Genomic DNA, 115,343 nt, shown 5'->3' on the forward strand with positions numbered 1-115,343 from the left:
ACGTAATCCATGTTCAATGAGTTGTTGATGCCAGAGAGGAATAAATTTTTGGCAAAAGTCATCGACGCAGCAGTAAAGTTCTTCTAAATTAACCATGCCTGAGGGTCTCCACGATTTTGTTTTCTTTAGCAAAAACTTTGCTCGTGCCTCAGGCACTTTAGTTCCCTTCCCTTAAGCGAAGCTCAGGTTGATTAGATAATTTTATATTTTGGAGTGAGGGGAGCTGGTTTGTAAGTGGCTATGAATGCCAGGTTTTAAATTGGGGTTTTACCAAAATTTTACCAGAGCCAAATCCCACGCATAAAAAAACCAACCATAACTGGTTGGTTTTTCTAGGGAAATTTGGTCGGCATGATAGGATTTGAACCTACGACCCCCGACACCCCATGACGGTGCGCTACCAAGCTGCGCTACATGCCGATAACTTTTATTATACTACTGATTTTATGAATTAAAGCAAGTGCTAAATTTAATTACCGATTGATTTTTAAGCATTTAGTTAGCTATAAAATGTTTAACCTCTGTGAGTATCTGTAACAGTTGTGCCAGATTGGGTTTAGCATCTTTGACTTCGTTGCCTTCAAGGTCATATAAGGAATAATCACCGTTTTTATCCAGAAACAGGGTGCTCTCACTGGTTGTAATGATCAGAGAGCCATTATCACCGGTAATAATCCATGGGCTATTACGTTGCGCTGTAAACAGATCTTCGCCTTGAGAGTAGTTATCAGGTGAATTGCTGACATGTAGCAAACGCTGCATTAATGTTGTCATGACATCCTGGTGACTTGTCAGCTTATCAATGATCTGTGATGGTGTTCCAGGCCAATGAATAAGTAGGGGAACATGCATTTGATCACGATTAAATCTGTCATTATTTATCCATTTTTGTGGATGCGCAGCGGCGATTTCACTATGCGCGGCGGTAATAACAATGACTGTATTATTCAGTGCGTTTTTGTTTTTCAGCGTCTCTAATACAGTATTAATTTGAATATCAAGAGCCGCCGTATTACCCTGCGCGTCAGTTTTATCCAGTCCACGCATTTTTAAGAGCGAGAACCACGGGGCGTTGTTAGTGGGTAAATTCAGCCATTGCTGCCACTGTGTTACCGTAAGTTGATTACTTTGGTTGACCGCTGTGGGCAATGAGTAGTCGGAAAGTAATGCCTGACGATAAAGTGGAGTATTAAATCCTGTAGAGGAGAATAAGCCGAATTGATATCCCTGATGAGTCAGTGCATTAATCAGTGCTGATGATTTACGTCCAGCGAGTATTCCATCCAGATATCCAGAAGAAATACCATAAAACAGTCCGAATAGGGCGGTATCATTTTGAATACCATTACTGAAATGTTGATTGAACTGAATGTTGGTCTCTCTGAAATGGGAGAGTACAGGCATATTCTCTGTAATGTCTTTATTATCCAGCCCATCAATCACCAGTATTAACAGGTTGTATCCACTGCCTTTATCCTGATAAGTCAGATCATTAAGCGGGTATTCCACTGTCAATGCAGCAGGATCCCCCTGTTGCGTCAGGCGGCGCTGGTATTCTTGTTGATCCAGAAGGCCATGTTTTTCAAGAAACTTGCGGGCTGTCATTGGATAAGAGAGCGGCAGGTTAGAGCGCTGCATGGTTATCGGACGATAAAAATTAGCGTCAGCCCAGATATACATCATATGGGAAGCCAAAAAGGCAGAAATAAGGACGGCAGCCAATGGCTTGCCAAGCCGTTGACGACTCAGGCTGCGTAGTTTCTGCCAACTCCAGGTGCCAAATAACATCTGTACCAGAAAAATGACTGGAATACAGATGAACATAAGTTGCCAGTCCCGCGCTAGTTCCCCTTGATCAGGATTGATAACTAAATCCCAAACTAAAGGGGTTAGGTGAAGGTGGAAACGGTGGTAGATGGTAATGTCGAATATTAACAGTGTCAGCCCGGCTGTGGCGAAAATGGCTGAAAGAAACCTTAGCAGGCGCTGTGACATGACAATGAATGTCAGTGGAAACAGAATCAGCAGATAAGCGGCAAAAACAATAAAACTAAAGTGCCCAAGCCAACTGGTCAAAGCATAGACCCGGCCGAGCAGTGAACCCGGCCAGTCAGAAACAAACAGGTAACGGCTACCTAAACCAAGACTAAGTAGGATGTTAAATAAGGCAAACCAATGCCCCCAGCTAATCATCTGGGACACTTTTTCTCGATAACGCTGACGGCTAGTCACCATATTTTGTTTACGTTGTAGTCTTAGAGCCCATCCCATTAGGGCTTTTATTTGCCATTTTGAACCTGGGCAGTGCTCGAAATCCTCACGTATTATGTGTACGTTCCGGTTTCTGTGCGCTGTCCGTGTTCAAACTGTCTGCAACAATAACTCCTACTGGGATAGGCTCTTAGTTAAAAATTAATGGGCTTTATCTTCGTTTACTGAAGATTTAAGCGCGTGTGCAAACGAGTCGGCAATATGTCTGCGCTGGGCAGGAGATACACTCGTATTGATTAAATTTGTTACCATATTGCCAAGTACCATCAGAGAAAGGTCTGTCGGCGTATGGTTTTTTTCCAGAACACTGACTAATTCTGTTAATAAACGTTCAACGTGTTCGTCACTATAACGAGATGACTGTGGCATAAATTTAGACTTCCTGACTAACAAAGCACACTATCTTACCGTATAGGTGCGTGATTTTCTGCTCTTTTGTGGCAAATTAATTCACGGTTAAGATTTTATGTTGCAGTAATAGCGCGTCTTTAGCAATTTTCTGATATCTGTCAGTAAATAATAGTTGATGAAACATGGCGAAACATTATTTTCACCGGGGTTTTTTATTGCAGCAGTTGGTTATCAGTGTTTGAATACGCCGTTAGATGCGAATGAAACAAGCAGCGAAAGGAGTAGAAAGAATGAGTCTGCAAATAGACCAGATTGCCTTGCATCAATTAATCAAGCGTGATGAGCAGACGCTGGATGTCGTGCTGCGTGATTCTCTGCTCTCCACCGATCGGGTGGTGGAAGATATGATGGCTGAATTACACCGTGTATATAGCGCAAAAAGTAAAGCTTACGGCCTGTTTAATCAAGAGAGTGAATTGGCGGAAGCGCTCAGACATCAGCGTAAAGGTGATGAAGATTTTCTGGGGTTCAGTCGCGCAGCAACGGCGCGTCTGAGGGATGAACTGGCAAAATATCCGTTTGCCGAAGGTGGGACGGTCTTGTTCTGTCAGTATCGTTATCTGGCGGTAGAGTATTTGTTGATTGCTGTACTTAATAGCTGTAACAGTATGTCTGTTAACGATAATCTGGATCTAAATACCACTCATTATCTGGATATCCCTCATGCTGATATTGTTGCTCGTATAGATTTGACTGAGTGGGAAACTAATCCTGAATCAAGCCGTTATTTAACGTTTTTGAAAGGGCGGGTAGGACGTAAGGTTTCAGATTTCTTTATGGATTTTCTCGCTGCTAGTGAAGGGATGAATGCTAAGGTTCAGAATAAGGGGCTGTTACAGGCCGTTGATGATTATTGCGAGTCAGGTCAGCTTGATAAAAATGAGCGCCAGGCATATCGCCAGCAAGTATACAGCTATTGTAATGAACAATTGCAGGCAGGAGAGGAAATTGAGATTAAGGAGTTGTCTCAGGAATTGCCAACATTTGGCGAGCAGAATTTCCAGCAATTTTCTCAGGAACAAGGATATGAATTGGAAGCGTGTTTTCCAGCGGATCGCAGTACATTGCGTCAGTTAACTAAATTTGCCGGAAGTGGCGGCGGATTGACAATTAATTTCGATGCAATGTTATTCGGTGAAAGAATTTTCTGGGACCCGGTAACGGACACTTTAACAATTAAGGGTACGCCACCAAATTTACGTGACCAGTTACAGCGCCGCAGTGGCGGTCATTGATACCTTAAATAAATAACGCCGCAAATGCGGCGTTATTTACTCGGCGTCCCGAAAAGCTCGACTGTGGCTAATTAAGCACGCAGGAAGTCAATGTGCGCCAGTTTTGGTTTAAACGGATGGCGCTGTACAGCCTGCACTTTAACTTTAGTTTCTTTACCGTCGATAACCAGAGTCAGAACTTCGCTATAAAATTCTGCTTTGTGTTCCATATTGATAACGTGATCGTGATCCAGCTCAATAGAAACAGGCTCCTGGTTGCCGCCATATACGATAGCTGGGAACTTGTTAGCTCTGCGCAGGCGGCGGCTCGCACCTTTGCCCTGCTCTTTACGTACTTCTGCATTAATAGTAAACATTATTTTTTCTCTTTAAAGAAGAAAATAAATCCTGCTACAGGCGACCCAGCAGCAGGTTCGAGATTTGGCTTAACGCGGGTGTTAAACGGGCGGCATTCTAGCGAAAAATAGTTGTGACAGCAAATGGAATACGTCAATTGGAGACTATTAATACAATTCATTTGCTCGACGAAAGCGTCCTTGATAATCAAAGATCTTTTCACGAATCTGCCAGAACTGGTCTTTTTTACGGGCGACGACAAAATCGGGATGACGTAACAAGGGTTGCTGATGAACGATGTCTGAAGCTGTTTTCCAGTTAAAAGGTACTACCGGGGCACGTTGATGCTGACGGAGAAACTGGTGCTCAAAGAGCCGTCGTTGGGCTAGGGTTGTCAGCCGGAAGCGTTCGGAGACATCGGCGCCATCTTCGTCGTAATAGATGATTTTCAGCCATTCTCCTTTACTGTCAGTTCCAGGGATGAGTTGCATGCCACTGCAACGCAGTACCAGAGCATCTTTGAGTTTTAATGCTGCTTTCAGCATATCATCAGGATCGACCAGCACCTCCTGGCAACGGTGACAACGCCGTGCTGCAATGTCATTTTCTACACCGCAATGAGGACAGAGTTTAAAACGAAAGCGGAAATCGCATTGACGACGTTTGCCGTGTTGATCATCTTGCCAACCCTGACAGCGGCGCCCAAAATGTTCGATAATTTCACCGTCGGTGGTACATTTTCCCCAAAACATATTGGCAAAGTTACAGATAGGGCAGAATACCTGAACCGATTGGCTCTGCTTATCTGGCCGACTGTTGCCAACTTCTGGTGTGTAAAGATCGTGAGGATTTCCTGCGTAGTCGAGAATAAGGCAATCTTTTTTACCCGGAAATAATCTTAAACCACGGCCAATAATCTGTTGATATAAGCTGACGGATTCGGTAGGGCGCAGGATAGCTATCAGATCGACATGAGGCGCGTCAAATCCGGTAGTTAATACGGCAACGTTAACCATGTAGCGCAATTGTTGAGCTTTAAAGGCTTCGATAAACAGGTCACGATCGGTGGTTGATGTATCGGCACTGACTAATGCGGCTTGACCGGAAGGAAGTAATTGAAAGATCTCTTTGGCATGTTCGACTGTTGCAGCAAAAAGCATAACTCCTTTACGGTCAACCGAATATTCAATGATCTGCCTGATAATATGAGGTGTGACGCGTTTTTGTCGTTTGATTTCACGGTTCAAATCCGTTTCAGTGAAAATACCTTGCTGACTGGAGTGGACTTGGCTGAAATCATATTGCATAACCGGCATATCCAGTCGCTGCGGAGGGACCAAGAAACTGTGCTTAATCATATAGCGCAATGGCAATTCATATATGCAATCACGGAAAAAACTATTTTCATCACCGCGGATCATGCCGTGATAGTGATATTGATATATCCAGCCGATAGCCATCCTGTAAGGTGTCGCGGTTAAGCCAAGAATACGGAGTTGTGGGTTATTTTGCCGAAGGTGATGAATAATTTGCTGGTACTGGCTGTTTTCGTCATCACTGATACGATGGCACTCATCAATTATCAGCAAAGAGAATTGATTATTAAAATGCTCAAGATTACGGGCGATAGATTGCACGCTGCCAAAAACCACTTTTCCTGCACTTTGCTTCTGCTGCAATCCTGCGGAGAAAATATCTGCTTGTAAACCGTATGCGCAATATTTACTGTAATTCTGTGCAACTAATTCCTTTACATGCGCCAATACTAAGACTCTCCCTCGAGCCAGTTTTGCCAGTTCAGCAATAACCAGACTTTTACCTGCCCCGGTTGGTAACACAATGACTGCGGGCTCACGATGGCGCCGGAAATGATTGACTGTGGCATCCACGGCTTCTTGCTGATAGGGACGTAAAGTGAAAGTCATATTTGTTCCACAACAGAAAAATATTTGCGCAAGAGTAACATTTTTCTTATCAATTTACTGCGGATAGAAGTAAGGTAAGATAATCATCTGATTGAGTGAAACTATAACTCGTTATAACAAATAGATAATTGTTGTTTATAGTAAACATGGTTATGATTAGCTCTGAAAGCTTTTGAATTCATCTCACATCATCTTTTTTTGGTGGCTTTGCGCTGTAAGACCAAGATAGTCGGGTCACGTTTATTTTTAAATTAATTTAATACAGGTGTCTTCATCCATGCGATTGGATAAATTTCTGTCACAACAGCTTGGTATCAGCCGGAATGAAGTGGGGCGTGAGTTGCGCGCGGGACGTATCACTGTTGATGATGAGATTGTAAAAACCGGAGCTTATAAATTAGCTCCTGAGCAACAGGTCATGTTTGATGGTTCATTACTGGAACAGCAGCAAGGGCTTCGTTATTTTATGCTAAATAAACCGCAGGGGTATGTCTGCTCCACGGATGATCCGGTAAATCCGACGGTTCTCTATTTTATTGATGAACCGGCGGCGCATAAATTACACACTGCTGGCAGGCTGGATATGGATACCACGGGGCTGGTTTTGCTGACTGATGATGGTCAATGGTCCCATCGTATTACTTCCCCAAAACATCATTGTGAAAAAACCTATCTGGTCACTCTTGAATATCCTGTTGCAGAAGGGACAGCAGATAAATTTCTTGCGGGTGTCCAACTCTATGGTGAAAAAACACTGACAAAACCCGCTCAACTGGAAATTCTGGCGCCTCAATTAGCTCGTCTGACTATCAGTGAAGGGCGTTATCATCAAGTAAAACGCATGTTTGCAGCGGTTGGTAATCGGGTAACAGAGCTTCATCGTGAGCGAATTGGTGAAATTATCTTAGATCCTGAGTTGGAACCAGGGGAGTACCGACCGTTAACTGAGCAAGAAATTGTCAGTATCAATGTTCCTCAATCTTAGCGCTCATTCCGTTAGCGCTATTTTATTTGCTGTTCTTTGTAGCCAAGAGCGAACGTGGGCAGGTTATTAGTTTTAGTTAATCATTTTAAATTATTGGAGTAATACGCGTGCAACAACAACGATCATCCTATTTAGGGTTGATTTTAATCCTTGGGCTGCTTTCTATGTTAATGCCTCTTGCTATTGACATGTATTTGCCCAGTTTGCCGACTGTTGCCGAAGATTTCGGTGTGGATAGTGGGCGGGTTCAGATGACATTAAGTAGTTATATTCTTGGTTTTGCTCTCGGTCAGATGATATATGGCCCAATGGCTGACAGTTTAGGCCGTAAGCCGGTTATTCTGGGTGGTGTTATTGTGTTTGCTCTGGCTTCAGCCGCGTGTACGATAGCCAAGGATATTGACGATTTTATTTATATGCGGTTTTTGCATGGGTTTTCCGCCGCCGCGGCGAGTGTTGTTATTAATGCTTTGATGCGGGATATGTTCACGAAAGATGAATTTTCACGCAGTATGTCTTTTGTCATATTGGTAATGACCATTGCACCATTAATTGCTCCAATTCTTGGTGGCATGATGATGATTTGGTTCACATGGCATGCTATTTTCTGGAGTATTGCTATTACTGCTGTTATTGGGGTATTCCTTGTCGCTTTCTTTATAAAAGAGACTTTACCGAAAGAGAAAAGACAAAAGTTTCACCTTCGCACAACTATAAGTCAGTTTATTATGTTATTCCGTCAGCGCCGTGTGTTTTGTTACATGCTTGCCAGCGGATTTTCGTTTGCGGGAATGTTTTCTTTTCTCAGTGCCGGGCCGTTTGTTTATATTGAGTTGAATGGTGTGTCGCCGCAGAAATTTGGTTATTATTTTGCGCTTAATATCGTATTTCTGTTTGTGATGACAACAATAAATAGTCGTTATGTACAGCGCTTTGGTGCGTTGAGAATGATGTATTTTGGTTTAAGTGTGCAGTTTATTATGGGGATCTGGCTATTATTGTCTACCGCACTGGATTTTGGTTTTATTTCTCTGGTCATCGGTGTGGCAGCTTATGTCTGTGGTATTGCTATGATTACATCTAATGTAATGGCGGTGGTTCTAGATGATTACCCGCATATGGCAGGGACAGTATCTTCACTGGCAGGTACCATTCGTTTTGGGATTAGCGCTTTGGTTGGGGTATTACTTGCTATGTTACCTGCGCGCAGTGCCTGGCCAATGGTTGGTTCTATGGTTTTATGTGTTATTTTGGCTGTGCTGTTTGTTATATATGCAAAAAGAGGTCGTACGTGCCATTGAGGCATAATTTTATTACAGAATAATGTCTGTCTTCGTCAATATATTCCATCTTGACAGGATGATATTAACTATGTGGTATCAAAAGCATTTTCTGTATTATTAAAATTATTATTAGGAAAGCTAATATTATCAGCAAAATTATTGGGTTGCCTCTCGATTATTAGAGATATTTTGGTGTTGAATGGTTTGATGATATCTATATCCTTCAGGGATGAAGCTATTGTTGTTTTATTCTTTTATGATTTTTTATATGTCGCATTATTGATTTTTATATTCGAATTAGGCTGAGAGATTGAGCGGTAAATGCAAGGAAATTCCGAATTGTTTTTATGTGGAAATAATTGATTGTAAATGTATTGATAGTGATTATAATTTTTTTGTTTTATTTTTGTTAAATAAAAAAATATTCAACAGCGTTATCATTAGGTTGTTATTATTTTTTCCTTATAAAACATATTGTTATCTATTTATTTTTACAGTTCTTGTTTGATTTTCATGTTAAAGAGTTGAGTTGAAAAAATAAAATATGTAAACAATAGTTAAACATACAGTTGGTTTTTTGCATAAAAATAAGTTGAGTTTTTTTAAAAAAAAGTATAAATATATGCAAAATGCGAGATTGGTCTCATTTTTTCTAAGGTGAAGTTTGAAATTAATGTAATACTATAAACACAAATTTAACTTTTTGTTTACTTTTTTGGGGGGGTAGTTATTCGGTTTTGGCGAGTAGAACACCTGAAGATAGTCGCTAACTTCAACTTTTGTATCTATGTTCTTTCAGGTAGGAATAATTTGTGAATAATATTCAGCTTTCGGTGGTACATCGGCTACCGCAAAGTTACAGATGGTCACCCGGTTTTGCGGGTATCAAAGTTGAACCACTTCCAGTTGATGAAGTGAATGTAAAAAGCAGCCTGATGGGGTTGAAGCTACTCAGCCATGAAGATACGGCTGCATGGAATGTTATGCAAAAATTACAGCAATCACTTGCTGATATGCAAATTGAAAGTACTGTGATTGAGTGGGAAGGTCAGCCGTGCTTGTTTGTCGATAGTGAAGACGAGAGTGCGGTTATGTGTCGTTTGAAGACACTTGGTGCTGCGATTGCTGAAAAGATAACAGCTCTTTACCCATTCTGATATAAACGCGAAAAGCGCTTCCTCTGATGGAAGCGCTTTTTTGTACGCAAGGGAAAGAATTCTTAGCCGTTAGGAGGCATTACTACGCTATTGTTGATAACCCGGCGGCCACCATAATAACGTTTGCTCCAGTATGCGCTGTTTAACCTGGAAACAATCACACCATTGCTGGTGGAGGCATGAACGAATTGGTCATTGCCGACATAGATACCAACATGCCTTGTACGGGCGCCTGTCTTAAACAAAACCAGATCGCCAGGACGTAATTTTGAGCGGTCGATTTTTTTGCCAATGTTTTGTTGTTCAAATGTTGAACGTGGTAGTTCCATGCCAAACTGGTCACGGAAAGTACGTTGAACAAAGCCAGAACAATCAATACCACGCTTAGTGTTGCCACCGAGTCGATAAGCAACGCCTTTCCAACCATTGTATTGGCTAAGAATTTTGGATTTTATGTCCAGATTACGAACTAGTGCTTCAAATTCATCCTGAGACGCTTGAAGTAAGAAGCCGTTCTTACCGTTTACTGCATGCGTATCAGTTTGTGTATTGCGAAACTTTGAAGAATCTGGCGAGCTGCACGCGGATAAAGTGATCGCTACGAACAGCACGGGTATCAGCCGCGTAATGTATCTCAGTGCCGGTTGAGACTTGACCATTATTTTTATTTTCCCTTGCTATCCTTACCTTAAGTTGGTCGCTATTATTGAAAAATATCAAACGCTTCGAAGACTGGTGTTAGAAAAAGCAATAAGTAAACAACGCGCTTGGTGCAGAAACGCGCTGGACGCCACGTTTTATAACGATATTTACAATAAATGTTATTCAGACTGAGAGTACAGAAACAATCAGGAAAAGGCGAGTATTTAATAGCATAATTTACAAAAAATTAGATTTCTCAGTACGGGAGATTAGCAATGTTGATAATTTATGTTATTTATGTGGATCTTATGAGCAATCAGGAGGGTTAAATACCTTCCCAATATTCTTCAGTAAAAAGGGCATGTGAGAAGGGTTTTATATCGGGCGGCCGATTTGCGGTAGATCCTTAGCAGCAGAAAGTGAGTAGCATTAATCCGTGATCGCCTGGAAAACTATCGCTGGATGAATCCTTAGTCATCAGATTAGTCATTTCGCTAATGCGATTGATATTATTAAAGGTTAATGTCGGGCTTGGACGAATGATAGGGAGCTGATGACCGATTTGGTTAGGTAATAATGCCATGAATCCAGTTCCTATCATAAGTTAATCTGGTGGTTTTTTATCTGTTTTATGCTTTTTCCTTCAGATGTTTATTTGATTGGATAAATATTTATGCTCAATTTTGCCGTTCTTATTGAGTGGTGGTGGGGATATTTAAAGTTATAAATTTTTAATTTATTAATAAATACTTCTGATAATTTCCATGTTAAAAGATGTAAATATTTTAATAAATTTTAAAAGCTAAAAACAGTAAAAAAACAACAAAAATAGCCGTTACCAATAGCATGGACTCGTAAATTTTTCCGATTTCCAGATTGATTTTACATTTGGAGATCTCAGCAAATAATGCTGTCTTATGGCGAGGGTTTTATGTCTATGTTCCGGGTTATGGTGGGTTGTTTTTTCCTGATGGCTCCTGGTGTTGTGAGTAGTGAGTCAGAGACAAGATCATATACAGGGGTTATTCACTTTTCAGGTGCAATTGTTGAAGCACCGTGTCGTTTTGATTGGCATGATCACTGGACTGATACCATTTGCTGGCGAAAAGGAGATAAAATTATCCAGCGACGAAAATTGGATTTCCAAAATGATGTTTATTTTTATTTACCACACCAAATTGGTGTAACAGAAATTAAATGGGTAAAAGGAGAAAAGAAAATCGGAATTGTTACAATTTTTTATAATTGATATTAAGATAAATCCTAAATATTATTTCTTCAATGCTTAATTGAAGAGTATTTGGAATTTTATTTTTGAGCAATGTTAATGAAAGTTAATAGCGAATTTATGCTTGCATTTTATTTGGAAATTCAAATTGCGCCTAAATTATAAAGGAAATTGGATAATTAATGAAATAATCGAAAATGAGTTGCTCTGTTTTATACAGAGCAACTTAGGATTAGCTAATGTTATTAATCACAACGCCCCATATAGCGACGTTCTGCAATATGGATACGAATTTTTTCGCCGTTACTGATATATTCAGGTACTTGAACGGTCAGCCCGGTACTCATTCTTGCAGGTTTTGTCCGCGCACTGGCTGAGGCGCCTTTAATTCCGGGGGTAGTTTCTTCAATAACCATATCGACTGTTTGCGGCAGTTCAAGGGCAATAACCTGTCCCTCTATTGTCAGCACTTGCATACCTGGCAGGCCACCTTCAGGGATGAATAGCAATTCTTCTTCGATTTGTTCTTTTTTAAAATGATAAGGTGTAAAATCTTCGTCATCCATGAAGACATATTCATCGCCATCAATATAGGAAAAATTAACGCTGCGACGAGTTAGGCTAATGGTATCAATGATATCATCGCCTTTGAAACGTTCTTCCACTTTTTGACCGGTGCGGATATCAGTAAAGCGCATTTTATATAATGTGCTAGCTCCCCGGGCGCTTGGTGCTTGAATATCAATATCTTTGACCAGCAGTAACTTACCATTATAACTGACGGCGCTACCGCGTTTAATTTCGTTGGCTTTAGCCATATATAACCTTCCATAAAACCGCAAGAGAATAATCGGCAACAAAATTACTCGCAGTCAAGGCATTAGGCAAGTAGGGATTAAAAAACCCCACTGTTTTTTTACCTTGGGGTTGTAGTAAGAATGTCTTATATATCAACGATACACAGGTAATAAATCAAAAAAGGACAAAATATGAGCTATAGCATTTATCAAACCAAACAGGATGACGAACCCAATGAGGAATTTCCCTCCTGGCGCTCGGTAACTGGCTTCAGGGAAGCGCTGGCGACTTGCCCGAGCCATAAGTGCTGGAATAATGACAGCCCAGATGGTTGCAGCAAATCCAGCGAAACCAATGGCATATAGAAAACCATTGGGGACCAGTAAAGCTAGCACTGTGGGTGGAATAAATGTCACTAATGCTGATTTTAACCGGCCGGTGTTGTTATCTTTAAAACCGAGGAAATCGGCTATGTAATCAAATAGCCCTAAAGAGACACCAAGAAATGAACTTGCTAATGCCATATAAGAGAAGGCATTTAGAAGCTGGTGAACGGTTTTGCTGTTTGTTGTATTATCCATGTGTTTCAATAAATCACCGATATTCCCACCATCAGCAATAATCTGTTTGAATGCTTCGCGGGGAATATTTCCCTGAATGACATATTGCCACAGGATATAAATAGCTAATGCGATTAATGTACCTAATAACAGGCTGCGAATAACGGCTTTTATATCTTTATGATAATATTTTACTAAACTTGGAATATTACCATGATATCCGAATGAAATGAGTAAATAGGGCAGAGAGGCTAAAGCATAAGGCATATAACTTGTTGTGTCGTTTGATATAGCATCCGTCTGATTAAACAGGATGACATATTTAACTTCGGTAAACATGCCGCCAACGGACATAAAAAAGGTAATCACCATACCGCCGATCAAAATTGTGCTCAGACGATCGACAGCTTGAGTCGATAACCAGACAATAAATGCAACGATAAAAGCGAAAATAAAGCCAGCATTTGCCTGTGATACCGAAATAATATTTTCAAAATTGTGGGCAATAATTGAGCCACCCGCTGAAATGTAGGCGTAGGTTAATATATAAAGCACGAATGTAATAGAGATACCATTGATGGCATTCCATCCTTTACCGAGTAAATCTTTAGTCATGGTATGGAAGCTTGCACCTGATGGGTAATTCAGGTTGGCTTCTAGTATCATTAAGCCGGAAAAATACATACACATCCATGTGTAAACCAGCAGAATAATTGAGCCAGTAAACCAGACACCGGAAGTTGCCACGGGAGTAGAGAACATTCCTGCACCGACAGCAGTACCGGCAATTATCATTGTACCACCCAGTATGGGAGGGCGCTTTAAACTCTGGGGTGTCTCAATGGACATATTAACTCCTGCTGGTATATTGTTTCTTTGTACTAGCTTAAAGATACATTTTTGTCTATAGGGTGTAAATAGACGTCATAAAGGATTATTTGAAATTGAGCTAATATAAGTTAGTTCATTCGGTAAGATAAAAGCGATTCTCGCGCCACATTTTTATAGCATTCCGGCTGGCTTCAAAATGTGGTTCAGGGAGATTATCAGGATTGCACCACATAAGTTGTTCGCATTTTTCCAACTCCATTAATTTTGGCTCACCACCTGGATGTTTCGCCAACAAACACACCGAAATAGTATGTTTTCCCTCTTGTTGATAAGTTTGGAGATTATTACAAATACCATAGACTTTTGGTGATTGTATCGTCAGACCTGTTTCTTCTTCAACTTCACGGATTGCGCATTGTTCAAATGTTTCTCCGTCATCAACATGACCACCAAATATTGACCAGTATGGAGCATGCTCACTGCTGCGTTTTCCAAGTAATACCTGACCATATTCATTCACAATAACAACGCCAACACCAACAATTACAGACATTTGATATATTCCTTCAGATAAATTTCAGCAAATTAATCTCTCTTTTTGAGAGAAATTCAATACTATTCTTACCTGCAAATCAGTTTAAGACAATGATCAATAAAGTATGGAATTTAACTGAAACGATTCAATTTTAATGTTATAAATGGAACTGAAAATTTATAGTAATGATGATTATCTACTTAGGAGACATCGGGCACAATGAGCCGTAGAGTTGCCACTATCACCTTAAATCCAGCTTATGATTTGGTTGGATTGTGCCCGGAAATCGTCAAAGGGGCGATTAATCGTGTGCAAGCAGCCGGACTGCATCCTGCCGGGAAAGGCAATAATGTTGCTAAAGTTTTGCGTGATTTAGGCATTGATGTCACTGTCAGTGGTTTTCTGGGTAGAGAAAATCAGGAAGGATTTCAGCAATTCTTCAGTGAAAATGGCATGGAAAATCGTTTCCATTTAGTGCCCGGCAGAACACGGATTAATGTCAAATTAACAGAAGAAAGCGGTGAAGTGACGGATTTCAACTTCTCTGGTTTTTATGTTGGTGAAGCGGAATGGTCGGAATTTGTTGATGATTCGCTTTCATGGCTTGGACAGTTTGATATGGTTGTTGTCAGTGGTAGCTTACCCGCAGGTGTTTCTGCTGAATCGTTTACCGATTGGATGGCACATTTGCGCCAACTTTGTCCTTGTATTATTTTCGACAGCAGCCGTGAAGCGTTGGTTGCGGGTCTGAAAGCGTCTCCTTGGTTAGTTAAACCAAATCGTTATGAGCTTGAAGTTTGGGCCGGGCGCTTGTTACCTGAGCTATCCGATGTGATCATGGCAGCACATCAACTCAGGGACCAGGGAATTGCTCATGTCGTCATATCTTTGGGTGAGCAGGGCGCATTATGGGTTAATGCATCTGGAGCATGGTTGGCAAAACCACCGCATTGTAAAGTTATCAGCACTGTGGGTGCCGGTGATTCAATGGTCGGCGGTTTGGTTTATGGTTTGCTGATGCGGGAATCCAGTGAACACACGTTGCGATTGGCAACGGCTGTATCGGCGCTTGCCGTTAGCCAGCCTAATGTGGGTATCAGCAATCGCCCTGAATTAGCCGCAATGATGGCTAAAATTGAACTGGTACCCGTTAAATAATAAGGACTATTAATTTTGTTGTGATTTTAGCCAGGCAATTTCTTGGCGCCAAATATCTGGATTAATTGTTTCAAGGATTAGCGGAATTCCATTAAAACGGGTATCTTGCATAATATAACTGAAAGGTGTTTTGCCAATATTTCCTTCCCCAAGGCTATGATGCCGGTCAACACGGCTGGCAAATTCACTTTTGGCATCATTTAAATGCATTCCGCACAGATACTGAAAGCCAACAATTTTTTCAAACGCCTGAAAGGTTTGCTGGCAAACGTCGTCGGTACGCAAATCATAACCTGCGGCAAAGGCGTGACAGGTATCAATACAGACGCCAACTCTGCTTTTATCTTCAACTCCGTCAATAATTGCTGCCAGATGTTCAAATTTGAACCCCAGATTTGTGCCCTGACCTGCCGTATTTTCGATAACAGCAGTGACTCCCTGCGTTTTATTGAGAGCGATGTTGATAGATTCTGCAATTCGTGCCAAGCATTTATCCACATCTATCTTATTGAGATGACTGCCAGGATGGAAATTCAATAAGTCGATACCCAGTTGTTCACAACGTTGCATTTCATCAACAAAAGCCAGCCTGGATTTTTCCAGTGCTTCAGTGTCTGGGTGACCAAGATTAATCAGATAACTGTCATGAGGAAGAATTTGCCGGCTACCGTATCCGTAGCGCTCACAATTTTCTTTAAATTTATCGATAATATCAGTGGCTAAAGGCGGCGCGTTCCACTGGCGTTGGTTTTTGGTGAACAGGGCAAAAGCAGTGGCTTTTAATTCGTGTGCCCGGATAACTGCTTGATCGACGCCACCGGCTGCGCTGACATGCGCTCCAATAAATTTCATCATTCTTCTCCTTCCTTATTTACACTATTTTGACATGGTTCAATCGCTTATTGAACCTCAAGAACGGAAAGGTTATTGGTTGTTGAAGTCCTTCAATGCATATGTTCCGATCAACCAAACCAATGTTGAATGCTCAGGTTTATCAGGAAGCCGCCAACCATCAGCCATATAAACAAAATCAGAGCCAGTAAAATGGGTTTAAATCCAGCTTGACGGATGGCGCTCACATGAGTGGTTAAACCTAGTGCAACCATTGCCATGGCAAGCATAATAGTATCAATCTGAATCAGATAATTCACTGCTCTTACAGGTAACAGATCAAACGAGTTAAAACCTGCTATTGCAATAAAAATCACTGCAAACCAAGGAATGGTAATCGGCGTTCTCGCCTGGTTTTTTTCTCCGTTTTTTGCACTGGCCCGGCTGATGTAACTGGATAATAACAACAAGAATGGCGCCAGCATCATAACTCTAATCATCTTGCTAATAACCGCCGCGTTCTCTGCTTGATCATTAATAGCATGACCAACAGCAACAACTTGGGCAACTTCGTGAATGGTGGAGCCTGTAAAGATACCGAAAGCTTCTTGAGTCAATGGGATCCATTGATAATGCTCGTTGAGCTGATAGAACCATGGATAAATGAAAATAGCGATAGTACCGAAGATGACAACTGTTGACACTGCAACAGCAACTTTGCTGGCGGGGGCATTTACAACCGGCTCTGTTGCCATAATGGCCGCTGCACCGCAGATACTGCTGCCGGCGCCAATCAGCATTGAGGTTTGCTGATCTAATCCAAAGAGTGATTTACCCAGCCAGATTGCAATAAAGAAAGTTGAAGACAACATAATAGCGTCAATCAAAAGACCGGTAGTGCCTACATCGGCAATTTGCTGAAATGTCAGACGGAAGCCATAAAGAATAATCCCTGCCCGCAAAAGATAGTGTTTTGAGAAATGAATACCCTTATCGCAATGGGATTTGAGTAAAGGATAAATGGTATTACCGGCAATGATTCCTGCCAGGATCGCCAGTGTCAATGCACCCAGCCCCATATTAACAAACCACGGGATATTTCCGGCGTATATTGAAATTGCAGTCAGTATTGCCGCCAGTATGAGTCCCGGAATTAATTTCATACCGGGAATTGACGGTTGTTGACTGAGTTTTTCATCATGAATGTCAGACATAGATATTTCTCACTTTGCTTATGTGTTTTAAACATAAGCATATAGCAAATCAATTTATCATTAAAATTGATAATATTTTTATGTATAATCGTAAAAAGTGGTAATAGAAAAGAGGGTTTTTGTTAAGTTGTTTATTACTGTATAAAATTAAAACAATCTATTTCGCTGACATCATATTTTGCGGGGCAATATGCATATCACACTGAGGCAATTGGAAGTTTTCACAGAAGTATTGAAAAACGGCTCAACGACACAAGCCTCCCAGCAGTTAGCGCTATCTCAATCCGCAGTGAGTGCTTCATTAACGGATTTGGAAAGCCAGCTTGGCGTACAGCTTTTTGACCGAGTAGGAAAACGGTTGGTGACTAATGAGCATGGCCGTTTACTCTACCCCAAGGCTTTAGCATTGTTGGAGCAGGCGGGGGAAATTCAGCTGTTATTCAAACAGGAATTGGGGGCATTACGTATTGCTGCCAGCAGTACCATTGGTAATTATATGCTGCCGGAAATGTTGGCAAATTATCGCCAGGATTTTCCGGATACACCTCTGGAGTTAAATATCAGTAATACACAGGATGTTATCAATTCTATACTCGAATTCCGCGTTGACCTTGGTTTGATAGAAGGTTCCTGCCATAGTCCTGAATTGATAACTCAGCTCTGGATGGAGGATGAGCTGGTTGTTTTTTCTTCTCCTAAAAATCCGCTAGCTCAACAGAATCTGAAACTGGATGATCTAACCAAAGCATCATGGATATTAAGAGAAAGGGGCTCGGGAACAAGAGAGGTGTTGGATCATCTGTTGTTTGCCCGTTTACCTGGGTTCAAGATTTTGATGGAGTTGGGCAATTCCGAAGCGATAAAACATGCGGTCAAATTTGGCATGGGGATTAGTTGTTTATCCAGACGGGTCGTTGCAGAGCAATTGGAAAATCGTACTTTGCTAGAATTAAAAGTGCCCGAGTTAAAACTTTTCAGGATGTTATACCTAATTCATCATCGGCAAAAGCATATGTCCAATGCACTGCAAAAACTGCTCAGTTATTGCCGGTAAGTTTTACGTTCTGTTTAGAATTTAGAATTAGCTGTATTACTTATAATTTCCTCTGAATTATGAAGGTATCTTATAACAGCGCTTCCTCGCTATTTTGGCAGTAAGGATTTGCTACAATCCGCCATCAGACTTATTTGCAGTTAACAGGAACAGAATGTCTCAACAACAACAAAGTGTTTTCCAGAAACCAGCAGCGCAACATTTGCGCCGTGAATTGAAAGCACGGCATATGGCGATGATAGCCATTGGCGGATCAATAGGTACTGGGCTATTCGTGGCTTCAGGTGCGACAATTTCACAAGCGGGGCCTGGCGGAGCATTACTTTCCTATGCATTAATTGGACTGATGGTTTATTTTCTGATGACCAGCCTGGGGGAATTGGCTGCTTATATGCCTGTCTCCGGTTCTTTCTCAACTTATGGCTCCAAGTATGTTGAAGAAGGATTTGGTTTTGCCCTTGGCTGGAACTATTGGTACAACTGGGCGGTGACTATCGCTGTGGATTTGGTTGCTGCTCAGTTGGTGATGAATTACTGGTTACCCGATATGCCGGGGTGGATCTGGAGCGCGCTATTCCTCGCATTGATTTTCCTGTTGAATTTTATTTCAGTGAAAGGTTTTGGGGAGGCTGAATATTGGTTCTCTTTGATTAAAGTCAGCACAGTTATTGTCTTTATTGCGGTCGGATTATTGATGATAAGCGGTATCATGAAAGGTGCGGAAGGCGCTGGATGGCATAACTGGGCTATGGATGATGCGCCTTTTGCCGGTGGCTTCTCCGCTATGATTGGCGTGGCAATGATCGTTGGGTTTTCTTTTCAGGGTACTGAACTGATTGGCATTGCTGCGGGTGAATCCAAAGATCCAGAGAAAAATATTCCCCGTGCGGTACGTAAAGTATTCTGGCGTATCCTGTTGTTCTATATTTTTGCGATCCTGATTATCAGTCTGATCATTCCTTATACTGAACCCAATTTACTGCGTAATGAGGTAGGTGATATCAGCGTCAGTCCGTTTACGTTGGTATTTGAAAATGCCGGTTTGTTATCAGCTGCGGCTGTGATGAACGCCGTTATTTTGACAGCAGTATTATCTGCCGGTAACTCAGGTATGTATGCTTCTACCCGTATGTTGTTCACACTGGCAAAAGAGGGCAAAGCACCGAAGATTTTTGGAAAATTATCCAAAGGGGGTGTACCGCGTAATGCCTTGTATGCAACAACGGTTGTTGCTGCCTTGTGTTTCCTTAGCTCAATGTACGGTAATCAAACTGTCTATTTGTGGCTGTTGAACACCTCGGGCATGACAGGTTTTATTGCCTGGTTAGGGATCGCTATCAGTCATTATCGTTTCCGCCGTGGTTACATCGCTCAGGGGCTGGATTTAAGTAAACTGCCCTATCGTTCAGGGTTTTTCCCGGTTGGTCCAATCTTTGCGTTTATTCTGTGTCTGACCATCACATTAGGGCAGAATTATCAAGCATTTCTGCAAGACAAAATTGACTGGTATGGTGTAACCGCAACTTATATTGGTATTCCACTATTCCTGTTGATTTGGTTTGGTTATAAATTGGTGAAGAAAACCCACTTTATTAAATATAAAGAGATGAAATTTCCTGATATCCCAAATAAGTGAATTTGATCACGTTAGATGATGATTAATAGGCCAGCAGGGATCTTAGGAAAAATGCTAACTCGGCATGGCCTTACGGGTTTTTTAATTCGATTCACGATTGATTTATTATTATCTTAACATTTATTTATTGGAATAAATAAACAGTCATTAATAGCAATTAGAAGAGACCGCCCATTTTGTAACCGAATAGGCGGTTTTTTATTTTTCATAGGGTTAGCCATGAAGTTAGTTATTTAATTTACTAAAATATGTATAAATAGGATTGATAAGTATTCTCGTTTGCTTTATTGTTAGTGCCATAATTATTAATATGAAATGGGCTAACAAAGTGAAATTTGTATCTCGATCTATTGCAAAGAGTATCAATATCAGCTTATTGGCAGGTTCAGCAATAATGGCAAGCTTCGCGTCATGGGCTGAAACGGTCACTGACGTAGCTGGTCGCACTGTTGAAGTTCCTGAGAATATAAACCGTATTTTATTGGGCGAAGGCCGTTTATTTCATGCTGTCGCTTTACTTGAAGGAGATAAACCTCTGGCTCGTATCGCGGGTTGGCAAGGTGATTTCCGCAAATTGGACCCACAGTCCTATACTGTCTATAAAGCTAAATTTCCTGAGATTGATAAGATCCCTTTGATTGGTAACACTAGTGCTGACAGCGTTAGCGCTGAAAAAGTGTTAACTCTCAATCCGGACATTGCTATTTTTGGCTTATCCGGTCATGGTCCTGGTAAGAATAGTGAATTGGTTGCTCAGCTTGAAAAGGCAGGTGTTCCGGTTGTCTTTGTTGACTTCCGTACTGAACCGTTAAAAAACACGCTGCCGAGCATTCGTATGTTGGGTAAAGTATTGCACCGTGAAAAACAAGCGGCAGAATACGCTGATTTTTACGAAAAAAATGCCAAATTGGTAACTCAAATCACCAGTAAAATCCCGGAAGAGAAAAAGCCGACTGTATTTATCGATTTGAGAGCCGGCGCTTTTGAAGACTGCTGTGGGACGGCCGGTAATGGCAATTTGGGTAACTTTATCGATCTGGCTGGCGGTAAAAACATTGCTAAAGGTGTTCTGCCAGGCGCGCTTGGCGACATGAACCTCGAAAAAGTTATTGCCGCTGATCCTTATATTTACATTGCCAGTGGTGCAAAAGCGCCAGACAGCAATGAACCGGGTGTAAAACTGGGGGCGCAATCAACGCCTGAACTGGCAAAAGCCAGTCTGAAAAAAATAACTGAACGTAAAGGTATCAGCTCGTTGACTGCGGTTAAAGAGGGCAGAGATTATGCTATTTGGCATAATTATTACAACTCTCCGTATAACGTGATAGTCGCTCAAGTATTTGCTAAGTGGTTCTATCCTGAACAGTTTGCAGATTTAGATCCACAGAAGACACTGAATGAATTACACAGTAAATTCCTGGCAATTGAGCCATCAGGTGTTTACTGGATCAGTGAGAAGTAATCAGTAAGATAGGTAACAGAAACAATGAGTGCCACTACCGAGCTTATGCCAACGGTGAAACAACAATCAGATGATAGCGGTGTAAAAGCCCATTACCAACGTATTTTACGCCGCCGTATCGTGATGATGATGTTTATCTTCCTGGTTATCGGTGCTTCCTTGGTATTAGATTTTACTATAGGGCCATCAGGTTTATCTTTGCAGTCTCTCTGGCAGACTTTAGTGTCGCCAGAAAGTATGGATGCGGGTACACGGGTTATTGTCTGGGATATCCGTTTACCTTACGCCTTGATGGCGGTGGTGATCGGCTTGTCTCTTGGGCTGGCTGGCGCTGAAATGCAGACAATTCTGAATAACCCATTGGCAAGCCCCTTCACTTTAGGGATTTCTCAGGCGGCTGCGTTTGGCGCTGCGTTGGCTATCGTGTCAGGTGTTGGTATTCCGGGTGTCCCCGATCAATGGCTTATCTCTGCAAATGCCTTCATTTTTGCTTTGTTGGCAGCGTTGTTATTGGATGCCATTACCCGTTGGACAAGGGTTGCTACCGCAGGGGTAGTATTATTTGGTATTGCGTTGGTCTTTACTTTTAACGCACTGGTTTCCATGATGCAGTTTATTGCAACGGAAGATACTCTTCAGGGGTTGGTACTTTGGACAATGGGTAGCCTTGCCAGAGCGACCTGGATAAAACTGGGTGTTATGTTGCTGGTATTTGCAGTTATTTTTCCGATTTCAATGATGAATTCCTGGAAACTGACAGCGTTGCGCTTGGGTGAAGATCGTGCAATCAGTTTTGGTATTGATGTCCGCCGCTTACGCTTGGGTACATTATTACGCATCAGTATTCTCTCCGCTCTAGCGGTTGCATTTGTTGGGCCAATTGCCTTTATCGGTTTGGTCGCGCCGCATATTGCTCGCTTGGTGTTTGGTGAGGATCACCGCTTCTATTTGCCTGCCAGTGCGCTGATTGGAGCATTGGTGTTGTCTATGGCATCCATCGCTTCGAAGAACCTGATCCCAGGTGTCATTATTCCGGTTGGGATAGTTACCGCATTGGTTGGGGTTCCATTCTTCCTTAGCATAATTTTACGCCATAGGGGGAATGTATGAATCAGGGATTAACGATTAATAATTTTTACGCGGGCTATCCAAAAAATCCAGTCATTGAAAATCTGAATGTTTCAACGTTATCCCGTGGAAAAATTACGGTATTACTAGGGCCAAATGGCAGCGGAAAATCAACACTTTTGCGTTCTTTGGCTGGATTAAATCACGCAAGTGGGCAGCTCCGGCTCGATGGTCAGGATTTGATGAAAATGAATTTTGCTCAACGGGCAGAAAATGTGGTTTATTTACCACAAAGTTTGCCTGCTGGTGTTCATTTACATGTGCTGGAATCCATTATTGTTGCGCAGCGGGCTTCCGGTGGGCGTCATTCTGAAACCAGCGAAGAAGAAGTGATGTCTTTATTACGTCAGTTGGGGATTGAACATCTGGCGTTATGTTATTTAGATCAATTATCCGGTGGTCAAAAGCAGTTAGTCGGATTGGCGCAATCGTTAATTCGTAAGCCAACATTATTATTATTAGATGAGCCGCTAAGTGCGCTGGATTTAAATTATCAATATCATGTCATGGATTTGGTTGCACAAGAAACATATCGTCGTAATATTATTACGGTAGTAGTGGTGCATGATATTAATATCGCTTTGCGCCATGGTAACCATGTATTAATGTTACAAAAAGGGAATTTAATTGCTGAAGGTATTCCTGAACAAGTTATTACGCCGGATAGTTTGGCTCAAGTTTATGGTGTCAGAGGCAGAATTGAATACTGTTCTCAGGGTGTTCCTCAAGTATTGATTGATGGGTTGGTTTCAAAGTTGACCAGTTAGAACTTTATTATGTGAATCTACCTATTTGTTTAGAAACCGCTATTTTTGTCTGGATAATATTCATGTTTACTCTTTATTTATTGCAAAGAAAGGTAAATGTAAAATAATTTAATGATATAGGCTGTTGGAATTAATAGGAAATATCCCCTTGCATTTTATTACTATAAAATGCAAGGGGATATAATAAAAAAATAATAAAACCACACAGAGGTGAGTGTTTTTTCCTCGCTGCTTGAGTACATGTTAATTATCCATTTTATAAATTAATAAAACATAATTATATTTCTTGGAGAATCGGGAATGGGTGTTTTTAATAAAAGAAAAATCGCGTTAGGGGTTATTGCTGCAATTTCATCTGGCTCTGTTTTTGCGGCCAGTGACAGTAATGACACCATTGTTGTGACTACAGCATCAGGCTTCCAACAGAAAATTGAAGATGCACCAGCGTCTATTTCTGTGGTGAGCCGTGAGCAATTAGAAACCAAGGCTTATCGTGATGTGACTGATGCACTGAAAGATGTGCCAGGGGTAGTTGTAACGGGAGGCGGTAGCGGCAGTGATATCAGTATTCGTGGTATGGCGCCTAAATACACAATGATTCTGATTGATGGTAAGCGTATTGATACCCGTAATACCCGCCCAAATAGTGACGGTTCTGGTATTGAGCAGGGGTGGTTGCCGCCGTTGGCGGCGATCGAGCGGATCGAAGTTGTACGGGGGCCGATGTCTTCTCTTTATGGTTCTGATGCGATGGGTGGGGTTATCAATGTCATCACTCGTAAGGCGCAAAAAGAGTGGAAAACCAGTTTGCGCGCTGATACTACTTTGACTGAGCGTAAAAATTCGGGTAACAGTTATCAGAGTAGCATTTATACAGCAGGCCCGATAATTGATGGTCTATTGGGATTGAAAGTGCATGGCCTGTATTCTCACCGTAACGAAGATAAATTCATTGGCGGCTTTAAAGAGCAGGAAATGCGTAACGGTTCAGTAATTTTTTCTCTGACACCTGATGATAAAAATACTTTTGATTTCGAAGCAGGTCGTTATGAGCAGGATCGCAATACTACTAGAGGTAAATCGTCTCGTGGTGATTCAGAGAAAAGAGATTATAATCGTAACAATTATTCTATTTTGCATAATGGTATTTATGATTTCGGTACCATGACTTCATACATCCAACATGATGATTCACGTAATCCAGGGCGTGACATGAAGTACCAAGATACAGTATTTAATAACCAAACTGTTTTCCGGTTAGATGATCATACTCTGAGTGTGGGGGGACAATATCGTCATGAAAACTTACATGGTGGTGATAATCTATTAGCGTCCGCTAATGGTATGGATAAATTGACTCGCTGGAGTTGGGCTCTATTTGCTGAAGATGAATGGCAAATGACCAATGATTTTGCCCTGACTAGCGGTATCCGTATGGATAAGGACGAGAATTTTGGGAGTCATTGGACACCTCGTTTGTATGGAGTATGGCATGCTGATGAACAATGGACGATTAAAGGTGGTGTATCTACTGGTTACCGTTCTCCTGATTTACGTCATTCCACATCAGATTGGGGGCAAGTTACAGGAGGAAGCCCTAAAACTATTAATGGATTTAGAGAAAAGCCAGGAGTTATTGTTGGCGACCCAGACTTAAAACCAGAAAAGAGTTTTGGCCAAGAGATCGGTATTATTTGGAATAATCAAGAAAACCTTGATGTTGGTTTGACAATATTTAATACAGAATTTAAAGATAAGATCACTGAAATTAGTCGCTGTGCTGATCCAAGTGGTGGGAAAGATAAAAAGTGTAAAATTGATGATAATGTTTATAAATTTATTAATGACCGTATTAACGTAGATAAAGCCAATATACGCGGTGTAGAAGCGACTATAAACTGGGATATCGTTGAAAACTGGTCATTGTCTGCGAACTATACTTATACAGAGTCAGAACAGAAAAGTGGGAAAAACAAAGGAAAACCTTTGAACAAAATGCCTAAACACATGGCGAATGCGACTCTGAACTGGCAAACTTTACCGGAAATGCAAACCTGGACCCGGATAAACTTCCGTGGCAAAACCTCAGATTATTTAGGGCGTGGTGATAGTATGAAGGAAGGAGCTCCGTCCTACGCCTTTGTGGATATTGGTGTTGGCTATAATCTAACCAAAGAATTGCGTGTGTTGGGTGGAGTATACAACGTATTTGATAAACGCGTTACTGAAGAAAATTATGAAGCGCAACTGGATGGCCGCCGTTATAACATTGGTATCACCTACGACTTCTGATAATTATTTTTAGCTATAATGTGCTATGACCCCTTGCTAGTTTCTGGCAAGGGGGCTTTGTTTTTTTACTTACTACCTGCAAAAACTGAATGGCAATCCGTTTTGTGTTGTGCTACAACTTAATGCATGTCAAAAGAATGTATAAGACATAGTTAAATTCCATAGCGTGATCAATTTGTGTGGTAAAAAATATGGACTTTTAGTGCGGTGACTATTGCTATTTCAAGTCTTCAAGTGCAGAATTCGCCCACTGGAAAATAACTGATGCGTTTATATGTGTCGGTTATTTTTTTTGCTTTGACTTATTTTTTACTATACTAGAGGCCGGACTCTGAGCCGGATAGATAATTGGCCCACGAGCAACCATAACGAGAATCGGTTGCCGTAATGAGGAACGCTAATATGGAGCAATTATTCTTTTTCGCACTTGTGCCAATTGGCGCAGGCTGCTGTGTTGATGACTACGGAGCGTTGAGCTCTGCGTATAATCCCGCCTCTAACTCCACTGCCTATAGGCAGAAGCGAAGTCTTCCCAGTAACTGTCGATTAAGTAGTACCGTAACACGAATCGAAGTTATGGGAGGTTTTGCTCATGTCGCATAATACTGCAATTCCAATTGGCACCAACCAAACTGGTGCGAACAATCGTGTTCAACTCAGAAAAACACTGACCTTAGTTCAGGTGGTGATGATGGGGCTTGCTTATCTGCAACCTACGACCATCTTTGATACTTTCGGAATTGTTTCTGGTTTGACTGACGGTCATGTAGCAACATCTTATGCTATCGCTTTGATCGCAATTCTGTTTACTGCCCTGAGTTACGGGAAATTGGTAAAACGTTTCCCTTCTGCCGGATCTGCATACACTTACGCACAAAAATCAATCAGCCCTCATGTTGGCTTTATGGTGGGTTGGTCATCGTTGCTGGACTATTTGTTCATGCCGATGATAAATATCTTGTTGGCGAAAATTTATCTTCAGGCCATTTTTCCCAGCGTAGATCCGTGGATCTTCGTTGTAGGTTTGACGTTTCTAATGACAGTTTTTAACCTGCGTGGTATTAACGTTGTTGCTAATCTCAACACAGGTATTGTTATTGTTCAGGTTGCGGTGATGTTTGTATTCGTGGGCTTGTTGATCCACGGCGTATACAATGGAGAAGGCGTAGGAACTTTATGGAGCGCAAGGCCATTTACTTCTGAAGATGCCCATTTAATCCCGATGATTACCGGGGCAACGATTTTGTGTTTTTCATTCCTTGGGTTTGATAGCATTAGCACATTGTCCGAAGAGACGCCGAATGCAGGCAAGGTGATCCCAAAAGCGATCTTCCTGACGGCATTAATTGGCGGCATCATCTTTATTATGGTTTCTTATTTCTTACAGCTCTATTTTCCTGATATCTCTCGGTTCAAGAACCCGAATGAAGCTCAGCCGGAAATTATGTTGTATGTAGCGGGTACTTTATTTCAGTCCATCATTATGGTGTTCTCTTGCGTCACCGTTTTGGCTTCTGGTATGGCGGCTCACGCAGGTGTTTCCCGTCTGCTTTATGTTATGGGACGTGATGGTGTGTTTCCTGAGAAAGTATTCGGCTATGTGCATCCGAAATGGCGAACTCCGGCAATCAACGTATTGCTGGTCGGTCTTGTCGCGCTGTCTGCAATGACCTTTGATCTGGTTACTGCAACGGCTCTGATTAACTTTGGCGCGCTGATAGCATTCACCTTTGTAAACTTGTCGGTTATCTCTCAGTTCTATATTCGTGAGCGTCGTAACCGTACACTGAAAGATACAGTCAATTTCCTGGTGTTGCCGGTGATTGGGGCTTGTACTGTTGGTGTGCTGTGGATGAATCTGGAACAAAGCTCTATGGAGTTAGGACTGACTTGGGGAGCAATTGGTTTGATTTATATGGTATTTCTGACTCGTCGCTTCCGTCAGCCGATGCCTCAGTGTTCTGAAATGGTTTAATCCGGTTTGAAAAGAATAACGGCGCTGAATTTAGCGCCGTTATTTTTGTTATGTTTCCAATTGACCGTAATAATACAGAAGAAGAATCTTAGGAAAAAAAACAGCGAGGTAGTTTGCAGATAAGAAAAATTTCAACAATAAATGGAGAAAAACAATCTATGCTCTGAGAGGCGATTAAATTATAGAGGAAGAGACTATGAATGATGCAAAGACCTCTCAAAATCAACAATTCATCACTGCCCTGACTAATATTGTCGGTAAATCTCATATCCTGACGGCTCCCCATAAAACCGAACGCTATCGTAAAGGCTTTCGCTCTGGCCAAGGTGACGCTTTAGCTGTGGTATTTCCCGGTTCTCTGGTGGAACAGTGGCGTGTGTTTAAAGCCTGTGTTGAAGCGGATAAAATCATCTTGATGCAAGCGGCCAACACGGGTTTGACCGAAGGTTCTACTCCAAATGGTAAGGATTACGACCGCGATATAGTGATCATTAGTACGTTACGCATGAATAAAATACAGATCCTGAAACAGGGTAACCAAGTAGTCGCACTGCCTGGCAGTACATTGTGGCAACTTGAGCGTGCTCTCAAACCACTGGGACGCGAGCCGCATTCCATTATCGGTTCTTCCTGTATTGGCGCTTCTGTGATTGGTGGTATCTGCAATAACTCCGGCGGCTCTTTGGTTCATCGCGGGCCAGCTTATACTGAAATGGCATTGTACGGACGGGTTAATGAACGTGGTAAACCAGAATTAATTAATCATCTGGGTATCTATTTGGGAGAAACACCGGAAGAGATCCTATCTTGTCTGGAAGAGCAGCGTTACAGTGAGCAAGATGTAGAGTATGGTCAGCGTAAAGCGTCTGATTATGAGTATGCGCAACGAGTACGTGATATAGATGCTGATACGCCATCGCGTTTTAATTCTGACGAACGTCGGCTGTTCGAAGCTTCAGGATGTGCAGGTAAATTGGCTGTGTTTGCGGTCCGGCTTGATACTTTCCCGGCAGAGCCTTTGTCTCAGGTATTTTATATTGGAACTAACCAAACTGAAGTATTGACGGAATTGCGGCGCCATATATTAGCGAATTTTCGTCATTTACCGGTGGCGGGTGAATATATGCACCGGGATGTTTTCGATATTGCAGAAGTTTACGGTAAAGATACGTTCATCATGATTGATAAGCTTGGTACTGATAAGATGCCGGCTTATTTTACTTTGAAAGGGAAAATGGACGCTATTTTCAACAGGATCCCGTTTTTACCTGTCAATCTTATTGATCGAATTATGCAAGGGTTAAGTCGCTTACTTCCTCCTCACTTACCTAAACGTTTGAAAGAATACCGTGATCGGTTTGAGCACCATTTGATATTAAAAATGTCTGGTGATGGGGTTGAGGAGGCCAGAAGTTGGCTGGAAAGTTATTTCAGCCGGGTAGAAGGGGATTTTTTTGCTTGTACACCGGATGAAGGCGTTAAAGCGTTGCTGCATCGTTTCTCCGCAGGTGGTTCAGCGATCCGTTATCAAGCAGTGCATAGTAACGAAGTGGAGAATATCCTTTCGCTTGATATTGCTTTGCGCCGTAATGATCGTGAATGGTTTGAACAATTACCACCGGAGTTTGATGATGTATTAGTACACAAGCTTTACTGTGGACATTTTATGTGCCATGTGTTCCATCAGGATTACATTGTGAAGAAAAGCGTGGATGTCCATGCACTGAAAGAAAGAATGATGGAGTTGCTTGATAAACGAGGTGCAGAATATCCCGCAGAACATAATGTGGGTCATCTGTATCAGGCTAAACCTCAACTTAAGGCTTTTTACCGGATTGCCGATCCTACTAACACGCTCAACCCAGGAATTGGAAAAACATCCAAACTGAAAAATTGGAGCGGGGAATCTTAATGTTAATATTCTCAGCATTTACAACGCTATGCAGATGCTAAGAAAGTTTAAATTTGTCAGAATGGATGAAAATTATCCTGTTAGAAAGAAAGGCGAGTATATATAACTCGCCATTCTGTGCTTATCCGCTATTTGCCTAATTAACCAGCCAGTTTCGCTGCATATTCCATTAGTGCTTTAAGTTGACGGCATTTTTCTTCATTGCCTTGGTGTTCAATAAAGAGCTGTTCAATGATAAAGATATATTCACTGAGCCTGTCCTGAGTTAATACATCTTGACGATGGCGCAACCAACTTTGTTGTTCATCGTAAGTCAGAGTTGCGGGGTAGTTTCTGGCTCGATAACGTAATAACAGCTTTTTAATCCGTGGATCCTGAAAAGTCAGATCTAGAGCAGGCAAATTCTGAGGTAATGTTTCACGGATAATATTCATCGCTGTTTTATCTGCATCACTAAAGAAGCCATTATACAATTGAGCGTCAACATTATCTGATTCCGGGAAAGGTTCGGCTTCAGCAAAGAGTTCCACAACTTTCTCTCTGATTTGTGGATTATTTCGCAGAATAGCCAAATTTCTTTCACATTGATTACGATCTAAACCAATACGTTCAGCATCTTCTGTTCGCAAAGTATTATCCGGGGCGACTATCGGACACTTATTAATATGAACCAGTTTGATGGGGGCTGGTGGTTGATCGGGCAGCAATTCATCATGGCGGGTATATAGGCGTTCCCGCAAAGCATCGGCATCTAATTCCAGCAAGGGTGAAATATCTCCCGCCAAATCGCACATGATAACGGCATTCTGGTTTATTGGGTGCCAGGCGAGAGGCGCAACCAGACTGATATTACTACGGGCAGCGCCAAACATACCGGAAACATGAACCAAGGGTTTCATTTGAGGAATATCGATGAGATTGCTGACTTTCTGCTTATTTCTTAACTGAAAGAAATAATTGAACATTTTAGGTTGAGCTTCTTTAAGCAATTTTGCCATTGCAATCGTGGCGTAAACATCGGACATTGCATCGTGAGCATGTGAATGTTCAACGCCGTTTGCCTTAGTCAGATGCTCCAATTTAAAGTTGGGCAGACCATCCTCATTCTCCGGCCAAATAATACCTTCAGGCCGCAGGGCATAACAGGCGCGTAATACATCAAGTAAATCCCAACGGGAATTGCTTTTTTGCCAGCTATAAGCGTAGGGATCATAAAAATTGCGGTAAAAAATATTCCGGCTAACTTCATCATCAAACCGGATATTGTTATAACCGAGAATACAGCTATTCGGCACACTAAACGCATTATGGATTTGGCGGGCAAATTCCGCTTCGTTGACGCCTTTTTCCAGGGCAATCTGCGGCGTAATTCCCGTGATCATGACCGCTTCTGGCTGAGGGAGATAATCATCAGCAGGTGAACAGTAAATAACTAATGGCTCTTCAATAATATTGAAATCCATATCAGTGCGGACACCGGCAAATTGAGCGGGTCTGTCCAATGCTGGATGTTTACCGAAAGTTTCGTAGTCATGAATGTAGAAAGTGGGTTGTTCGCTGCTGTTTTTCACTGTTGTTCAATGTCCAATGATGTTGATTAATTATTTGTTTTTTCTGCTTTTTAGATAAGAAATTGTATTTTGTCCAAATAATGTGGTTAGCCATTGCTTACTATCTTAGAGAATCCATGCGATTGCAATATCATATCCATATCTTCCTACTTTCTGCGCCACAATGGGATGTCAGCTATTAACATTTTTGGGGCTTGGAATAAATGGTTGTATATTTTTAGATCATTTGTCCTTGACAATATTGATCTGCCTACTGCAATATGCATTGAAGTATCGAAAAGATAAATGAAGTGAATATGTCAAATTTAATTTATTTAACGGTTAAAGGTCAAAACCAAGGGTTAATTTCTGCTGGTTGTGGCAGAAGAGACTCAATAGGTATCAAAGCGCAAAATGGGCACGAGGATAAGATCTTCATCTATAGCCTGCAACACCTTATGACTCGCAAACAAAATGTTTCACATCATCCGGTAATTATCACTAAGCCTATTGATAAAGCTTCTCCTTATATTAGCAAAATGCTTAGATGATAACGAAAAACTAGAGTGTTTTCTTGAATCTTACCGTACCAGTGAAAATGGTGGACTTGAGCTTTACTATACAATTCGTCTGGGGCAAGCATATATTGCTAGTTTGAAATCAGACTATCCACATTCATTAACCAGTAATCATATGATGCCACAGGAGATTATCTCAATGGTATACACTAATATTACTTGGAATAATGTGGCTTGTTCAACAGGCGCTTATAGCATTTGGGATGAAAGGGTTTTTTAATGGACGGAGCTAAAGAAATTGCTGAAAAAATGGTTGCAACAATTGACGATGACAGTAGCTGGCTTACTGGGTTTACTGAAGGGGTCTTAGATATTCCGGTAGATTTTTATTATCTCGGTTATGATTATCTTGATACTGAACATCGATGGGATAATGAAAATGATAAATATCGTTTTGTTGGATTGATAAAGTCGGAAGCTATTACACTGAATAATCTTGAAAGGATTATCCAGATTATTTTCGAGGATTACTTAGGTAAGCTGAGTGAAAAGCAAAAACAACGGTTAATCGAAACGAAAGTTGGGAAAATATTTGGAGGTATGATTTCGAAATATGCCATATTTAGGGGGAGCCTTGGTGCTTTTTTTGGTACAAAATGGTTCACAAAACTTGGAGGATCTGCAACATTTACTGCGACCTTGGGGGTTGGGGCGTCAGTATCTAGGGCGATATATACTTCTAGGGAGTTAGCTCAAACAAATCCAGCCTTATATATGCAGTTAAGGCGAGAGGGTAACTTAGATTTACTCTATTTTTTGGTTGAGAGTAAAATGGCTCCATATGTTAGAGCATTGGAAATGTATGATGAAAATCGAGATTTATTTAATGAGGTCTTTGATGAATTCTCCGCAGGACTAGGTAAATGAAGATAGTCAGCATATTGATGAATATTGTAGTGCATATAGTGCAGGCGGTAATGGGAACTCTGTGTGTATTTTCAGTTATGGGCTTAGTCTATTTTACACTGATGTCAACGTTGGAGAATCGATATCAGTATGCGATAGTTGCGGGTACATGCTTAGCGTTTTCTGTTCTTTTTTACTATATAACAGAAAAAATAAAAGAAAAATGTAGATTATTTCATTAGATTCTGATTTATATATGAAGTTAAGGCGATAAAGTAGCTTTTTTTGATTGGGAGTAAAATGAATCCGTATGTCAGAGCATTGAAATTGTATGGTGAAAGTTGAGATTTATTTAATGAATTCTCCGCAGGACTGGATAAATGATGATGGCGATAATAAGTATATTAATGAAAATCGTGATGCATATGATTCAAGGGATAATTGGTGCCGTGTGTGTATTTTCAGTTATGGGATTAGTTTATTTTACCTTGATGTCAACATTAGAAAATCGATATCAGTATGCGATAGTTGCGGGTACATGCTTGGCGTTTTCTGTTTTTTTTTACTATATAACAGAAAAAGTAAAAGAAAAATGCCAATTATTTCAGTAAGTTTTAATTAAGGATATAAGAGATAGAGATATTAGGGGGATTATTATCTTATATCAGGTCAGCTATTTTGCCAACTAAATTACAAATAGATTCATCAGTAAATAAACTATGAAACAGAATAAACTGATATGCAGTACCTTGGTAATTTCCAAGGTACTAAAATAGAAGGATATAAGTTTCTGTTATATCTGGTTTGTTAAGGATAATTAATTTCTTGAAAATGCTCATTAATACGCTCAATATATTGATCGTTTAAACCAGTTTCGTATTGAATCCTTTCAAGTAAATTTGCTCTATTGACACTATAGAATGGTTTAATAGGAATTTCATTTCTTGGATGGATTATTTTTATAATCGGAATTTTTGTTCTACGAGCGTAGCCAAAAGATATTTCGTAACCATCTAAATCAAAAGGAATTTTTTTCATCACTTAACCTAATCTCCGCCATGTTTTTCGTCAATTTTAATACTGTTTCAGTAATAAGGAAATTTTTATTTTCTTATTAAGATGAATATCACAAATATAGTCATTTTTGAGATATATTTAAATAATAAACTAATAAACTAATAAACTAATAAACTAATAAACTAATAAACTAATAAACTAATAAACTAATAAACTAATAAACTAATAAACTAATAAACTAATAAACTAATAAACTAATAATTATCCATGTTATTGTTGCATGCTTTTATTAAAATGAATTTTCTGAAAATTATATTTATTACGATGGTTAATATTATACAAGATATTTATTATATAAAGCTTTAATAGTGTTAAATGTAATTAAATTTATTGTTTTTTTGATAATTGGCTCAGTGCTTTATTTTAAGAAAAAATAAGATTGATTTTATGATTTTCATTTAATTTCCATGAAATAATTATCACATATAAGTCTTTTATCTGATAGATATATAATTCCGTTTTTAGGCCATTGTAGCGATTATAGTGCTTAACAAACATCGAGCTTCGGATCTAACTATGGTAAAAAATGAAGAGGGCAGGGAAGAAAAAACGTGTGTTTCTACCAGTGAAAGATTGACTATTTGTTATTCATCTATATTGATCTGTTGTTTTCGACTAATCAGCTTGCTAAATTTTTCAGCGAAGAATAGGAAGCTAACCGGTTGCTGTAATCAATTAAAATCAATAAAGAACGGAAACTGACTTGTCTATTAATGGCTTTAGCCTGTATTGTATGTTCAGATTGGATAATTTGTATGTTTGGGTTAAAGAAAGGTATGAAAATGGATAACGTAAATAAACCGTCATTCCACAATGTGTTGGAGTTTGTGCGTATGTTTCGTCGTAAGAATAAGTTACAGCGCGAGATCGTGGATAACGAAAAGAAAATACGTGACAACCAGAAACGTGTTTTGTTGCTTGATAACCTGAGTGAATACATCAAGCCGGGTATGTCAATTGAGGATATTCAAAGCATCATTATGAACATGCGGAGTGATTATGAAGACCGTATAGATGATCACATCATTAAAAATGCGGATCTTTCTAAAGAACGCCGTGAATTGTCTAAGAAACTGAAAACAGTGGGTGAACCTAAGTAATATCATCAGATAACCACGCATGAATGCGTGGTTATTCTTAGCAATTACGCAGCAGGCCAATCAGGTTTAAGTTCTGGATCAATTAAGGCATAAATCTGCTGATATGAAGATTCCTCTTCTGCCATTATTGCCAGTTGATGCGCAACATCTTTGCGGCTGACGACACCATGCATTTCATGCTGATATCGTTGGCAATGGCCTGTTCCGGGTTTATCCGTTAATCCGCCTGGGCGAATAATTGTATAATTCAGAGAGCTGGTTTGAAGGTAGCTTTCTGCCATTGATTTACGTCGGACAGATTGACCAAATAGTGATTTAGCCCTAGGTGACAGGGTTTTCCAACTTTCTCCACAACCTATTGATGTAACGAGTAACATGCGTGTTATTCCGGTTTTCTCAATGGCATCAATAATAGTCATATTACCGAAGAGATCTGAATCAATTCCACCAATAGTAGAAAACACAATTGCTTCTGAACCTGCACTCAGTGCTGCCTTTTCAACATTTATAACATCACAGGCATCGCCATGTATCACTTTGACGCCCAAGGCGCTGAGTTCAAAAGCCTGCTGAGAATTACGGATTAATGCAGTTATGGGGCGCTTTTGTTGCAACGCGATAGTGACTAAATGGCGTCCAATCCCGCTACCTGCGCCAAAAATAAGCCACGGCTTCATAGGTTGTCCTCCAGATCAAATAATAATGAATCAATAGGATTATAGTTGCTTGATTTTAAACCTCATCCAAATGGAATGAAATTAACGATAAGTATTTTTGTGGGGGTGGCGGCAAAAAAAATGGCTCCCAAAAAAGAGCCATTTTGCTAATATTAAATGATGTTGTTATTTAAAAAATCGCGGTTTCGCCATTGGAGAAGTGGCTGCGTTAGTGGCTGAATGGCCTCCAGCGCCTCCTTTCCCTTCGAAATAAGAAGAAGAGCGTTGCCATTCGTTGATAACAATAGGTTGTTCGATCATCTCTGGAGCGGGTGCTTTGGTCATCGGTGCGGATGCATGTTGAACCTTGGCGATAGCAACAGGTTGTTTAACTGTTTTATCTTGACTCTCTTCAACAGTAACCATTTCTACAATTTCTTCAGAAGTAACAATTTCTTCTGTCTCTGGCTGCTGCTTAAATTCAGGCGTAACTGGTGTTATCGCAATAGATGCAATAACTGACAGCTCTTGTTGTATTGATTCAGTTTGTTGCAGAACAACATCATTTTCTTCTGCAATGGCTGCTTCAGGTTTAATTTCATCCTGATAAGCTTCCGATACCTCTGCTACCTTAGGCGATTCAGTTATGGTTGGTTCAGATTCAGCTACAACGATTATCGCAGGTGCTGTTTCTGCTGCTATTGTCGGCAGTACCTCATTCTGTTGTTCGACAACAGCAATTTCCTCAGGCATTTCTGTGGAAACCGGAACTACCGGATAGCGAACCCAAACTTTGCCGGAAGCCATTTCCGGTGATGCAACAGCCAGCGATAATGATACCGGTGATTGAGGCAGATTTCTCTCATCGCGGTAACGGCGGCGGCGTTGACCACTGACACGCAGATGGCGAGGCGAGCGGCGAGAGCGGCGTGGCATCACATTGTCTTGTTGCTCTTTATTTTCGGTCTGTTGTTGTGGCTGAACTGTTTCTACTTGCATGTCAACCGGTGCAGGTAATGGTTTTTCTGTCACAACAGGTACAGGCAGTGGAGTGATCGTTGCCGTTTCTTTCACTTCATCTGTGATACGAATTTTTTGCTCAAGTTGACGACGTTGGCGGCGTGGTATAACCGGCAGACGTTCTTCAACCTCACTTTCAACGATTTCTGGTTTTTGGGGTTCAAGTTGCTGCTGGCGTTTTTCTTCCTGACGACGGCGTTGACGTTCTGCACGTTGCTCACGACGTTGCTGTTGTTGGGTTTCGCGAGCAGCGATATCTATCGTCGCGTTGTTATCTTGAGCGCCATTTTTCTGCTGAGTATTACGGTTTTTCCGTTGTTCGTCCCGGTCGCGGTTATTACGTTGCTCATCACGCGGATTATTATCATCACGATCTTTGCGTGGATTCTGGCGGCGCTGATTGCGTCGTTCAGAAGCGCGGCGGTTATCATGACCAGACGATTTATTGTCTTTTTTCTGTACTGGCTTTTCTTCTTCTGCGCTGAACATTTTTTTCAAAGCAGTAAAGATGCGGCTTAAGAGGCCAGGTTGTTCCGTTTTAACCTGAGCAGGGTGGTTAGGCTTTTTCTCTTTTACTTTATGCGATGGCTGTTGTGCCGGCGCATCGGTTGGTAAGGCAAAAGCAGAAATAGCGGGCTGCTCAGGGCGTTTACGTTCAGGTTGGACATCTTCTTGAGGATTGGCCATTCCAGTTTCATGAAGCTGAGGAAGCAGATAACTCAGTGTAGAAACTTCTTCACCTTTACGTACGCGCAAAACAGAGAAGTGTGGTGTCTGCATTTGATCGTTAGGAACGATCACCACGCCAACATCCCCCTGACGGCGTTCAATTGCACTGACCGCTTGGCGTTTTTCGTTTAGCAAATATGAAGCGATTTGTACTGGAACAATGGCATGTACTTGATGCGTGTTCTCTTTCAGCGCTTCTTCTTCAATCAGACGTAAAATGGACAGTGACAGGGATTCGTTATCACGGATAGTTCCTGTGCCGCTGCAACGCGGACAGACATGATGGCTGGATTCACCCAGCGATGGGCTCAGGCGCTGACGGGACATTTCCAGCAGACCAAAGCGGGAGATACGGCCAATCTGAATACGGGCGCGATCCTGACGGACAGCATCACGTAAACGGTTTTCCACTTCACGTTGATGGCGTACGGGCGTCATATCGATAAAGTCGATAACAATCAGGCCGCCAAGGTCACGCAGGCGTAACTGACGGGCAATTTCATCCGCGGCTTCAAGGTTGGTATTAAACGCTGTTTCTTCAATATCACCCCCGCGTGTCGCACGGGAAGAGTTAATATCAATCGCGGTTAATGCTTCTGTGGTATCAATAACGACAGCCCCACCTGATGGCAGGCGAACTTCACGTTGAAACGCAGATTCAATTTGGGATTCAATCTGATAATGGCTGAACAGGGGAACTTCGCCACTATACAGTTTAATTTTGCTGGTGAAATCTGGGCGACCAAGTGAGGTGATATGCTGCCGCGCTAGGTCGAGAATTTTGGGATTGTCGATTAATATTTCACCAATATCCGGGCGCAGATAGTCACGGAAAGCACGGACAATGACATTGCTTTCTTGATGGATTAAGAATGGAGCGGAACGGTTTTCCGCGGCCTTTTTGATCGCTTCCCAATGTTTGAGGCGGAACGATAAATCCCACTGTAGCGCTTCGGCGGATTTACCGACGCCGGCAGTGCGGACAATCAGTCCCATTCCTTCCGGTACTTCTAAAGAGGCTAGGGCTTCTTTCAGCTCTGTGCGGTCATCTCCTTCGATACGGCGGGAAATACCACCGGCACGGGGATTATTAGGCATCAATACCAGATAACTGCCTGCCAGACTGATAAATGTGGTTAATGCGGCCCCTTTACTGCCACGCTCCTCTTTATCGACTTGAACGATAACTTCCTGGCCTTCCCTGAGAACATCTTTGATATTAGGTCGACCGTGAGGGTGATAGTTGTTGGGGAAGTATTCGCGGGCTATTTCTTTAATAGGAAGGAAACCATGCCGTTCAGCACCATAGTCAACAAAAGCGGCTTCCAAACTAGGCTCAATTCGAGTGATTTTACCTTTGTAGATGTTTGCTTTTTTTTGCTCGTGTCCTGGACTCTCGATATCCAAATCATAAAGGCGTTGCCCGTCAACCAGAGCAACACGCAACTCTTCTTGCTGAGTTGCGTTGATTAGCATTCTTTTCATTGTAACTTACTCATTATTTTTACATTAGTTATAGAGCCACGGGCAAATATAGATGAGCTACTGATAACCGATGGTCTCGTGTCTTTTACAAATCCGCCAACCTCCCGGTTGTCGTTTGTATAGAGACGCATATTTTCGGCGAGCCTGAATTTTCACTTAAAAAACAGCACTCTTTTCTAGGAATAATCTGCAAATATGAATGAAGCGGATTTGATCCAATTCCAGTAAGCTGCTACCCGTAGCCCGCTAATTATTTGATTTCCCAGTACGTCTTACGCCATTGCTGCGTTTTTGTGCAATCAAACAAAGAACAAACGTTTAACTTCGCCATTCAGAATTAAAAAACTGATGGTGGCTACGCATTATTCCATTGCTGTTGGGGTGATAGCAAGGTGACTTTATACCTTTAAGTGGTTTTTCTGATGAAATATGAAGAAATAGTTAATATTTAGTCTTTATCTTAAAGAAGAAAAGGCAACAGCCGGAAAGTATGCATGATTTTTACTCATATTTAAAAATGAGTGGCGCTCTGCTTGAGTGGTAATTAAAATCACTGTCATGAAAACGAATAATCAAATTGTACAATTCGTCACTATTGATGACGATGGGGCTGGGCAGCGTGTTGATAACTTTTTATTAGCGCGTCTGAAAGGCGTTCCTAAGAGCATGATTTACCGGATTGTGCGTAAAGGTGAAGTCCGGGTAAATAAAGGCAGGATAAAACCTGAGTATAAATTGTCTGCGGGAGATGTTGTCAGAATTCCGCCTGTCCGGGTTGCAGAACGGCAGGCGGCGCCGGTTTCAGCCAAACTGGATAAAGTGGCCGCACTGGACGGCTGTGTTTTGTATGAAGATGACCATATTCTGGTGATCAATAAACCTACCGGTACAGCGGTGCATGGCGGCAGTGGCTTAAGTTTTGGCGTTATTGAAGGGTTACGAGTTTTGCGCCCAGAGGCAAAATTCCTTGAATTGGCGCATCGTTTGGATCGTGATACTTCGGGAATTTTGTTAATTGCTAAAAAACGCTCAGCTTTACGGGCCTTGCACGAGCAATTACGGCTTAAACAGATGCAGAAAGATTATCTGGCTTTAGTACGGGGGCAATGGCAATCACATTGCAAGGTTGTTCAGGCGCCGCTACTGAAAAATATCCTGCAAAGTGGTGAGCGGATTGTGAAAGTGAATGGCGAAGGTAAACCCTCTGAAACACGTTTTAAAATAGAAGAGCGTTTTACCAATGCAACGCTGGTGAAAGCCAGCCCGGTGACAGGTAGGACCCATCAAATCCGTGTGCATGCTCAATACGCTGGGCATCCGATCGCTTTTGATGATCGTTATGGCGATAAGGCTTTTGATTCTCAACTATCAGATACCCGCCTTAATCGCCTGTTTTTGCATGCCAGTGCGTTGAAATTTACCCATCCCTCAACGGGGGAGACATTGCGTGTTGAAGCACCGATGGATGAACAATTGCGCTACTGTATAAATGTGCTGCGTAAAAGTAATTGTAATTAATATATTGCCGTCAGTGGGTTTACCCCCTGGCGGATTAATAATTCGGTCAATGTAATTAATGGTAATCCGACCAAAGTATTTGGATCTTTTCCTTCAAGCCGTTTAAATAAAGTAATCCCTAATCCTTCGCTTTTAAAGCTTCCGGCACAATTAAGCGGTTCTTCCGCTGTTAAATAAGCCCGGATTTCATCATCAGTCAGATCCCTGAAATAAACATTGAATAATTCACAACGGGTATCAATTACCCCGGTTTTGCTGTTGAAGAGAGAAATGCCGGTATAAAAGGTGACGCAATGACCACTGGCTTGCCGTAATTGTTTAAATGCATTTTCAAAACTGTGTGGCTTGCCGGTAATTTCGCCATTAATAACACAAACTTGATCAGAACCAATAATCAAGTGCTGAGAATATTTTGTTTGTAATGCCTGTGCCTTAGCTTGCGCTAGGCGCATAACGAGCTGTTCTGCATTTTCATTAATCTGAGGTGTTTCATCAACATCGGGAGCCGCACATATAAAGGGCAAACGGAGTTTCTCCAGTAGCATACGGCGGTAAGTTGATGTGGAAGCTAAAACGATTTGCGTCATATTTTTTCCAAAATACATGGCGAAATAATTGTAGGCATTTTAAACTAAGCCTAGCTTAATAAGCGAATATTTGGCGGAAAGGTGCAGATGTGTGGCCTTTTTCTTTGACTATATCTCATTACAAAGATAATATGCGCGCCTTATGCAAAAGGTAAAATTACCCCTGACCATTGATGCGCTTCGCGCAGCTCAGAAACGATTAGACTACACAGGTAGTTATTCACCTGAGCAAGTTTTGCGTATCGCGGAATCTGTGGTTAGCGTGGACAATGATGTAGACAGCGTTTTATCGTTTCAGATAGATAATCAACGTCTGGCGGTTGTGCGTGGGCATTCCGATGCGGATGTTACGCTTGAGTGCCAGCGTTGTGGCGGTAATTTCAGCCATCACGTTCACATAACATATTGTTTTAGCCCGGTCGTCAATGATGAGCAGGCTGAAGCATTACCGGAAGAGTATGAGCCAATTGACGTTGACGAATTTGGCGAAATAGATTTGCTGGCGATGATTGAAGATGAAATAATTCTTTCTCTGCCGGTGGTTCCGGTACATGATTCTGAACACTGTGAAGTGTCCGACGCGGATATGGTGTTTGGTGAATTACCTCCAGAGGCTGAAAAACCAAACCCATTTGCCGTATTAGCCAGTTTAAAGAAAAGTACTTAAGGAGTAAGGTCAATGGCCGTACAACAAAATAAACCAACTCGTTCTAAACGTGGTATGCGTCGTTCCCATGATGCACTGACCGCACCATTATTATCTGTAGATAAAACTTCTGGTGAAACTCACCTGCGTCACCATGTGACTGCCGATGGCTACTATCGTGGCCGCAAGGTCATCAACAAATAATCTCCGCCAGTCATTAGCAAGTTGATACCTTGACTAATCTGACTTTAGCGTTAGACGCCATGAGCGGGGACTTTGGTCCTCGCGTTACGGTGCCTGCTGCGTTGCAGGCGCTGGCGTCTAATCCTAAACTTAAATTATTGTTGGTCGGGATCCCCGATACTATCTCTCCTTTGCTTGCAAATACCGATGCTAAGTTGCTCAGTCGTTTGCAGGTGATTCCTGCCGAACAGGTTGTGGCTAACGGTGCAAAACTATCGCAGGCGATTCGTGCCAGCCGTGGTACATCAATGCGTGTTGCATTGGATTTAGTGAAATCCGGTGCGGCGCAAGCATGCGTTAGTGCAGGGAATACCGGGGTATTGATGGGGCTGTCCAAATTGATGCTAAGATCTATTGATGGTATTGACAGACCCGCTTTAATGCAAGTATTGCCGAATCTGAAGCAACAGAAAACGGTGGTGCTGGATTTGGGCGCCAATGTTAATTGCGACAGTCGTATGCTGGTGCAATTCGCCATTATGGGTTCAGTAATGGCAGAGGAAGTGGTCGGTATAGCTAATCCTACGGTAGCACTGCTTAACATTGGTACAGAAGAGAGTAAAGGGCTGGATAATATCCGCGAAGCCGCCACTGTTCTAAAGAACATTTCGGCAATAAACTACATTGGTTATCTGGAAGGTGATGAGTTGCTGACAGGCAAGAGCGATGTACTGGTGTGTGACGGCTTCGCAGGTAACGTGATGTTAAAAACGATGGAAGGAGCGATCAGGATTATCTTATCCTTGCTCAAATCATCGGATGGACAAAAGAAAAAATTTTCCTGGTTGTTGAAAATAGTCAAGAAGTGGTTGCAAAAACGGATGACAAAACGCTTCGGTCACCTAAACCCTGACCAGTATAATGGCGCATGTCTGTTAGGATTATATGGAATCGTAATCAAAAGCCATGGGGCGGCTAATGAGCATGCTTTTAAAGCCGCAATCGAACAGGCTGTTCAGGCCGTTGAAAGGCAGGTTCCTGATAGAATTGCTGCCCGCCTGGCAACAGCATTACCCAAGAGTGACTGAACATACATGTATACAAAAATTTTAGGTACAGGTAGTTATCTGCCTGCGCAAGTGCGCACTAACGCTGATTTAGAAAAAATGGTGGATACCTCTGACGAGTGGATTGTTACCCGTACAGGTGTCCGTGAACGCCGTATTGCTACTGATGATGAAACGGTTGCGATGATGGGGCTTTGGGCTGCGGAAAAAGCAATTGAAATGTCTGGCATTGATAAAGATCAGATTGATTTAATCATTGTGGCGACAGCTTCATCCAGTCATGCTTTCCCAAGTTCTGCGTGCCAAATTCAGCACATGTTGGGTACCAAGAATTCAGCTGCTTTTGACATTTCTGCTGCTTGCTCTGGTTTCGCTTATGCGCTGAGTGTTGCTGACAAGTTTATTAAAACGGGAGCGGTAAAGCATGCGCTAGTCATTGGCTCTGATTCTATTACCAGAACGCTTAATCCAGAAGATCGCGGAACACTTATTTTGTTTGGTGATGGTGCGGGCGCGATGGTGGTAGGGGTTTCTGATGAGCCAGGAATTCTTTCAACTCACCTTCATGCAAATGGTAGCTATGGTGAATTGCTGGTGTTGCCTTATCAGGATCGCCATAATCGGAAAGAACCGGCGTATGCCAGTATGATCGGTAATGAAGTCTTTAAAATTGCAGTCCGTGAATTGGCTAATTTGGTTGATGAAACATTAGAAGCTAACAATCTATCGCATAGTGAGCTGGATTGGTTGGTACCTCATCAGGCTAATTTGCGTATTATCGTAGCGACAGCTAAGAAATTGCATATGACTATGGATAAAGTGGTGGTAACGCTGGATCGTCACGGTAACACTTCCGCGGCATCGGTACCTACTGCATTTGATGAGGCAGTGCGTGATGGTCGGATTAAACGTGGTCAGCTAATCTTAATTGAGGCTTTTGGTGGTGGACTAACTTGGGGTTCGGCACTGATACGTTTTTAATTTGACAGGAAAATGAACATGTCTGAATTTGCAATGGTATTTCCTGGGCAGGGTTCTCAGTCCCTTGGTATGTTGGCCGATTTGGCTACAGTGTTCCCGGTTGTAGAGCAAACTTTTGCTGAAGCGTCTGATGTGCTGGGATATGATCTCTGGACTTTGGTTCAACAGGGGCCGGAAGAAGAATTAAATAAAACGTGGCAAACTCAGCCTGCGTTATTGGCAGCCTCGGTTGCCATTTGGCGCGTCTGGCAGGAAAAAGGTGGAAAAGCGCCATTATTAATGGCTGGACATAGCCTTGGTGAATATTCTGCACTGGTTTGCGCGGGTGTCATTGATTTCAAACAAGCGATTAATCTTGTTGAACTGCGTGGCAAATTGATGCAAGAAGCTGTACCTGAAGGCACTGGTGCAATGTATGCTATTATTGGTTTAGATAATGAATCCATTGACAGAGCCTGTGAAGAATCTGCTCAGGGGCAAGTTGTTTCCCCTGTTAACTTTAACTCGCCTGGGCAGGTTGTTATTGCCGGTGAGAAAGAGGCTGTAGAACGTGCTGGCGCTGCATGCAAAGCTGCGGGTGCAAAACGCGCGCTGCCTTTGGCTGTCAGTGTGCCGTCGCATTGCGCATTGATGAAACCAGCCGCAGATAAGCTGGCAGTTGTTTTGGAAGGAATTGAATTCAATCATCCTCAGTTCCCGGTGGTAAATAATGTTGATGTGAAAATAGAACAATCTGCTGAAGCTATCCGTGATGCACTGGTACGACAACTCTATAATCCTGTCCGTTGGGCGGAAACAGTTGAATTTATTGCTGGACAGAGTGTCGGACAGATATTAGAAATAGGGCCAGGTAAAGTTTTGACGGGTTTAACTAAACGAATTGTCAATACCTTAAGTGTGACAGCGGTAAATGACACAACTTCATTAGTAACCACATTGGAAAATAATTGAGGACAACACATGAGATTAGATGGAAAGATTGCATTGATAACAGGCGCCAGCCGTGGGATCGGCCGCGCAACTGCTGAGCTATTAGCAGAGCGTGGAGCCTATGTCATTGGTACAGCAACAAGTGAAAAAGGTGCTGAAGCTATCAGTGCTTACCTTGGTGAAAAAGGTAAAGGTTTTGTACTGAATGTCGCTGATCCTGAATCTATTGAACAGCTGATGTCTGCTATTCGTACCGAGTTTGGTGGAATCGACATTTTAGTGAATAATGCCGGTATCACTTGTGATAACTTGGTGATGCGCATCAAAGATGATGAGTGGCAGGATGTTATTGACACTAATCTTTCTTCCGTCTTCCGTATGTCAAAAGCGGCAATGCGCTTTATGATAAAAAAACGTTATGGCCGTATTATCTCTATTGGTTCTGTTGTTGGATCAATGGGTAACCCTGGGCAAGCGAGTTATGCTGCGGCAAAAGCAGGAATTATTGGTTTCAGTAAAACATTAGCTCGTGAAGTCGTTTCTCGGGGTATTACGGTTAACGTTGTTGCTCCAGGGCTTATTGAAACGGATATGCTCAAAAAGTTGCCAGATGAGCAGTTGGCAAACTTCTCGGATGATATACCCGTTAAAAGACTTGGAGATGTGAAAGAAGTTGCCAGTGCTGTGGCTTTTTTAGCTTCTGATGAAGCGGCCTACATCACAGGTGAAACAATACATGTCAATGGCGGCATGTACATGAACTAAAAAGTGAGCGAACCAGTTGCATTTTTTGTGTTAAATAACGCAAAATAGAGCAAGATTGTGGTTCGACCAGCCGGGATTTGGTTGCATCTTTTCCTGTATTTTATAAACTACGAAAACCATCGCGAAAGCGAATTTTGATAGGAAATTTAATAGCATGAGCACTATTGAAGAACGCGTTAAAAAAATCATCGTTGAGCAACTTGGTGTTAAAGAGGACGAAGTTGTCAATTCAGCTTCTTTTGTTGATGACTTGGGCGCTGATTCTCTTGACACAGTTGAACTCGTAATGGCTCTGGAAGAAGAGTTCGATATCGAAATTCCAGATGAAGAAGCAGAAAAGATCACTACAGTTCAGGCAGCTATTGATTACGTCCAGAACCAAAGCGAATAAGTGAACACACCTAGGCGGTCACTCGACCGCCTAAGTTTCTGCCCTAAATTATTTCCCTCCCTGGAGGATAAGCGTGTCTAAGCGTCGAGTAGTTGTGACCGGACTAGGCATGTTATCTCCTGTCGGTAACACAGCTGAATCTTCTTGGAAAGCTGTTTGTGCCGGACAGAGTGGTATCAGCCTGATTGACCATTTTGACACCAGTCGCCATGCAACTAGATTTGCTGGTCTGGTTAAAGGTTTTAATCATGAAGATTTTAATATTTCGCGCAAAGATGCACGAAAGATGGATGATTTCATTCAATATGGTATTGCAGCAGGTGTGCAAGCTATTGAAGATTCTGGAATCGAAGTAACAGAAGCCAATGCTAGTCGTTTTGGTGCTGCTATTGGTTCTGGTATTGGTGGTTTGGGTCTTATTGAAGAGAATCACGGTGCGTTAGTGGCTAGTGGCCCTCGTAAGATCAGCCCATTCTTTGTTCCTTCCACGATTGTAAATATGGTGGCAGGTCACCTGAGTATCATTTACGGCTTACGTGGCCCAAGTATCTCTATCGCCACAGCATGTACATCAGGTGTGCATAATATCGGTCATGCTGCTCGTATTATTGCTTACAATGATGCGGATATTATGCTAGCAGGTGGCGCAGAAAAAGCCAGTACGCCTCTGGGAGTTGGCGGCTTTGGCGCTGCCCGTGCTTTGTCTACCCGTAACGATAATCCACAGGGTGCAAGCCGGCCGTGGGATAAAGACCGTGATGGTTTTGTTCTGGGGGATGGTGCAGGTATTCTGGTGCTGGAAGAGTATGAGCACGCGAAGAGACGCGGTGCGAAAATTTACGCGGAAATCGTTGGCTTTGGTATGAGCAGTGATGCCTACCATATGACGTCACCACCAGAAGATGGTGCTGGCGCTGCGCTGGCGATGGAAAATGCCCTGAAAGATGCCGGTATTACCATTGAGCAGGTGGGATATATTAATGCTCACGGTACTTCAACACCAACCGGCGACTTAGCGGAATCCCATGCAGTTGAGTCAGTATTTGGTGAAGGCACAGATGTTTTAGTCAGTTCGACCAAATCAATGACTGGTCATTTGTTAGGTGCTGCTGGTGCAGTGGAATCTATTTTCACTATCTTGGCACTACGTGATCAAATTGTTCCACCAACTATCAACCTGGAAAACCAGGATGAGAACTGCCGTCTGGATTTCGTTCCTAACGAATCCCGTAAAGTGGAAGGCATGGAATATGCGTTATGTAACTCTTTCGGTTTCGGTGGTACTAACGGCTCACTGATTTTCCGTAAGATATAAGCCTTATTTTTGTAAATACTTTAAGGCGACAGAATAAGGAGCTCCAATAGTTAATAATTATTGGAGCTCCTTTCATTGCAGGCTCTACGGGCATTTTTGCACTCATGTCTGCTATATACTATGATACCGCTTCCTGATAAGTTGGTTGAAATACCTTTTTTGAGTAATTAAGAACACAGTTATATGTATTGGATTAATGGGAAGCGGTGCGACTATTTGCCAGTGAATGATCGTTCAGTTCAATTCGGGGATGGTTGTTTTACAACAGTAAAAATAGAGCAGGGACAGGCCGCTTTGCTGTCATTGCATATCCAAAGATTACAAAAAGGCGTTGAAAGGTTATCTCTTCCACAACCCAATTGGCAACAGCTTGAAAACCATATAAAGCAGATTGCTTCTACTACTGGACAAGCCGTACTTAAAGTTATTCTCTCCCGTGGAGCTGGAGGGCGTGGTTACAGTGCACAGGGTTTTACACAACCAAATCAGATCCTGTCTCTCACGCCTTATCCCGAAAAATATCTGAAACAACGTCAGGAAGGCCTTTCTCTGGTGCTCAGTCCGATACCTATGGGAATAAATCCTTATCTTGCCGGAATTAAACACCTTAACCGATTGGAACAGATATTGATTAAATCATTTATCGAGAAGTCAAATGCTGATGAAGCTTTGGTACTCGATACAGATGGTTTATTGATTGAATGCTGTACTGCAAACATTTTCTGGCGTAAAGGAAAAGATGTGTATACTCCTGATTTGCGGGGATGTGGAGTTGAAGGTGTGATGCGGGAAAAAATAATACAGTTATTATCAGAAAGTGGCTATTACCTCTCCTGTGTAAATCGTTATCCTGAAACATTGGCTTATGCAGACGAGGTAATAGTTTGCAATTCTCTAATGCCGGTGATACCTGTCAGTGAAATTCAGGTTCATGAAAATCAGCCCGCATGGAAATATCAGTCAAGGGAGCTGTATGAATATTTGCTTCCTGAATGTCTGAAGTTGTAATTCGCTCTGTGTTTAAGTGATTAATTGATGAAACGGAAAAAGCGCTTTTTCGCCCTATTGGCTTTGATTATCATTGTGGCGGCAATATTACTCTATGCTGGTTATAAGAAAGTTGAAAGATTTGCAGATCAAACATTGGCAATCAAACAAGATCGGGTATTTACATTGCCGGCAGGTATTGGCCGTCATAGCCTGGAAGCATTATTGGTTCAGGATAACCTGATTAAAGATAGTCATATTTTCCCTTGGTTATTGAGGCTGGAGCCAAAACTTGCTGGATTTAAAGCGGGAACTTACCAGTTGACACGGGAAATGACGTTGAGGGAAATGTTACAATTATTCTCCAGTGGCAAAGAGGCGCAATTTACGGTCCGTTTTGTCGAAGGCAGCCGTTTATCTGACTGGTGGAAAATACTACAACAATCTGAGTATCTTAAACATGAACTGAATGATAAAAGCGCTCAGGAATTGGCTGAAATACTGGGTATCAAAGAGACTGATACTTTGGAAGGGGGGCTCTATCCGGATACTTATCACTATACGGCGGGGACGAGCGATATCGCATTACTGAAACGGGCATACCGACAGATGCAAATGACGCTTGAAGAAGAATGGCAAAAGCGCGATAAAAACCTGCCCTATAAAAGTGCTTATGAAATGTTGATCATGGCATCGATAATTGAGAAAGAGACCAGTATTGAGTCTGAACGGACAAAAGTGGCTTCTGTATTTATTAACCGATTACGGTTGAATATGCGGCTACAAACTGATCCGACAGTGATCTATGGCTTAGGCGAAAAATATACAGGCACTATTTTTCGCAAAGATTTAACCACACTGACGCCATACAATACTTACATGATTAATGGTTTGCCGCCTACGCCAATTGCTATGCCTGGTCTTGCTTCGATAAAAGCGGCTGCGCACCCGGCAAAAACTGAATTTCTCTATTTTGTCGCGGATGGTAAAGGAGGCCATACTTTTACGACCAATCTGGCGGCGCATAACAGAGCGGTGAATATTTACCGTCAGGGATTAAGACAGAGCAGATGAACAGCAAATTTATTGTTATTGAAGGGCTAGAGGGTGCCGGAAAAACTTCAGCGATGAAAACAGTCGTTGAAAGATTGCAGCAGCACGGTATTCAAGACTTAGTTTTTACCCGTGAGCCGGGAGGAACACCACTGGCAGAAAAATTACGTGAGTTGATTAAGCAAGGTATTGAAGGTGAATCTCTGACGGATAAAGCAGAGGTGCTGATGTTATATGCAGCCAGGGTGCAACTGGTCGAAAATGTGATTAAACCTGCTCTGGCCCGTGGTGCATGGGTTGTGGGTGATCGTCATGACCTCTCTTCTCGGGCGTATCAAGGAGGAGGACGTGGTATTGATAAAAACTTAATGACCTCGCTGCGTGATACCGTTCTGGGTGATTTTTGTCCTGATCTGACTATTTATCTTGATCTTCCTCCTCAGATGGGTCTACTACGCGCCCGTGAGCGCGGGGAATTAGACAGAATTGAAAAAGAGTCGATGGATTTCTTTGATCGCACTCGCAGCTGTTACCTGGAGTTTGCGGCGCAAGATAAGCGTATTGTGACTGTTGATGCCGCTCAACCAATAGAACAGGTACAAGCCGATATTTGCCAAGCCCTTGAGCAATGGCTGAAACAGCAGGAAAATGGCTGATGAATTGGTATCCTTGGCTTAATCAGCCATACCGTCAGTTGGTAAAATTCCATCAGCAAGGGCGGGGCCATCATGCTTTATTACTTCATGCTAATGCCGGTACCGGGGCTGATGTGTTGATATATGGTTTAAGCCGTTGGTTGATGTGTCAGAATAAGCAGGGGATGAAAAGCTGTGGGGAGTGTCATAGTTGTCATCTAATGATGGCAGAAACTCATCCTGATTGGCATATTATGTCACCGGAGAAGGGTAAAACCAGTGTTGGTGTGGAAGCCGTACGCCAGATTACAGAAAAGCTTTATAGTCGTTCTCAGCAAGGCGGCGTAAAAATTGTCTCGCTGCCTTTGGTTGATTGTCTGACAGATGCTGCTGCTAATGCATTATTGAAAACGTTGGAAGAGCCGCCGGAACATACCTATTTTCTTCTGGAGTGTCGTCAGCCAGCCAACCTTTTGGCAACTTTGCGCAGTCGCTGTTTTTACTATTTTCTGCCGGTACCTGAAGCAGAAACTAGCCTTTATTGGTTGCAAAAACAGTTAACTGTCATTTCTTCGGTTGATGCAATGACGGCTTTGAAACTGTCTCAGGGAGCGCCTGTTGCGGCAGAACAATTGCTGCAACCGGAGCGATGGCAAATTCGGAAACAATTCTGTCAGGCTGTTGAACAGGCTTTGGATAAACGTGATGCTTTATCACTTTTATCTCAGTTAAATCAAGAAGATGTGCCGCATCGCCTTCATTGGCTTATCAGTTTGTTACTTGATGCGGTAAAGTGGCAACAGCAGGCGCAGAGTTATTGCATCAATCAGGATCACCAAACGCTGATTTATCAATTAAGTTCCATGCATACTATGGCTGTTTTACTACAAGGCGTTGATGACTGGACGTATTGCCGTCATCAGCTACTCTCAGTCGTGGGCGTAAACAGAGAGTTGTTACTGACAGAGCGATTGCTCAATTGGGAAAAACAGTTTACTTCACAATTTTGAAATCTTTTTTGTATACGAGTTTAATATGTTGTTAGTGGATTCGCATTGTCATCTTGATTGTCTTGATTATGAAAAACTACATAAAAATGTAGATGATGTTGTCGCAAAAGCGGCGGATCGGGAAGTTAAATTTATGTTGGCAGTAGCGACTACGCTACCCGGTTTCCGGCAAATGAAAACCCTGATCGGTAAACGGGAAAATATCGTCTTTTCCTGTGGTATTCATCCGCTTAATCTGGATGAAGGCTACGATTTTGATGAGTTGGCACGTTTAGCGGCCGGGAATGAGGTTGTCGCATTGGGTGAAACCGGGCTGGATTACTATTATCAGCAGGATAATGCTGAACTACAACGAACCTCGTTTCGTGAACATATTCGTATCGGCCGTAAACTCAATAAGCCCGTTATTGTTCATACTCGCAGTGCCCGTGATGATACTTTGCTGGTATTGCGTGAAGAACAGGCGCAAGAATGTGGTGGTGTTTTGCATTGTTTTACTGAGGATAAAGATACCGCCAGAGAATTATTGGATTTAGGCTTCTACATTTCGTTCTCCGGTATTGTGACTTTCCGTAATGCGGAGCAAATTCGTGAAGCAGCAAGATATGTACCGTTGGATCGTATTCTGATTGAAACCGATTCGCCTTATCTTGCACCGGTACCGCATCGTGGCAAAGAAAACCAGCCTGCGTACGTGCGTGATGTTGCGGAATATATGGCTGTGCTCAAAGGTGTGGGTATTGAAGAGCTGGCTCAGGTTACCACGCAGAATTTCTGCGATCTATTTCATGTTGATGTATGCAAAATTTGATTTTTCAACTTGAATTTGTGGTTTGTAAGCGCTCATATATCTCTTGTTTTTTGAATAAAAGGAAAATGTGATGGCAGAAGAAACTATTTTTAGCAAAATTATTCGTCGTGAAATACCTTCTGATATTGTTTATCAGGACGATCTGGTTACTGCATTTCGCGATATTTCTCCACAGGCGCCGATTCATATTTTGATTGTTCCCAATGTTTTGATCCCGACAGTGAACGATGTCAAGGCAGAGCATGAAGCCGCGTTGGGACGAATGATGACGGTTGCAGCGAAAATTGCTGAACAGGAAGGCATTGCCGAAGATGGATATCGTTTGATTATGAACTGTAACCGTCATGCGGGACAGGAAGTTTACCATATTCATATGCATCTGGTTGGCGGCTGTCATTTGGGGCCATTACTGTTGAAGTAAGCGTGGAGTGCTAAAATTCGTTTATATAGTATATAGCCAGATATTCGGGGGTATTTTTCTCAGAATAGTCCCGGATATCTCGATTTTTAATAAATGCTACTGATTTTATTACTGAGGTTGAACCGATAATAGATTGCTGGTGTCACAGCAGAAACTTATCTGTTTCTTTAAACTCTGTAATTGGAATAATAGGTTGATGAAAAGAATTGTTTTTGTAGCGCTATCGGTCATGTTTCTGGCTGGTTGTCCATCTTTGCCTCCGCAGCAGCCTGAGCCTCCCACTCCGGTTATACCTGTGCCCCCAGAACCGACGCCACTACCTGAAAAAGTTCCAGAGCCGCCTAAAATGCGTGAAATTGACTGGGAAGGCACTGTGCAACTATTGGTAGAGCAAATGGTTAAGGCGAATGGACTGGAGAGCGGCAAGTTGCTGTTAGTTGATACAGTAAAAAATAACACTAATGGTGTGTTGCAAACCATGCAAGTCACTGATGTTTTGCGTCAAGCCATCAATAACAAAAATGTTTTTGCATTAGTACCGCAAAATCAGGTACAGAGCGCTCGCCAATCTTTGGGCTTGTCTGAAGAAGATAGTCTGGGATTACGCAGCAAAGCGATTGGTCTGGCTCGTTACTTAAATGCGGATTATGTTCTCTATTCTATCGTTTCCGGTAACAGTGATAAGCGAGATATTGTCATGCAACTGATGATTGTACAGACAGGTGAGATTCTTTGGTCAGGACACGGTGACGTTAAGTAATCAAAATTGTTTATTGCGGGCGTTATGTGGACAATGGCCTTATACAACAGCAGACAACTGGAAGATAAGGCCGTTAAGCGGTCTGACAAATGAAAGCTATTATACCACCGATGGCGAATATCATATTGTCGGCCGCAGGCAGTGGCAGCAAGGGAAGCAGCTTGGCGTTAACCGTCAGCGTGAAAACGCCATCCTGCGTCATCTCAGCCAGACAAAAATTGCTCCGCAAGTGATTGCAATGGATCCCCATTGGTTGTTATTAGAATGGCTGCCCGGTCATCTTATTGAGCAAAATGAATTTTCTCAGCCTGATTTTCTGCAAAAACTGGCGGCATTATTGACCACTTTGCATCATCAGCCGCTGTTCGGTTATCCGCTTCAACTACGGCATCAGTTAGAAAGCCACTGGTTGCAAATTGATAAAGCGCGCCTTACTCCTCGGTGGTTGCGGCTGCATAAACAATTTATATCTTCTTCGATGCCTTCAGTACTAAAACTATCACCTGCTCATATGGATGTTCATTGCGGTAATTTGCTTAATACGCCTCAGGGGCTGAAACTCATTGACTGGGAATATGCAGCTGATACCGATATCGGATTTGCGTTAGCGACGCTATTTCGTACCAATTATTGGGATGAACCGCAGCAGCAGGATTTTTTGCGCTGCTATTGCAGTCAGCCATCAGGATATCGGGATCGAATGTTATTGACGCGTCAGATTAAACGTTGGCAACCTTGGGTTGACTATATGATTTTGATGTGGTTTGAAGTGCGTTGGAAGCAGAGTGGTAACCCACAATTTTTAGAGTTAGCGCAACCGTTGCGCCTCTCTTTTGGTCTAACGTTTTAAATCAATCACGCTGCATTGATTGCAGCACATGAATACAAGTGAGGAATATTATGGGTCCGGTAATGTTAGATGTTGTCAATTATGAACTCGATAATGAAGAAAAGGAAATTTTGCAACATCCATTAGTGGGCGGTTTAATTCTGTTTACCCGTAATTTTCATGATGTTGAGCAATTACGTGAATTGGTTCGTCAAATTCGTCAGGCATCCCGCCATCGTCTTGTGATTGCTGTTGATCAGGAAGGCGGCAGAGTTCAGCGTTTCCGTGAAGGGTTCACCTGTTTACCTGCGGCCCAGTCTTTTGCTGAATTGGGTGATAATTTCAATGGCATTAAATTGGCGGAAGAAGCGGGTTGGCTGATGGCGTCTGAAATGATTGCAATGGATATCGACATCAGTTTTGCGCCGGTTCTGGATTTAGGTCATCAATGTCCAGCTATTGGTGAACGTTCATTCCATGAAAACCCTGAGCAGGCCAAGAGGATGGCAGAGCACTTTATTAAAGGCATGCATTCTGCCGGTATGAAATCAACGGGTAAGCATTTTCCGGGGCATGGTGCTGTCGATGCTGATTCTCATAAAGAAACGCCCCACGATGATCGTCCGTTAGACGTTATTTGCCGTCATGATATGTCTATTTTCCGTGATTTTATCCAGCGTAATTTGTTGGATGCGATTATGCCGGCTCATGTGATCTATTCTCAGGTAGATAAGCATCCTGCCAGCGGATCGTCATATTGGTTGAAATCGGTACTGCGTCAGCAATTGGGTTTTAATGGCGTAATATTTTCGGATGACCTCTCTATGGAGGGGGCGGCGATTATGGGCAGTTACGCTGAACGCGGTCAGGCTGCTCTGAATGCAGGTTGTGACATGATCCTAGTGTGTAATAACCGTGACGGGGCGGTCAGTGTGCTTGATAACTTGCCTCAGACCAAAGCAGAGAAAGTCTCGGAATTGTATCATCAGGGCGGTCAATTTAGCTTGAATGAATTAAAGAATTCAAAACGCTGGCAGCAGGCTAATAAAGCATTAACGGTTTTACATGAGAAATGGCAGTGTTGTGTTCGGTACTTGTGAAAACCTTTTTTATGAGCATTTTTTGATGGTTTTTTATACCATTTCTGTAATAATCATAATATTGGATCTGAAGTTGGTCGGGATAATGCGTAGTAAGAAAGTAAAGTCATTAAAACGGTTGGTTATCTTTGCATTTTGCACAGGTAGGTATGTTCACCCCGATGTAAAACCTCTTTCAGGCTTTCATGGAGCAGGAGTTTTAGAAGTTGTGGAGAATCATGATGGGGATACTTATCGAGCAGTCTACACTGTAAAGTTTGAAAACATAGTATTCGTTTTACATTGTTTTCAGAAGAAATCAAAAAAAGGAATTTCTACGCCTAAGGTTGATATCGATCTTATCAAGTCTCGGCTTGATAAAGCTAAACAGATTTATGAGGGTATGAAAAATGGCAAGATATGATGAAAATGATTTTGAAATCGGTTCAGACAATGTTTTTGCTGATCTAAATTTACCTGGCGCCGAAGATATGAAAATCAAAGCTGATTTGGCTATTCAGATCATAAATACAATTGAAAAACTGGGGCTTAATCAAACGGAAGCGGCAAAACGCATGGGACTATCACAGCCACGAATTTCTGCTCTATATAACGGAAAAGTTCTCAACTTGTCTGAGAAGAAATTAATGGAATGTCTTAATCGCCTTGGGTATGACATTGAGATTGTCGTAAAACCCAGTCGAGAATTTATTGGGCATCGTACTTTTTGCTTTGCTGGATAGGGGAATGCCAAGGGAATACGGGGGAGTTACATATTCCCCGTTTATCAAGCCAAATCCGACTAACTAGAAATAAATTGATAATTTTTATAATTGATGTTTATTTATTCAAAAGAATTTGATGTTGTTCAATTTTGGTATGACCCACTAACCAGCCGTGATATTATGTAACTATCACATCAGTTATTTATTCCAAATTAAATGTTATCTAAGAATATTGAAACAATATTCTTAGATAACATTTGATTTGCATTTTTAGTGGAGTAGTCATGTCAACACCAAAGAAGAGAATTGTGATCATTGGTGGAGGTGCTGGTGGTTTGGAACTGGCAACCAGTCTAGGGCATCAGCTGGGGCGCAAAAAGAAAGCAGAAATTGTGCTGGTGGATCGTAACCAAAGTCATTTATGGAAGCCGTTATTACATGAAGTCGCGACAGGATCACTCGACGATGGGGTTGATGCGTTGAGTTATCTGGCTCACGCCCGTAATCACTATTTCAGTTTTCAATTAGGCACGTTGACCGATATTCATCGTGACATCAAAAAGATCTCTTTGGCTGAGATCCGGGATGAATACAACGAGGTATTGGTTCCTGAACGTGAACTGAGTTATGACATTCTGGTTATGGCTCTGGGCAGTAAATCTAATGATTTTAATACGCAAGGTGTGAAAGAACACTGCATCTTCCTGGATAACCCGCAACAGGCGCATCGTTTCCATAATGAAATGCTGAACCTGTTTCTTAAATACTCTGCCAGCAGTGGTCAGCAAGATAAGGTCAATATCGCTATCGTTGGTGGTGGTGCAACAGGTGTTGAGTTATCAGCAGAATTGCATAATGCGGTAAAACAGCTTAACAGCTATGGTTTTGAGGGACTGAGTTCAGAAGCACTGAATGTGACGTTAGTAGAAGCGGGTGAGCGTATTTTGCCTGCATTGCCGGCACGAATTTCTGCTGCGGCGCATCAGGAACTGACAAAACTTGGCGTTCATGTATTGACCAAAACTATGGTAACCAGTGCTGATGAGCATGGATTGAATACCAAAGAGGGTGAATTGATTAACGCGGATCTCATGGTATGGGCGGCGGGTATCAAAGCACCTGATTTTATGAAAGATATTGCCGGCCTTGAAACTAACCGGGTTAATCAACTGGTAGTGAAGCCAACGCTGCAAACGACATTTGATGACCATATTTTCGCTATTGGTGATTGTGCGTCATGCCCGAAGAAAGAGGGAGGTTTTGTTCCGCCAAGGGCACAGGCGGCTCACCAAATGGCTAGCCGTTGCCATAGTAATATTATGGCGTTATTGAATGACAAACCGTTAAAAGAGTATATCTACAAAGATCATGGTTCTCTGGTTTCGTTATCTAAATTCAGTACGGTTGGTAGCCTGATGGGTAATTTAATGCGTGGTTCAATGATGATAGAGGGGCGTGTGGCTCGTGCTGTCTATATTTCATTATATCGAATGCATCAGGTAGCTTTGCATGGTTATATTAAAACTGGCTTGATGATGTTGGTCGGTGGAATTAACCGTGTGATCCGCCCACGATTAAAATTGCATTAATTATTTAATCAATATAAGGCCACTCGTAAAATAATGAGTGGCCTTGATAAAGTATCACTTATTTAGTTTGAAATAATTTTTCTTAATTAAGAAAACAGACGATCAATTAATTTGAAAGCATTTGCAACATTTGGACGTGATCCAATCCCCTGTTGTTCTCCTGTTGAAAAACCACTATTCTTAACCAGTGTTGCTATTTGAAAGCAATTAAAATATCTATGGTATTTTAATTTGGTATAGGATTGGATGAGTGCTAACGCACCGGAAACTAAAGGTGTTGCACTGGATGTCCCATTATAACTACGAGTATAGTTTCTATTATTTCCTGGTAGGTGCTGCAAGTTTGAATATCCAGTGGTTGTGACATTCTCACCCCAGGAATTTAAACTGGTATAGAGATTATGATTGGAAAAGCCTAACCTGTATCCATTAATTGATGTACAGGCGCCAATCATAATACCACCAGGATCGCCATAATTGGGGAAGGTAAAATCATAGGCTAAATTAATACCGCCATTACCGGCAGAAAAGATAATAATTGCACCCGCGTCAACACAGCTTTTTATTTTCTGCCAATCAGATTTGATATAGGTAAAAGGGTAATATCTATTATTGGCGACAATTTGAATATTTAAACTAATAATATCTCCCGGCGAAAAACTATATATTATTTTATCAAAATCATCAATGTCGTAAAAACGGAAATGACATTCGTGAGCGATACCTGTCACACCAAATTTATTATTCTTTGCTGCAATACATCCGGTGGATGCTGTACCGTGGTTACAGTCTTGTGTTTCAGGGCGGCTGTTAACCACAGTAATATTACCAACAAAATCTTCATGGTTTCGGTAAACACCAAAATCAAGATGGTGCACAGTGATACCCTGACCTTCATAACCAGTAGCCCAGGCATTTCTGATATTCATTCCATTGTATTCGTCTAAATACCCTTGCAGATATGAAAAATCAGGCGTAATGATATGAGAATCAAATTCGGCAATCACCTCTGCTGGTTTGGATGAAATCAGAGGAGGCGGAGGCTGATATTTTAAAACAGGGGTGAGAGAGCAAAACTCGATATAATCCAGTTTTTCCAATTCATCGGCTAACTTGACTAAATCAGAATGATTAATATCCGCTTCTATTTTGTAAAGATAAGTTAATTTATTGAATTCCTGAGTTTTCCAGGCTTTTTTATCGAAATCGTCTTTATTAAAGACAGGTTTTATCTCCATTTTGTGTTTAGATGCATTAAAAAAAGGTAATGAATCAATTTTTTCAGCTTCTAATTTTTTTAATCCATCAGGGGAAAACATGATTTCAAGATTATACTTTAAATTGTCATTTGGGATATGATTATTTCCTTTTAAAGAAATAACATTATCTTCATACAGTGTTTTTTTGAGTAATGGATAGCTAATATCATTGTTTTCATTTCTAATGATTTCATTTATTTTTCTATCTATATCAAACAGAAAATCTGATTCTTTTATTTCTATATTTTCTGGTGGAAGTTTTTTAGTTACTTTTCCATTCTCAATGATAGTGGTTTCTATTATGTAATTTGTAGGTTTAAGTGAGGTAAAACAGGCCAATTGATTATTGTTACTATAGTATTCATATATATCTTTTGTATCTGAATCTATTAGTTTGTATTTTATTTCTATATTGTCACTCATTTCACCATAACATTTAAGATATAGATTACCGTCGAATTTTGCAGATTTAAAGTACTCAAGAGATATGGACATTGTTATTCTCCTCTTTAGTTAATTGCCTCCTTAGTATAACTACAAATGGGTATTTCATATTATTATTATTTCTTAGTCCACTATTCTGTTAGAGAGTGGATGTATTATCTATATTGATTATTACTGAATGTGATTTTATGTTGAATGTATATTTCCGGTTGTTTGGAATTTATTTCTTATTGAAATCAATGGTGGGTTTTAATTAATAAAATTAGGTATGAAGATATTCCATGATTAGTGCAGGGTTATTCGTGTTTTTATCTATTGTTTCTTCTTTTTTTACGAAACCACAGCTAAGATAGAAACCGATAGAATTTTTATTTTGACAATAAACCTCTAATTCCAGTTTATTTCGTAGATTTTTGGCATAGTTGATCAGCTGCTTACCGATACCTCTTCCTTGCGCTGACGGTGAAACAAAGATAGCGGCAATACGGTTTTCGTATAGGCTGAGAAAACCTTTCACAAAGCTTTGTTCTTCAAATACATAGGTTTCTGACGATGGGATATAGATATTGCGCATATCATCTGTTTTGCTTTTCCAAAAATCAGCATCAATGAAATTATGGGCAATCAACGATGCTGATAGCCAAATATCCAGAATAGTATCCATATCCTGTGTGTTAAAAGGGCGGATCATGATTGACTCCCAACAGATTTATATCTGTTTCAGCTGATAGCTATATTGTAGTGGTAGAGTAACCAATAACTACAATGGGAGTCAAGATAATGGATTTTTCCTGCTCTTTCTACGCTATTAATGCTTGATTGTTAAAAACGGGATCAGATTGAATATGGATCCTCTGTAAATGTCGCTCTGATTTAGACGTAAATCCTTCTCGCCCATGTAGCAGAGAGAAATTGTCCACAATCACTAAATCGTCTTTTTGCCATGCATGAGCATATAAATGGCGCTTATCGTATAGCGTATTGATAAAATCTTGCTGAAATTCCGCTACCTGATCAGGATTGATATTATGATACTCAATAGCATGTTTATTCAGGAATTTCTCACCATCTACCGCGGGTTCATTGTATCTGATGACAAATCCATTTCCATCCGGATGTTTTTCCAATAAAGGAGAATGGACTTCGCCGCCATAATGAGTGACTTTATTAATACGATAAGTAACCGATATATTTTTCCATTGTTCTAATTGCTGCTGAGTCGCATTAGCAACCACAAGGCGGGTATTGACGAAGGTGGTTCTGCCGCCTTGGTCACGGTTTGGCGCATGTGCGCAATGGAACATAATAAATTCGGGAATGGTCGGTTTATACATGCCGTCCCAGTGAAGCGGCATATAACTGTTATCAAATACGTGATCGGTCGTATCCTGATGTTCACGAACATCTAAAATAGCACCGAACGGCCACATCATTATTTCTCCCCAATCACGAGCATAATCTTCATATTTTTCGTGATCAGATAAGCCAGATTTGAAGCCACGTAATATAAGCAAATGATGTTTTTTAATCAGTTTTTTTAATTCTCCTACTGATAGCGTATCAATATGCTGGCCGGAATATTGTGGTGTAATCTTCAGGCCAAAAGGCGTTATCTCTTCTGTCTGAAATTTGTTTAAATCTGTCATAGTCATTTTCCTTTAAATTACATAATGGCTGGGTTTTCCATGAATATTTACTAATTTTCCGCCCATCATCTGAACTTCTTTATGTTTCATTAATATAAACTGCCCATTTACATTGGCTGCAACGCCATGCCAGGGGGTTAACCAATCATCCCTGGTTGGCATCATATGAATACCGAGTTTAATGCTGTCTGCTGGTTGAGGATGAATAGACAAACGTATGGCTTCTGGGAAATGCGTATCTAATAAACTTCCCCATGCCCAACTCCGCTGAATAACACCGATAGCTCTCTGTTTGGCATCTTTTTGCAGGGCATTGTTTGATCCGGTATAGCCGGGTAATAAGCTGTCTTCATATAAAAAGCGGGTAACCGCACGATACAATTGCAATCCATCACTGTTTTGCAACAATTGATTTTTAATGGATTCTTCAGTTCGGGCGTAATGTTTTACTAACATTTGCCTCTGTAAATCGAAATCATCACTGTGCTCGCAGAGGTTCTTATCGTCATTGAGATTAAATGTACTTAGGTTTATAGCACCCATCTCATTGATTAATTGTTTAATATCTTCATGATATTGACTGATAACATCATCATTGACACGAATTAAATCGCCGAAAACATGCCCATCTGAACAGATAATAATACGGGCGCCAGGAGGATAATAAAGTTGTATACGTTGGCATAGAGAATTAAGAAAAGTCAAAGATAAGCGTTCTGCCATATCGGGAGCAGTGCCAAGCACTTTATTTCTATTTGGTGATTTTGTTGGGAATGCCGGCAAAATAAATTCGATAGGTTTTTTGTTCTTGATAAAATACGCAATTCTGGGTAACTGTACTTTTTTAACAAATGTTTCTTCTTGCTCTAAATCTTTTTCTGAGTTGGTAAAACGTCTGCGGTATTGTAACAACTCATGTAAAATCTGCATGGAAATATTGCTAGAAGAAATATTATTAGAAGTAACGTTATTATAAGTAATACTTTGCATAATGACTATTTCTCTTTCTTGTCATAAATATCTATTTTTTATTTACTTCTTAAAAACAGATAAATACGAGTTTAACTAATTGGTATAGACGAAGTGTAAAATAGCGCAACTAAAATATAATATAATGTTTAGGAATAAATAATAATTTATTTTCTAACAAACAATATGTTTGAATATAATTTTTATAATTGCTCAATATATTTGATTGATTTTTACAATAAGGTACAGTTTTACTGGGTTATTAGAATCCCATACAACTGGTACGATCACTTTAATTGGATACCACTTAAGGTTAGGTAAGGTAAGCGAAATGGGGTTATTGTTAATTTTATGTTAGCGATTTTTCTGAAATTTATCGTCAATAAGACGAGTGAGGAATATCTTTATTTTATCTAATGTATTATTTCGGGTTATGGAATGTGTGAATTACATAAATAAGGGAAATAATTATTATTTCAGAATAAGTATTAATGAGTAAATTACAGCACTTCCCCTGTGACTGATCATCAGTCACAGGGGAAGTAAAAAACAGCTTAAAAACTTATTTGATGATGTTCAAAAGTACTCATTAGCTGCTGAATAAACTCCAGACGCGCCATCCTCTCATTCAGGTCAGTAATGAATTTCAATTTAGCGGGGCCATCCAGCCGATAAATTTCAGGCTGTTTTTGTAACAGGCTGATCAGATAAGTTGGATCAACTTTATTTTTCTCACTAAATTCGATGAAACCGCCTTTTTCATGGGCTTCTATGCGCTTAATCCCTAATTTCTGAGCAGATAAGCGAATTGCCGCTGATTGTAATAAATGGCGTCCAGGATCAGGTAATATGCCGAACCGGTCTACCAATTCAACCTTTAATTCTGCCAATTTTGATTCATCTCTGGCGCTGGCAATGCGTTTATAGAAAGATAAACGCATATTGACATCAGGAATATAATTATCAGGCAGTAAAACAGGCATACGCAATTCAACCTCCGTTTGGTTATTCACCAAGTCGTCAAGTGAAGGTTCACGGCCTGCTTTTAATGCATTGACAGCACTTTCCAGTAGCTCCATATAGAGTGTGAAGCCAATAGTTGTCATCTGGCCACTTTGTTCTTCACCGAGAAGTTCACCCGCTCCGCGGATCTCAAGGTCATGGGTCGCCAGTGCAAAACCCGCGCCCAAATCTTCAAGGGAAGCGATTGCTTCCAGACGTTTGTGCGCATCGGTTGTCATGGCTTTCGGATGTGGCGTCAGAAGATAAGCATAAGCCTGATGATGAGAGCGTCCGACACGCCCTCGTAATTGATGCAATTGAGCCAGGCCGAAATGGTCGGCACGTTCGATAATGATGGTATTGGCGCTTGGAATATCGATGCCTGTTTCAATAATGGTGGTGCAAATCAGGACATTAAACCGCTGATGATGGAAATCGGTCATCACTCGTTCCAAATCCCGTTCACGCATTTGCCCATGACCAACGGCGATCCGGGCTTCTGGCACTAACTCCTCGAGGCGTAGTTTTGCTTTCTCAATATTTTCAACATCATTATAGAGGTAGTAGACTTGACCACCGCGCAAAATTTCACGCAACATCGCCTCCCGAACAACCAGGCTGTCATATTCACGCACGAACGTTTTGACCGCCAGGCGACGGGCGGGCGGTGTCGAAATGATCGAGAGATCCCGCATACTACTCATTGCCATATTGAGCGTTCGCGGAATAGGCGTTGCGGTAAGCGTCAGAATATCCACATCAGCGCGCATAGCTTTGATCTGCTCTTTATGGCGAACGCCAAACCGGTGTTCCTCATCGACAATTAATAAACCAAGGTCTTTCCAGCGCAGGCCGCTTTGCAGCAATTTATGAGTACCGATAATAATATCGACTTTACCTTCGGCTGCCATCTCAACGACTTGCTGCTGTTCTTTCGCGCTGCGGAAACGGGATATCATTTCAATACGTACCGGCCAATTAGCAAAGCGGTCTCGGAAATTATCAAAATGTTGTTGAGCCAGAAGGGTTGTCGGAACCAATACCGCCACTTGCTTGTCATTATGGACTGCCAGAAATGCAGAGCGCATTGCAACTTCGGTTTTACCAAATCCCACATCGCCGCAAACCAAGCGATCCATCGCTACGGGTTGACACATATCATTGAGAACGGCGTTAATAGCCTGCTCTTGGTCTGGCGTAGTTTCAAATGGAAAGTTCTGACAGAACAGTTGGTATTGTTCCCAATCATGTTTGAAAGCAAATCCTGGTTTTACGGTGCGGTGAGCATAAATATCAAGCAGCTCCGCAGCCACATCGCGTACTTTTTCAGCTGCTTTTTGGCGGGCCTTGCTCCATGCCTCTCCGCCAAGTTTATGTAATGGCGCATTTTCATCCGCGCCACCCGCATAGCGGCTAATCAGGTGCAGGGAAGACACCGGAACATAGAGTTTGTCTTCACCGGAATAACTCAGTATCAGATATTCAGCCTTGATCCCTCCTGCTTCCAGAGTGGTTAACCCTTGGTAACGGCCAACGCCATGTTCCAGATGGACCACTGGCTGACTGGGGAGTAATTCTGCAAGGTTACGGATCAGAGTATCTGTATTGATCGTGCGGCGGGTATCTTGACGGCGGCGAACAACACGTTCACCGAGCATGTCACTTTCGCAGATCAGAGCAAATGCATTCTTGGCATCAATAAAACCCTGTTCAGCCGCACCAATCATCAAAAAGTGGCCTGATTGTTGTGCTTCATGTAATTTACTGATTTTAATCGGCTTAATTTTTATTCGTGACAACAACTTTTGCAACGTTTCTTTTCGGCCTTCGCTCTCAACGGAGAAAATAACGCGGCCGCTGAATTGTTCAAGGAAACGGTGAAGCTTATCCAGTGGCGCCTTATTTTGTGCAACAACGGCAAGATCCGGCAGTCGTTGATAATCAAGATTGATATGGCTGGCTTTTTTACTGAGCTCTTCCGTTTTGAGTTGAATGCGGGGCCAGTTTTTGAGTTCTGAGAATAGCTTATCAGCCGGAAGCCAAAGTTCTTCCGGTGGTAAGAGAGGACGCATGGGATCAACTTTACGGCTCTCAAAACGTTGTTGAGCATCTTGCCAGAAACGTTCCGCGGCGGGGTTTATCTCTTGATTGATAATCAAAGTGTTGTCTGGCAGATACTCAAATAGCGAAGGCAAGGGTTGGTTGAAAAACAGGGGTTGCCAGTATTCTATCCCAGCCGGCAATGTCCCTTTACTGACTTGCTGATAGATGTGTTCACCGTCACGACGGACTTCAAAACGTTCTCGCCACTGGCTGCGAAACAGTTCGATAGTCTCTTTATCCGTTGGGAATTCATGAGCGGGCAGCAAGTTGATTTGCTTGACCTCGGTCAGCGTGCGTTGGCTGTCAACATCGAAAATTCGCAGACTATCAATTTCATCATCGAAAAAATCAATACGATAAGGGTGCTCGCTCCCCATTGGAAAAAGATCAAGCAGTGCGCCACGGGTAGAAAATTCGCCATGTTCAAGAACTTGTTCAACACTGCGATAGCCCGCCTGCTCCAATTCAGTGCGCAGTTTATCCCGCGAAAGCCTCTGACCTTTGCTCATAACCAGCGCATGCCCGTGAAGAAACTCATGCGGGCAAACCCGTTGCATTAAGGTATTTATCGGCAGGATTAAAACACCTTTGGTCATTGTCGGCAGACGGTAGAGTGTGGACAGGCGATTGGAAATAATTTCCTGATGAGGAGAAAAACTGTCATACGGCAATGTTTCCCAGTCAGAAAGGAGATCAATAGGACAATCGGTAAACTGATGGATTTCATCATGCAGACGTAAAGCGTTTTGCATATCCTTGGTTATCAGTACCACAGGGCCTTGATGGCGTTCGACAATTTCAGCGCACTCTACAGCATAAGCTGCGCCAGTAAGTTGACCTAACTGGCGGTTATCACCGCGGCGTTCAGGAAGTTCATAACGGTATTTTGAGGACATAAGCGTTAATGTGTTCTCTATGATTCAGTCCATTCCCAACAGATTTTCGACTCATAATGGTCTTAAAGTAAACACGCTGGCAGGTTGAGAGAAAATAAAAAAAACCACAGATCTGGGCGTTGGTGGTTCCATAAAGTATAGCTACCCTTTATTATCCCCGAACACTTTGCTTTGGCAACAGGGGAGTAACAGATTTCATGTTTCAATCTGTCTCATTATTTATAGGTTTGCGGTATATGCGTGGCCGTGCGGCTGACAAATTTGGCCGGTTTGTTTCATGGTTGTCGGCAATTGGTATTACTCTCGGTGTTGCTGCATTAATTACAGTACTGTCCGTGATGAATGGTTTTGAGCGTTCACTGGAAACCAGTATTCTTGGTTTTATGCCGCAGGCTATTGTGACGTCGGCGAATGGTTCTTTGGATCCGGAAAAGCATCCGGCCAGCGAGCTTGCGGATTTGAAACAAGTTAGCAGGATTACCCCCTTAGTGGTGGGAGATGTCGTATTGCAAAGTCCCCGCAATGTTGGCGTAGGCGTGATGTTGGGTATTACTGCTGATGAATATGAACCGCTGACGGAATATTTGATCAGCACTTATCGTCAGCAACTTGAACCCGGCAGCTATAATGCGATTTTGGGTGAAAAACTGGCCAGGGAGCTTGGGGTAAAACGTGGTGACCGGGTCCGCTTTATGGTGCCGGGTGCAAGCCAATTGACACCGATGGGGCGTATTCCCAGTCAGCGCTTGTTTACTATTGTGGGTACTTTTGCTTCTAACAGTGAAGTAGACGGCACACAGGTTCTGGTTAATCAGCAAGATGCGGCTCGTCTGATGCGTTATCCTCAGGGTAATATCACCGGCTGGCGTCTCTATCTCACAGAGCCCTTGGCTGTAGATAGTTTGAGCTTACAAACCTTGCCTGAAGGGTTGTTGTGGAAAGATTGGCGTGAACGTAAAGGTGAATTTTTCCAAGCTGTCAGAATGGAAAAAAACATGATGGGTTTATTGCTGAGTTTGATTATTGCTGTAGCTGCATTCAATATCATTACTTCGCTTGGCTTGCTGGTGATGGAAAAGCAAGGTGAAGTGGCGATTTTGCAAACACAGGGGCTGGTACGTCGTCAGATTATGACCGTTTTTATGATCCAGGGAGCGGGTGCCGGGATCATCGGTACATTACTGGGAACTGGGCTTGGTGTTCTGCTTTCCAGCCAGCTTAATAACTTAATGCCATTGGTTGGTCTATTAACCTCAGGTGTTGAATTGCCTGTTGCGATTGAGCCATTACAGGTAGCCGCCATTGCAATTTCAGCGATGGTTATCGCCTTGTTATCTACGTTATATCCTTCCTGGCGTGCTGCTGCCATTCAACCTGCTGAGGCTTTGCGTTATGAATAATCAACCATTACTGCTGTGTAATAATTTATGTAAAAAATATCAGGAAGGGCAAGTACTGACCGAAGTGCTGAAAAATGTCACTTTTGCTATTAAGCCGGGTGAAATGATGGCGATTGTGGGGAGTTCCGGCTCAGGTAAGAGTACGCTTCTGCATTTGCTTGGCGGATTGGATACACCGACTTCCGGTGAAGTCCTTTTTAAAGGGCGCTCTTTGAATAAAATGTCCTCCAAAGCCAGAGCAGCGCTGCGCAACCATGAATTGGGTTTTATTTATCAGTTTCATCATTTGTTGCCTGATTTTAACGCAATAGAGAATGTGGCTATGCCACTGCTGATTGGCGGAAAAAACCGCAGCCAGGCACAGAAGAAAGCATTGGAAATGTTGGCGGCTGTTGGTCTGGAGAAACGGGCTCATCACCGCCCGTCAGAATTATCAGGGGGTGAACGCCAGCGAGTGGCGATTGCCAGAGCCTTGGTTAATGAGCCTTCTTTAGTTTTGGCTGATGAACCTACTGGTAACCTTGATTTGCGTAATGCAGATAGCGTTTTTGAATTATTGGGCGAGCTTAACAGACAGCAAGGCACAGCATTTCTGGTTGTCACCCATGATTTGACACTGGCTGGCAGATTGAATCGTCAGGTGGAGATGCGGGATGGTTATTTACAGGATAAATTGACCCTGGCGGGGGCATTGTAATGGCGAATTTGCCTCTCTCTTTAGTCACTGCTCTGCGATTCAGCCGGGGGCGCCGCCGTGGTGGAATGGTATCCCTGATTTCAGTGATTTCCACGCTGGGGATTATGCTTGGTGTCGCTGTTTTGATTATTGGTCTGAGCGCCATGAATGGTTTTGAACGGGAATTGAGAAACCGGATCCTTTCTGTCGTTCCTCATGGTGAAATCTATGCGGTTAATCAGCCTTTTGCCCATTGGCGGCCGGCATTAGAACGGGTAAAAAACACAACCGGCATAGTTGCTGCTTCACCTTATATTACTTTTACCGGATTAATGGAAAAAGGCGCCAGCTTACATGCTGTTCAGGTGAAAGGTGTTGATTTAGTCACTGAGGCCCAGGTCAGTTCATTACCACAGTTTGTACAAGGTAATGCATGGCAAAACTTTCAGGCTGGTCATCAACAGGTCATTCTTGGGCAGGGGGTTGCTAATGCTTTGAAGGTTAAACAGGGCGATTGGTTGACTGTCATGATCCCGAACAATGATCCGGAAATGAAACTATTGCAACCAAAGCGGATCCGTTTACAGGTTAGCGGAATTTTTCAGTTAAGTGGCTTACTTGATCATAGTCTGGCTCTAATTCCTTTGGCTGATGCACAGCAATATTTGGATTATGGTCAGGGGATCACCGGAATTGCGATCAAGGTTGATGATGTGTTTGCCGCTGACCAACGAGTAAGAGCTGCCGGTGAAGCATCACAAGAATATGTCTATATCAGTAGTTGGATAAGAAATTACGGTTATATGTATCAGGATATTCAGATGGTACGCGGCATTATGTATCTGGCGATGATTCTGGTGATTGGCGTGGCGTGTTTTAATATCGTTTCTACACTGGTCATGGCGGTAAAAGATAAAAGCAGTGATATTGCTATCTTGCGAACCCTCGGCGCGAAAGATGGGCAAATCAGAGCGGTTTTCCTCTGGTATGGATTATTGGCGGGTATGGCAGGCAGTATTGCCGGCGCGGTAGTCGGCGTGTCGGCATCACTGAATCTGACGGCTCTGATTCATGGTTTGGAAAAGCTGATCGGCCATCAATTTCTTTCCGGTGATGTTTATTTCATTGATTTCCTGCCATCTGAGCTACATAGCATGGATGTGCTGTATGTTCTGGCGACGGCTTTGATTCTGAGTTTACTGGCAAGTTGGTATCCGGCCAGACGGGCAAGCAGACTTGAGCCGGCACGTATTTTAAGTGGGAAATAATAAACCGGCTATTGGCATGAGCTAAACAAAGGCGCTATGGTATAAAAAATAGAAACCTAAGCAGTACTAAGAAATCTTATAAGGAAATCATATGCGTGTTCGTCGTCGGCTTGGTCGGTTTCGTAAGGTTAAGCGTTTGCGGCATCAGAGGTTTCGTAGCCGAATTTTCTATAGGGATAATCGATTGGCGCTGAATATGGAAAAACCTTATGTAGTGGTATTGACTGGCGCGGGTATTTCGGCTGAATCGGGTATTCGGACGTTCCGCTCCTCTGATGGATTATGGGAAGAACACCGGGTGGAAGATGTTGCTACACCGGAAGGTTTTCAGAAAGATCCAGAACTGGTACAGGCATTTTATAACGCTCGGCGTCATCAACTTCAGCAACCGGAAATAAATCCGAATGCGGCGCATTATGCTTTGGCAGCCTTGGAAAATGAGCTTGGTGATCATTTTCTGCTGATTACCCAGAATATCGATAATCTTCATGAGAGGGCGGGTAGCTATCGTACGGTGCATATGCATGGCGAATTGCTCAAAATCCGTTGCTGTCAGTCCGGGCAAGTGTTCGATTGGGCAGGTCCTCTGATGACAGATGAACGTTGCCATTGTTGCCAGTTCCCATCACCATTGCGTCCGCATATTGTTTGGTTTGGTGAAATGCCTTTTGCTATGGAGCAAATTTACTCTGCATTGGCTCAGGCGGATATTTTCATTGCTATCGGCACTTCCGGGCATGTTTATCCTGCGGCTGGGTTTGTGCATGAAGCTAAACTGGCAGGGGCGCACACAGTAGAGCTGAATCTGGAGCCGAGTCAGGTAGAAAGTCTGTTTGATGAAAAGCATTATGGGCCAGCCAGTAAGATAGTGGATGAATATGTCCAAAAGTTAATTGATAGGATAAAAGAATTTAAAGCTGATTTGACGCAATAATTATTCTGTTTCTCTTCCTCATAATGGGCTGTCAGGTTCCTGGGGGAGAGAATAATGGACAGATTACTAGAGCGTTTTTTTAAATACATATCTTTTGATACTCAGTCAAAGCCGTCGGTGAAAACCATTCCCAGCAGTGATGGCCAGCTTGAACTGGCCAAAGCGCTGAAACAAGAGCTGATTGAGCTGGGTTTTTCCAATGTGATTCAGAATGATTATGGCTGTGTTATGGCGACATTACCTGCCAATACACCATGGCCTGTACCGGCTATCGGTTTTATCGCTCATCTTGATACTTCATCAGATTTTCCTGGAAAAAATGTCAGCCCACAAATGCTGGAAAATTACCGGGGTGGTGAGATTGCCCTGGGGACTGGTGATGAAGTGCTCTCGCCAGTCATGTTTCCTGTATTGCATAGCATGTTGGGGAAAACATTGATTACCACAGATGGCAGAACGCTGCTTGGTGCTGATGATAAAGCGGGTATTGCAGAAATCATTACCGCAATGGTTCGCTTGAAAAACAGTAATATTTTACATGGTGATATTCGGATAGCGTTTACACCTGATGAAGAGACAGGTAAGGGAGCATGCTATTTTGACATTAATTCATTTGATGCTGAATGGGCGTATACCGTGGATGGTGGCGGTGTGGGGGAACTGGCGTTTGAAAACTTCAATGCGGCGGTGGTGACAGTCAAGATTGTTGGCAACAATGTTCATCCTGGTAATGCTAAAGATGTCATGATCAATGCCTTATCGCTGGCAATCCGTATTCATCAGGCATTGCCATCGGAAGAAACACCGGAACATACCGACGGATATGAAGGTTTCTACCATCTGAAACGTATTAAAGGTACGGTGGAGCGCGCCGAAATGCACTATATTATTCGTGATTTTGATCGGAATAACTTCGAAAAACGTAAAAAGAAGATGATCAAAATTGCGGAAAAAGCCGGTGAGGGATTACATCCTGATTGTCATATCGAACTGACTATCGATGACAATTATTACAATATGCATGATGAAGTTATCAAATATCCACATGTTATTGAAATTGCTAAACAGGCGATGTTGGATTGTGACATCGATCCCATTATTAAACCCATTCGTGGTGGTACTGGTGGGGCGCAATTGTCATTCCGTGGTTTGCCTTGCCCGAATATATTCATGGGAGGGTATAATTATCATGGCAAGCATGAATTTATTTCATTGGAGGGAATGGAACAGGCTGTGAGTGTCGTCATGCGGATTGCTGAGTTGACTGCGCTGTTGTCTAAAAAAGTTGAAAAAAGCTCAAGAGCTTTACACTATTGATTAATTTGAACAGATATTAATGGCAAATCCTGGCGCTACAAGTTTTTGCATTTACGTGGAGGTGACCCGGCTGATAAATATGCCAGTCACTGCCTCTTAATCGGAAGATCTGATTAAAAGGCAGTGAGGTAATAACCGGGTGAGAAGTGACACAGAATTATTTAAAGGGTCACCTTTTGTGATGATACATTAATCGTTAAAGTACCAGTAGCCACTGTTTACCAATGCAGTGAGCAGGCTGATAAAACGCACATCATCTATCGCTTCACCCAGCATTTCTGCATTAATCTGATAATAGTGGCAAAGAACATCAGCTGCGTTAATATGAGGCGTATCTATTAATTCACCGTTAACAAAGCACTGATCACCAATTCTTATAACGCGTAATCCGTTAAGGCGGTGGAGATTTTCACCTTGTTTCATTAATTCATAAATTTCATCACTTTCATAGGGCGGCTCTGGTGGGGCAATATCAAGTTCATGCCGGGACTGAGAGATGAACTCACCAAACCATTGTTGGAAAATTTCAGGTTGTGCCAATAATTCGTTCATCATTGTGTGTAATGCGGATAGTTCATGTTGCTGGACCAGCGCCGGGTTTTCGCGGAAAGTCAGATCAGGATCGCTATAGCGATAACTGCCTAAATCATTAGCCAGCACATAATCGGCAAAACTACTGAACAGTTCGCGGGAATTGGGCGCGCGGAAACCAACTGAATAATTCAGTGAATCTTCAATGGCATAACCTTCATGCGGAAACCCAGGTGGAATATAGAGAATATCACCGGGTTCCATCTCTTCATCAATAATGGCGTTAAATGGATCGACCTGTAACAGATCGGGATGAGGGCAGCGCTGTTTCATGGGGAGCTTTTCTCCAACGCACCAACGACGGCGACCCATTCCTTGAATGATAAACACATCATATTGATCAAGATGCGGGCCGACACCCCCGCCGGGAACAGAGAAGGAAACCATGAGATCGTCCATTCGCCAATCAGATAATGTGCGGAATGGCTGCATTAATGCCGCGGAAGGATGATGCCAGTGATTAACTGCTTGTACCAGCAGTGACCAATCCTGTTCAGCCAAATGATCGTAACTTTCGAATGGACCATGAGAGACATCCCAACGGCCATTTTTCTGGCTGACCAGACGGCAGTCAACTTCATTCTCCATAGCCAGACCTGCTAGCTCATCGGGAGTAAGTGGATCAATGAATTGACGGAAGCCTTGTTTAATCAGTAAAGGGCGTTTTTGCCAGTGATTTTGCAAAAACGCCTGCCAGTCCAGATTCAACTGATAGTCCATAGTGACATCCTGAGTGTGAAGTGAGTTTCAGGATATTATAACGAATTAGTGGAATTGAGTATCAGACTGCACAGGCATATTTAGCAAAAATAGCCGTAAACCTTCGTCCGATGCGGAAGGAGGTATAAGAGCAGTCCACTTAATCGTCATCATTAATTTGCTGACACCGGAATATGACGCAAATTCTGGCGCCGCCAAGTGGGCTGTCACTGATACTGATATCACCGGTATATTGTTCAATAATTTCAGAAGCAATTGACAACCCAAGGCCCTGACCGGGCCGTAAGGTATCGACGCGTTGGCCCCGCTGGAAAATCATTTCCCGTTTGTCAATTGGCACGCCTGGGCCGTCGTCATCGACAATAATCATCACTGAATCGTGATCAACAGTGACTGAGATCTCGACAAATTTAAGGCAATATTTACAGGCATTTTCCAGCACATTACCCATGACTTCCATAAAATCATTTTTTTCACCAAGCCAGGTGATCTCCGGCGATACATCTAACGTGAGGCTGACCCCTTTACGTTGATAGACTTTTGTTAAAGCGCTGCACAGGCTATCCAATAACGCGGGAACAGAAGAGACTTTCCGCATAATAGTACTGTGCTCGCTGAGCATACTGGCCCGATGCAGGTAATAGCCTATTTGCTGAGAAATACGGCTGATTTGCTCAAGCATAATAGGTTCGGCCTGTTGAATCGTCATTTGCTTACTGTTGCGTAAAGAACGAAGGGTTGATTGCAAAACAGCCAGTGGGGTTTTCAGGCTGTGTGTCAGATCAGCCAGCGTTGTCCGGTATTTTGTATAGCGGTTGCGTTCATTATTGAGCAGCACATTAAGGTTACGCACTAACCCCCGCAGCTCGGTTGGTGGGTTTTCATCCAGTTTTTCCCGTTCACCTTTCTCCAGCGAACTGACCTGATGAATCAGCGACTTAATCGGTCGTAAGCTCCAGTGTGCCGCCAGCCAGATTAAAGGGATGACCAGAATCAGATTGGCAATTAATACATAGCCGAACCATTCCCACACCATAACCGCTTTTTGTAAATCCTGTGGAATAGTATCGATGACGACAATGGTTAACGCCGGCAGATGCTCTGTCGCACTGTATCGGTTAACAGAAACGGAGTGGGTCAGCTCATTGTCTTCATTTTCGTTGAGAGCGTTAAGTTTACCTAATTGTCCTTGCATATTGTCCGAGTCTTTTAACAAGTCCCGGCTGTTTCTCAGGTTAGTATCCAAATCATACAAACCATCTTCCTTCAACCATTCACTTGGAATCGAGTTCTCTACTTTCGGGAGATGACGTTGACGCCAGAGGATCGTCCCTTTGTCGTTATAAATCAAAACCAGTGATGGGTTGTTCAGTGTGAAATTGGGAGGGACTGAAATATCCAGTTTATTGTTATTCCACTGAGCAAGACTGAAAAACAGGTTACTCTGACTGCGTAACAGAGTATAAGCGGTTTTATCAAAACTGACCAGATAACCGACAATGGCAACAATACCGTAGGACATTGTCAGAGCCAGAATAACGGCGGCAGTCGCCATTAAAAACCGGGTACGGAGTGAGAAAGGTTGCTTTTTGTGCTTCAGCACGGTTTTACCCATCAAAGTTTTATACATCAAAGCGATAGCCTTGACCACGGACAGTCACGATAGCTTCATAAGGCCATATATCTTGTATTTTCTTTCTTAACCGACCGATTAAGACATCAATGGAATGGCCTTCGCGTAGTTCAGCATCGGGATATAACTGGCGCATTAATGCATCTTTAGTAACCACTTTGTCACTATTGCACATCAGTATTTCAATAATCCGGTATTCAAACGCGGTTAGTTTGACATTTTCCCCATAAACCGTTAATTCCTTGCGTGACAGATCAATTCTGAAGGGGGGAAACTCAATAACCTGAGAAACTAACCCATTATTACGGCGCAGAAGTGCCTGCATCCGGGCAATAATTTCTTCAAGATGAAATGGTTTGGTGACATAATCATCGGCCCCTGCATCAAGGACGGTGACTTTTTCTTGCCAGCTTTCACGGGCTGTCAGAACAAGAATGGGGAGTTTTTCATCTTTCTGGCGCCAGCGACGGATCAAACTCAAACCATCTTCTCCGGGCAAACCAAGATCAACAATAGCAATATCTGGTTCGCTTTCTGCCAGATAGTAATCGGCTTCTTTGGCATTTGCCGCAGCATCAACCAGATGGCCTGTGTCGCGAAGCTGTACTGTCAAATGATGACGCAGCAGCATGTTATCTTCAACGATCAATATCCGCATGAAATATTCCTTCTAAAACGCCAACGGGCAGTATTGTAATAATCAATTTATTCAAACTGTTATATAGACAAAACTGCCGGTAAAAAATTCAATGCAATGGGTCTGGCTGAGTATGTTAGATATATGGATCTATAACAGCAAGTCATCAAGTAGAAATATAGGATATAACTTCAATGTGTGTTTGGGATTGGTTTATAAAAGGATGGAAATAGACGGATATTTTATCCGTCTCAGGTTGTTGACCAACCCATTTGAAAACATCCCTAAATACATAAGCGGAATGCCACACACCTGCTGGATTGGGGATGTAATACCATTAAGAAACGGAAAGTACTTCTGTTGATGTAAAAAATATTTCCATCTTTATTGCCACTTCCTAGCATTTAATACATCGTATTCCCCATTATCAAGATTAAACAACCCTATCTTGATCGCATTTTGTACTGCCCATTCAGGCAGGCAAATAATAAAAAAACCTCGTTATTTTTAACGAGGTTTGTCAGCGGTCTAAGACGGATATTTTATCCGTCTGTGGGAATATCAATTACTTTAATTCATCAACCAGAGTGATTGCACGGCCAATATAATTTGCCGGCGTCATTGCTTTCAGGCGGATTTTCTCTTCTTCAGGTAAATCCAGCCCATCAATAAAGGTTTTCATCCCTTCAGCATTGACGCGTTTACCACGAGTGAGCTCTTTCAGCTTTTCATAAGGCTTTTCGATACCATAACGACGCATGACGGTCTGGATAGGTTCAGCAAGGACTTCCCAATTTTTATCCAGTTCATCCAGCAGATGCTGTTCATTGACTTCCAGCTTGTTTAAGCCTTTCATCGTAGATTGATAAGCAATCAAAGCATATCCCAGACCAACACCAAGGTTACGTAATACGGTTGAGTCAGTCAGGTCACGCTGCCAACGGGAAACCGGTAACTTGCTTGCCAGATGACCAAGTACGGCATTTGCCAGCCCCAGATTACCTTCAGAGTTTTCAAAATCAATGGGATTGACTTTATGCGGCATCGTGGAAGAGCCAATTTCGCCGGCAACCGTTTTCTGTTTGAAATGGTTGAGTGCGATATATCCCCAAATGTCACGGTTGAAATCGAGCAGAATCGTATTGAAACGAGCAATGGAATCGAACAATTCTGCAATGTAATCATGAGGTTCGATTTGAGTCGTGTAGGGATTCCATTTGATGCCCAATGAAGCCACAAACGTTTCACTGAATTGGTGCCAGTCAACCTGCGGGTAAGCGGCTATATGGGCATTATAGTTACCCACTGCGCCATTGATTTTGCCTAATATTTCGCTTTGCTCCAGTTGGCGATACTGGCGTTCCATCCGGTGAACAACGTTGGCAAACTCTTTACCCACCGTAGAAGGCGTGGCTGGTTGACCGTGAGTACGGGACAACAACGGCAAGTCCCGATATTCAACCGCCATTTTTTTAATGGCGTCAATCATCTGGCGCCATTGCGGCAAAATTACTTCTTCACGGGCTGTTTTCAGCATCAGCGCATAAGACAGATTGTTAATATCTTCAGAAGTACAGGCAAAGTGAATAAACTCGGCAACTCTATGCAGTGCCGGAATATCTGCAACTTTCTCTTTCAGAAAATATTCCACTGCTTTGACATCGTGGTTAGTCGTGCGTTCGATCGTTTTGATGCGCATTGCATCCTGTTCATTGAAATTTGCGATAATTTCATTCAGGTAAGCGTTTGCGTCCGTATCAAAAGCCGGAACTTCTTTAATTTCAGCACATTCTGCCAGTTTTTGCAGCCAACGTACTTCAACCTGCGTGCGGAATTTCAGTAAGCCAAACTCACTAAAAATGGCACGTAATGCGCTGACTTTATCGCCGTAACGGCCATCAATCGGAGAAACAGCAGTCAGTGAGGATAATTCCATTGGTAGCAACTCCCGGATTTTATTTAACAATGAGCAAGAATATCTTTCGCCTGTTGGAGCAGGCGTTGACGAGAAAACATTAATTGCCAGCGACTACCGCCAATTTGCTGCCATAAGACAGCACAACGGACCCCTGCCAGCAGAATAGCTCGGACTTTCGCTTGTACAAGTGGATTGCGCAGAACATCAGGGGAACCTGTCACCTGGATCCTTGGACCTAATGGGCTGACAATATCAACATAAATACCGGCCAACGCATTGAACATACCTTCCGACATGGGTTCAAAATAAGTCTGTTGGCGCTCTAACTGGCTAATGCGATTGCCAAGTGCGTTGAAAGCCTCCTGATTTTTACTCAGGCGGCGCTCCAGTACCATCAGGCTTAACGTGTAGCGGGTAAGATTGGCAGAAAGACTACTGTTAGAACCATTGAACATCCCTGGCATGGCATCCAGACCAATTCGCAGATTGCGTTCATGATTGCCAAACACATCTAAAACAGATGTCGGGTTGGTGTTCAGAATGCTATTAACCATAGTTGCAACAGCATCGGTATCACACTGGTTTTCGTGAGCAAGTTGTTGTATCAGACGACTTGACTGGCAAATTCCCGCCAGAGCCAGTGTAATGTTGTAATAATTCTTTGCCACAATTACTCCTGCAAACGTTGTTCAATCACGCCACCGCCAAGACAAACTTCCCCCAGATAAAAGACGGCTGACTGGCCAGGGGTGACGGCGGCGACAGGGTTAGCAAAACGTATTTTTATTTTGTCTTCGTCTATTGGTGTGACAGTACAAGGAATATCCTGCTGGCGATAACGTGTTTTGACCGCGCAGTGGATTTCTTCAGTCAGTGGCTGTCTGTCAACCCAATGAAGCTGTTGAGCAATAAGGCCGGCAGACATCATACGGGGGTGTTCGTGTCCCTGAGCCACGATCAGAATGTTATTTTGAACATCTTTGTCTATTACATACCACGGCTCTTCACTGCCTTCTTTAGTTCCGCCGATCCCCAGACCTTTACGTTGACCTAGCGTGTGGTACATCAGCCCCTGATGTTCGCCAAGGGTTTCTCCATCCACAGTCATAATCGGCCCCGGTTGGGCGGGCAAATAACGGCCAAGGAAATCACGGAATTTGCGCTCGCCGATAAAACAGATACCCGTGGAATCTTTTTTCTTTGCCGTCACTAAACCGATTTTTTCAGCGATACGACGCACTTCCGGTTTTTCCAATTCACCGACAGGAAATAAGCTTTGCGCGATTTGCTGGTGGCTCAGGGTGTATAAAAAGTAGCTTTGGTCTTTATTGTTATCGAGCCCACGCAATAATTGGCTCTTACCATTAATATCCTTGCGGCGGACATAATGACCTGTAGCGATGTAATCCGCACCTAAATCTTCAGCGGCGAATTCCAGAAATGCTTTAAATTTAATTTCTTTGTTGCATAGAATATCTGGGTTAGGGGTTCTGCCGGCTTTATATTCAGAAAGGAAATGCTCGAAAACATTATCCCAATATTCGGCAGCAAAATTGACGGTATGAAGTTCAATACCCAGTTTATCGCAAACGGATTGCGCATCGGCTAGATCAGTTGCGGCTGAACAGTACTCTTCATCATCGTCCTCTTCCCAATTTTTCATGAACAAGCCAGCCACTTGATAACCTTGCTGTTGCAGCAGGTATGCGGAAACGGAGGAATCTACACCACCGGACATGCCGACAATGACTTTTTTCTGGCTGTTATCTGACATGAGAATCTCACTGGAGAAAAAAACAAGCGCCGTACTTTAACACGTTGTGAACGGGGGTGCATCAAACGCATCACTGTTTTGCTATTAATTAACCGGAGAGACATAGCTATCCAGCAGGGTGAGAGGATGTTTTTCGTTTTGCAGGTAACAGCGGATACTTTCTGCGACGAGTGGCGAACGCAGACAATCACTCTTTAATATTTGTTCTGCGGTCACCCAATGGCAGCAGTTAATATCACTGTCTTGTGGATGGGTTGCTGCTTGCTGTTCCATTTCAACCAGAAACAGAAAGCGAATAAATGGTGTGCTGTCTGGTGCAACCCACTGATAAATTTTCAGCAGTGCTTGTGGTTTAGCCCGGATACCGGTTTCTTCCCATAATTCACGCTCTGCTGCCTGTAACAACGTTTCATCCGCTTCAAGATGACCCGCAGGTTGATTCCATAATGCTTTGCCATTAATTGTCTCTTCAACCACCAGGAATTTATTCTGGGCATGGACAACACAGGCAACGGTAACGTGGGGGTTAAACAAAATCGATCTCCTTCCATTCGCCGGGTTTCATCTCGTCTAATTGCCAGTTTCCCATACTAAAACGAATCAGCCGAAGTGTAGGGAAACCAATATGTGCTGTCATTCTGCGCACTTGGCGGTTTCGGCCTTCATGCAGTGTTATTTTTAACCAGCTCACCGGAATGCTTTTACGTTCACGAATCGGTGGATGACGACTCCAGAGCCATGTTGGTTCATGAACTAACTCGGCACCTGCGGGCAGGGTAGGCCCATCTTTTAAAACAATACCGTCCCGCAGCTTATCGAGTGAAGCTTCATCTGGAACCCCTTCAACCTGAACATAATAAACCTTGGCGGTTTTTTTATCCGGTTGAGTCAGATAGGCCTGAAGTTTACCATCGTTAGTCAAAATCAATAATCCTTCACTGTCACGATCCAAACGTCCGGCGGCATACACATCGGGGAATGGGATAAAATTTTTCAGCGTTGGTCTGCCCATTTCATCGGTGAATTGGGGCAAGACATCGTAAGGTTTGTTAAATAGCAACACCCGGCGAGGCCCTGTTGGTTTTTTGACAGAATGTGATATTTTTCTTTGGCTGAATCGGTTAACTTTGTGTTTTTTAACAGAGAAATTTGTCATCATAGATCACTAAGCGAAATGGGGTGGGTATTATACATTAGTCTGCTATCGATTGGCGTTTGCAGAATATTCAAGTAGTATTGACACGTCCCTTACAAAAAATTAACAAGGTATTACGCTTACTTGAAAGGAGAGGTTAATGGAAAGCAAAGTAGTTATTCCGGCGGAAGGTAAAAAAATAACAGTCGACGCTAAAGGTAAACTGGTTGTTCCGAATAACCCGATCATCCCTTATATTGAAGGGGATGGGATTGGTGTCGATGTTACCCCTGCAATGTTGAAAGTTGTTGATGCAGCGGTTCAGAAAGCCTATAAGGGTGAGCGTAAAATTTCCTGGATGGAAATCTACACCGGTGAAAAATCTACTCATGTATACGGTAAAGATGTTTGGTTGCCGGATGAAACTCTGGATTTGATCCGTGAATACCGCGTAGCTATCAAAGGCCCTCTGACGACGCCGGTTGGTGGTGGTATTCGTTCTCTGAACGTGGCATTGCGTCAGCAATTAGATCTGTATGTCTGTCTTCGCCCTATTCGTTACTACCAGGGAACGCCAAGCCCGGTAAAACAACCTGAATTGACCGATATGGTCATCTTCCGTGAAAATGCAGAAGATATTTACGCCGGTATCGAATGGAAAGCGGGCTCTGCGGAAGCGGATAAAGTGATCAAATTCCTGCAAGACGAAATGGGAGTGAATAAAATCCGTTTCCCACAGCAGTGTGGTATCGGTGTGAAACCTTGTTCTGAAGAAGGCACTAAACGCCTGGTTCGTGCTGCTATCGAATACGCGATTGATAATGACCGTGAATCAGTCACTCTGGTTCACAAAGGCAACATTATGAAGTTCACTGAAGGTGCTTTCAAAGACTGGGGTTACCAGCTAGCTCGTGAAGAGTTCGGCGGTGAACTGCTGGATGGCGGTCCTTGGGTGAAAATTAAAAGCCCGAAAAACGGCAAAGAGATCATTGTTAAAGATGTGATTGCTGATGCTTTCCTGCAACAGATTCTGCTGCGCCCGGCTGAATATGATGTTATCGCCTGTATGAACCTGAATGGCGACTATATTTCTGATGCACTGGCTGCTCAGGTTGGTGGTATTGGTATCGCTCCGGGAGCAAACATCGGTGATGAATGTGCTCTGTTTGAAGCAACTCATGGTACAGCACCTAAATATGCGGGTCAGGATAAGGTGAACCCAGGTTCAGTCATTCTTTCCGCTGAGATGATGTTGCGCCATATGGGGTGGACAGAAGCCGCTGATCTCATCATTAAAGGCATGGAAGGCGCGATTGCTGCGAAGACCGTCACTTACGATTTCGAGCGTTTGATGGAAGGCGCGAAGCTGCTGAAATGCAGTGAGTTTGGTGACGCTATTATCCAGCATATGTAATCCGTCATTTTCTGAAAACTTCACGGTAGCTGATATTTCCGTGGAGTTTTCTCATTTCTTGAAATTTTTGCTATAGAACTCTTATAAAATAGCCATAAAAGATGTATTTTTTTATATTGCTGTGATTTGTGATTTTCCTTTGTTATTATGTGGTTACCTATTATTTTTACTAAACACAAAGTTTTGCAAGTTATATATGCCAGAATGTATGTTGAGGTTAATATTTGTTCTGTCTGATACGAAGGATGAAAGATGAGTGACATAAATGATAAAAAAATAGAGTTCATTAAATCTGATATTGACCGGCGGCTCGAATCTATTAATCAACAACTTGAATCGATTGAGAAGCGTTTTGACAGACTTGAAGATAAATCCGACCGCCTTCATTGGCTTATTATTGTTGCTGCAATGCTGGCGCTTTTTTTTAACAAAATTGCGTAATTATCCTGCCTAAACTATTTTCTCTTCTTCATCCTCTTCTGCTACGGTGCCTTACCCGTTTATATCGGAATGGTACTGTAGCTGCATCTGTAACACGTCATATGGGCTGGATAGAAGCTGATGACCGATCAGTAAACATAGAAGTTAAAACTGGATAGTTAATTTAATAGCTTGTAAAAATCTTTATGATAGATGTGATCAAGTAAAAATCGCTAACGGGAGTTTGTTCTCCCGCTGTTTTTATAACTGTAAATATAGTACTTAATGTATAATATTTGAATTGTTATGATTTAGTTATTATTTTCCTTATTAAGAATTTTTTCATATTCCTCCCAAACGACAGATAACGGTGAGCTTAAGCAACAAATGGATATTGAGCCCCCAGATGGAGGGTGGTATTCGTATTTAGATCTCCCACGATAGACTCTTATAGGTAAATTGTTATCAGTAGGATTCTTCCTTTTTCTTCTTAACGTCATTCATAACCTCAACGTATATTGTTTAAATTATGGATTGAGAATAAAAGTGAGATATTTTTGCAATATTAACTTCATAAACATGTTTTTTTTGTAAAAGATAACAAATGAAAATATTAGCAGTAGATAATAAAAGATCCAGTTTTATGTTGCATATAAGAGAAGTTTTTTCATATTTTTTACGAAATTATTTTCATCATGAAATAATATATTAATGAAATTAGTGTGCAATGTTAAATAAATGTTAAATAAATATTGGTTATGGCTATGTATAGTTGAGTTAAATACATTGTTTTTATAGATTAATGGGGCTATAAGTCATCATGAAAATATTGGTTTTGGAGAATCTTGATGCTTAAAAGTAAATGGATTGTTAAAATAAATATCGAGCAGGATTTTAGCAAAAAACACTGTAAACCCTCTAAATTGGAAAATTTGTTCGATACTATGGAAAACAGTCGCTTAGGCTATCTTTTTCTGGTTATATTAATGAATTACTGAGTTGAGTTTTTCCGGTGATTTAACCAACCATGGACAGATAATCGAATTTGTATTTATGCACTGGAAAGCTGCCAGATAATTGTTATTTATTCCCCATAGATAACCAGAGGGCGGGCCCAATTATTTTATAGAAAAGATTTTGTTATGTTAGTTCTATTGTAATTTTACAGAAAATACAGTAATAACAGAGGTTGGATATATATTCAGATAGTCAAAAAATAAGCGGAAATGTGTTTATTGTGAACATATTAAAGAGGTACCGAATATTCGTTAAAGACTTTTAATGCTAATAACGTCTTAACACGAATAATCGAAAGCAAAATATCATTTATTTTTTTGATTTGTTCAGCCTGTAGTTGCAGGGCAGTTATAGGTTTACCTTTTATTAGTTTTTTGAATGTTATGTTATTCATTGGGTGATATTCTAGGCATTAGCACAGGGATTGATGTTTCATTGCGATTTAATAGGAGGTGGTGATTTATTTTTTAATGTTTTATCTGGTGGACGTCGCTATGCGAAATTTTTTTAAATTTAAGTACGATTTTTTCTTAAAGCTGATAATCTGCTCACAAAATTAACCACAATATCTTATTTTTGAATCTTTTTTCTTGATATTAATTGCTTGTTGATTTAATTAACAAACGATTCACAAACGAGAGGTATAGATAATGGGGTGTATGAAGTTACTGGCGGGCAATAGTCGATTGAATGACATAATCTATTAACTATCGCCCAAGAACCGTACATCAAATATTCATTTAATCTGATGGATAATGTAAAAAGGTCAGTAAACATTACACATTAATTTCAAACTTGTGTTACATTTATAGCGTTTTTCTGACCAGTATCTCTGTGTTTTTTTAAACAGCATTGCGTTAGTTGTTAATTATAAAGGCATATTAAGCGCAATGAATTCTGCCGGATACGATTTTATGGTCAGACTGGGTTTGCTAATTTAAGGGGAAAAACATCTTGACGGAACTAATTAACTTTTTTAACAACATCCTTTGGGGCTCCGTATTGATTTATCTTCTTCTTGGAGCCGGTGTTTACTTCACTATATGTACAGGTTTTATACAGATTCGTCACTTTGGGCATATGTTTTCAGTACTGAAAAACAGTAAAAAATCTGACAGTGCAGGTATTTCATCATTCCAAGCGTTGTGTACTAGCTTAGCTGCGCGGGTAGGTACGGGTAATCTTACCGGTGTGGCCATCGCTTTAACGGCGGGTGGGCCCGGCGCTATTTTTTGGATGTGGGTTGTTGCCCTGATTGGGATGGCGACCTCTTTTATTGAGAGCACGCTTGCCCAGCTGTACAAGACAAAAGACGATGAGGGGAATTACCGTGGCGGCCCGGCCTATTACATGGAAAAAGGGCTTGGGGTACGCTGGATGGGCATTATGTTCTCCATATTCCTTATTATTGCTTTTGGTCTGGTATTTAATGCTGTCCAGGCAAATTCAATTGTTCAGGCTGCTGCTTTCGCGTTTAATTTTAATCCGTTATATGTTGGTATTGGCCTGGTGATCCTTAGCGGGGTCATTATTTTTGGCGGCTTGCGTTCTATTGCCAGAGTTGCGGAGCTGGTTGTTCCCCTTATGGCGGCAGCTTATCTGATCCTGGCGTTTTGGGTTGTCGGGCATAATTTTGAACGAATGCCGGAAGTGTTTGCATTGATTTTCAAAAGTGCATTCGGCTTACAGGAAGCGGTTGCAGGAACCGTTGGTTACGGCGTTGCGCAGGCAATGACGCAAGGTGTCCAGCGAGGATTGTTTTCAAATGAAGCGGGGATGGGTTCAGCCCCTAATGCAGCGGCTTCCGCATCTCCATATCCTCCTCATCCGGCATCTCAGGGATATGTGCAAATGTTGGGCGTCTTTATGGATACTCTCGTTATCTGTAGCGCTACCGCTGTTATCATCCTTTCATCGGGTGTGCTTGATGGTGATATTTCAGGAATAAGTGGAATAGAACTGACTCAGCGGGCATTATCCTCAGCGGTCGGTGATTGGGGATCTGAGTTTATCGCGTTAGCTATCTTCTTTTTCGCTTTCACATCAATCATTGCAAATTATGCTTACGCTGAAAGCAATATCGTATTTCTCGAACGTAATCATACTGCGGGTCTGGTGCTCCTCCGTCTGGCGGCATTGGGTATGGTGATGTTTGGCGCGTTGGCTGAATTGCCTTTAGTTTGGAAAATGGCTGATTTATCTATGGCATTGATGGCAATTACCAATCTAACCGCTATTTTGTTACTTTCTGGTGTCGCATTTAAACTTGCAAGAGATTATAACCAGCAGAGACGTGCCGGTAAGTTACCGACATTTGATATCAATCAATATCCTGAGATTCAGCAAAAGGTTGAAGTTGGTATTTGGGAGGAAACAGCACGTCTTGCCCAGTCGAATCAAGCGACCGACCACAAGTGAGATGCCAGGACGGGAGGTATAGTTAATATTATTTAATGATATAGAAGCTGGTTACCTTTTACGTCTTGCTTGTTATTTTTGCCTTATTCCTATTTAAATTATGGGAATAAGGCATTTTCTCTTGTGTTTTATATCAAGAGTAAAACCGATAATTTTATAAAAATATCATATAAAACATAAAATTTATTTTGTATTCATTTTGTTTCTTTGTGTTATTATTTTGTTTTAAATTAATGGGTGGGACAGGGAGATTATGAAGAAGATCATATTGGTTGGCTTATTTATGTTATTGGCCGGATGTTCCAGCCAGCGTCATCTGGAAGATCGGGGCACTTATAAAGTTGATAGCGCTTTTCCTTCGAAAAGTCAGAATGACAGAGTAAGGTTTTTGGTGTTCCACTATACTGCCGTCAATGATCAGGATTCTTTACGTATATTGACTCAGGACGGTGTCAGTGCCCATTATTTGATCCCGTCGTTACCGAATTATGTGAGTGGGAAACCGGTCATTCTGGAATTGGTTCCTGAAGGTAAGAGAGCATGGCATGCTGGCGTCAGTGCATGGAATGGTCGAAAGGATTTGAATGACACATCGATTGGTATTGAAATTGTCAATAAAGGATTTACGGAAAGGTTACTTGAGAAAGAGTGGTATCCGTTTAATGAGCAGCAAATCGATCTGTTAACGCGTTTGGCGAAAGATATTATTCAGCGTTATGACATTGAGCCTGTGAATGTTATTGGTCACAGCGATATCGCACCGCTGAGAAAATATGATCCAGGTAAACTTTTCCCGTGGAAGAACTTGGCTGAACAAGGTATTGGCGCATGGCCTGATAATGCAACAGTTGAAAAATATATGGCTGGCAGAAAATGGAATGACATGGCTTCTGTTGCGTTGATACAGAAAACATTAGCTAAATATGGCTATACCATTCCGCAAACGGGTGTACTTGATGAAGATACCCTTAAAACAATCAGTGCATTCCAGATGCATTTCAGGCCAGATGACATCAGTGGTAATCCCGATGCGCAAACTGAGTCAATAGCTCTGGCTCTGGTTGAGAAATATAAAGGGTAGTTTGTCGCATTCAGTAAGACCGTGCCATAAAAGTTACTTTATTAGAGTGACTCTTATGGCATAGCTTTTCGATAATTAGCACGATAAAACTTTCATGATCCGCTCTTCTGATTTCTCTTCACGTTATTGTAGAAATCCGGTCATAGTGGAATAATAAAATATTCAGTAATAATGCAATGTATATAAATAATCGCCGTTTTATTTTATAATGACGATTACTATCTTAAGTAATCGTCAGATGAAATAAAATTTTTAGGGGCATAAAGTAAATATTACCCCTTATTATTGTTTTTTCTTGCCGGAAGAGTAAATGCAAGAATGATCCCAGCCAGGCTGATAAATGGCGAATAGATCATTATTTTGTCAGAAAGATAGTTTGGTAACACACTGCATAGATAGATAAAAATAGATATTGGCCAGCCATATAACCCCACCTCATTCAATCGGAAAGCGGTTTTCATGATTAAATAGTAAATAGTGGCGAAGGAGCACATTGCCCATAAACCAATAGAGATCATATACAGCCATACAGATAATCCATATTGCATATAGGCTGCATAATTGTTTTCTGCCAGATAACCAGAGAGGAAAATCAGCATTCCAAGGATAACAGCCGCTATAATAAAGCTGATAATATAATCTTTCCTATTCAATTTTTGTTTGAAATAGTTTTTTATTGAGCTAACTAGAGAATCATCCATAAGTAACAGTCAGGTAAATAAGAATAGAATAGATAATAACTGATCTAATGATGGTATGAACAGGAAAACATAAGTCAGATATTAGATGAAAATATTTTAAAAGTAATTCTACGATTTAATATGTAGGAATAAGGTGATGATTGTTAAATTATATGATAGTTTGTGCTCTTTATGATCTCTCTAGTGTTTCAGTCATTCTTTGGAGAACCTGACAAATGATTATTCGTTTATCTAAGGTCTTGCTGGTTTGTGCAATAGCGCTGTTTGCTACATTGGTCGCTTTTGGCAATATCACAGACTATGGTACTAATTTCGTGTTTGTACAGCATGTATTGATGATGGATACCATTTTCCCTGATGCAACCATCACCTATCGTGCAATCCATTCACCGGTGTTACATCACATTGGTTATATTATTATTATTTCTTTAGAAACGTTAACTGCGGTGTTATGTTGGATTGGCGGTATCCGTTTACTGGCGAATTTGAAATCTGATGCTGCTGTCTTCAATAAAAAGAAAGCTATCGCAATAGCTGGCCTGACCCTAGGTTTTCTGACTTGGCAGGTGGCATTTATGTCAATTGGTGGTGAATGGTTTGGGATGTGGATGTCTAAACAATGGAATGGAGTGTCCAGCGCTTTCCGTTTCTTTGTCACTATCATTTTGGTATTGATTTATTTGGTACAGCATGACAGGGAACTAGACCAAGAATAAAGATGAGGATCGATGTGAAAACAAGGATCGAACAACACAAAGCGACAATATACGGAGTCCTGGCAATTGTGTTGTGGAGTACAATTGTCGGGTTGATAAGAAGTGTTAGTGAAAGTTTTGGGCCTGTAGGTGGTGCAGCTCTTATTTATACTGTTGGCGCAATTTTTCTGGTTTTGCTAATAGGTTTCCCAAAAATCAGCACTTTTCCCAGAGTCTATTTGTGGTTTGGGAGTTTGCTCTTTGTCGGTTATGAAATCTGTTTGTCACTTTCATTAGGTTTTGCCAATAATCGAGCTCAGGCAATTGAATTGGGCATGGTTAACTATTTATGGCCTGGTTTTACTGTCTTATTGGCGGTCATTGTTAATAAGCAGAAAGTAAATGGGTGGCTTTATCCTGGTTTATTACTGTCTATTCTGGGGATTGGTTGGGTGATGAGCGGTGACAATGGCTGGTCATTCAGGCAGATAGCGGAGAATATCCAGAGTAATCCATTAAGCTATGGGCTGGCTTTTGCTGGTGCAATTATCTGGGCGGTGTATTGTAACATTACAAAAATTATGGCGGCGGGTAAAAATGGCATGACGCTGTTTTTTATCCTGACTGCTTTTGCATTATGGATTCAATACTTTTTCACATCTCCGCCTGAAATGGTGATAACTCTTCGTAGTGTTAGCATATTATTGTTTACCGGAGCGGCTATTGGTGTAGCGAATGCTGCCTGGACAGTCGCAATCATCAGAGGACATGTTGCATTATTGGCTACGTTATCTTATTTTACGCCGATTATCTCTACCGCTTTTTCATCCTTACTGCTGAGTACCGCGCTCTCTTTTTCATTTTGGCAAGGTGTGCTAATGGTCACTGTCGGATCAATTGTCTGTTGGTTAGCGACCAGAGCTAAATAATACCTGTGAAGCCAAGATCTCAGGGATAGCTACGAGATGGGGTTAAATAGAGAATAAATCGCTTTACAGGAATTTATTTATCGCTATTGCCACCCCATCTTGTTCATTTATTGCAGTAATAAACTGAGCGATATCTTTGACGCCTTGCTTTCTGGCTTGATAGATAGATTGTTTGACGGGGGGAGAGATCTGATGACTTTCGTTCAGTAAAGTGCCATCAAGATCAATGGCGATCAATTTTATTGACATATCTCTCTCCTGAAAGTCTGGCAACCTGATTATGGTATGGCGGCGGAATGCAGAGGTTGTTTAACTTCTAACTCAATATCTGGATTCTGCCGGAAATCATAGGGCGTTATGCCATACTCTTTACGGAACATATAAGTGAAATGAGATTGTGAGCCAAAGCCAAAATCCAGGGCGATATCAAAAATAGGCAAGGAGCTGTTTCTTAAAAGATGAACAGCACCGGCCAGACGTCGCTGGCGGATATATTTGCCAAGAGAAATTCCGGTAACTTCCTTGAATATTTTTTGCATGTGCCAAAGCGAATAGCCAGAGTAAGCAGCCAGTTCTTCCAGATGGATTACTCGGCCAAGGTGATTCTCGATCCATTTGCTGAGAGCGTATACAAGTGCTAAGTGATTATCCTGTGGCATTAACAATTTTGTTCTGGTTGAAAGTGGAAGGAAGTATACACAACTTTTTCTGATTTTTCTAAAGATGACAGAGCGTTGATATAGCAATTCAAATTATAACTAAATGTGATAATTGATTTTTTTATTCTGATGAATAGAATCCACACAATGAGTCTTTGTTTAAATTCGTTTTGGTACATTGCTGTGATAAAACTGTGAGCCAGTACGATTTTTTCACAACGGAAAACATAAGATGAATATTTTTCCTGTTGCACTATTGTAAAATATCATTTTCCAATTTTACTCTTAACATATTGCATACTGACCGAACTTGAAGGAAACAGAATTGGATATAAAAAAAACCATTGCAATCTTAGTATTACTTGGAATATGTCTATTCTTGTATCTGTTAGCTTTGGATAGCTACTGTGATCAGGGTGAAAAGTTTGATTCAGGTATTTGTTTTGTGACCCGGTATCTGCCTTTCTGATTAGTTGCTGATACTCATCAGCCATTTTCCCATCATGTATCTGTGCTAACATATGCTTTCAATATCCACCCTTTAAATAAAGCAGATAAATGGGAAGTGGTTGTTTTCCCACTAATAATAAAATAAAAGTTGCAGCAAGAGGAAAAGATGGCAGAACAATCGCAGGGATCAACACTTAAACGCGGTCTAAAAAACCGGCATATTCAGCTTATTGCTTTGGGGGGGGCTGTCGGGACCGGGTTATTTCTCGGTATTGCGCAAACCATAAAAATGGCCGGTCCTTCCGTAATTTTAGGCTACGCTATCGCAGGCTTTATCGCATTTCTGATTATGCGTCAGCTGGGGGAAATGGTGGTTGAAGAGCCTGTAGCGGGGTCGTTTAGTCATTTTGCCTATAAATATTGGGGAGATTTTCCCGGTTTTTTATCGGGCTGGAATTACTGGATGATGTTTACTCTGGTTGGAATGGCGGAATTGACGGCTGTAGGAATGTATATTCATTACTGGTGGCCTGATATTCCTACCTGGGTTTCTGCTACGGTATTCTTTGTCCTCATTAATACGGTAAATTTAATTAATGTCCGGTCATATGGTGAGACAGAATTCTGGTTTGCTATCATTAAAGTGACAGCAATTATCTGCATGATTGTTTTTGGCGCTTACCTGTTAGTCAGTGGTAATGGCGGCCCGCAGGCCAGTATTGCTAATCTTTGGCAATATGGCGGTTTTATGCCGAATGGGTTCTCCAGCCTTATCATGGCAATGGCTGTGATTATGTTCTCTTTTGGTGGGTTGGAACTGGTTGGTATTACCGCTGCGGAAGCGGAAAATCCCCGTATCAGTATTCCCAAGGCAACCAATCAGGTGGTATACAGAATATTGATTTTCTATATTGGTTCTCTGACTGTGTTGTTATCGCTTTATCCATGGGGCAATGTTATTGAAGGTGAAAGCCCATTTGTCATGATTTTTCATAACTTGGATAGTTTCTGGGTGGCTAATGTTTTGAATGTTGTTGTTCTGACTGCCGCATTGTCCGTTTATAACAGTGGTGTCTATTGTAATAGCCGGATGCTGTACGGTTTAGCAAAGCAAGGCAATGCTCCCAGAATGCTGAAAAAAGTTAATGAGAGCGGTGTTCCTACCAAAGCAATCGTGATATCTGCATTGGCTACATCAATTGGTGTATTGATCAACTATGTCATGCCGGGTAAAGCATTTGAATTATTGATGGCGCTGGTGGTGACAACACTGGTTATTAACTGGGTCATGATCTGTATGGCGCATTTAAAATTCCGGGCAAAGAAAGTTAAAGAGGGGGTAGAACCTTCATTTAAAGCATTCTGGTACCCATTTAGTAATTATCTGTGTCTGGTTTTCCTGGTCTTTATACTGGTCATTATTTTGATGATGGACAGTATTCGTATTTCAGTCATTCTGATGCCATTTTGGATTGGTATTTTATGGCTCGGGTTTCTCATATCCCATTCCCGTAATAATAAAATGGAAACCATGAACCAAGGATGACATAGGCCTGGATTATCTCGATAAGGATGCCAGGCTGATGTCACCCACAGCCTGGTATTTTTTATCTAGTTACCATTGCCAGCGTAACCAGGCGAACAGAACGTTACCGTTATTATATGTGCCGGGAATGTATGTTCCCTGAAACGATAACCGATCATATTCTATGGAGAATAGCGGTAGTGGGAGTGGAATTGGGACATAGTAATAATCATGACGAGCTGTGACGCTTAAAGTGAAACCAATACCCATTCGGAAGCCATCTAAATCACCGGGTATCCACATTTTCTGAAACCCATAACCAATGATAGGTTCTAAACGGTTATGAGAATCCATAAAAGCCATAGCATAGAGAGAATGCCAGTCATTGTCTTCGTCGTAACGATATTTACCATAACCGAAACCCCAGGGCCGCTCATTATATTTGTCAATTTTTTCTTCATCGTAGGTAAATCTGTTATGCCAGGTAATTACCGGCAGATAAAGTTCATTGCTGGATGCATCCCAAGTGAGAGCGACATTATTGCTGAATTTTCCCCATAAACTGTCTGAACTGTTGCCATAACTGATGGGGGCATGGGATACCGTGGTTGTTAATGATTGATTGGCGGTATCTGTTGCTGTTGCAAATACTGTCCCGGATGAGACTACAAGAGTGGCTGATAGGGCGCGGGCTACGGTTAAATCAAACTTCATTATTTATTGCTCCAATTTCCCAATGACATAAATTGGGAAGCTCCTCTACATCATACAAAATATGACAAACATCTAAATTCAGGAATTCTACTCTTGCTATTTTCAATAAAACTTAAACAAAAAATTAATATTAAGATGTTATATGTATTAAATGAGTATATTTAATACCGATATTTTGGTTGACGAATATTGGAAATGTATTGACTCTTTCTTTCACTTAAAGAGTGGTGATTCGTGCCTGTAGACATACCATAGATATAAAGATTCTAATAATAAGATAGGCAAAACAAATTAAAATTACTTATATGATTTGGGGTTTTGTTGGGTGGATAAACTGTAAGCTAATTAGGATAACCTTGGATTTTCAAATTTTTGCGGTTATGTTAAACAATTATTGTTGTTAAGAATTTTAAATATGTGCGTTAGCTCCATAGCTGATAAAAAATGGCTTGCCATCATATTAAGAATATGTGATAAATCGTTCGGGTAAACGAGGTACAGTTCTGTTATACGGTTCTGTTAATAGCAGCAACTCGCTCTGGTTTTTATGTTGCGCCGAACGGCGAATTAGAATTAAGTGATCCAAAGGAAATTCTTAAAATGGCAAAAATCACTGGTACTGTAAAGTGGTTCAACGAATCTAAAGGTTTTGGTTTTATTACTCCCGCTGATGGCAGCAAAGATGTGTTTGTACATTTTAGCGCTATTCAGAGCGAAGGTTTTAAAACTTTGGCGGAAGGTCAAAAAGTTGAGTTTGAAATTCAGGACGGTCAGAAAGGTCCTTCCGCAGCAAACGTCACAGCAGCATAACTTCTTTTTGTCAAGCATTTTGAATTGACGAAGTAAATTTGTTGTCTTAATTGGTTTTTTATTGGCAACAATGACATACCGATATCACCCTGTTGGTTATCTGATAGGGTGTTTTTGTTTTGACTCGGGGCGCTCTTTACTGAGCTGAGATGAACTCGTAATACCTGATCTGGATAATGCCAGCGTAGGGAAGTCAAGGTGTCTTTTTCCTGATACCTGCTTTTCTTTTGCTGGTGGGAAGGAGTACCTATGGTAAGAATCAATTCACTGACAATTGCCGGGACTGATCCTAGCGGTGGCGCCGGTATTCAAGCTGATCTAAAAACTTTCTCTGCGCTTGGTGCTTATGGTGCAACAGTAATGACAGCTCTTGTCGCACAAAATACGCATGGCGTGCAATCCGTTTATGACATAGATCCTGCTTTCGTTGCTGCGCAGCTTGAGTCTGTGCTGTCAGATATCAGAATCGATAGCGCTAAGATAGGCATGTTATCTAATGCGGCCAATGTTGCAGTAGTTGCAGACGCAATAAGCCGTTATTCAGTACCTTATGTTGTATTGGATACGGTGATGATTGCGAAAAGCGGTGATCCGCTGCTGGTGCCGGAAGCGGTTTCTGCGGTTGTTGAACGGTTATTACCGAAGGTTTCGTTGATGACGCCGAATTTGCCGGAAGCCGCGGCTATATTGAGATGCTCCGTAGCAGAAACTGAAGCAGACATGCAAAAACAAGGGCGGGAATTATTATCACTGGGATGTGAAGCGGTTTTACTTAAAGGCGGGCATCTTACCGGCGGTGAAAGCCCTGATTGGCTATTTACGGGGAATGGAGAATGGCGTTTCACTGCTCCCAGAATCAATACCCGGCATACTCATGGGACAGGGTGTACTCTTTCCTCTGCATTAGCGGCTTTGCGTCCACGCTATCCGGATTGGCAGACAACGCTTCCTGTTGCCAAATCATACCTCCAGGCGGCATTAGAACAGGCGGATTCTCTGGACGTCGGAACCGGAATTGGGCCTGTACATCATTTTCATCAGTGGTGGTGAGGGGGGGATTCGGTGATAATGAGTCATGAAGGGTAAGGTGCCTGTGCTATGAGAGCAATATGGCTAATGTGTCATTTCTTCACGATTTTATTCATCATCACCGATGGCAAGCCTTATTAAGCTATAGTCACTTGTTGATCCAGATAAACATCTTGAACCGCGTTAATTAGTTCAACACCCTCTTTCATGGATTTTTTGAAAGCTTTACGACCGAGGATTAACCCCATACCACCTGCACGTTTATTAATGACGGCGGTACGAACTGAATCACACAAATCATTATCACCAGATGCGCCGCCTGAGTTAATCAAGCCGGCACGACCCATGTAGCAATTAGCTATCTGATAACGAACCAGATCGATTGGGTGATCGGTGGTCAAATTAGAATAAACACGTTTATCTGTATGACCAAAACCAATTGCAGTATAGCCGCCATTATTTTCAGCCATTTTCTGTTTAACGATATCGGCACCGATAGTGGCGGCTAAATGGTTAGCCTGACCGGTTAAATCTGCGCTGGCGTGATAATCCACTCCCTCTTTTTTGAAGGCGGAGTTACGCAGGTAGGCCCATAATACCGTGACCAGACCCAATTCATGCGCTCGTTCAAAAGCCGCAGAAATTTCTTCAATTTGACGACGTGATTCAGCAGAGCCAAAGTAAATCGTTGCACCAACGGCTACTGCGCCCATATAAAATGCCTGTTCAACGCTGGCATATAAAGTTTGATCATATTGGGCAGGATAACTCAATGTTTCATTGTGGTTCAGTTTAACCAGAAATGGGATCTTATGAGCATAGCGACGGGAAACCGCAGATAACACGCCATGAGTAGAGGCGACACAGTTACAACCTGCTTCAATAGCCAGTTCAACGATATTCTTCGGATCAAAATAGAGTGGGTTCGCGGCAAAAGAAGCGGCAGCAGAATGTTCTACACCTTGATCCACCGGCAAAATAGACAAATAGCCAGTACCGGCAAGGCGACCATGATTTAGCAATGTTTGCATGGAGCGCAGAACCGTATTTGGCCGGTTATTGTCGATCATAACGCGGTCAACAAAATCGGAGCCTGGCAGATAAAGATTTTCACTCGGAATGGTGCTACAACGATGCTGCAATAAACTGTCTGCATCTTTACCTAACAACTTAGCAATATCAGTCATGTCTTACTCCAGTTCACAAAAGATACTGTTGATTGTCATTTATCCGTTTTAAAATAACAAGTTGTATTAGGAGAGAAGTGGTAGTGGATCGCTTCAGGTAGGCTTTTAAGAATATTAAAGGAGGTTTCACGATGACATACAAATAACACAACCCTTCTAGGGAAGGTTATATATTGCATTGCTGTCATTAGATGAGGAAAAAAATGTTCTGGAGGATATTGATTCTCCAAAACAAAAAAGCCCATTTATGAAGAAGGTGTTATCGCTTGCAGATTTAATATTACCCTATGCAGGTAATATTTGTGATGTTTTTGACTTTGATAATATAGAGTAAGAGAATTTAAAAGATTAGGGGTTAAAGCGACAGAGTATGTTGGCAAGAATGGTGAAAAATATATTAAAATCTCAGATTATTTAAGGATGAATACACGCTGGCTGATTTTTTAGGGAATATTGCTGTAGATCTGGTTAAGGTAGCAGCAGTAGCTTGTTATTGGGTCTTTGATGTTAGCTACATCTGTTGCTAGTTCTAGTGTGATTTTTGTGGTTGCTGTAGGTTTTATGAAAGAATATGTATTTGATATTTTTGATAAAAAACTTAAAATTAGTGAGAATGTGGTTAATGTTATTGTATTATGCATTTGCATAAATAAGTTAATTGATTACATGAAATGTATACAAACATACAACATATTCTGATGTTATTCAGATTATCTTTATAAGGTCAGATATTAATATTTTGAGGTTTTTATTTGTATAAATTAAATTGATTCCATTTTTATATAATTTTTATTTCGGAAATTTATTTACTATGATTATATGGAGTGAATAAGGATCTTGATCATCACAGTTTAAAAATATATATAATCCTGTAAGAGATAATCAATATGGTTATTTATCCTTTCGTAAAAATGATTCTAATGTAAAATAATTATTGTATTAAATTTTTAGTTTCAGTCTGTATTTATCGATTAATTAACTGATTGATAAAAATATAAATATAATTTAATTTTTTCACAGATAGAAAATTCTTCATGGTTTTTTATTGCAGATGGTGATATTTAACCTTCTCTTTATAAAAAATATTTTTCCTGTTACGTTTCTTCCTTGGTAAACAGTGTCTTATCAAATGGCTGGGTTGTTGATGGAAGATGTTGTGTTCAGTAGATAAATCAGAATACTTATTGCTGTTTTCCATCAGACTGGCTTTTCCTGAATGTTATTGCCAGATGATATTTTCACTCTGAATCCAGTGCAGAAATGTGTTTCTGTCGTCCTTTGGTTCGCTAACCAGTACTTGTTGTGAGGTTAAGATGAATATCAACTTTATCCTTGTGAGATACGGGATGTGCTGCATTGTTATTCACCGGATTTTGGCCAATGAGTGCTATTTTACCCTTGTTAATATTATGGATACATGAAACAGAAGTTGTCCTGTGTTGATAACCAGAATAGCCAGGTAAATGTTGAACTAATAGTTTTAACAATAAGTAAATTGCAATTATCTATTCTCATAATTTTCACCTGATTAATTCTATCGAATTGTATAATATTTGGTCTGAATATGATGGATTTCTTGAATTATTGAACAGTGGAAAATTTTAATTACATTTCTTTAGATAGTGTGATATTTCAATAAGTAGAAATATTTTCTTATTAACGCATAGAGTACAAGAAACATATTAATATAAAGGTTTATTAATTTAATAGTTAAGTTTATCTATTTAATTAATCATGTAAATAAATCTCGTAACTTATTGATTTAATTTATTGGAAAGAAAAAGAAAAGGCCAGCTCAAGGGAGATTGAGCCGGCCAAGGAGGTGGTTCCTAGTCTTACTGTAAAACTTTTTTAATTTTTTATTTTGCACCAACAATACTACGGTAAATAAAATAGTATTGATGTGATCTGTTTCTAAAAAAAGAAATATATCATTACCAGGATGGTATATTGGTGATTATTTGTCTGAGTCTCGGTTCGTTTGAACATATTGAGAACTAATACCATTTAGATTGCGTATTAATAAGGCGTAATTAATATCAATTTGTTTAGGGATTGGTAAATAGACAATATACCCATCTCCAGGAGCAACTTCGATTGGTTGGTTTTTTTTATCCTGCATCGCTTCCAGTGTAAACTGGATATTACCCGATGGCGTCATTAATTCGAGACTATTTCCAACCATGAATTTATTCTTAACGACAACTTCAGCCAATCCGTTGACCCGTTTTCCGGTAAACTCACCGACGAATTGTTGGGTATCGGATATCGAATGGCCGTATTCATAACACTGATAGGCATCGTGGGTATGGCGGCGTAAAAAACCTTCGGTATATCCACGGTGAGCAAGTCCTGCCAGTGTTGTTAGTAGAGTTGGATCAAAAGGTTTTCCTGCGACAGCATCATCAATGGCTCTGCGATAAACTTGTGCTGTGCGGGCGCAGTAATAGAAAGATTTTGTCCGTCCTTCGATTTTCAAAGAGTGAACGCCCATTTTAGTTAATCGCTCAACATGTTCAATCGCGCGTAAATCTTTGGAGTTCATGATATAAGTACCATGTTCATCTTCAAAAGCCGACATAAATTCGCCCGGGCGTTTTGCTTCTTCGAACATAAATACTCTATCTGTTGGTGCGCCTTCTCCCAGTGTTGGTTTGATATTTTTCGCCGGTATAGGTTCATGCATATGTACAATGTTACCGATATCATCCTCTTTGCCTTCTTGAATATTGTATTCCCAGCGACAGGCATTAGTGCATGTTCCTTGATTTGGATCACGTTTATTAATATAACCGGATAACAGGCAGCGACCGGAATAGGCCATGCACAGTGCGCCATGTACGAAAACCTCCAGCTCCATATCGGGAACATGCTGGCGAATCTCGTTAATTTCATCCAGAGAAAGTTCACGGGAGAGTATGACTCTGGTCAGTCCCATTTGTTGCCAGAATTTGACCGTCGCCCAGTTAACCGCGTTAGCCTGAACGGAAAGATGAATTTCCATTGTGGGAAAAGCCTCACGAACCAGCATAATCAGTCCGGGATCGGACATAATGAGCGCATCAGGTCCCATTTCAACGACAGGTTTCAGATCACGGATAAAGGTTTTCAGTTTGGCATTGTGCGGCGCAATATTCACCACAACATAAAAACGTTTGCCAAGTTCATGCGCTTCTTTAATGCCTAGCGCCAAATTTTCGTGATTGAATTCATTATTGCGAACACGCAGGCTGTAACGTGGTTGACCAGCGTAGACAGCATCTGCGCCATAGGCAAAAGCATAGCGCATATTTTTTAGTGAACCGGCGGGGGAAAGTAATTCTGGAGTAAACATGGTTAAAAAATTCTCGGTCTGAGTTCAGTGCAATTTTCATTACAAAAAGTGAGGGTAAGGCGGAGGATTCTAACGCTTAATTTGCTGAAGATACAAATTTATTAGCTTGAAGTGCACAGTTCTGTTGGTCGATGAAGATGCACCTTATCAGTTAAAGATTAATTTCAACTGATAAGGTGTAGTTTATGATGAAAAAATATCAATCTGACTTTGTCAGATCCCGGACATTTTCACTGGAGCCATTTTTAATCGCAGATTGAATGCCCTTTTTGGCAACAGTTTCATTATCAAAAGATTCGCTGATGCCGATGACTTGATAGTTCCTGGCTTTTAGCACGAAATAGTGCTTGCCAGACTTGTGTTCCCTGATTTCGAAGTTTTTTTCTGCCGGTGAGTTTGCCTGGACAGAACGAATCCCTTTATTCGCCGCTGCCTTTGTTGTGTACATTTCACTGGTGAGGATAACGTCACCGTTCGATGCTTTTAAATTGAAGTAATACTGCTTGTTTTTTGTTCTCTTCAGATCATAATAGCCTACTACAGCCATAAGAAATTCCTCCAATTATAGGTAAGTATTTTTAATATAGCTGAATTTCTGACCGGCGAAAGGTTGAGAGAAATTTAATTCGGTTAAAGTGTGACAGTTATAACAAACGGCATATATCTGCTTCCCACCGGTAACCCAGTCCATAAATGGAGCGAATGAACGTTTTACTGTTGTCCAATTGGTCCAGTTTGCGACGCAGATTTTTAATATGGCTATCAATAGTCCGATCTGTCACGATCCGGTGATCGTCATACAGATTATTCAGTAATTGATCGCGGGAAAACACTTGCCCTGGACGGCTTGCCATCGTTTTTAATAACCGGAATTCAACCGGTGTCAAATCCAGTATTTTATCACAGTAACGCGCCTGGAAGCAGGCTTCGTCAATGTGCAGATCACTTTGCCCGACAATATCCTGTGGCCGGTAACAGCGGCGAAGAATGGTTTTAACGCGCGCGACAATTTCACGCGGGCTGTAAGGTTTACAAACGTAATCATCCGCTCCGATTTCCAGCCCTAATAAACGGTCAATTTCTTCTGTTTTGGCGGTAACCATAATAATCGGCACGTCAGAGAAGCGGCGGATTTCCCGACAGACAGATATGCCATCACAACCTGGCAGCATCAGATCCAGCAATATAATATCTGGATTATGTTGCTGTACATGGGGAACAACTTGATCACCACGCAGTAGCCATTGAGTTTCGTAATCGGCCGCGCGCAGGTAATCAACCAGCAACTGGCCGAGCTTTGGTTCATCTTCAACAATCAGAACAGTATAATGGTCAGATTCGGTACTCATATTGTTTCACTGTCAGGGGATTCAGTTAGCGGCAATTCTACGTTAATTCTCAAGCCACCTAAAGGTGAGGGGTCAGCGCAGATCGTACCGTTATGTGCTTCAACAATGTTATAGCAAATAGCCAGCCCAAGCCCTGATCCACCACTGGCGCGGTTTCGTGAGGATTCACTGCGGTAAAATCGTTCAAAAATCCGTTGGCATTGCTCGGGTAACAGGCCAGGCTCGCTGTCCTGCCAGTTCAATATAAAGCAACTATTATCAGAATTCCCTTCAATAGTCAGTTTGCCATTATCAGTGGTATAGCGAAGGCTGTTTTCCAGCAAATTATGAAAAAGCTGGGTCAATCTGCCTGGATCAGCAAACATCATGATAGTTTCAGGCAGCTTAACATCTATCTGAATTTGCTTATCAAGGAAGCGCCCATGATAAGACGCGATAGCCGACTGAAGTAACTCACTAATATTAATAAATTCTTTCCGGTATGCCAGTGCTCCGCGATCGGATAAAGAGAGCTGGTGTAGATCATCAACCAATTTGGTCAATGTGGTGATCTCTGCCAATAACGAATTCAGTGTTTCGGGTGTTGGTTGGTGAACGCCATCCTGTAAAGCTTCCAGTTCACCGCGCAATATGGAAAGGGGAGTGCGCAGTTCATGGGAAATATCTGCCATATAATCGCGGCGCATCTGCTCATTTTTTTCCAGTGTACTGGCGAGCTGGTTAAAATTGTGGGCAAGCTGACCAATTTCATCTTTACTTGATGGTGTTACCCGGACACTGAAATCGCCCGACGCCAGTTTATGTGTCCCTTCGACCAGACGCTTAACGGGTTTTAACATGCCGCGGGATAATAGTAACGTGGCGATGATGGCCAGCAAAGTAGACAAGCTGGCAATTATCCAGCTTGTCAGTTGTTGCTGACGATCAAAACTGATATCTGCCTGACGGGTAATTTTGTCTGATGAGCTGACAATGACCCAGCCAACGATTTGATGATTATAGGTGATCGGTTTGCGGTAGGTATCTTCCGCAATTTTACCTTCATGACCGACCAACAGTTTCATCTCACTGTCCACTACCCAAAATTGAGTTCGCCAGCCACGGGGCGGTGGACCCTGGCGGCTTTCACTGGTTTGTTCAATGGAGCGAATGATTTGAAAAATGATCTGGTCATTTTTTTTTAAGAATTTCCAGCTACCATATTGTTGATATTGTTCAGCCAGTGCTTCAGCCAGCATGGATGTACGTAACTGGATATTTTGTTTTATATAACCTATAAAGCCATGCTGAAAGCTGCTTCTTACTCCCCAGTGCATGGTGATAAGCACCAGCATGCAAGTGGCGAAAATAGCCATAAACAGCTTACCGCTGATCCCTAGCTTCATAGTTGCCCCGCAATCTGTTTGGCGGCATGCCGTTGTTGCCATTTTTCCCTCAGCCGATCAAAACAGAGATAGACAACTGGTGTGGTATATAGCGTCAAAAGTTGGCTCATGACCAAGCCGCCAACGATAGTTATCCCCAATGGCTGGCGTAATTCCGCTCCATCACCACTGCCTAAAACCAGTGGCAGAGCACCAAACAAGGCGGCCAGTGTGGTCATCAGAATCGGGCGGAAACGTAACAGGCTGGCCTGGAATATCGCGTCGCGGGCGCAGATATTACTGTTACGCTGAGTTTCAATGGCAAAATCCACCATAATAATGGCATTTTTTTTCACGATACCAATCAACAGCATGATGCCGATTAATGCTATTAGGCTGAATGGTGTGTCGAACAACTCCAGCGCCAGCAGGGCGCCAATCCCGGCAGAAGGCAGAGTAGAAAGAATGGTCAGTGGATGGATATAACTTTCATACAGTATCCCCAATACCAGATAGACAGTCATAATGGCAGCCAGGATCAGGAATAATTGTGATTTCAGGGTTTCCTGAAAAATCTGGGCGGTGCCGGCGAAAGTGCTGCGAACCGTTGAGGGCACACCCAGTCCAGTCATGGTTCTTTCAATCGCATTGATAGCATCGGAGAGGGTATAACCTGCCGGTACATTGAAAGAAATGGTTGAAGCAGCAGAAAGCCCCTGATGATTCACACTTATCGGCGCGTTAGCCGGTTGCCAATGGGCAAAGTAGGAGAGGGGAATCGCTTTTCCTTGATTATTTATCATAAACATTTTTTCCAGTGCGCTGACATCTTGCGTATATTCCGGTGCAACTTCCATCACAACTTTGTACTGATTTAGCGGCTGATAAATAGTGGATATTTGCCGCTGACCAAAAGCATTATTCAGCAGGCTATTTGCTTCATTGACATTAATTCCCAACCGCGACATGGTGTCGCGATCATAGATTATTGCCATTTCAGCCCCTTTATCTTCTTTATCGGAATTAACATCGGTTAATTGGGGTAATTGCCCCAATGCTTTACGGATAATGGGTTCCCATTTGCGGAGATCATTGAGATCATCTGCCAGCAAGGTAAATTGGTAGCTGGCATTAGACTGGCGACCGCCAGCCATGACATCCTGTACTGGAATGAGAAACAGGTTTGCCCCTGGCTCATTGGCAAGCTTGATTCTCAGGCGTGAAATAACCTGTTCGGCACTGTCTGAACGTTCTTTTAATAGTTTTAGAGAGATAAACATAAAACCGTTATTGACTCGTCCACCACCAGTGAAACCGGTAACGCTGTCTACCGCAGGATCGGCATCAATTACCTGCATAAAGTTTTTCATTTTTTCACGCATAGACTGAAAAGAGATACTTTGATCTGCCCGGATAAACCCCAACAGCCGGCCGGTGTCCTGCTCTGGGAAGAAAGTTTTTGGGATGTTGATATAGAGCCAAATATTCAGGGCAATGATACCCGCCAGGATTAACAATACCCAGCGGCTATGGTTCAGTATCCACATTAGGGAGCGCCCATAACCTTGTTGAATTTTCAGCAGAACTTTACCGAAACCACGGATTCTTTTCTGTGCTTTGGATGGTTGGGATTTCAGCAAATGTGCGCACATCATCGGCGTCAGTGTCAAAGAAACCAGTAAAGAGATACCGATTGATGTGGTTAAGGTAATGGCAAATTCACGGAATAACCGGCCAACCAGCCCATCCATTAGCAGAAGTGGGATAAAAACGGCGACCAGCGAAATGCTCATAGCAAGGACGGTAAAGCCCACTTCCCGGACACCACGCAGTGCGGCTTGCATCGGTTTAATACCGGCCTCAAGGTGGCGGGAAATATTTTCCAGTACCACAATTGCATCATCCACCACAAATCCCGTTGCAATCGTCAGAGCCATCAGCGAAAGGTTGTTCAGACTGAAACCGCACAGATACATGGCGGTAAACGTTCCAATGAGTGAAACGGGGACCGCAATTGCCGGGATTAAAGTTGCCCGGCCAGAACGTAAAAACAAAAATACCACCAGAATCACCAGCCCGATAGCAATCACCAGCGCCCGTTCTACTTCAGCCAATGAAGCGCGAATCGTCGGTGTGCGATCCTGAGCCACTTTAAGCTGAATAGAGGCAGGAATGGATTCTCGTAGTGCCGGTAATTGTTCACGAATCCGGTTTACTGTGGCGATAATATTCGCACCGGCTTCTCGGCGAATGACCAGCAAAACAGCGGGTTTACCACTAGATATGCCGGCTGCTCTGACATTCTGAACAGAATCTTTTACATCCGCGACATCCTGCAATCGCACCGGTGAGCCGTTATTATAGTGAACAATTATCGGGCGATAGCTTTCGGCTGTTTTCAGTCCATCGTTTGTTTGAACTTGCCAGCGTTGTTGCTCTGAATCCACATAGCCCTGTGGACGGCGGACATTGGCATTACTGATTGCTTTGCGTACTGCATCCAGAGAAACACCTTGATGAAACAGCGCACTGGGATTCAATTCAACTCTTACTGCGGGTAATGAACTGCCGCCGATAGAGACTTCACTGACGCCTTCAACTTGTGCAATTTTCTGTGCCAGTTGAGTAGACGCAAAATCATAAAGCTGTCCCTGATTATAGGCATCAGAAGTCAGTGTCAGGATCATAATGGGGGCATCGGAGGGGTTTACTTTGTAATAACCTGGCCTGCCAGGCATACCGGAAGGCAACATATTTTGAGCAGCATTCAGTGCTGCCTGTACATCCCGTGCCGCGCTGTTAATATCACGGCTCAGGTCAAATTCAAGTATGATATTGGTACTGCCAAGGGCGCTGCTGGATGTCATTTCATTAACACCGGCAATTCGGCCTAAGGCACGTTCCAGCGGGGTCGCGACAGATGAAGCCATTGTCTCCGGTGAGGCGCCCGGTAATGAGGCATAGACGGAGATTACCGGAAAATCCACTTGCGGCAAGGGAGAGACCGGCAACAGGGTAAACCCCAATAGCCCGCACAGGGTTATGGCTAAACTTAGTAGCGTGGCGGCAACCGGGCGTTGGATAAATAAAGCAAAGAATTTCACCGCGGCTCCTGATGATCAATGGATGAAATATCCGGTACTGAGAACGTATGGTTGCGGCGATAGTGCGCCAGCCGGTCAAACAGTAAATAGATCACCGGGGTGGTAAACAGCGTCAGGATCTGGCTCATAATCAGTCCACCTACCATACAGACACCCAGAGGACGGCGTAATTCGGCACCTGCACCGGTACTGAGCATCAAGGGTAGTGCGCCAAGCAATGCTGCCATTGTGGTCATCAGAATCGGACGAAAACGCAATAAACAAGCCTGATAAATCGCTTCGTAGGGGGATAATCCCTGTTCGCGTTCTGCCGCCAGTGCAAAATCGATCATCATGATGGCATTTTTCTTCACAATACCTATCAGCAAGATAATGCCGATGATTGCAATAACATCCAGTTCGTGACCTGCCATCATCAGTGCCAGCAGCGCACCTACTCCTGCGGTCGGCAAAGTGGAGAGAATTGTCACCGGATGGATAAAGCTTTCGTACAGGATCCCCAACACGATATACATGGCGATGATGGCAGCTGCGATCAGCCACAATGTATTACCCAGCGCGCTTTCAAATGCCAGTGTTGCTCCCTGGAATTGGGTGGTTATGTCTTTGGGCATTTTGATCAATTGCGCAGCATTACGAACAGCATTGACTGCCTGTTCAAGAGAGGCATTTTCAGCAACATTGAAAGAAAATGTCGCGGCGGGGAATTGCGACAGATGGTTAATTGCCAGTGGGCCAAACCTTTGTTCAACAGTAGCGATAGCGCTTAGTGGGACGGTATTGCCGTCAGTTCCGTTGAGTCGGATGTTATCAAATGCGCTAAGACCCGGAGTTGATGTCACATCATGTTCCAGTACAACCCGGTACTGATTAGCTTGAGTATAAATTGTTGATATTAGCCGCTGGCCGAATGCGTTGTAGAGTGCGTTATCTACGGCTGCCATTGAGATGCCTAATCGGCTGGCGGTGTCTCTGTCCACTTTGACATAGGCGATCAGCCCTTGGTCTTGCCAGTCACTGCTGATATCAACCAATTCTGATCTCTGTTTCAGTTCTGCCAATAACTTGGGCACCCAAATACCCAGTTCATCCAGGGAAGTCGCCTGTAATGTAAATTGATATTGGGTACGTGTAGTCTGAGTATCAATTGTCAGATCCTGTATGGGTTGCAGATAGAGTTTTACATCGGGTATAGACGCAATTTTTTCCTGCAAACGTGGAATAATTTCGGCGATTCTGTCATCACGCTGATTGAGTGGTTTTAGTGTGATTTGTAACCGGCCGTTATTCAGTGTTGGGTTGCTGCCATCAATGCCGACAAATGTGGTGATATTTTCCACTGCGGGGTCTTGCAACAATAAGGATGAAACCTGCCGTTGTTTATCTACCATTGCTGTAAAGGAAATTGATTGCGGCGCTTCCAGTGTTCCCTGAATCAGCCCGTTATCTTGCAATGGAAAAAATCCTTTTGGAATAATGAGATAAAGCAGAGTAGTCAGTGCCAGGGTGCTTAAGGCGACGCTAAGTGTGATCCACGGATGGTTCAGCGCTTTTTTCAGCCATACGGCATAACCGGCAATTGTCCGTTCAAAAAAGCGTTCACTGGTTTGTTCAAAACGATTGGGTTTTACCTTTGATTCTGGTTTGAGCATTCTGGCGCACATCATAGGTGTCAATGTCAGTGAAACAACCGCTGAAATCAGAATGGCCACGGTCAGGGTAATAGCAAACTCACGGAAAAGGCGGCCAACGATATCGCCCATAAAAAGCAGCGGGATCAGCACTGCAATCAAGGAGAAAGTCAGGGAGATAATGGTAAAACCGATTTCACCTGCGCCTTTCAACGCTGCTGCCATCGGTTTCTCCCCTTGCTCTATATAGCGGGAGATATTCTCGATTACTACAATCGCGTCATCCACCACAAAACCGGTGGCAATGGTGAGCGCCATTAGCGTCAGGTTATTCACGGAGAACCCGCAGAAATACATCACGGCAAATGTGCCGATCAGTGAAAGAGGAACGGCGATACTTGGGATAAGCGTAGCGATCCCGTTACGTAAAAACAGGTAAATCACCATAACAACCAGTACAATCGCCAGTAACAGCTCAAACTGAACATCTTTCACTGAGGCGCGAATTGTTGTGGTGCGGTCGGTCAAAATTTTCATATCGACAGATTTCGGTAAACTGCTGATGAGTTCCGGCAATATCTGACGAATATTATCGGTGGTTTCAATCACGTTAACCCCCGGCTGGCGCTGGACATTAATCACAATTGCCTGTTTGTTATTTGTCCATGCGCCCAGTTTGGTGTTTTCGGCCTCTTGTGCAATGGTTGCGACATCTTGTAACCGCACCGGCGCCCCATTTTTATAGGCAACGATCAGTTTGCGGTAATCATTTACTGACTTCATTTGATCGTTGGCCGAAAGCGTGACAGAACGGGTTGGGCCGTCAAGGCTGCCTTTGGCGGAGTTAACATTGGCATTGTTAATAGCGGTACGGAGAGTTTCGCTATCCAATCCCTGTGCGGCGACAGCCTGAGCATTCAACTTCACTCTGACCGCCGGGCGCTGACCGCCGGCCAGTGTCACTAATCCAACGCCATTTACCTGTGAAATTTTCTGGGCAATACGGGTTTCGACCATATCCTGAATTTGCGTCATTGGCATTGCCCCGGAGGTGACGGCCAGCGTGAGAATAGGGGGATCCGCAGGGTTGACCTTACTGTAAATGGGAGGATAGGGCAGGTCATTGGGTAATAAGTTACTGGCGGCATTAATGGCCGCTTGTACTTCCTGCTCAGCGACATCTAATGGCAAAGTCAGTTGAAATTGTAATGTGATAACGGAAGCTCCGCCGGAACTTTGGGATGCCATCTGTTTAAGACCGGACATCTGTCCAAGCTGGCGCTCCAGTGGTGCGGTGACTGCGGAGGTCATCACGTCAGGGCTTGCGCCGGGGTAGAGTGTGACAACCTGAATGGTGGGATAGTCGACTTCCGGCAGCGCAGATACCGGCAACATGCGATAGCCGATAATTCCCGCTAATAGGATTGCTATCATGAACAGTGTGGTGGCAACGGGGCGCAGGATGAACAGGCGTGATGGTCCGCCTCCTGGAATTTGGGTGCTCACCTGCATTAGGAATTCTCCTTTTTGCCGTGTTTTTTCGGCTGAATCTTATTTGCTATCGGTGTGACAATATCCACCTTAGCGCCATCTGTTAGGCGATCGATCCCATCAGTCACCACTTTATCACCCGCCGTCAGGCCGGTATTGATAACCACCCGCTGTGTATCCTGCAATTTGACTGAGACCAGATGTTTGCTGACTTTATTATCTTTACCCAGTATCCAGACAAAATTCCCTTCATTACCCATTTGCAGAGCAGCGTTTGGGATCACCACTGCGTTTTCCAGGGTATCAACTTTAATCTGGATATTAACGAATTGGTTCGGGAACAGAATGTCACCTTGATTGGCAAAACGGGCTTTCAGCTTAATGGTGCCGGTAGTCGCATCGATTTGATTATCAATACTCAGCAATTTTCCTTCGGCAAGTTGTTGTCGGTTGTTGCGATCCCATGCGCTGACAACGACATTATGATTCGCTTTCTGAGCTTGCAAAACGGTATTGATATCGTTTTCGGGTAATGAAAACAGTACATCCGCGGGATCTGTTTGTGTGATAACCACAATAGGAGAATTTTTGCCGCTGGCGATAAAATTCCCTACATCGATCTGTTTCAGACCCACCCGACCGGAAATGGGGGCGGTAATACGACTGTAAGTGAGTTGGAGTTTTGCACTGTCAATTGCGGCTTGATCAACTTTCAGACTGGCTTCATGTTGGCGGACAAGTGCACGCTGATTATCCATTTCTTGTTGGGAAATCAGTTTAGTGTTTGCCAGTTTCTGGTAGCGGCTTAGATCCTGGCGGGCATTCGCCAGTATTGCCTCATCTTTGGCAAGCTGGCCTTTGGCTTGCGCTAACTGAACTTGAAAAGGACGAGGATCAATTTCTGCCAATAAATCACCTTGTTTAATTTGTTGACCTTCCTGAAAGTGCAGAGCGATAAGCTGTCCTTCAACCCGGCTGGTCACAATGGCGGTATTGGCGGCCTGAATGGTGCCGAGTCCAGTTAGAAAGCGTGGTACGGTTTGCTCTTTTGCGGTGGCAATTTGAACAGGAGGCAAAGGAGGACGCCTTAAACCAGAGGGTTGATCCGATGCGCCGGATTGTTGAAGGGCTGAAGGCGTTTTAAATTGGTGCCAGATAAATATAGCGGCAGCAATGGCAATAGCGGCCAGTGTTGTACGGAAAAGGAGGATACGGCGTTTATTATTTTTATTCATTTCTTCGACATTCTCTTAAATGCAAGGTGTTACTTGATTATGTCCGACTGCAATATCGGTTTAATTGTACTCTGTTAGTTTAGCCAGTGAGGATAGGCTAAAAAATGAAGAAAGTGTGGATAATATGTCAAGGAAGTGCTTTTTAAGGTAAATTCAGGTGTTTTTTGTCAGTTTTTTCGAGACTGCTCCAAGAATTATGTAAATGATGGTGGCTTTGTTACTTTCATTTTCTTGTCATTATTGAATAATATATTTTGATTTTTTATAAAATTTAGGCTGATTATAAAATATAGAGGAAATAGAGTAAATATAAATATGTAATTTATATTTAAATATGGTTGAAGAGATATCGTTTTCGTGAAAAACTTTAATTATCCATTTCATTAGCAAAGGACATTGAATTTTGAATTAACGTTAAGCGATAAAAACCAAAATTCATATGCATGAAAGGTGCTGGTGAATGATGATTTTCATTTTTCTCGATTGTTGTCTGCTTACTTTGCTGATGATGATCTAATGCCGCTATGGACGAATAAATGAAACGGCCAAATAAAATCAGAAAGCTGATAAGTAGAACCAGTTTAGTAATTTGAGATCGCTTCTTTTTTTTCATGGGTTAAATCGCTATGTTGATTCCTCTGCTATTTCTAATTGCCAGCCTGTAACGTTATGCCAGTATTCTTGCTCTTTTTCCAGATCAAGTTGCATCAGGGTGTTTTCTGATAAGTAATTGTAAGGCAGATAGAGGGCCCAATGACCATCATCAGTAACCAGTCTGAGTGATTCAGGGGTGGTTGTGGATTGACGTTGATTATTGAGTAAAGTCGCCAGACGCAGGATTTGAATTAATGGTAAATATTGTTTTTTCTTAAATAGATTGAATCTTGGCAAATCATCCAGTTTTATTGTTTTGCGGTGACAGCGAACCAGTGTTGCCAGCAGTAATTGTTGTTCCTGATTAAAGCCTGGCAAGTTGGTATTTTGCAGAATATAAGCAGAGTGTCGTTGTAATCCACTTAAGTTAATACTCAGCCCAACTTCGTGCAGCATTGCTGCCCAGTGTAAAATCGCTTCGAGTTGGGGCTGCGCCAGCTTTGGGTTCTGGATGGCCCATTGTTGGTAAAGCGCTTCAGTGGTATCAAGCACACGCTTTGCCTGTTCTCTGTCGATATTGTAGTGTTCAGCCAGGCTTTTTGCCGTTCTCCGGCGGATGTCCTGGTGGCGGAAGCGGCCTTCCATTTCATATAAAACACCTTCGCGCAGAGCGCCATCTGATAGCTGTAACTCTTTTATATGCAGGGCATCGAATACACCGCATAAGATAGCCAGGCCGGGAACAAAAACGTGTTTACGATCATCGGATAATTCAGGTAAGTCGAGGGTTTTAAATTTTTTGAATTTAAGCACCTCCTTGACCAACATTTCCAGCCGTTCAGGTGTGATTAATCCATCTTTCTCTCCCATTGCGACTAGTACTTCATAAACGGCTTTAATTGTCCCGGATGCGCCGAGCGCGGAGTTCCAGCCTTTTATGCGGTATTGCCATGAGAGGTTCTCTAGTTTTTGAGCGGCTTCAAGCCGTGCTCTGCGGAATTTCTCCGCACTGATTTCGCCGTCGGAAAAGAATTGGTGAGAAAAACTGATGCATCCCATCCGGCGGCTTTCTATTAATAAGGGTTCAAAATTTTCGCCGATCACCAGTTCAGTAGAGCCTCCGCCGATATCAATCACCAGCTTACGATCTTGTTCTGGCTGAGTGTGTTCGACGCCCATGTAGATCAGACGGGCTTCTTCGTGGCCGGAAATAATTTCAATCGGATAGGGGATGACCTCTTGCGCCCGCCTGATGAATTCTTTGGCGTTGTTGGCTTCACGTAAGCTGTGAGTGCCGACCAGACAGACGTTATCCGCGGGAAATCCTTGTAGTCGTTCGGCAAACAGCGCAAGGCAAGCCAGGCCGCGCTCCATGGCTTCTTCGCTTAATTCGCCTTTTTGATTAAGACCGTAAGCAAGGTAGACATGTTGTTTTAACCGGCCAAGGATCTGCAATGCGCCGTTGACGATTCGTGCAATGATCATATGGAAACTGTTTGAACCCAGATCGATAGCGGCAATTTCCATTGGTCGGGGCGTAGATTTATCGTGTGTTAGCGGCATAGATTAGGCTCTTGGTCCAGGTTGTTCGAGGGCTTTTATATAGTCATAAATCGCCAGTTGTGCACGGATTTTCCGTTTATTGCCCCGTGGCACATAACTGTTGCTCAGTTCTTTATCGACGTAACGGGCTTTTACCGTATCGTTGAATTGTAGTTCGAGAATATCCAGTACACGCTGCTTCAATTGTGGATCAAGCAGGCAGACAGCAACTTCAATCCGGTAGTCGATATTACGGGTCATCCAGTCGGCAGAGGAGAGAAAGACTTTTTCATCGCCGTTATTGGTAAAGACATAAACCCGATCATGTTCGAGGTAACGGTCAACGATGCTGGTGATTTGAATATTTTCGCTGAACCCTGGCTGATTGGGCACCAGTGAACACATACCACGTATCAGCAGGCGTATTTTTACACCCGCTTCTGAGGCATCATACAGGCGGTCCACCAGCTCTTTATCAACAAGGTTATTGATTTTTAACGTAATGCCAGCGGGTTTATCTGCTCTGGCGTTTGCTATTTCCTGAGAAATAAGTTGGTTGAGCATCGCGCGGGAATTTTGTGGTGAAACCATCAGGTTTTCAAAGTTGACCGGGCGATAGGGGTTTTCAATAAAGTTGAATACCCGACGGACTTCGTTGGTAATTTGCGGATTGGCTGTCAGCAGGGAATAGTCGGTATAGAGACGCGCTGTTTTTTCATTAAAGTTACCTGTACCAATATGGGCATAGCGAATAATTTCTTCGCCTTCCAGGCGGGAAATAAAAAACAGTTTTGCGTGGATCTTTAGCCCCGGCGCCGAGAAAATAACATGCACACCTGCTTCTGTCAGCCGTTTGGCCCAATGAATATTGGCTTCTTCATCAAATCGTGCCTGCAATTCAACAACAACGGTAATTTTTTTACCGTTATGGGCAGCATGAATCATTGATTCAATAATGCGGGAGTCTTTTGCTACCCGATAAATATTGATCTTGATGGAAAGCACGCTTGGGTCAAAAGAGGCCTGGCGCAGTAATTCCAGCACGTGTTCAAAGGTGTGATAGGGATAATAGAGCAGAACATCCTGTTCACGAATAGCATCAAAACCATTGCGAAAATTATCAAACCAAGTGTGCCGTAATCTCGGCAAGGGTCTGTTCAACAGGTTTTTCTTTCCCTCATTGGGAAATTTAATGAAATCTTTAAAGTTGTGATAGCGTCCGCCGGCGATCACCGAGTCGTCATTTGACAGGCCAAGTTTGCTGCGCAGTAATTCCACCATTTCATCCGGCATTTCTCTCTGATAAACGAATCTTACCGGTTCCGCAGTCAGCCGTTGTTTCAGGGTGGATGACATTAATTCGAGCAGGCTTGATTCCATCTCTGTTGCTAAATCATATTCAGAATCACGGGTCATTTTCATTGAATAGGCATTTAGTGAATCATAGTCAAAGAAACCTTTGAAAATTTCATCAAGACAGTAGCGCAGAATATTATCCAGCAGGATCATTGATTTGCGGCGGCGTGGCATTTCAGGCGGCAAATTAACAAAACGTGGTACCTTATCTGACGGAATTTCCAGTAATGCATATTGGATATTCTGACCGTGGACAATTTCAACTGCCAGATAAGTGTAGTCATCTTTCAGAAATTCAACCAGATTCGTTTCCGGATTAATCAGGATTGGCGTGATATGGGGTCGCAGATGTTGACGAAAATATTGGCGTAACCAGATTTGCTGATTCGGTGAAATTTGCCGTTCATTGATCAGAAAAATTTGATTGCGGGCCATTTCCAGCAGTAACTCATTATAGAGCACATCAAATTCGTGATCGGTTTTAGCGACTTTGGATTGAATCTTTTTCAATACGTGCCGGGAGCTGGTGGCGGATCCCCGTTCTTCATTAATCAGTATCCGCCGTTTCACATCAGCAAAACGAACTTTGTAGAATTCGTCCAGATTATTGGAGTAAATACCCAGGAACCGCATCCGTTCTATTAATGGGTTGCTCTTATCCGCCGCTTCCTGAAGCACACGTTCGTTGAAGGATAACCAACTAAGTTCTTTCTCGGTATAGAGCCTGTCTTGGGACATTGTTACTCCAGGTGTTGAGGTGAAGGTGTTGAAATTTTGAGTATTATTAGTCGCGGCCTGTTGTTATAACCTCGTCTGCTATGGCGAGTTCGGCCTTTTTATCTGCCTTGAACGCGAAATATTGATGTTGGAAAACACACATGCGAATTGCTGTGCGGTAACAGCCATTAATAAAGAATTCATCTATTAATTCGCCCTCAGTGTAGAAACCTAGCTTATTATAGATATGAATGGCTTTACTGTTCTCCTTATCGACAATCAGGTAGAGCTTGTATAAATTAAGTACAGAAAATGCGTATTCCATCGCCAATTTTGCCGCTTTGATTGCATGGCCTTGGCCCTGATATGCCGGGTCGATAATGATCTGAAATTCTGCCCGGCGATGGATGTAGTCGATTTCGACTAATTCAACCAACCCAACTCTGGCGTCAGAACTTGCGATAATAAACCGGCGCTCGTTCTGATCGTGAATATGTTTGTCGTAGAGATCGCTCAGTTCAACGAAAGCTTCATAAGGCTCTTCGAACCAGTAACGCATCACGCTGGCGTTGTTATCTAATTGATGGATAAAAGGCAGATCTTCCCGCTCAAGGGGGCGTAACCTGACAGGTGGAGAATGAGAACCACCAGACATTTGATACCTCGGTGTTTTTAATAAATAAGAGAGTATTATTAATCATAGTTAGCAGTGCCGGGTATATTACCACAGCACTGTAATCAGGGGTGAATAAATAGATTATTCTGCGGCATAGCCTTGTGGAGGAAGAGTGTTCCCGTCCAGATAGGCTTTGCCATTAACCATGCTCAGGCGTCCTTCGACAAACCAGTTGATAACTAATGGATAGATATCATGCTCTTGAGTTTGGATTCGTTTAATAACTTCACTTTCCTGGTCATTTGCAAAAATAGGAACTTTGGCTTGCAGGATAACCGGGCCGCCATCCAGCTCTTCTGTCACAAAATGAACGGAAGTGCCGTGTTCTGTATCGCCATTTTCCATTGCCTTGCGGTGAGTATGCAGACCGGGATATTTGGGCAATAGAGAAGGGTGAATGTTTAGCAGGCGACCAAAATAGTGCTGAACAAAATCCGGCGTCAGAATACGCATATAACCTGCGAGAACGACCAAATCGGGTTGATATTGATCGATGGCGTGTTTCAGTGCTTGATCATAAGCCTGACGATCCGCATAGTTTTTCGGGCTGACGACATGGGCGGGAATTTCTGCTTGTTTAGCCCGTAGCAGACCGTAAGCATCAGCGGTATTGCTGAATACCGCACAAATTCGCCCACTGATTTTGTTCTGCTGGCAGGCGTCAATCACCGCCTGGAGATTACTGCCGTTGCCGGAGATCAATACAACGATGTTTTTCATTGAATAACAACCTGTTGTTCGTTCTCTTTCTGTGTGGTGATGGCGCCGATTTGCCAGGCTTTTTCACCGGCGGCGTTGAGTAATTCAAGCGCTTGTTCAACGGCTGTTTGTGGTAATGCAATGACCATTCCGACACCACAGTTGAATGTGCGGTACATTTCATGACGGCTGACATTACCGGTTTGTTGCAGCCAGTTAAATATTGCCGGCCATTGCCAACTGGATTCATTAATTTGCGCCTGAGTATTTTCAGGCAGGACACGTGGAATATTTTCCCAGAAACCGCCGCCGGTCAGATGAGCAATCGCGTGAACATCAATGTGCTCAATCAGGGATAAAAGGGATTTCACATAAATTTTTGTTGGAGCGAGCAGGTGATCTGCCAGTGATTTGCTTTCCAGCTCGGTTGTTTCAGGATCTGTGTTGCTGACGGCCAGAATTTTGCGTATCAGAGAATAGCCGTTTGAATGAGGGCCGCTGGCGGCGAGAGCAATCAGGGCATCACCAGCCTGAACTTTACTGCCATCAATGATTTCTGATTTCTCAACGACACCAACACAGAAACCGGCAACATCATAATCTTCGCCGTGATACATCCCCGGCATTTCCGCAGTTTCACCACCAACCAGAGCACAGCCGGATAATTTACAACCTTCCGCGATACCGGTGATAACGCTGGCGGCGGTATCAACATCCAATTTTCCGGTTGCATAATAATCAAGGAAGAACAGGGGTTCTGCGCCCTGGACAACCAGGTCGTTAACGCACATGGCAACTAAATCAATGCCGATAGTGTCATGGCGTTTGAGATCCATCGCCAGACGCAACTTGGTACCAACACCGTCGGTACCGGAAACCAGAATAGGTTCGCGGTATTTTTGCGGTAATGCACATAAAGCGCCAAATCCACCTAAACCGCCCATGACTTCTGGACGACGAGTCTGTTTTACAACACCTTTGATACGGTCTACCAAGGCATTACCAGCATCGATATCTACACCGGCATCTTTATAGCTGAGAGAGGTTTTGTTGGTCACTGAGAAGCCCTCAAGGCGGTTGCATTTGATAAATTAAGATAGAACGCTGACAATTCTAACAGCCTAAGCAAACGTTTGCGAGACTCTTATTCAGGATCTCAGTTATCGGAGAAAAGCCGTGCGTTTGATTAAAATCAACAGATTGGTTGTGGTGTTATGGTTAAAAGGCGGTATAATCTTGCGATTTTTTGTCTGCCGGCGACTTGACATACAGTAGGAGAAGTCCATGAAGATCGTTGAGGTGAATCACCCACTTGTTAAACATAAACTCGGCCTGATGCGAGCGAATGATATCAGCACCAAACGCTTTCGTGAACTGGCCGCAGAAGTCGGAAGCCTTCTGACTTATGAAGCCACCGCTGATTTAGAAACTGAAACGGTCACTATTGATGGTTGGTGTGGCCCGGTAGTTGTTGAGCAGATTAAAGGTAAGAAAATAACCGTTGTGCCTATTCTGCGTGCGGGATTAGGTATGATGGATGGCGTGTTGGAGAACGTACCAAGTGCCCGGATCAGTGTCGTAGGTGTGTATCGTGATGAAAAAACGTTAGAACCGGTCCCTTATTTCCAGAAACTGGCTTCTAATATTGGTGAACGTATGGCGTTGGTGGTCGATCCCATGCTGGCGACCGGCGGTTCTATGATTGCAACTATTGATTTACTGAAAAAAGCAAGTTGCCAGTCGATTAAAGTTCTGGTTTTGGTTGCTGCGCCAGAAGGTATTGCTGCGCTGGAAAAAGCCCATCCTGATGTAGAACTGTATACCGCTTCTATTGATGAGAGACTTAATGAACAGGGGTACATTGTGCCCGGCCTGGGGGATGCAGGCGATAAAATATTTGGTACAAAATAATAAGTTAGCCGACTTTTGAG

At 42.3% G+C, this 115,343-nt stretch carries 101 protein-coding genes, 1 tRNA gene, 3 pseudogenes and 1 riboswitch; of the genes and pseudogenes, 56 read left to right on the forward strand and 49 right to left on the reverse strand.

All coding sequences use genetic code 11. The features are described 5' to 3' along the window. The 4 genes and pseudogenes from ABR397_RS25435 to ABR397_RS05065 form a co-directional block, all read right to left on the reverse strand. Nucleotides 1–96 (reverse strand): annotated as a pseudogene (locus ABR397_RS25435) (IS982 family transposase); the annotation flags it as partial. Between the two features lie 247 nt (nt 97–343). Then, nucleotides 344–420, reverse strand: a tRNA-Pro gene (locus ABR397_RS05055). Between the two features lie 75 nt (nt 421–495). Beyond that, nucleotides 496–2,235: an LPS biosynthesis-modulating metalloenzyme YejM gene (yejM, locus tag ABR397_RS05060; protein WP_350304846.1), complete on the reverse strand. Its 1,740-nt coding sequence runs from the start codon at nt 2,233–2,235 to the stop codon at nt 496–498. 177 nt (nt 2,236–2,412) lie between these two features. Further along, complete coding sequence (locus tag ABR397_RS05065) at nt 2,413–2,640, reverse strand: YejL family protein (RefSeq protein ID WP_036772527.1); 228 nt, start codon at nt 2,638–2,640, stop codon at nt 2,413–2,415. Nucleotides 2,641–2,912: 272 nt separating this feature from the next. On the opposite strand from ABR397_RS05065, the gene yejK reads away from it, so the two are divergent. Beyond that, nucleotides 2,913–3,917: a nucleoid-associated protein YejK gene (gene yejK, locus ABR397_RS05070; RefSeq protein WP_350304751.1), complete on the forward strand. Its 1,005-nt coding sequence runs from the start codon at nt 2,913–2,915 to the stop codon at nt 3,915–3,917. Nucleotides 3,918–3,988: 71 nt separating this feature from the next. On the opposite strand, the gene rplY is transcribed toward yejK, so the two are convergent. Then, nucleotides 3,989–4,273: a 50S ribosomal protein L25 gene (rplY, locus tag ABR397_RS05075; RefSeq protein WP_036838676.1), complete on the reverse strand. Its 285-nt coding sequence runs from the start codon at nt 4,271–4,273 to the stop codon at nt 3,989–3,991. A gap of 147 nt (nt 4,274–4,420) precedes the next feature. Beyond that, nucleotides 4,421–6,178, reverse strand: coding sequence for a DEAD/DEAH box helicase (locus tag ABR397_RS05080; RefSeq protein ID WP_350304752.1), 1,758 nt, complete (start codon nt 6,176–6,178; stop codon nt 4,421–4,423). A gap of 277 nt (nt 6,179–6,455) precedes the next feature. On the opposite strand from ABR397_RS05080, the gene rsuA reads away from it, so the two are divergent. The 3 genes from rsuA to ABR397_RS05095 all read left to right on the forward strand — a co-directional run bounded on the left by rsuA (nt 6,456) and on the right by ABR397_RS05095 (nt 9,603). Beyond that, nucleotides 6,456–7,163 (forward strand): 16S rRNA pseudouridine(516) synthase RsuA, encoded by a 708-nt coding sequence (rsuA, locus tag ABR397_RS05085; RefSeq protein WP_350304753.1) that lies wholly within the window; start codon nt 6,456–6,458, stop codon nt 7,161–7,163. Between the two features lie 107 nt (nt 7,164–7,270). Next, nucleotides 7,271–8,464 (forward strand): Bcr/CflA family multidrug efflux MFS transporter, encoded by a 1,194-nt coding sequence (locus ABR397_RS05090; RefSeq protein ID WP_350304754.1) that lies wholly within the window; start codon nt 7,271–7,273, stop codon nt 8,462–8,464. 794 nt (nt 8,465–9,258) lie between these two features. Then, nucleotides 9,259–9,603, forward strand: a complete 345-nt coding sequence (locus tag ABR397_RS05095) for a YejG family protein (protein ID WP_046975817.1) — start codon at nt 9,259–9,261, stop codon at nt 9,601–9,603. Between the two features lie 62 nt (nt 9,604–9,665). Here ABR397_RS05095 and mepS read toward each other — a convergent pair whose 3' ends face one another. Both mepS and ABR397_RS05105 read right to left on the reverse strand, forming a co-directional pair. Further along, complete coding sequence (gene mepS, locus ABR397_RS05100; RefSeq protein WP_350304755.1) at nt 9,666–10,262, reverse strand: bifunctional murein DD-endopeptidase/murein LD-carboxypeptidase; 597 nt, start codon at nt 10,260–10,262, stop codon at nt 9,666–9,668. 392 nt (nt 10,263–10,654) lie between these two features. After that, a pseudogene (locus tag ABR397_RS05105) lies at nt 10,655–10,846 on the reverse strand (hypothetical protein); the annotation flags it as partial. A 330-nt stretch (nt 10,847–11,176) separates the two neighbouring features. On the opposite strand from ABR397_RS05105, the gene ABR397_RS05110 reads away from it, so the two are divergent. Beyond that, nucleotides 11,177–11,494, forward strand: a complete 318-nt coding sequence (locus ABR397_RS05110) for a hypothetical protein (protein WP_350304756.1) — start codon at nt 11,177–11,179, stop codon at nt 11,492–11,494. Between the two features lie 224 nt (nt 11,495–11,718). Here the strand turns inward: ABR397_RS05110 and yeiP are convergent, their stop codons facing one another. From yeiP to ABR397_RS05125, 3 genes are all read right to left on the reverse strand, one after another. Continuing rightward, the gene (yeiP, locus tag ABR397_RS05115) at nt 11,719–12,291 is read right to left on the reverse strand and encodes an elongation factor P-like protein YeiP (RefSeq protein ID WP_350304757.1); all 573 of its coding nucleotides are present in this window, start codon (nt 12,289–12,291) and stop codon (nt 11,719–11,721) included. A gap of 132 nt (nt 12,292–12,423) precedes the next feature. Continuing rightward, nucleotides 12,424–13,680: a tryptophan permease gene (mtr, locus tag ABR397_RS05120; RefSeq protein ID WP_350304758.1), complete on the reverse strand. Its 1,257-nt coding sequence runs from the start codon at nt 13,678–13,680 to the stop codon at nt 12,424–12,426. Between the two features lie 115 nt (nt 13,681–13,795). Next, on the reverse strand, nt 13,796–14,215 hold the full coding sequence (locus ABR397_RS05125; protein ID WP_350304759.1) for a nucleotide triphosphate diphosphatase NUDT15: 420 nt from the start codon (nt 14,213–14,215) through the stop codon (nt 13,796–13,798). Between the two features lie 201 nt (nt 14,216–14,416). Here ABR397_RS05125 and fruK point away from each other — a divergent pair, with 201 nt between their 5' ends. Further along, nucleotides 14,417–15,355, forward strand: coding sequence for a 1-phosphofructokinase (fruK, locus tag ABR397_RS05130; RefSeq protein ID WP_350304760.1), 939 nt, complete (start codon nt 14,417–14,419; stop codon nt 15,353–15,355). 9 nt (nt 15,356–15,364) lie between these two features. On the opposite strand, the gene nfo is transcribed toward fruK, so the two are convergent. Together nfo and ABR397_RS05140 are read right to left on the reverse strand one after the other, a co-directional pair. Next, a complete protein-coding gene (gene nfo / locus ABR397_RS05135) occupies nt 15,365–16,207 on the reverse strand; it encodes a deoxyribonuclease IV (RefSeq protein WP_350304761.1) in 843 nt (280 codons plus the stop codon). Nucleotides 16,208–16,317: 110 nt separating this feature from the next. Further along, nucleotides 16,318–17,400, reverse strand: a complete 1,083-nt coding sequence (locus tag ABR397_RS05140; RefSeq protein ID WP_350304762.1) for a YeiH family protein — start codon at nt 17,398–17,400, stop codon at nt 16,318–16,320. A 190-nt stretch (nt 17,401–17,590) separates the two neighbouring features. Here ABR397_RS05140 and yieE point away from each other — a divergent pair, with 190 nt between their 5' ends. The 8 genes from yieE (at nt 17,591) to dld (ending at nt 29,626) form a co-directional block, all read left to right on the forward strand. After that, nucleotides 17,591–18,454, forward strand: coding sequence for a DNA-binding transcriptional regulator YeiE (yieE, locus tag ABR397_RS05145; RefSeq protein ID WP_350304763.1), 864 nt, complete (start codon nt 17,591–17,593; stop codon nt 18,452–18,454). A 154-nt stretch (nt 18,455–18,608) separates the two neighbouring features. Then, nucleotides 18,609–20,090, forward strand: a complete 1,482-nt coding sequence (locus ABR397_RS05150; protein ID WP_350304764.1) for an amino acid permease — start codon at nt 18,609–18,611, stop codon at nt 20,088–20,090. A 310-nt stretch (nt 20,091–20,400) separates the two neighbouring features. Beyond that, nucleotides 20,401–21,552, forward strand: coding sequence for an ABC transporter substrate-binding protein (locus ABR397_RS05155; protein WP_407072862.1), 1,152 nt, complete (start codon nt 20,401–20,403; stop codon nt 21,550–21,552). A 24-nt stretch (nt 21,553–21,576) separates the two neighbouring features. Further along, the gene (locus ABR397_RS05160; protein ID WP_350304766.1) at nt 21,577–22,662 is read left to right on the forward strand and encodes a FecCD family ABC transporter permease; all 1,086 of its coding nucleotides are present in this window, start codon (nt 21,577–21,579) and stop codon (nt 22,660–22,662) included. Next, nucleotides 22,659–23,447: an ABC transporter ATP-binding protein gene (locus ABR397_RS05165; RefSeq protein ID WP_350304767.1), complete on the forward strand. Its 789-nt coding sequence runs from the start codon at nt 22,659–22,661 to the stop codon at nt 23,445–23,447. Before ABR397_RS05160 ends, ABR397_RS05165 begins: the two co-directional genes overlap by 4 nt. Before the next feature lie 300 nt (nt 23,448–23,747). Further along, on the forward strand, nt 23,748–25,739 hold the full coding sequence (locus ABR397_RS05170) for a ligand-gated channel protein (RefSeq protein WP_350304768.1): 1,992 nt from the start codon (nt 23,748–23,750) through the stop codon (nt 25,737–25,739). 592 nt (nt 25,740–26,331) lie between these two features. Further along, the gene (locus ABR397_RS05175; protein ID WP_350304769.1) at nt 26,332–27,714 is read left to right on the forward strand and encodes an APC family permease; all 1,383 of its coding nucleotides are present in this window, start codon (nt 26,332–26,334) and stop codon (nt 27,712–27,714) included. A gap of 196 nt (nt 27,715–27,910) precedes the next feature. Continuing rightward, nucleotides 27,911–29,626 carry a D-lactate dehydrogenase gene (gene dld, locus ABR397_RS05180; RefSeq protein ID WP_350304770.1) on the forward strand — a complete coding sequence of 572 codons (1,716 nt, stop codon included), beginning with the start codon at nt 27,911–27,913 and terminating at the stop codon, nt 29,624–29,626. 140 nt (nt 29,627–29,766) lie between these two features. On the opposite strand, the gene sbcB is transcribed toward dld, so the two are convergent. Next, nucleotides 29,767–31,197 carry an exodeoxyribonuclease I gene (gene sbcB / locus ABR397_RS05185; protein WP_350304771.1) on the reverse strand — a complete coding sequence of 477 codons (1,431 nt, stop codon included), beginning with the start codon at nt 31,195–31,197 and terminating at the stop codon, nt 29,767–29,769. A gap of 296 nt (nt 31,198–31,493) precedes the next feature. Between sbcB and tssD (ABR397_RS24985) the strand changes: the two genes are divergently transcribed. From tssD (ABR397_RS24985) to ABR397_RS05195, 3 genes are read left to right on the forward strand one after another with little or no spacing between them, the layout of a single operon-like run. Next, complete coding sequence (gene tssD, locus ABR397_RS24985; protein ID WP_407072863.1) at nt 31,494–31,727, forward strand: type VI secretion system tube protein TssD; 234 nt, start codon at nt 31,494–31,496, stop codon at nt 31,725–31,727. Next, nucleotides 31,687–31,974 carry a type VI secretion system tube protein TssD gene (gene tssD / locus ABR397_RS24990; RefSeq protein WP_407072864.1) on the forward strand — a complete coding sequence of 96 codons (288 nt, stop codon included), beginning with the start codon at nt 31,687–31,689 and terminating at the stop codon, nt 31,972–31,974. Before tssD (ABR397_RS24985) ends, tssD (ABR397_RS24990) begins: the two co-directional genes overlap by 41 nt. Further along, nucleotides 31,974–32,621: a hypothetical protein gene (locus ABR397_RS05195; RefSeq protein ID WP_350304772.1), complete on the forward strand. Its 648-nt coding sequence runs from the start codon at nt 31,974–31,976 to the stop codon at nt 32,619–32,621. The genes tssD (ABR397_RS24990) and ABR397_RS05195 overlap by 1 nt, the downstream gene beginning before the upstream one ends. Before the next feature lie 786 nt (nt 32,622–33,407). Here ABR397_RS05195 and ABR397_RS05200 read toward each other — a convergent pair. After that, a complete protein-coding gene (locus ABR397_RS05200; protein WP_350304773.1) occupies nt 33,408–33,638 on the reverse strand; it encodes a hypothetical protein in 231 nt (76 codons plus the stop codon). A gap of 821 nt (nt 33,639–34,459) precedes the next feature. Between ABR397_RS05200 and tmaR the strand changes: the two genes are divergently transcribed. Further along, complete coding sequence (gene tmaR, locus ABR397_RS05205) at nt 34,460–34,777, forward strand: PTS system regulator TmaR (protein WP_350304774.1); 318 nt, start codon at nt 34,460–34,462, stop codon at nt 34,775–34,777. A gap of 44 nt (nt 34,778–34,821) precedes the next feature. Here the strand turns inward: tmaR and ABR397_RS05210 are convergent, their stop codons facing one another. Next, nucleotides 34,822–35,454, reverse strand: coding sequence for an NAD(P)-binding oxidoreductase (locus tag ABR397_RS05210; RefSeq protein WP_350304775.1), 633 nt, complete (start codon nt 35,452–35,454; stop codon nt 34,822–34,824). 165 nt (nt 35,455–35,619) lie between these two features. Then, the gene (gene rne, locus ABR397_RS05215) at nt 35,620–38,667 is read right to left on the reverse strand and encodes a ribonuclease E (protein WP_350304776.1); all 3,048 of its coding nucleotides are present in this window, start codon (nt 38,665–38,667) and stop codon (nt 35,620–35,622) included. Nucleotides 38,668–39,225: 558 nt separating this feature from the next. On the opposite strand from rne, the gene rluC reads away from it, so the two are divergent. Continuing rightward, nucleotides 39,226–40,185: a 23S rRNA pseudouridine(955/2504/2580) synthase RluC gene (rluC, locus tag ABR397_RS05220; protein ID WP_350304777.1), complete on the forward strand. Its 960-nt coding sequence runs from the start codon at nt 39,226–39,228 to the stop codon at nt 40,183–40,185. Here rluC and ABR397_RS05225 read toward each other — a convergent pair. Next, nucleotides 40,182–40,772 (reverse strand): Maf family protein, encoded by a 591-nt coding sequence (locus tag ABR397_RS05225; RefSeq protein WP_350304778.1) that lies wholly within the window; start codon nt 40,770–40,772, stop codon nt 40,182–40,184. The genes rluC and ABR397_RS05225 overlap by 4 nt on opposite strands. Nucleotides 40,773–40,914: 142 nt before the next feature. Between ABR397_RS05225 and yceD the strand changes: the two genes are divergently transcribed. The 20 genes from yceD (at nt 40,915) to ABR397_RS05325 (ending at nt 56,949) form a co-directional block, all read left to right on the forward strand. Beyond that, nucleotides 40,915–41,439 carry a 23S rRNA accumulation protein YceD gene (gene yceD, locus ABR397_RS05230; protein WP_350304779.1) on the forward strand — a complete coding sequence of 175 codons (525 nt, stop codon included), beginning with the start codon at nt 40,915–40,917 and terminating at the stop codon, nt 41,437–41,439. A 12-nt stretch (nt 41,440–41,451) separates the two neighbouring features. Then, complete coding sequence (gene rpmF, locus ABR397_RS05235) at nt 41,452–41,622, forward strand: 50S ribosomal protein L32 (protein ID WP_011147057.1); 171 nt, start codon at nt 41,452–41,454, stop codon at nt 41,620–41,622. A 29-nt stretch (nt 41,623–41,651) separates the two neighbouring features. Further along, a complete protein-coding gene (gene plsX / locus ABR397_RS05240; RefSeq protein ID WP_350304780.1) occupies nt 41,652–42,689 on the forward strand; it encodes a phosphate acyltransferase PlsX in 1,038 nt (345 codons plus the stop codon). A gap of 6 nt (nt 42,690–42,695) precedes the next feature. Further along, entirely contained in the window at nt 42,696–43,649 is a 954-nt protein-coding gene (locus tag ABR397_RS05245; RefSeq protein WP_350304781.1) for a beta-ketoacyl-ACP synthase III, read from the forward strand. A gap of 18 nt (nt 43,650–43,667) precedes the next feature. Beyond that, nucleotides 43,668–44,600 carry an ACP S-malonyltransferase gene (fabD, locus tag ABR397_RS05250; RefSeq protein ID WP_350304782.1) on the forward strand — a complete coding sequence of 311 codons (933 nt, stop codon included), beginning with the start codon at nt 43,668–43,670 and terminating at the stop codon, nt 44,598–44,600. 9 nt (nt 44,601–44,609) lie between these two features. Continuing rightward, nucleotides 44,610–45,344, forward strand: coding sequence for a 3-oxoacyl-ACP reductase FabG (gene fabG / locus ABR397_RS05255; RefSeq protein ID WP_046975844.1), 735 nt, complete (start codon nt 44,610–44,612; stop codon nt 45,342–45,344). Between the two features lie 154 nt (nt 45,345–45,498). Further along, a complete protein-coding gene (gene acpP, locus ABR397_RS05260) occupies nt 45,499–45,735 on the forward strand; it encodes an acyl carrier protein (protein WP_350304783.1) in 237 nt (78 codons plus the stop codon). Nucleotides 45,736–45,808: 73 nt separating this feature from the next. Beyond that, complete coding sequence (fabF, locus tag ABR397_RS05265) at nt 45,809–47,050, forward strand: beta-ketoacyl-ACP synthase II (protein ID WP_350304784.1); 1,242 nt, start codon at nt 45,809–45,811, stop codon at nt 47,048–47,050. A gap of 183 nt (nt 47,051–47,233) precedes the next feature. Beyond that, entirely contained in the window at nt 47,234–48,058 is an 825-nt protein-coding gene (gene pabC, locus ABR397_RS05270; RefSeq protein WP_350304785.1) for an aminodeoxychorismate lyase, read from the forward strand. Between the two features lie 27 nt (nt 48,059–48,085). After that, a complete protein-coding gene (mltG, locus tag ABR397_RS05275; protein WP_350304786.1) occupies nt 48,086–49,111 on the forward strand; it encodes an endolytic transglycosylase MltG in 1,026 nt (341 codons plus the stop codon). Beyond that, nucleotides 49,108–49,746: a dTMP kinase gene (gene tmk, locus ABR397_RS05280; protein ID WP_350304787.1), complete on the forward strand. Its 639-nt coding sequence runs from the start codon at nt 49,108–49,110 to the stop codon at nt 49,744–49,746. Before mltG ends, tmk begins: the two co-directional genes overlap by 4 nt. After that, complete coding sequence (holB, locus tag ABR397_RS05285; protein ID WP_350304788.1) at nt 49,746–50,735, forward strand: DNA polymerase III subunit delta'; 990 nt, start codon at nt 49,746–49,748, stop codon at nt 50,733–50,735. Before tmk ends, holB begins: the two co-directional genes overlap by 1 nt. A 25-nt stretch (nt 50,736–50,760) precedes the next feature. Then, nucleotides 50,761–51,546, forward strand: coding sequence for a metal-dependent hydrolase (locus ABR397_RS05290; protein ID WP_350304789.1), 786 nt, complete (start codon nt 50,761–50,763; stop codon nt 51,544–51,546). A gap of 70 nt (nt 51,547–51,616) precedes the next feature. Beyond that, on the forward strand, nt 51,617–51,967 hold the full coding sequence (hinT, locus tag ABR397_RS05295) for a purine nucleoside phosphoramidase (RefSeq protein ID WP_152961759.1): 351 nt from the start codon (nt 51,617–51,619) through the stop codon (nt 51,965–51,967). Nucleotides 51,968–52,163: 196 nt separating this feature from the next. Further along, nucleotides 52,164–52,727 (forward strand): penicillin-binding protein activator LpoB, encoded by a 564-nt coding sequence (gene lpoB, locus ABR397_RS05300; RefSeq protein ID WP_350304790.1) that lies wholly within the window; start codon nt 52,164–52,166, stop codon nt 52,725–52,727. Further along, on the forward strand, nt 52,714–53,577 hold the full coding sequence (thiK, locus tag ABR397_RS05305; protein WP_350304791.1) for a thiamine kinase: 864 nt from the start codon (nt 52,714–52,716) through the stop codon (nt 53,575–53,577). Before lpoB ends, thiK begins: the two co-directional genes overlap by 14 nt. 50 nt (nt 53,578–53,627) lie before the next feature. Next, nucleotides 53,628–54,656 (forward strand): beta-N-acetylhexosaminidase, encoded by a 1,029-nt coding sequence (gene nagZ, locus ABR397_RS05310; protein WP_350304792.1) that lies wholly within the window; start codon nt 53,628–53,630, stop codon nt 54,654–54,656. Between the two features lie 85 nt (nt 54,657–54,741). Beyond that, nucleotides 54,742–55,059, forward strand: a complete 318-nt coding sequence (locus ABR397_RS05315) for a type II toxin-antitoxin system RelE/ParE family toxin (RefSeq protein ID WP_350304793.1) — start codon at nt 54,742–54,744, stop codon at nt 55,057–55,059. Continuing rightward, nucleotides 55,046–55,378 carry a helix-turn-helix domain-containing protein gene (locus ABR397_RS05320; protein ID WP_350304794.1) on the forward strand — a complete coding sequence of 111 codons (333 nt, stop codon included), beginning with the start codon at nt 55,046–55,048 and terminating at the stop codon, nt 55,376–55,378. The genes ABR397_RS05315 and ABR397_RS05320 overlap by 14 nt, the downstream gene beginning before the upstream one ends. Nucleotides 55,379–55,644: 266 nt before the next feature. After that, nucleotides 55,645–56,949, forward strand: coding sequence for an NAD(P)/FAD-dependent oxidoreductase (locus tag ABR397_RS05325; protein WP_350304795.1), 1,305 nt, complete (start codon nt 55,645–55,647; stop codon nt 56,947–56,949). Nucleotides 56,950–57,035: 86 nt separating this feature from the next. On the opposite strand, the gene ABR397_RS05330 is transcribed toward ABR397_RS05325, so the two are convergent. The 5 genes from ABR397_RS05330 to mfd all read right to left on the reverse strand — a co-directional run bounded on the left by ABR397_RS05330 (nt 57,036) and on the right by mfd (nt 65,268). Next, nucleotides 57,036–58,703 (reverse strand): S8 family peptidase, encoded by a 1,668-nt coding sequence (locus tag ABR397_RS05330; RefSeq protein WP_350304796.1) that lies wholly within the window; start codon nt 58,701–58,703, stop codon nt 57,036–57,038. Nucleotides 58,704–58,914: 211 nt separating this feature from the next. Then, a complete protein-coding gene (locus ABR397_RS05335; protein WP_350304797.1) occupies nt 58,915–59,343 on the reverse strand; it encodes an N-acetyltransferase in 429 nt (142 codons plus the stop codon). A gap of 109 nt (nt 59,344–59,452) precedes the next feature. After that, nucleotides 59,453–60,298 carry a TauD/TfdA dioxygenase family protein gene (locus ABR397_RS05340; RefSeq protein WP_350304798.1) on the reverse strand — a complete coding sequence of 282 codons (846 nt, stop codon included), beginning with the start codon at nt 60,296–60,298 and terminating at the stop codon, nt 59,453–59,455. 12 nt (nt 60,299–60,310) lie between these two features. Continuing rightward, nucleotides 60,311–61,288, reverse strand: a complete 978-nt coding sequence (pvcA, locus tag ABR397_RS05345; protein WP_350304799.1) for an L-tyrosine isonitrile synthase — start codon at nt 61,286–61,288, stop codon at nt 60,311–60,313. Nucleotides 61,289–61,821: 533 nt separating this feature from the next. Beyond that, nucleotides 61,822–65,268 (reverse strand): transcription-repair coupling factor, encoded by a 3,447-nt coding sequence (mfd, locus tag ABR397_RS05350; protein WP_350304800.1) that lies wholly within the window; start codon nt 65,266–65,268, stop codon nt 61,822–61,824. A 197-nt stretch (nt 65,269–65,465) separates the two neighbouring features. On the opposite strand from mfd, the gene lolC reads away from it, so the two are divergent. The 5 genes from lolC (at nt 65,466) to pepT (ending at nt 70,863) form a co-directional block, all read left to right on the forward strand. Further along, nucleotides 65,466–66,668: a lipoprotein-releasing ABC transporter permease subunit LolC gene (gene lolC / locus ABR397_RS05355; protein ID WP_350304801.1), complete on the forward strand. Its 1,203-nt coding sequence runs from the start codon at nt 65,466–65,468 to the stop codon at nt 66,666–66,668. After that, a complete protein-coding gene (gene lolD, locus ABR397_RS05360) occupies nt 66,661–67,365 on the forward strand; it encodes a lipoprotein-releasing ABC transporter ATP-binding protein LolD (RefSeq protein WP_350304802.1) in 705 nt (234 codons plus the stop codon). Before lolC ends, lolD begins: the two co-directional genes overlap by 8 nt. Then, the gene (lolE, locus tag ABR397_RS05365) at nt 67,365–68,612 is read left to right on the forward strand and encodes a lipoprotein-releasing ABC transporter permease subunit LolE (protein ID WP_350304803.1); all 1,248 of its coding nucleotides are present in this window, start codon (nt 67,365–67,367) and stop codon (nt 68,610–68,612) included. The genes lolD and lolE overlap by 1 nt, the downstream gene beginning before the upstream one ends. Before the next feature lie 91 nt (nt 68,613–68,703). Further along, the gene (gene cobB / locus ABR397_RS05370) at nt 68,704–69,546 is read left to right on the forward strand and encodes a Sir2 family NAD+-dependent deacetylase (RefSeq protein ID WP_350304804.1); all 843 of its coding nucleotides are present in this window, start codon (nt 68,704–68,706) and stop codon (nt 69,544–69,546) included. 54 nt (nt 69,547–69,600) lie between these two features. After that, the gene (pepT, locus tag ABR397_RS05375; protein WP_350304805.1) at nt 69,601–70,863 is read left to right on the forward strand and encodes a peptidase T; all 1,263 of its coding nucleotides are present in this window, start codon (nt 69,601–69,603) and stop codon (nt 70,861–70,863) included. A gap of 189 nt (nt 70,864–71,052) precedes the next feature. On the opposite strand, the gene ABR397_RS05380 is transcribed toward pepT, so the two are convergent. From ABR397_RS05380 to rluE, 8 genes are all read right to left on the reverse strand, one after another. Beyond that, on the reverse strand, nt 71,053–72,174 hold the full coding sequence (locus tag ABR397_RS05380) for a ribosomal protein uL16 3-hydroxylase (RefSeq protein ID WP_350304806.1): 1,122 nt from the start codon (nt 72,172–72,174) through the stop codon (nt 71,053–71,055). A 139-nt stretch (nt 72,175–72,313) separates the two neighbouring features. Next, nucleotides 72,314–73,777: a two-component system sensor histidine kinase PhoQ gene (gene phoQ, locus ABR397_RS05385; protein ID WP_350304847.1), complete on the reverse strand. Its 1,464-nt coding sequence runs from the start codon at nt 73,775–73,777 to the stop codon at nt 72,314–72,316. 19 nt (nt 73,778–73,796) lie between these two features. Further along, nucleotides 73,797–74,465, reverse strand: coding sequence for a two-component system response regulator PhoP (gene phoP, locus ABR397_RS05390; RefSeq protein ID WP_350304807.1), 669 nt, complete (start codon nt 74,463–74,465; stop codon nt 73,797–73,799). Nucleotides 74,466–75,009: 544 nt separating this feature from the next. Next, nucleotides 75,010–76,380: an adenylosuccinate lyase gene (gene purB / locus ABR397_RS05395; protein WP_350304808.1), complete on the reverse strand. Its 1,371-nt coding sequence runs from the start codon at nt 76,378–76,380 to the stop codon at nt 75,010–75,012. A gap of 23 nt (nt 76,381–76,403) precedes the next feature. Further along, nucleotides 76,404–77,030, reverse strand: coding sequence for a high frequency lysogenization protein HflD (hflD, locus tag ABR397_RS05400; protein WP_350304809.1), 627 nt, complete (start codon nt 77,028–77,030; stop codon nt 76,404–76,406). A 2-nt stretch (nt 77,031–77,032) separates the two neighbouring features. Then, nucleotides 77,033–78,136, reverse strand: coding sequence for a tRNA 2-thiouridine(34) synthase MnmA (gene mnmA, locus ABR397_RS05405; RefSeq protein WP_350304810.1), 1,104 nt, complete (start codon nt 78,134–78,136; stop codon nt 77,033–77,035). Nucleotides 78,137–78,220: 84 nt separating this feature from the next. Further along, nucleotides 78,221–78,670 (reverse strand): NUDIX hydrolase, encoded by a 450-nt coding sequence (locus ABR397_RS05410; protein WP_350304811.1) that lies wholly within the window; start codon nt 78,668–78,670, stop codon nt 78,221–78,223. Beyond that, entirely contained in the window at nt 78,663–79,292 is a 630-nt protein-coding gene (gene rluE / locus ABR397_RS05415) for a 23S rRNA pseudouridine(2457) synthase RluE (RefSeq protein ID WP_350304812.1), read from the reverse strand. The genes ABR397_RS05410 and rluE overlap by 8 nt, the downstream gene beginning before the upstream one ends. Nucleotides 79,293–79,431: 139 nt before the next feature. Here rluE and icd point away from each other — a divergent pair, with 139 nt between their 5' ends. From icd to ABR397_RS05435, 4 genes are all read left to right on the forward strand, one after another. Further along, nucleotides 79,432–80,685 (forward strand): NADP-dependent isocitrate dehydrogenase, encoded by a 1,254-nt coding sequence (icd, locus tag ABR397_RS05420; RefSeq protein WP_350304813.1) that lies wholly within the window; start codon nt 79,432–79,434, stop codon nt 80,683–80,685. A 252-nt stretch (nt 80,686–80,937) separates the two neighbouring features. Next, nucleotides 80,938–81,126 carry a hypothetical protein gene (locus ABR397_RS05425; RefSeq protein ID WP_350304814.1) on the forward strand — a complete coding sequence of 63 codons (189 nt, stop codon included), beginning with the start codon at nt 80,938–80,940 and terminating at the stop codon, nt 81,124–81,126. A 1,950-nt stretch (nt 81,127–83,076) separates the two neighbouring features. Then, entirely contained in the window at nt 83,077–84,540 is a 1,464-nt protein-coding gene (locus tag ABR397_RS05430) for an alanine/glycine:cation symporter family protein (RefSeq protein ID WP_350304815.1), read from the forward strand. Nucleotides 84,541–84,793: 253 nt separating this feature from the next. Further along, nucleotides 84,794–85,621, forward strand: a complete 828-nt coding sequence (locus tag ABR397_RS05435) for an N-acetylmuramoyl-L-alanine amidase (RefSeq protein WP_350304816.1) — start codon at nt 84,794–84,796, stop codon at nt 85,619–85,621. A 272-nt stretch (nt 85,622–85,893) separates the two neighbouring features. Here ABR397_RS05435 and ABR397_RS05440 read toward each other — a convergent pair whose 3' ends face one another. Next, the gene (locus tag ABR397_RS05440; protein WP_350304817.1) at nt 85,894–86,322 is read right to left on the reverse strand and encodes a DUF805 domain-containing protein; all 429 of its coding nucleotides are present in this window, start codon (nt 86,320–86,322) and stop codon (nt 85,894–85,896) included. Between the two features lie 215 nt (nt 86,323–86,537). Between ABR397_RS05440 and ABR397_RS05445 the strand changes: the two genes are divergently transcribed. After that, nucleotides 86,538–87,038, forward strand: coding sequence for a DUF2165 family protein (locus tag ABR397_RS05445; RefSeq protein ID WP_350304818.1), 501 nt, complete (start codon nt 86,538–86,540; stop codon nt 87,036–87,038). Between the two features lie 2 nt (nt 87,039–87,040). Continuing rightward, nucleotides 87,041–87,946 (forward strand): aromatic amino acid DMT transporter YddG, encoded by a 906-nt coding sequence (gene yddG, locus ABR397_RS05450; protein WP_350304819.1) that lies wholly within the window; start codon nt 87,041–87,043, stop codon nt 87,944–87,946. Nucleotides 87,947–88,084: 138 nt separating this feature from the next. Here the strand turns inward: yddG and ABR397_RS05455 are convergent. Together ABR397_RS05455 and ABR397_RS05460 are read right to left on the reverse strand one after the other, a co-directional pair. Continuing rightward, nucleotides 88,085–88,195, reverse strand: a pseudogene (locus ABR397_RS05455) (HAD hydrolase family protein); the annotation flags it as partial. A 29-nt stretch (nt 88,196–88,224) separates the two neighbouring features. Then, a complete protein-coding gene (locus ABR397_RS05460; protein WP_350304820.1) occupies nt 88,225–88,605 on the reverse strand; it encodes a helix-turn-helix domain-containing protein in 381 nt (126 codons plus the stop codon). A 325-nt stretch (nt 88,606–88,930) separates the two neighbouring features. Between ABR397_RS05460 and ABR397_RS25440 the strand changes: the two genes are divergently transcribed. Both ABR397_RS25440 and ABR397_RS05470 read left to right on the forward strand, forming a co-directional pair. Next, entirely contained in the window at nt 88,931–89,074 is a 144-nt protein-coding gene (locus tag ABR397_RS25440) for a PhoP/PhoQ regulator MgrB (protein WP_036849285.1), read from the forward strand. A gap of 147 nt (nt 89,075–89,221) precedes the next feature. Then, on the forward strand, nt 89,222–90,601 hold the full coding sequence (locus tag ABR397_RS05470) for an amino acid permease (protein ID WP_350304821.1): 1,380 nt from the start codon (nt 89,222–89,224) through the stop codon (nt 90,599–90,601). A gap of 69 nt (nt 90,602–90,670) precedes the next feature. On the opposite strand, the gene pagP is transcribed toward ABR397_RS05470, so the two are convergent. After that, a complete protein-coding gene (pagP, locus tag ABR397_RS05475; RefSeq protein ID WP_350304822.1) occupies nt 90,671–91,294 on the reverse strand; it encodes a lipid IV(A) palmitoyltransferase PagP in 624 nt (207 codons plus the stop codon). 600 nt (nt 91,295–91,894) lie between these two features. On the opposite strand from pagP, the gene cspE reads away from it, so the two are divergent. Then, nucleotides 91,895–92,104, forward strand: a complete 210-nt coding sequence (gene cspE, locus ABR397_RS05480) for a transcription antiterminator/RNA stability regulator CspE (RefSeq protein ID WP_011147003.1) — start codon at nt 91,895–91,897, stop codon at nt 92,102–92,104. 115 nt (nt 92,105–92,219) lie between these two features. Further along, nucleotides 92,220–92,312: riboswitch (TPP riboswitch) on the forward strand. Nucleotides 92,313–92,353: 41 nt separating this feature from the next. Beyond that, entirely contained in the window at nt 92,354–93,154 is an 801-nt protein-coding gene (gene thiD, locus ABR397_RS05485) for a bifunctional hydroxymethylpyrimidine kinase/phosphomethylpyrimidine kinase (RefSeq protein WP_350304823.1), read from the forward strand. A gap of 116 nt (nt 93,155–93,270) precedes the next feature. On the opposite strand, the gene fbaB is transcribed toward thiD, so the two are convergent. Further along, nucleotides 93,271–94,320, reverse strand: coding sequence for a class I fructose-bisphosphate aldolase (gene fbaB, locus ABR397_RS05490; protein ID WP_350304824.1), 1,050 nt, complete (start codon nt 94,318–94,320; stop codon nt 93,271–93,273). Between the two features lie 178 nt (nt 94,321–94,498). Between fbaB and ABR397_RS05495 the strand changes: the two genes are divergently transcribed. Then, entirely contained in the window at nt 94,499–94,654 is a 156-nt protein-coding gene (locus tag ABR397_RS05495) for a hypothetical protein (RefSeq protein ID WP_350304825.1), read from the forward strand. Between the two features lie 1,623 nt (nt 94,655–96,277). On the opposite strand, the gene trhP is transcribed toward ABR397_RS05495, so the two are convergent. The 13 genes from trhP to purM all read right to left on the reverse strand — a co-directional run bounded on the left by trhP (nt 96,278) and on the right by purM (nt 114,470). Further along, nucleotides 96,278–97,654 (reverse strand): prephenate-dependent tRNA uridine(34) hydroxylase TrhP, encoded by a 1,377-nt coding sequence (trhP, locus tag ABR397_RS05500; protein ID WP_350304826.1) that lies wholly within the window; start codon nt 97,652–97,654, stop codon nt 96,278–96,280. 199 nt (nt 97,655–97,853) lie between these two features. Then, entirely contained in the window at nt 97,854–98,201 is a 348-nt protein-coding gene (locus tag ABR397_RS05505; RefSeq protein WP_350304827.1) for a YegP family protein, read from the reverse strand. 97 nt (nt 98,202–98,298) lie between these two features. Beyond that, nucleotides 98,299–99,003, reverse strand: a complete 705-nt coding sequence (gene baeR, locus ABR397_RS05510) for an envelope stress response regulator BaeR (RefSeq protein WP_350304828.1) — start codon at nt 99,001–99,003, stop codon at nt 98,299–98,301. Beyond that, on the reverse strand, nt 99,000–100,388 hold the full coding sequence (gene baeS, locus ABR397_RS05515; protein WP_350304829.1) for an envelope stress sensor histidine kinase BaeS: 1,389 nt from the start codon (nt 100,386–100,388) through the stop codon (nt 99,000–99,002). Before baeS ends, baeR begins: the two co-directional genes overlap by 4 nt. Then, nucleotides 100,385–103,471, reverse strand: a complete 3,087-nt coding sequence (mdtC, locus tag ABR397_RS05520) for a multidrug efflux RND transporter permease subunit MdtC (RefSeq protein WP_350304830.1) — start codon at nt 103,469–103,471, stop codon at nt 100,385–100,387. Before mdtC ends, baeS begins: the two co-directional genes overlap by 4 nt. Beyond that, nucleotides 103,468–106,614, reverse strand: coding sequence for an MdtB/MuxB family multidrug efflux RND transporter permease subunit (locus tag ABR397_RS05525; RefSeq protein WP_350304831.1), 3,147 nt, complete (start codon nt 106,612–106,614; stop codon nt 103,468–103,470). Before ABR397_RS05525 ends, mdtC begins: the two co-directional genes overlap by 4 nt. Beyond that, the gene (locus tag ABR397_RS05530) at nt 106,614–107,828 is read right to left on the reverse strand and encodes an MdtA/MuxA family multidrug efflux RND transporter periplasmic adaptor subunit (RefSeq protein WP_350304832.1); all 1,215 of its coding nucleotides are present in this window, start codon (nt 107,826–107,828) and stop codon (nt 106,614–106,616) included. Before ABR397_RS05530 ends, ABR397_RS05525 begins: the two co-directional genes overlap by 1 nt. A gap of 367 nt (nt 107,829–108,195) precedes the next feature. Beyond that, complete coding sequence (locus tag ABR397_RS05535; RefSeq protein ID WP_350304833.1) at nt 108,196–108,441, reverse strand: YfgG family protein; 246 nt, start codon at nt 108,439–108,441, stop codon at nt 108,196–108,198. An 11-nt stretch (nt 108,442–108,452) separates the two neighbouring features. After that, nucleotides 108,453–109,985: an exopolyphosphatase gene (gene ppx, locus ABR397_RS05540; RefSeq protein ID WP_350304834.1), complete on the reverse strand. Its 1,533-nt coding sequence runs from the start codon at nt 109,983–109,985 to the stop codon at nt 108,453–108,455. 3 nt (nt 109,986–109,988) lie between these two features. Beyond that, a complete protein-coding gene (ppk1, locus tag ABR397_RS05545) occupies nt 109,989–112,058 on the reverse strand; it encodes a polyphosphate kinase 1 (protein WP_350304835.1) in 2,070 nt (689 codons plus the stop codon). A gap of 46 nt (nt 112,059–112,104) precedes the next feature. Beyond that, the gene (gene speG / locus ABR397_RS05550; RefSeq protein WP_350304836.1) at nt 112,105–112,692 is read right to left on the reverse strand and encodes a spermidine N1-acetyltransferase; all 588 of its coding nucleotides are present in this window, start codon (nt 112,690–112,692) and stop codon (nt 112,105–112,107) included. A gap of 102 nt (nt 112,693–112,794) precedes the next feature. Further along, entirely contained in the window at nt 112,795–113,433 is a 639-nt protein-coding gene (gene purN / locus ABR397_RS05555) for a phosphoribosylglycinamide formyltransferase (RefSeq protein ID WP_350304837.1), read from the reverse strand. Next, nucleotides 113,430–114,470: a phosphoribosylformylglycinamidine cyclo-ligase gene (purM, locus tag ABR397_RS05560; protein WP_350304838.1), complete on the reverse strand. Its 1,041-nt coding sequence runs from the start codon at nt 114,468–114,470 to the stop codon at nt 113,430–113,432. Before purM ends, purN begins: the two co-directional genes overlap by 4 nt. A 226-nt stretch (nt 114,471–114,696) precedes the next feature. Between purM and upp the strand changes: the two genes are divergently transcribed. Then, entirely contained in the window at nt 114,697–115,323 is a 627-nt protein-coding gene (gene upp / locus ABR397_RS05565) for a uracil phosphoribosyltransferase (protein ID WP_350304839.1), read from the forward strand. The last annotated feature ends 20 nt before the right edge of the window (nt 115,324–115,343 follow it).

The sequence above is a fragment of the Photorhabdus viridis genome (assembly GCF_040256935.1).
In the GTDB taxonomy this organism is placed as follows: domain Bacteria; phylum Pseudomonadota; class Gammaproteobacteria; order Enterobacterales; family Enterobacteriaceae; genus Photorhabdus; species Photorhabdus viridis.

Coding starts and splice junctions, on each gene's coding strand:
- yejM (WP_350304846.1), bottom strand. CDS start 2,235: ATGGTGACTAGCCGTCAGCGTTATCGAGAAAAAGTGTCCCAGATGATT.
- ABR397_RS05065 (WP_036772527.1), bottom strand. CDS start 2,640: ATGCCACAGTCATCTCGTTATAGTGACGAACACGTTGAACGTTTATTA.
- yejK (WP_350304751.1), top strand. CDS start 2,913: ATGAGTCTGCAAATAGACCAGATTGCCTTGCATCAATTAATCAAGCGT.
- rplY (WP_036838676.1), bottom strand. CDS start 4,273: ATGTTTACTATTAATGCAGAAGTACGTAAAGAGCAGGGCAAAGGTGCG.
- ABR397_RS05080 (WP_350304752.1), bottom strand. CDS start 6,178: ATGACTTTCACTTTACGTCCCTATCAGCAAGAAGCCGTGGATGCCACA.
- rsuA (WP_350304753.1), top strand. CDS start 6,456: ATGCGATTGGATAAATTTCTGTCACAACAGCTTGGTATCAGCCGGAAT.
- mepS (WP_350304755.1), bottom strand. CDS start 10,262: ATGGTCAAGTCTCAACCGGCACTGAGATACATTACGCGGCTGATACCC.
- ABR397_RS05110 (WP_350304756.1), top strand. CDS start 11,177: ATGTCTATGTTCCGGGTTATGGTGGGTTGTTTTTTCCTGATGGCTCCT.
- yeiP (WP_350304757.1), bottom strand. CDS start 12,291: ATGGCTAAAGCCAACGAAATTAAACGCGGTAGCGCCGTCAGTTATAAT.
- mtr (WP_350304758.1), bottom strand. CDS start 13,680: ATGTCCATTGAGACACCCCAGAGTTTAAAGCGCCCTCCCATACTGGGT.
- ABR397_RS05125 (WP_350304759.1), bottom strand. CDS start 14,215: ATGTCTGTAATTGTTGGTGTTGGCGTTGTTATTGTGAATGAATATGGT.
- fruK (WP_350304760.1), top strand. CDS start 14,417: ATGAGCCGTAGAGTTGCCACTATCACCTTAAATCCAGCTTATGATTTG.
- nfo (WP_350304761.1), bottom strand. CDS start 16,207: ATGAAATTTATTGGAGCGCATGTCAGCGCAGCCGGTGGCGTCGATCAA.
- ABR397_RS05140 (WP_350304762.1), bottom strand. CDS start 17,400: ATGTCTGACATTCATGATGAAAAACTCAGTCAACAACCGTCAATTCCC.
- yieE (WP_350304763.1), top strand. CDS start 17,591: ATGCATATCACACTGAGGCAATTGGAAGTTTTCACAGAAGTATTGAAA.
- ABR397_RS05150 (WP_350304764.1), top strand. CDS start 18,609: ATGTCTCAACAACAACAAAGTGTTTTCCAGAAACCAGCAGCGCAACAT.
- ABR397_RS05155 (WP_407072862.1), top strand. CDS start 20,401: ATGAAATGGGCTAACAAAGTGAAATTTGTATCTCGATCTATTGCAAAG.
- ABR397_RS05160 (WP_350304766.1), top strand. CDS start 21,577: ATGAGTGCCACTACCGAGCTTATGCCAACGGTGAAACAACAATCAGAT.
- ABR397_RS05165 (WP_350304767.1), top strand. CDS start 22,659: ATGAATCAGGGATTAACGATTAATAATTTTTACGCGGGCTATCCAAAA.
- ABR397_RS05170 (WP_350304768.1), top strand. CDS start 23,748: ATGGGTGTTTTTAATAAAAGAAAAATCGCGTTAGGGGTTATTGCTGCA.
- ABR397_RS05175 (WP_350304769.1), top strand. CDS start 26,332: ATGTCGCATAATACTGCAATTCCAATTGGCACCAACCAAACTGGTGCG.
- dld (WP_350304770.1), top strand. CDS start 27,911: ATGAATGATGCAAAGACCTCTCAAAATCAACAATTCATCACTGCCCTG.
- tssD (WP_407072863.1), top strand. CDS start 31,494: ATGTCAAATTTAATTTATTTAACGGTTAAAGGTCAAAACCAAGGGTTA.
- ABR397_RS05195 (WP_350304772.1), top strand. CDS start 31,974: ATGGACGGAGCTAAAGAAATTGCTGAAAAAATGGTTGCAACAATTGAC.
- ABR397_RS05200 (WP_350304773.1), bottom strand. CDS start 33,638: ATGAAAAAAATTCCTTTTGATTTAGATGGTTACGAAATATCTTTTGGC.
- tmaR (WP_350304774.1), top strand. CDS start 34,460: ATGGATAACGTAAATAAACCGTCATTCCACAATGTGTTGGAGTTTGTG.
- ABR397_RS05210 (WP_350304775.1), bottom strand. CDS start 35,454: ATGAAGCCGTGGCTTATTTTTGGCGCAGGTAGCGGGATTGGACGCCAT.
- rne (WP_350304776.1), bottom strand. CDS start 38,667: ATGAAAAGAATGCTAATCAACGCAACTCAGCAAGAAGAGTTGCGTGTT.
- rluC (WP_350304777.1), top strand. CDS start 39,226: ATGAAAACGAATAATCAAATTGTACAATTCGTCACTATTGATGACGAT.
- ABR397_RS05225 (WP_350304778.1), bottom strand. CDS start 40,772: ATGACGCAAATCGTTTTAGCTTCCACATCAACTTACCGCCGTATGCTA.
- yceD (WP_350304779.1), top strand. CDS start 40,915: ATGCAAAAGGTAAAATTACCCCTGACCATTGATGCGCTTCGCGCAGCT.
- rpmF (WP_011147057.1), top strand. CDS start 41,452: ATGGCCGTACAACAAAATAAACCAACTCGTTCTAAACGTGGTATGCGT.
- ABR397_RS05245 (WP_350304781.1), top strand. CDS start 42,696: ATGTATACAAAAATTTTAGGTACAGGTAGTTATCTGCCTGCGCAAGTG.
- fabD (WP_350304782.1), top strand. CDS start 43,668: ATGTCTGAATTTGCAATGGTATTTCCTGGGCAGGGTTCTCAGTCCCTT.
- fabG (WP_046975844.1), top strand. CDS start 44,610: ATGAGATTAGATGGAAAGATTGCATTGATAACAGGCGCCAGCCGTGGG.
- acpP (WP_350304783.1), top strand. CDS start 45,499: ATGAGCACTATTGAAGAACGCGTTAAAAAAATCATCGTTGAGCAACTT.
- pabC (WP_350304785.1), top strand. CDS start 47,234: ATGTATTGGATTAATGGGAAGCGGTGCGACTATTTGCCAGTGAATGAT.
- mltG (WP_350304786.1), top strand. CDS start 48,086: ATGAAACGGAAAAAGCGCTTTTTCGCCCTATTGGCTTTGATTATCATT.
- tmk (WP_350304787.1), top strand. CDS start 49,108: ATGAACAGCAAATTTATTGTTATTGAAGGGCTAGAGGGTGCCGGAAAA.
- holB (WP_350304788.1), top strand. CDS start 49,746: ATGAATTGGTATCCTTGGCTTAATCAGCCATACCGTCAGTTGGTAAAA.
- ABR397_RS05290 (WP_350304789.1), top strand. CDS start 50,761: ATGTTGTTAGTGGATTCGCATTGTCATCTTGATTGTCTTGATTATGAA.
- hinT (WP_152961759.1), top strand. CDS start 51,617: ATGGCAGAAGAAACTATTTTTAGCAAAATTATTCGTCGTGAAATACCT.
- lpoB (WP_350304790.1), top strand. CDS start 52,164: ATGAAAAGAATTGTTTTTGTAGCGCTATCGGTCATGTTTCTGGCTGGT.
- nagZ (WP_350304792.1), top strand. CDS start 53,628: ATGGGTCCGGTAATGTTAGATGTTGTCAATTATGAACTCGATAATGAA.
- ABR397_RS05315 (WP_350304793.1), top strand. CDS start 54,742: ATGCGTAGTAAGAAAGTAAAGTCATTAAAACGGTTGGTTATCTTTGCA.
- ABR397_RS05320 (WP_350304794.1), top strand. CDS start 55,046: ATGGCAAGATATGATGAAAATGATTTTGAAATCGGTTCAGACAATGTT.
- ABR397_RS05325 (WP_350304795.1), top strand. CDS start 55,645: ATGTCAACACCAAAGAAGAGAATTGTGATCATTGGTGGAGGTGCTGGT.
- ABR397_RS05330 (WP_350304796.1), bottom strand. CDS start 58,703: ATGTCCATATCTCTTGAGTACTTTAAATCTGCAAAATTCGACGGTAAT.
- ABR397_RS05335 (WP_350304797.1), bottom strand. CDS start 59,343: ATGATCCGCCCTTTTAACACACAGGATATGGATACTATTCTGGATATT.
- ABR397_RS05340 (WP_350304798.1), bottom strand. CDS start 60,298: ATGACAGATTTAAACAAATTTCAGACAGAAGAGATAACGCCTTTTGGC.
- pvcA (WP_350304799.1), bottom strand. CDS start 61,288: ATGCAAAGTATTACTTATAATAACGTTACTTCTAATAATATTTCTTCT.
- mfd (WP_350304800.1), bottom strand. CDS start 65,268: ATGTCCTCAAAATACCGTTATGAACTTCCTGAACGCCGCGGTGATAAC.
- lolC (WP_350304801.1), top strand. CDS start 65,466: ATGTTTCAATCTGTCTCATTATTTATAGGTTTGCGGTATATGCGTGGC.
- lolD (WP_350304802.1), top strand. CDS start 66,661: ATGAATAATCAACCATTACTGCTGTGTAATAATTTATGTAAAAAATAT.
- lolE (WP_350304803.1), top strand. CDS start 67,365: ATGGCGAATTTGCCTCTCTCTTTAGTCACTGCTCTGCGATTCAGCCGG.
- cobB (WP_350304804.1), top strand. CDS start 68,704: ATGCGTGTTCGTCGTCGGCTTGGTCGGTTTCGTAAGGTTAAGCGTTTG.
- pepT (WP_350304805.1), top strand. CDS start 69,601: ATGGACAGATTACTAGAGCGTTTTTTTAAATACATATCTTTTGATACT.
- ABR397_RS05380 (WP_350304806.1), bottom strand. CDS start 72,174: ATGGACTATCAGTTGAATCTGGACTGGCAGGCGTTTTTGCAAAATCAC.
- phoP (WP_350304807.1), bottom strand. CDS start 74,465: ATGCGGATATTGATCGTTGAAGATAACATGCTGCTGCGTCATCATTTG.
- purB (WP_350304808.1), bottom strand. CDS start 76,380: ATGGAATTATCCTCACTGACTGCTGTTTCTCCGATTGATGGCCGTTAC.
- mnmA (WP_350304810.1), bottom strand. CDS start 78,136: ATGTCAGATAACAGCCAGAAAAAAGTCATTGTCGGCATGTCCGGTGGT.
- rluE (WP_350304812.1), bottom strand. CDS start 79,292: ATGACAAATTTCTCTGTTAAAAAACACAAAGTTAACCGATTCAGCCAA.
- icd (WP_350304813.1), top strand. CDS start 79,432: ATGGAAAGCAAAGTAGTTATTCCGGCGGAAGGTAAAAAAATAACAGTC.
- ABR397_RS05425 (WP_350304814.1), top strand. CDS start 80,938: ATGAGTGACATAAATGATAAAAAAATAGAGTTCATTAAATCTGATATT.
- ABR397_RS05435 (WP_350304816.1), top strand. CDS start 84,794: ATGAAGAAGATCATATTGGTTGGCTTATTTATGTTATTGGCCGGATGT.
- ABR397_RS05440 (WP_350304817.1), bottom strand. CDS start 86,322: ATGGATGATTCTCTAGTTAGCTCAATAAAAAACTATTTCAAACAAAAA.
- ABR397_RS05445 (WP_350304818.1), top strand. CDS start 86,538: ATGATTATTCGTTTATCTAAGGTCTTGCTGGTTTGTGCAATAGCGCTG.
- yddG (WP_350304819.1), top strand. CDS start 87,041: ATGAGGATCGATGTGAAAACAAGGATCGAACAACACAAAGCGACAATA.
- ABR397_RS05460 (WP_350304820.1), bottom strand. CDS start 88,605: ATGCCACAGGATAATCACTTAGCACTTGTATACGCTCTCAGCAAATGG.
- ABR397_RS05470 (WP_350304821.1), top strand. CDS start 89,222: ATGGCAGAACAATCGCAGGGATCAACACTTAAACGCGGTCTAAAAAAC.
- pagP (WP_350304822.1), bottom strand. CDS start 91,294: ATGAAGTTTGATTTAACCGTAGCCCGCGCCCTATCAGCCACTCTTGTA.
- cspE (WP_011147003.1), top strand. CDS start 91,895: ATGGCAAAAATCACTGGTACTGTAAAGTGGTTCAACGAATCTAAAGGT.
- thiD (WP_350304823.1), top strand. CDS start 92,354: ATGGTAAGAATCAATTCACTGACAATTGCCGGGACTGATCCTAGCGGT.
- fbaB (WP_350304824.1), bottom strand. CDS start 94,320: ATGACTGATATTGCTAAGTTGTTAGGTAAAGATGCAGACAGTTTATTG.
- trhP (WP_350304826.1), bottom strand. CDS start 97,654: ATGTTTACTCCAGAATTACTTTCCCCCGCCGGTTCACTAAAAAATATG.
- ABR397_RS05505 (WP_350304827.1), bottom strand. CDS start 98,201: ATGGCTGTAGTAGGCTATTATGATCTGAAGAGAACAAAAAACAAGCAG.
- baeR (WP_350304828.1), bottom strand. CDS start 99,003: ATGAGTACCGAATCTGACCATTATACTGTTCTGATTGTTGAAGATGAA.
- baeS (WP_350304829.1), bottom strand. CDS start 100,388: ATGAAGCTAGGGATCAGCGGTAAGCTGTTTATGGCTATTTTCGCCACT.
- ABR397_RS05525 (WP_350304831.1), bottom strand. CDS start 106,614: ATGCAGGTGAGCACCCAAATTCCAGGAGGCGGACCATCACGCCTGTTC.
- ABR397_RS05530 (WP_350304832.1), bottom strand. CDS start 107,828: ATGAATAAAAATAATAAACGCCGTATCCTCCTTTTCCGTACAACACTG.
- ABR397_RS05535 (WP_350304833.1), bottom strand. CDS start 108,441: ATGAAAAAAAAGAAGCGATCTCAAATTACTAAACTGGTTCTACTTATC.
- ppx (WP_350304834.1), bottom strand. CDS start 109,985: ATGCCGCTAACACACGATAAATCTACGCCCCGACCAATGGAAATTGCC.
- ppk1 (WP_350304835.1), bottom strand. CDS start 112,058: ATGTCCCAAGACAGGCTCTATACCGAGAAAGAACTTAGTTGGTTATCC.
- speG (WP_350304836.1), bottom strand. CDS start 112,692: ATGTCTGGTGGTTCTCATTCTCCACCTGTCAGGTTACGCCCCCTTGAG.
- purN (WP_350304837.1), bottom strand. CDS start 113,433: ATGAAAAACATCGTTGTATTGATCTCCGGCAACGGCAGTAATCTCCAG.
- upp (WP_350304839.1), top strand. CDS start 114,697: ATGAAGATCGTTGAGGTGAATCACCCACTTGTTAAACATAAACTCGGC.